Below are 115,343 nucleotides of genomic sequence, written 5' to 3' on the forward strand. Positions count from 1 at the left end.
GTTACGTTAGGACATGCAAACGTGACGACTATCTAACTGCCACCCCGAGCCCTGAAGCCCCAGGAGCAGGCGCCGTCGCCCACATGTCCCTTCATCTTTTCCTACAATGTCAAAGAACCACTCAACCACCGCTGCAAGCGACAAATGAAGGCGGACAACCCTCCCCCAACCTTCCGATCGGGAGAACAATGGCGTCCGTCCTATGTGGCGACCAACTGAAACAAGCCGTTGAAGCTGCGTCCCTGCCGGTGAAGGGGCATATATGGAGGGCTCTTGAGTCGGTCAAACGGTTTTTGCAAAATTATTGCAATTCGCTTTGAAACCCCCGGAATTGCTGGGCTTGGCGCCGCAGGCGAGCGCCCAAGGCACTCAGAACAGGCCGGATTTCGCGATTCCCCGGCGGAATCCGGTGTTGGAATGCCCTGCACGGACTCCAACCACCGAGAATCCCTCGGCCGGTATGCTGTCGCAAGTGGCTCAGCGCAGCTTGGCGATCGACAGGCCATCGGCCTTGGCGCGCACCTTCACCGATTCCTCGCTGCGGGTCAGCGCCTTGGCGATCGCCTTGAGCGCCATGCCTTTCTTGGCAAGCGTATGAAGCTTGCTGATCTCGTCGGCAGTCCAGGCCTGCTTGTGACGCTCGAAACGTTCAGCCATCGGTTCAGTCCTTACGCGCTGTAACGATGTAGTTGAGCGACACGTCGTCGCTGAGATGCAATCCGCGGCTCGCGCTCCAGGCGATCCCCATCGGGTTGCCCATGCGCAGCCCGGCGGCGGCCAGCAGGTCGTGCAGCTCGATCGGCGTGACGAAATCCTCCCAATGGTGCGTGCCACGCGGGACCATGCCCAGCCGCTCCGCGCCTTCGACCAGCAGCAACCTGGAGGCCGTGGTCCGGTTTGGCGTGGAAAGAACCATCAGCCCCTCGTGCGCGAGCGCGCCTGCGAGCGCGCTGAGGAATGCCTGCTTGTCGGCGACGTGCTCGATCACCTCCATCGAGGTGACAAGATCGTACCCCGCAAGACCAAGCGCCCCTACCTCGCCATGGCGGTAGTCGATGGACAGCCCACCCCTGATGGCATGGTCGCGCGCGACGGCGATGTTTTCCGCAGCCGCGTCCACCGCCGTCACCTCGGCGCCCATCCGCGCGAGCGGTTCGGCGAGCAGGCCTGCTCCGCAGCCCACATCCAGCGCGCGCCTGCCCGTCAGCGGGCGCATCACGCGTGAGTCGGCGGCGAAGTGCGTGTCGATCGCTTCGCGGATGAACGCGAGGCGCACCGGGTTGAGCTTGTGAAGCATCGCCGAGGAGCCTTTCGGGTCCCACCAGTCGGCGGCAAGCTTGCCAAAGTGCGAGGCTTCTTCGGGGCGGATCGTGGTTGCATTGCGCATGACCCATCCCTAAAGCGCCGCTCTCGCGTGGTCCACCGGCCATGCGCGAAAGATTCTTGCCTACCTTTGGGAGCATGACGTGGCCCGGATCGTGATGAAATTCGGCGGCACCTCGATGGCCGGCACCGAGCGCATCCGTCGTGTCGCGCGGATCGTGCAGCGCCAGCAGGCCGCAGGACATGAAGTGGCGGTGGTCGTCTCGGCCATGGCCGGCGAGACCGATCGCCTGGTGAACTTCTGCCGCGAAGCCAGCGCGCTGTACGACCCTGCCGAATACGATGTGGTCGTGGCGGCAGGCGAGCAGATCACCTCGGGCCTGCTGGCGATGCACCTGCAGGCGCTGGACTGCAAGGCGCGGTCGTGGCTGGGCTGGCAGCTGCCGGTCCGCACCGACGACGCGCACTCCAAGGCGCGCATCGAAGCCATCGATTCGCCCGAACTGCTGGCCAGCATGGCCGCGGGCGAGATCGCGGTGATCCCCGGCTTCCAGGGCCTGACCGCCGACAACCGCATCACCACGCTCGGCCGTGGCGGTTCGGACACGTCGGCCGTGGCGGTGGCTGCGGCGATCAAGGCCGATCGCTGCGACATCTACACCGACGTCGACGGGGTCTATACCACCGACCCGCGCATCGTCGCCAAGGCGCGCAAGCTCAAGAACGTGACCTACGAGGAAATGCTCGAGCTGGCGTCGGTCGGCTCGAAGGTGCTGCAGACCCGCTCGGTCAGCCTCGCCATGAAGGAAAAGGTGCGGGTGCAGGTGCTGTCCTCGTTCATCGACGACGATGCGCCTGCCGCCGATACCATCCCCGGCACGATGATTGTTTCCGACGAGGAACTCGAAGGATTGGATATGGAACGCCAGCTGATCACCGGCATCGCTGCCGACAAGAACGAAGCGAAGATCACCCTTACCCGCATCGCGGATCGCCCGGGCGCGGTCGCCTCGATCTTCGAGCCGCTGGCCGAGGCCAACATCAACGTCGACATGATCATCCAGAACATCGCCAAGGACAAGGGCGAGACGGATGTCACCTTCACCTGCCCCCAGGCCGACCTGGCCCGCACGCAGGCACTGCTGGAAGAGCGCAAGGAGCAGATCGGCTACTACCGCCTGATCTCCGACAGCAAGGTGGCCAAGGTCTCGGTCGTGGGTGTTGGGATGCGCAGCCACGCGGGCGTCGCCAGCACGATGTTCAAGAGCCTCGCCGATCGCGGCATCAACATCCAGGCCATCAGCACCAGCGAGATCAAGGTCTCGGTGCTTATCGACGCCGACGAGGTGGAGCTTGCGGTGCGCGTGCTGCACACAGCCTATGGCCTCGACGCCGCCTGATTTCGGCTCCTTGCCGCTGACTGCGAAAGGCCTTCTCCCATCAACATGGGGGAAGGCCTTTGCGTATGCGCGAGCGCGCTATTGCCTTGCCGCTGCCCCATTGCGGCCCTAAGGGCGCACCCCAAGTTTCAATGGACGGGTTCCCACACGCGATGACCAGCACTCCCAAGACGTCGGCTCTCATGGCGCGCGGCGCACAGTTCCTTGGCGTGGAACACGCGATCCTGTGCGGCGCGATGAGCTGGGTTTCGGAGCGCAACCTGGTCGCCGCGATCAGCAACGCCGGCTGCTTCGGCGTGATCGCCTGCGGGGCAATGACTCCCGAACTGCTCGACAAGGAAATCGCGGGCACCAAGGCGCTGACCGACAAGCCGTTCGGCGTGAACCTGATCACCATGCATCCCGCGCTGTTCGACCTGATCGAAGTCTGCGCGCGGCACAAGGTCGGCCACGTAGTGCTGGCGGGCGGCATCCCGCCCAAGGGCAGCATCGAGGCAATCAAGGCGTTCGGCGCCAAGGTCATCGTCTTTGCCCCCACCATCGCGCTCGCCCGGAAGCTGTTCCGTTCTGGCGCGGACGCGCTGGTGATCGAGGGCAGCGAGGCAGGCGGCCACATCGGCCCGGTCTCGACCTCGGTGCTGGCGCAGGAATTCCTGCCCGCGCTGGCGGCGGATCACATAGTGTTCGTGGCCGGTGGCATCGGCCGGGGCGAGGCCATCGCCAGCTATCTGGAAATGGGCGCGAGCGGGGTGCAGCTGGGAACGCGCTTTGCCTGCGCCAGCGAATCGATCGCACACCCGGCATTCAAGCAGGCCTTCTTCCGCGCCAATGCGCGCGACGCCATCGCTTCGGTGCAGGTCGACCCGCGCCTGCCCGTCATCCCGGTGCGCGCGCTGAAGAACAAGGGCACCGAAGAGTTCACCGCCAAGCAGCGCGAAGTCGCGCTGGCACTCGACGAGGGCCGCATCGACATGGGCGCGGCGCAGCTCGAGATCGAGCATTTCTGGGCGGGCGCGCTGCGCCGCGCTGTGATCGACGGCGATGTCGAAAGCGGCTCGGTCATGGCCGGGCAGTCTGTGGGCATGGTCTCCCAGGAAGAGCCGGTGGTGGCCATCGTCGAACGGCTGATGCAGGAAAGCGAGGACGCGCTCGCGCGCCGCTGATCCACCGGCGCTTGCCCGCGGCCCCGGGGTCTGCAAACCTGCAGGCATAACGAGGGCGGAGGGGAGTTGCGCGCCGTGGACCTGACCAGCATCCGTTCGAGCGGCCAGAGCGCCGACCGCATCGACATCGTGATCGTGGCCGAAGGCTACACCGCCGACGAACGCGAAAAGTTCCTCGCCGATGCGAAGACCTTCACCGACTACATGCTGTCGAAGGGCAATGCCCGGCTCAACGATCCCTTCGCCACGTATGCGTCGTTGATGAACGCCAGCGCGGTATTCGTCGCGTCGAACCAGTCGGGCTACAGCACCGATACCGAAACGCGCGACACCGCGTTCGGATCGAAGGCGTACCTTTCGGACGGGCGCCTCGTCTATGGCGACACGGGCAAGGTCTACCAGGCGCTGTCGGACCTGACCGGCGATGCCCGCGACCTGGTGATCGTGCTGATCAATTCGGACAAGTACGGCGGCGCGGGCGGATCGGTGGCTTGGGCGACCGCGGGCAATCCGCTGTCGTTCGAGGTCGCGCTGCACGAGATCGGGCACAGCTTCGCCGGACTCCAGGACGAATACATTGATACCGCCATCGCCGAAAACTACCCGCTGTCGGTGCTGGACCACAGCGCCCACGTCTCGACCCACGCTTCGCCCGATGACGTGCCGTGGAAGGACTGGATCGGCTATAGCGACGAACTGGGCACGGTGGGCGTCTACGAAGGCGGCTACTACCGCGCGACCGGGGTGTGGCGAGCGACCGAGACGTCGAAGATGCTCTATCTCGACACGCCGTTCAGCGCGCCCGAAAAGGAAGCCTTCATCGACCGCTTCTACCTTTCGACCGCCAACCTCGTGACACCGCAGGCGCAGACCTCGCTGACCCGGCTGAGCGTGAGCACGCCCAGCGCCAGACTGTTCGATTTCACATGGACCATCGACGGCGCTGCGGCCGGGACCGATTCGGCGGGCCTTGACCTGCGCAACGCGATCCTGGGCCGCTCCGACGGCGCGGTCGACCTTGCCGTCGCGCTCACCGTGACCGACGGCACGGGACTGGTCCGCAAGGCCTCGGTTCTAGCCGACAGCACCGAAACCGAGAGCTTCGCGCTCCATCTGTCCAAGGCGACGCTGGATCCCGTGACCCACGTCTTTGCGGCCGCCAGCGCAGACAACTGGTTCGTGACCGGCAGCAGCGCAGGCGACAGCATCGTGCTGAAGGGGCGCAGCGCCAACCTTTCTTGGGTGGAAGCGGGCGATGGCGCCGACATCGTGACCGGGGGCAACGGCTCCGACCAGATCTTCGGCGGCAGCGGCGACGATCGCCTGACCGGCGGCGCAGGACGCGACCAGTTGCTGGGCGGTGCGGGCGCGGATCGCCTTTCGGGCGGCGACGGGGCAGACGTGCTGACCGGCGGGTCCGCGCGCGACCTGTTCACCGGCGGCGCAGGCAATGATCGCTTCGTGTTCGATGACGGCGATTTCGGAGCGAAGACGACGTCGGGCTGCGACCGCATCCTCGATTTCACCAAGGGTGATCGCATCGACCTTTCCGCCGTCGATGGCGATACGCGCGCAGGCCACGGCGGGGATCAGGCTTTCGCCTTCATCGGCACCGCCGCGTTCAACACCGGCGATGCCGCGATCGGCGAGCTGCGCTGCGCCTACAGCGCGACCAGCACGTATATCTATGGAGACCAGAACGGCGACGGGCGCGCCGACTTCATGCTGGCGCTCACCGGCACGACACCCTTGGCGGCAAGCGACTTCGTCCTCTAAAGGCGGGGGTGATCCCAACAACCGGAAAGACGGTACACGTGCAGCACCGCGCCTCGATCGGCTTCGTTTTCGCCATCGTGCTGATCGACATGCTCGGCTTCGGCATCGTCATTCCGGTCCTGCCGGGGCTGATCATGCATCTGGCGCGCGTACCCATTGCCACCGCCGCCGAATACGCGGGCTGGCTGGGCGCGGGCTATGCCGCGATGCAGTTCGTGTTCGCACCGATCATCGGCAACCTGTCGGACCGTTTCGGACGGCGGCCCGTGCTGCTCGCCTCTATCCTGGCGCTCGCCATCGACTATCTGATCCAGGCCGCCGCGCCATCGATGAGTTGGCTGGTGCTGGGGCGGATCATCGCCGGGATCACGGGCGCGAGCTTTTCGGCGGCCTATGCCTATATCGCCGACGTGACCCCGCCCGAAAAACGCGCGGCAAGCTTCGGACTGATGGGGATGGCGTTCGGCATCGGCTTCGTCGTCGGCCCCGCACTGGGCGGTCTGCTCGGCGCGATCAGCCCGCGCCTGCCGTTCCTGTTCGCCGGAGTGATGGCGCTGGCCAATTTCACCTTCGGATTCTTCACCTTGCGCGAATCGCTACCGCCTGAGCGCCGCCGTCCGTTCGACTGGCGGCAGGCCAATGCGCTCGCCTCGTTGAAGGCCCTGCGCAAGCAGAGCGGCGCGGTGCTGTGGTTCGTGGGTGCGCTGGGCGTGTGGCAGCTGGCGCATATCGTCTATCCGTCCACCTGGTCCTACTTCGCGATCGCCGCCTATGGCTTCACCACGCAGCAGGTCGGCCTCGGGCTGGCGCTGGTCGGCTTTTCCAGCGCGCTGGTACAGGGGCTGGGCCTGCGCGTGCTGCTGCCACGGATCGGCGAGCGGCGCGCCGTGATGCTTGGCATCGGCGGGCTGTGCGGCGCAGCCGTGCTCTATGCGCTGGCGGTTCCGCACTGGCAGGTGTGGGTGGCCATCATGGTCGGATCGCTGCAAGGCTTCGTTCAACCCTCGATCGCCGGGCTGAACAGCCGCGCCATCGATGCGCGCAGCCAGGGCGAACTGCAAGGCGCGGTGCAGTCGATCGGCTCGATCGCGGCGATCGTCGGCCCGGTCCTCTACACGCAGGCACTCGCCCGGTTCAGCGGGCCGCATGCGATCGCCCAGATCCCGGCGATGCCGCTGCTGATCTCGGCGGCAATCTCGCTGGTCGCGCTGGCGCTGTTCCTGAAGGGCGCGGCCTTGCTGGCGCGCGAAAGTCAGCTCTCCAACTCGACATCCCAATAGAGCCAGTCGCGCCAGCTTTCGTGCAGGTGGCCCGGCGGAAAGGCTCGGCCCCGCTCCTGCAACTGCCAGGTGGTCGGGCGGATCGGCTCCTCAAACAGGCGCATCCCCGCCTGTGCCGGGGTGCGGCCGCCCTTGCGCAAGTTGCAGGGCGCGCAAGCCGCGGCGACGTTCTCCCACGTGGTGCGCCCGCCCAGGCGGCGCGGAATCACATGATCGAAGGTCAGGTGCTCGCCGCTGCCGCAATACTGGCAGGCGAACTTGTCGCGCAGAAACAGGTTGAAGCGGGTGAAGGCAGGAAACTCGTTCGGCCGCACGTACTGCCGCAGCGCGATCACCGAAGGGATCTTCATGTCGAGCGAAGGGCTGTGTACCGCCTGATCGTAGGTGGCGATGATGTCCACGCGTTCGAGGAACACCGCCTTGATCGCGGTCTGCCAGGGCCAGAGGCTGAGCGGATAGTAGCTGAGCGGGGTATAATCGGCGTTCAGCACCAGTGCCGGGCAATCGTGCAGATGGCGACTGGAATGACCCGAAAACGCGAGCGCGGCGGCATCGCCGCTGTGGGGCCTAGCCGCAGCCGCCCGCTCGATCAGCGCCTTATGAAGCATGCCCCGGTTCGGCCTTCACGCATCGCCACGGTCCTCCTGACAGGGACGAATTGGCGAGCTTGCGTGACCGCTTCATGACGCATGAAGGGAAGGAACACCCTTGCGATACGATCGTCAAGAGCAGTGCGCCGGAGCGGACGCAAGCTATCCACAGCCTACGTCCGCTCATCGATCGCTATTGCGCCAGCGCCTTGACCAGTTCGGTCAGGTAGGCACGGCCCGTCATCAGAGAGCGCACTTCGACGCGCTCGTTGAGGCCATGCAGGCCATTGCCGTCGGGATCGAGCCAGACGCCCGGCACGCCGTAGGTCGGGATGCCTGCCGCGCCGGTGTAGACGCCATCGGTCGCACCGGTCATCATCGTCGGGATCACCGGAATGCCCGGCCAGTACTTCGCCGCGATCTTCTCGACCGGGGCGACGATGGCGGGATCGAGCGGCGGCGACTTGGCGATCGGCTTGTCCTTCACGCGTTGTTCGATAGCGATCGCAGGGTTTCCGATCGCCTTGGCCAGCGCGGCCTGCGTTTCATCGGCTGTACGACCGGGGAACATGCGGCAATTGACGTTCGCCGTCGCGCGCTGCGGCAAGGCGTTGAGCGCATGGCCTGCATCCACCAGCGTGGCGACACAAGCGGTATGCAGCATCGAATTGAGCATCTTGTCGCGCTGCACCACCGCCAGCGCAGCCGTGTCGCCCGGGTTGGCCGCAATGGCGATCATCGCCTTGCCCACGGCATCGCCGCGCAGCGTGCCCATGCGCGTGAAGAAAGCGCGCGTGGTGTCGTTGAACTCGACCGGGAACTGGTAGTCGCGGATCTTTAGCAGCCCTTCGGACAGCTCGTAGATAGCGTTTTCGCGCACCGGCTGCGAGCTGTGGCCGCCGGGGTTGGTCGCGGTCAGGGTGAAGTCCTGGTAGGCCTTTTCGCCCACCTGCAGCGACACGCCCTCCAGCTTGCCGCCCTTCGAAATGGGCGTGCCGTTCGTGCGCCCGCCACCGCCTTCGTTGAGCGCGAAGGCCGCGTCGATCAGCTCGCGGCGGTTCTTGGCCAGCCATTCGGCGCCGTTGAACGCGCCCGAAGTCTCCTCGCCGCAGGTCAGGGCCAGTTTGATCGTGCGCTTGGGCTTGTAGCCTTCGCGGGCGAAACGGACGAGCATGTCGGTCCAGATCGCGGCCTGCGCCTTGTCGTCGACAGTGCCGCGTCCGTAGAAGTAGCCATCTTCCTCGATCAGCGTGAAGGGATCGCGGGTCCAGTCCTCGCGCCGCGCCTCGACCACGTCGAGGTGTGCCAGCAGCAGCATCGGCTTCAGCTTGCGGGAACTGCCGGGATAGATGGCGACGAGACCACCATCCTTGGGATGTTCAGGCGTGGCGAACAGCGTCAGCTGGCTGTCGGCGAAGCCCGCCGCCTTGAGCCGCGCCGCCATGCGCTCGGCCGCGAGCGTGCAACTGCCCGACGATAGCGTGGTGTTGGTCTCCACCAGTTCCTTGTACGTGGCGCGAAACGCCTGCTCGCCGGTATCGACGCCGGGCAGCGGCGGCGGAATGGCGAGCGCGGGCGCGGCGGCGGCGAGCGCCACGGCGGCTCCCGCACCGGCGGAAATGAGTTTGCGGATCAAGGCATTCCCCCGTTGAACTGGTTTCGAATGCGTCTTTCCACCACCTTTTCAGCCTGAGAGAAAGGGGTTCTTATCGCGCACCACCGACAGGGCGCGCGATAAGTGCCGCGCCCTGTGCAAAACAGGCCGGATTTGCTTGGGATTTCGGTTGCGAATGCCTATGTGCGATCCATGGCCAGTACCAACGAAAACATCCCCAATGCCAACGCTTATGGCGCGGACTCCATCAAGGTTCTGAAAGGCCTCGACGCCGTCCGAAAGCGTCCTGGCATGTACATCGGCGACACCGACGATGGCTCGGGCCTGCACCACATGGTGTTCGAAGTGTCCGACAACGCCATCGACGAGGCACTGGCCGGGCATTGCGACCTGGTGCTCATTGAACTCAACCCCGACGGCTCGGTCTCGGTCGAGGACAACGGCCGCGGCATCCCCACCGGCATCCACGCCGAAGAAGGCGTCTCGGCGGCCGAGGTCATCATGACCCAGCTTCACGCTGGCGGTAAGTTCGAGAACACCAGCGACGACAACGCCTACAAGGTCTCGGGCGGTCTGCACGGCGTGGGCGTCTCGGTGGTCAACGCACTGTCCGAATGGCTGGAGCTGACGATCTGGCGCGACGGCGAGGAGCACTGGATGAAGTTCGCGCACGGCGATGCCGTCGCCCCGCTCGTCGTCCGAGGGCCCGCGCCACAAGGCAAGAAGGGCACACGCGTGACCTTCCTCGCGTCCGACGAGACGTTCAAGAACGTCACCGTCTACGATTTCGACAAGCTCGAGCACCGCTATCGCGAACTGGCGTTCCTCAATTCGGGCGTGCGCATCCTGCTGCGCGACAAGCGCGGCGAGGAGGTCAAGGAACATGATCTCTATTACGAAGGCGGCATCGCGGCCTTCGTGAAGTACCTTGATCGCAACAAGGTGGCGCTGCTGCCCGATCCCATCGCCATTTCGGCGCAGCGTGACGGCATCGGCATCGACGTGGCGCTGGAATGGAACGACAGCTACTACGAAAATGTCCTGTGCTTCACCAACAACATCCCGCAGCGTGACGGCGGCACCCACCTCGCCGCGTTCCGCGCCGCGCTGACCCGCACCCTCAACGGCTATGCCGAAAAGTCGGGGATGCTGAAGAAGGAAAAGGTCAGCCTGACCGGCGAAGACATGCGCGAAGGCCTGACCGCGATCGTCTCGGTCAAGCTGCCCGACCCCAAGTTCTCGTCACAGACCAAGGACAAGCTGGTCAGCTCGGAAGTACGCCAGCCGCTCGAAAGCCTGATGAGCGACAAGATGACCGAGTGGCTGGAGGAAAACCCCGCCTATGCCAAGTCGGTGATCCAGAAGGTGATCGACGCCGCCGCCGCCCGCGAAGCCGCCAAACGCGCACGTGAACTGACCCGGCGCAAGGGCGCGATGGACATTGCCAGCCTGCCCGGCAAATTGGCCGACTGTCAGGAACGCGATCCCAGCAAGTGCGAACTGTTCCTGGTCGAGGGTGATTCGGCAGGCGGCAGCGCCAAGCAAGGACGTGACCGCCACTATCAGGCGATCCTGCCGCTCAAGGGCAAGATCCTCAACGTCGAGCGCGCGCGCTTCGACCGGATCATCGGCTCGAAGGAAGTGGGCACGTTGATCCAGGCGATGGGTACCGGCATCCGCGACGAGTTCAACCTCGACAAGCTGCGCTACCACAAGATCGTCATCATGACCGACGCCGACGTCGACGGCGCACACATCCGCACGCTGCTGCTGACGTTCTTCCATCGCCAGCTGCCCGAGCTGATCAAGAACGGGCACCTCTTCATCGCCCAGCCGCCGCTGTACAAAGTCGCCAAGGGCCGCAGCGAAGTGTACCTCAAGGACAACGCCGCGCTCGACCGCTACCTCGTCGAAGCAGGCATTGCCGGACGGATGCTCGAATCGGCGAGCGGCGCGCGCAGCGGACGGGATCTCGAAGACCTCGTCGAACACGCGCTGCGGATGCGCAACCTGATGGCCTTCGTGCCGCGCCGCTATAATTCCGACATCATCGAGGCGCTGGCGCTGGCGGGCGCGCTCGATCCCGATCTCGACGCGGCGACGCGCACCGCCGCACTGGATCGCACCGCGCAATGGCTCGACCGGGGCGATCCCGAGGCGAAGTGGACCGCCGCGCTTGGCGAGGAGGGCGGCTATCACATCCAGCGCCTGTGGCGTGGGGTTACCGATCACCACGTGATCGAGGCCGGGTTCCTGACGAGTGCCGAGGCCCGCAAGCTGGCAAGGCTCGCCGCCGAGAACGCCGAGGTCTATGCCCAGAGCGCACGGCTGGTGCGCCTGGTCGCGCAGGCCGAGGCCGAGCCGGTCGATGCGCCGCAATCGGGCGAAGGCGAACCCGAGGACGCCGCGCTGTCGGCCCCGCGCGCCGCCGCCAAGGACGGCGACATCGCCCGCCCCTCGCAGCTGGTCGATGCCGTCTTCGCAGGCGGGCGCAAGGGCCTGTCGATCCAGCGCTACAAGGGGCTGGGCGAAATGAACGCGGAACAACTGTGGGAAACCACGCTCGATCCCAACAACCGCTCGCTGCTGCAGGTCAAGATCGAGGACGCCGACGTCACCGACGAGATCCTGACGCGCCTGATGGGCGACGTGGTAGAACCGCGCCGCGACTTCATTCAGGAAAATGCGCTGAACGTGGCGAATCTGGACGTCTGATGTCGACCGAGTCCATCCCTTGGGACCAGCCCGCGACGATGATCGACCTGGAGGGGCGCACGCCCATCATCGGCACAATCCGCGAATGCGCGCTGCACTTCTCGCTCTACAAGCCGCACGCCAAGGAGAACGCGCGCGTGCTGCTGACGGTGCCGGTGCATCGCGAAGGGCGCAAGACGCGTACCTGGCTGCTCGATCCGCCCGAAATCGCCGAACTCGCCGAGCGGCTGGCGCGCGAGACGAACTGACCGGGACGCGCAGCGTTCAGCAGGCATTCACGGCCCGCAGGCGCTAGAAAGCGGCGCGCGTCAATGCGCTTGCCGCGCGCCGCGCGGGGGTGATAGAGGCCGCAAAGCAATTTCGCCGCAACCCATGCGGCACAGTGGGCGCGCGGGGCTTGATCCGCCGCCGCAAGGACAGGATCGACGTGACGATGAGCGCCATGACAGCCAAGACCACGAAGTTCATCGCCGTGGGCGCGCTTGCGCTGGTGCTGTCGGCCTGCGGCCACAAGGAACGTCCGAAGGCGGACCTCGCCGCCAGCAAGGTCACCACGATCGGCGTCAACGCCTACCTGTGGCGCGCCAGCCTTGAAACGCTCTCGTTCATGCCGCTGGTGCAGACCGACAGCAACGGCGGCGTGATCGTCACCGACTGGTACGCCAACCCGCAGAACCCGGGCGAGCGCGTGAAGGTGACCGTCTCGATCCTCGACCAGGACCTGCGCGCCGATGCCATCCGCGTCGCCGCCAGCCGCCAGGTTTCGCAGGCGGGCAACTGGGTCGATGCCCCGGTGCAGGCCGCGACCGTGCAGAAGCTGGAAGACATCATCCTGACCAAGGCGCGCGACCTGCGCCGCCAGACGATCAAGGGCTAACCGGCAGGGGATAAGACCCCCTCGGCAACGGTTGCGCCTGCGCCTCGCGGTCAATAGAGGAGCGCTCCATGACCGCAGAGCGTTTCGATCCGTCCGTCGCCGATCTCCGCTGGCAGAAGGCCTGGGATGATGCCCAGTCCTTCCGCGCCGATGATTCGAGCACCAAGCCCCGCAGCTATGTGCTGGAGATGTTCCCCTATCCTTCGGGGCGCATCCACATCGGCCATGTCCGCAACTACACGATGGGCGACGTGCTCGCGCGCTACAAGCGCATGCAGGGCCACGAAGTGCTGCACCCGATGGGCTGGGACGCATTTGGCATGCCGGCCGAAAACGCCGCCATGGAAAAGGGCGTCCACCCCGGCGGCTGGACCCGCGACAACATCGCCAACATGAAGGCGCAGCTGAAGCGCCTCGGGTTCGCGCTCGACTGGAGCCGCGAGATCGCCACCTGCGAGCCGGAATACTACGGCCACGAACAGGCGCTGTTCCTCGACCTCTATGCGGCAGGCCTCGTCTATCGCAAGGAATCGACGGTCAACTGGGACCCGGTCGACATGACCGTGCTCGCCAACGAGCAGGTGATCGACGGGCGCGGCTGGCGCTCTGGCGCGCTGGTCGAAAAGCGCAAGCTCAACCAGTGGTTCCTCAAGATCACCGACTTTGCCGACGAACTGCTCGAAGGCCTCTCGGGCCTAGACAAGTGGCCAGAAAAGGTCCGCACGATGCAGGAAAACTGGATCGGCAAGAGCCAGGGCCTGCAGTTCCGCTTCGACCTGTCGAACGGCGAGACCGTCGAAGTCTATACCACGCGCCCCGACACCATCTTCGGCGCGAGCTTCGTGGCGGTCGCCGCCGATCACCCGATCGCGCAGGGCGTGGCTTCGGTGAATTGCGAGGCGGCGAACTTCATCGCGCTTTGCAAGAAGGGCGGCACCACCGCGGCCGAGCTGGAAACGGCCGAGAAGCTCGGTTTCGACACCGGCATCGGCGCGCGCCACCCGCTGACGGGCAAGTACCTGCCGGTCTACATCGCCAACTTCGTGCTGATGGAATACGGCACCGGCGCGATCATGGCCGTGCCGGGGCATGACCAGCGCGACTTCGACTTCGCCACCAAGTACGGCCTGCCGATCCTGCGCGTGGTCGCCGCCGATCCTGCCGATGCGGACAAGCCCTTCGCGGGCGAGGCCGAAGCGGGCGATGGCGTGCTGGTGAACTCCGATTTCCTGAACGGCATGGCCGTGGCCGACGCCAAGGCGGCGATCATCGCGCGTGCCGAAGGCGAAGGCTGGGGCGAGGGCAAGACGGTGTGGCGCCTGCGCGACTGGGGCGTTTCCCGCCAGCGCTATTGGGGCACGCCGATTCCGTTCATCCACTGCGAAGTCTGCGGCGTGGTGCCGGTGCCCAAGAAGCACCTGCCCGTTACGCTGCCCGAGGACGTGACCTTCGACGTGCCCGGCAACCCGCTCGACCGCCATCCCATGTGGAAGCACGTCGATTGTCCGCAATGCGGCCATGCCGCGCGGCGCGAGACCGACACGCTCGATACATTCGTCGATTCGTCGTGGTATTTCCTGCGCTTTGCCAGCCAGCCCGTCGATCGCCCGTTCGATCCCGAAGAGATCAAGCGCTGGCTGCCGGTAGAGCAGTACATCGGCGGCATCGAGCATGCGATCCTGCACCTGCTTTATGCCCGCTTCTGGACGCGCGCGCTGGCCCGCATCGGCAAGGTCGAAGTGACCGAGCCCTTCGCCAGCCTGTTCACGCAAGGGATGGTCACGCACGAGACCTACGAGCGCAAGAACCCCGAGAACGGCCAGCCGATCTTCTTCTCGCCCTCCGAAATCGATCGCACCAGCGAGGGCGCAACGCTGAAGGCCGATGGCGCGCCGGTCGAGGTCGGCCGCGTGATCAAGATGTCCAAGTCCAAGAAGAACGTCGTGGACCCCGACGAGATCGTCGCCAAGTACGGCGCCGACGCGATCCGCTGGTTCATGCTGTCGGACAGCCCGCCGGAGCGCGACCTGCCCTGGTCGGAAGCCGGCATCGAAGGTTGTGCCCGCTTTGTGCAGCGGTTGTGGCGCCTGTTCGGCCAGTTCGACGCGTCTCAGTCGGGCGAGGACAAGGCGCTCGACCGCAAGGTCCACCAGACCGTCCACGCCGTGGCCTCGGACATCGAATCGCTCGGCTTCAACAAGGCCGTGGCGCGGATCTACGAACTGACCGGCGCGATCGAGAAGGCTGCGCCCTCAGCCAGCCGCTCGGCGGGCATTCGCGCGCTGCTGATGCTGGTTGCGCCGATGATGCCGCATCTCGCCGAGGACGTCTGGGCCGCGTTCGGCGACGGCCTGATCGCCGATGCCGAATGGCCCGCGGTCGATCCTGCGCTGCTCGTCGATGACGAAGTGACCGTGGCCGTGCAGGTCAAGGGGAAGCTGCGCGACACCCTGATCGTTGCCAAGGGCACACCGAAGGAAGAACTCGAGCGCCTTGCCCTCGCTTCCGACAAGGTGCAGCGTGCCCTGGACGGAGCAGACGTGAAGAAGGTGATCGTGGTGCCTGATCGACTGGTGAACCTTGTCGCCTAAGGCGATCCTTGCCCTGCTCGCGCTGCTGGCGCTTGCCGGTTGCGGCCTCTCGCCGATGTATGCCGGCGGCGGCAGCGGCGAGGTCGCGCGCGCGGTGGCGGCGGTGGGCGTCTCGCCGATCGAAGGCAAGTCCGGCTGGCTGGTGCGCAACGCGCTGGTCGACCGGCTGGGCGCGGGCAAGGACACGCCGCAGCGCTACCGCCTCGACGTGCGGCTGGACGATCGGCTGCAAGGCCTCGGCCTCATCGGCAACGACGCGGTCACGCGCGAGCGGCGGACGCTGCGCGCGCGTTACCAGCTGGTCGATGCTGGCAGCGGCAAAATCCTGGTCGACGCCACTGCCAGCGCCGACGCTGGTCTCGACGTGGTGCAGAACGAATACGCGGTGATCGCGGCCGAGCAGACCGCGCTCGAAAACCTCAGCCACGAAATCGCCGACCAGATCGTCACCCGCGTCGCGGTCCGCCTGCGCCAGGTCAAGTGAAGGCAACGCAGAAGAATTTCGCCGGCATGATCGCAAGCGCCGCGCGCGACTGCGCGGTGTTCTACTTCTGTGGTCCCGACGAAGCGGGCGCGAGCGATGCCGCCGCGAAGATCGCCGCCGCGCTGCCACAGGGCGAGAAGGTCGAGCTTTCCGGCGCGGAATTGCGCCGCGATCCGGTGCGGCTGGCCGACGAGGCCCGCTCGGTCTCGCTGTTCGGCGACAGGCGGCAAATCCATATCCGCAGCGCGGGCGATGAAGTCTACGACGCGGTGGAGACGTTGCTGGCCAGCCCGGTGGACGGCTGGCCGGTGCTGATCGTCGCCACCTCGGCCACCGACAAGTCGCGCGTGGCCAAGCTGCTGGCCGACCGGCGCGATGCGCTGGTGGTCATGTTCCACCCGCCCGACCTGCGTACGGTCGCTGCCGCCGTGCGCGACATGGCTGGGCCTGCTGGCCTGCGACTCGATGGCGATCTGGCCGAGCGAATCGCGCAAGGCTGTGCGCTCGACACGCGCATGGCGCGCAGCGAGATTGAGAAGCTGGCGCTCTACCTGGACGCTACGCCGCAAGCCCCGCGCACCGCCGATGCCAAAGCGCTAGATGCGATCGGCGCCGCCAGCGAGGACGATGGCTTCATGCCCTTGGTCAATGCAGTGCTGTCGGGCGAGGCCAAGCGGCTGGCGGGCGAACTGGCGCGCTTTCGCGAGCTGGAGCTGAATCCGGTCGGCCTGCTGCTGGCCTTCGAACGTCGCGCGGCGCAACTTGCGGCCTTGGCCGGAAGGCTGGGCAATCGCAGCGATCTCAACGCCTTCCTCGAAGGCGAAGTCAACGCGCGGCGGCTGTTCTTCCGCGACAAGCCCGACATCGTAACCCAGTTGAAGCGCTGGCGTGGTCGGCGTCTAGAACGGTTGATCGCCCGTCTTGCCGCGCTGCACGCCGCCCTGCTGGCCGACAGCCGCAACAGCGAACTGTTGCTGGCGCAAGGGCTGGCCGAGATCGCCCGCGCCGCCACGGCGCGCTGATCCGCCTTCCGGCGGACAGCGCCTGCCAGCGCTTCATTGCCGAAGAAAATCGACAGACGGACCGCATTGCGCGTTGGTTTGTATTGCCAACAGACTAAGGTTATGTACGTATTGCAGCGCAGCAAAGATCGAAAACGGTGCTATGCTGCACAGCGCACCAGCAATGCCTTCGGCTCGCCAGAACGACGAATCCCTCAAGGACCGGCCCCGCGCGATGACGACGCTTGAGCACGACCTGACGAAAGCCGAGACTTCCGGACGGACCGGGGGCGCAGAGACGCGGCGCGTGACGCTGCCGCTGGCGCCCTCGCTGGAGCGTCGTAGACTGCAAAGCTACCTGATGCTGGTGGTGCTCGATGGCTTGGCCATCACCGTCGGCTTCCTGTTCACGGCTTACATTTACCTTGGCGACATCGCAGGTGACGGGATCACCGAGCAGTGGGCCATGCTGCTGCCGGTGTACTGGACAGCGGCGCTCAGCCTCAAGGCCTATGCCATCGGCTCCCTGACCTCGCTGCGCACAAGCCAGAAGCGCGCGCTCATGGCCTTGATCGCCGCGCTGACCTTCACCCTGTTCGTGGCGTTCTTCGCCAAGTCTAGCGAGCAGTATTCGCGCGTCACCACCGGCTTCGGCGTCGTGACCACCGCCGCGCTGCTGATCTGGGTACGTGCGCTGGTCCAGCCACTGATCCGGCTGCGCTGCGGCGCGACGGCGGAAAACGTGCTCGTGTTCGACGATGGTGGGATGCCGGTGCGCGTCCCCCACGCCTGGCACATCGATACCCGCGAACATCGCCTGGCGCCCCATCGGCAGGACCCGCACATGCTGGACCGCCTGGGGATGTTTATGGCCAACATGGACCGCGTGCTCGTCACCTGCCCGCCTGAACGGCGAATGGACTGGGCGCAGGTGTTCAAAGGATCGAACATCTGCGGAGAGATCGTGGAGCCCGAAGTCACCACACTAGGCGTGCTGGGCGCGCGACGCGGGCACAATTATGGCTCGCTGGTGGTGTCCACGGGGCCGCTGGGTCTGCGCAGCCGCGTGGCCAAGCGGTTGATGGACCTTGCCGTGGCCGGTGGCGCCCTGCTGTTTCTGGCGCCGCTTCTGGCGCTCGTGGCGCTGCTCATCAAGCTGGAGGACGCGGGCCCCGTGTTCTTCCTGCAGCAACGCCAGGGGCGTAACAATCGCCTGTTCTGGATCTACAAGTTCCGCTCGATGCGTGTCGAGCAACTCGACGCGGCAGGGGTGCGCTCCGCCAGCAAGGATGACGACCGCATCACCCGCATCGGCCGCTTTATCCGCCGCACGAGCATCGACGAACTGCCGCAACTGCTCAACGTGCTGAAGGGCGATATGAGCATCGTCGGCCCGCGCCCCCACGCGATCGGATCGCTGGCCGGTTCGAAGCGCTTTTGGGACGTCGACCCGCGCTATCTGCTGCGCCATTCGCTCAAGCCGGGCCTTACCGGGCTTGCGCAGATTCGCGGCCTTCGCGGCGCGACCGATTCGGAACAGGATCTGTCCGACCGCCTCCAGGCAGATCTCGAATACCTGGATGGCTGGACTGTCTGGCGCGACCTGCGAATCATTGCAGCTACGATCACCGTGCTGGTTCACGATCGCGCATTCTAAGGCAGATCGTGCCAAAGCGACGACGAAGCGTTGCGCTGCGGCGAACCTGAGTGACAAGCGCAACAAATAGGCAGTTTTCTTAAACTGTCATCGTTTTGCAACTGCGCACTTTCTTGTTCGCCTCCGCAATATAGGTTGAAAATGGAGATATTGTCGGTTAGGTAAATGTCCGTACGCCGAATCTGGAGGTTGCAGTGAACAAGCTGACTAAAATCGGAGCCGTGGCGATCGCCGCGCTTGCTCTTGGTCTGTCGGGCGCCGCCCAGGCGGCTGGCACTCGGTCGGGCGATGCCGTCCCGTCCGTTGCAAAGAAGGCCGTCAAGCGCACGGTTCCGCTCGCCGGTGCCAAGCGCAGCAAGATCGACGGTGAAGAAGCCGCTCTGCTCGGCCTCGGCGGCGCCGCCATCATCACCGGCATCATCATCGCCGCCGACGGCAATGGCAACGGCAGCGGTGGTTGATCGGACGCTGCGTCTGTCCAGCAAATGATAAAGTTAGGAAACCCCCTTCGTTTCGGAGGGGGTTTCTTATTTCAGATCTTCGGTTAGGCTCGGCCCAACCCCTTTCCGCTGCGAGAATAGGACGGATATCGCGCATGGATCGTGCCGTACTGCCGGTCTTGGTCCTGCTGGCCGCGTCGCTTGTCCTGGGCGGTGGCGGATCACCCTCTCCCCTGCCGGAATTGCTGCTGCAGCTCGGCGCGGCAGTGCTGGCGTTCGCCTGGTATCGCGCAATGGTCGGCACCGGACGCGCCATGTCGCGCCCCGCACTCATCGCCGCCGCAATCTTTCTGGCGCTTCCATTGCTCCAGCTCGTGCCGTTGCCGCCTTCTCTCTGGCACTCCATGCCCGGACGAGGCCCCGAGATCGAAGCGCTCTCGCTGATCGGTGCGGCCGATCGCTGGCGCCCCTGGTCAATGGCCCCTGATCGCACGCTCGCGGGGGTACTCTCATCCCTGCCACCGCTCTTGATGCTCGTGATGGCTGCAAGCCTGCGGCGTCGCGAACGCGCCCTGTTGCTCGCGCTGGCCAGCGCAGTCGCCCTCGTCAGCCTGTTCGTGGGCGTCGGGCAGATGCGCGGGGATCTTTTCGATTTCTACGGCAGCGGCAACCAGGTGATTCTCGGATTCCAGGCCAACCGCAACACGACGGCCGACATTCTCCTGGTAGGACTGCTCGCGGCAGTGACATCGCTGCGCCTGTGGAACGAGGGCCGAGGCGAACGTATCGGTCCGGCGCCCCTGCTGGTTCTGGTTGCTGTACTATCGATGCTGGTCGGCGTGGGCGTGTTCATGACCGGGTCGCGCGCCGGAATCGCGCTTTTCGCGCTGACCATGCCGGCCGCGTTGGCGCTGGCCTGGCCGCGCGGGGCTGGTGGTCGCAAGGCGGCCCTTGGCGCAGCGATGGTCGGCGCGATCGTGGTCGTGGGCCTCGGGGCATCACTCACCTTGTCCGCCAATCAAAGCGTAACGCGTGTCGTTACGCGCTTTGCGGCGGATCACGAGACTCGACCCGACCTATGGCGCGACACCCGCTACGCGATCGACGCCACCATGCCGTTCGGCTCCGGCGTGGGCACGTTCGTGCCCGTGATGTTCGCGGCTGAACGCCTGGAAGTGGTCGACACAAAGCTGCCGAACCGCGCGCACAATGAATATCTGGAGTACGCACTCGAAGGTGGTGCGTTCGCAGCCCTGGTTGCGCTTCTGCTCGTCGTTCTTTTTGCAGTGTTCGCCGTGCGAGAGTGGCGATCTGACGCCCCATTCGCGCGCGCACAAATTTCCTGCGCCCTTGCAGCATTCACCCTTGTTGCGCTGCACTCTATGGTCGATTATCCCTTTCGTTCCATGTCGATGGCTACATTGATCGCCGTGATGGCCGCCTTGCTCTTGCCCCCTCCGGAGCGCAGTCGCGCCGGATGATCTGTTTTCCGGAACCCAGCCGAATGATCATGAATCGCACCACAATCTGCTGCACCCTCGCCCTGCTCACGCTGGGCGGCTGTTCGAGCGGCGTCGTCAACAACCTTCCCGTTGGCCCCGCTGCCTACCAGGCGATCGGTGACCAGGCCGCCGGACCCGGGGTCAACGAAGTGCTGCAGGCCGGCGATCGCCTCGCCATCCGCGTGATCGGCGAGCCCGAACTCACCTCGGACCAGTACTACGTCGACGCCAACGGGTTCATCCAGGTTCCTCTGGCGGGCGAAGTGAGCGCGGCCGGCAAGACCGCGCGCGCCCTGCGCGAGGATATCTCCACCCGCCTGGCGGCGAAGTACATCAAGCACCCGGACGTTTCGGTCATCGTTATCGAAACCACGCGCAATACCTACTCGGTCGAAGGCGACGTGCGGGAGCCGGGCGTGTTCGAAGTCGGCCCCGACACCACGCTGCTGACAGCCATGGCGCGCGCCAAGAGCCCGACCAACGTCGCCAAGCTTGACGAAGTGATGATCTTCCGCACCGTGAACGGCCAGCACATGGGCGCCCGGTTCGACATTCAGCAGATCCGCTCCGGCAACGCTGCCGACCCGCGTGTGCTGGCGGGCGACATGGTCGTGGTTGGCCACTCCAACGGCAAGGGTGTCTGGCGCGATATCCTCCAGGCCGCACCGTTGCTCAACGTGTTCGTCCTGCTGAACAACAACGTGTTCAATTGACCGGAAAGACATCAGCCTTGTCAGACACTCTCCCTGCGAGCGAAAGCTACGTCATTTCCCGGTCCGCCCAGGCGGGAGACCCGTTCGGCGGTGCTACCGCCGGCTTGGCTCGTCCCGCGTTCGACTTGCGCTTCATGCTGGCGATCGTCCGGCGCAATCTCCTGATCATCGGAGCCATCCTGGCTGTCGCGCTGTCGCTGACGGCGATCGCGACCTTGCTGATGACACCGAAGTATACGTCCAGCGCCAAGATCCAGATCAACGATTCGTCCGGTCGCGTGCTGTCCGAGGAAAATACCCAGGACGAAGCCCTGGGCGCCACGTGGGACACCGACCGCTTCCTCAAGACGCAGACCGAGGTCATTTCCAGCCGCGGCCTTGCCGTGCGCGTCGCGCAGCGGCTCAACCTCGCAGGCAATCCTTCATTCTTCGCCGCGCAGGAAGCAAAGGCACCGGAACCGGGCACGCCGCTCGCCGAAGCGCAACGCCAGGCCGGGGCTCTGCTGCGTGCCAACCTCAACGTCGTGCTGCCGCGCGATTCGCGCATCGTGTCGATCGAGTTCACCAGCACCGATCCTGCGATGTCGGCGAAGATCGCCAATGCCTATGTCGATGAATTCATCCAGTCGAACCTGCAGCGCAAATTCGACAGCTCCTCCTATGCCCGCAGCTTCCTCGGCGAACAGCTTCAGCTCGCCAAGCAGAAGGTGGAGGAATCAGAGCGCGCGCTGAATGCCTATGCACGCAGCAACGGGCTGATCATCCCGCGCAGCAACAGCAACACCCCGAACTCGGACAACGCATCGGGGGGGTCGGTCACCACGTCCAGCCTGCTGCAGGTCAACGCCGCAGCAAACGACGCCACCACCAGGCGGATCGCCGCCGAAGGTCGCTGGCGGGCGATCAGTTCCGTCCCGCTGCTATCGAGCAACGAAGTCCTGACCAACAGCACGATCGCCAGCTTGCTGACGCAGAAGGCGCAAATCGAAGCCTCGCTCAAGGAAGAGCAGAGCCGCCACATGGACGACTATCCGGCCGTCCTTGCCAAGCGCTCGCAGCTCAAAGCCCTGAACGAGCAGATCCAGATCACCGCCAACAATATCAAGAATTCGGTGCGCTCCGATTACGAAGCGGCACGCGAAGCCGAAGCCAGCCTGACCAGTCAGGTCGCCACGCTCAAGAGCGATACGCTCGCCGAGCAGGATCGCACCGTCCAGTACGGGCTGCTCTCGCGCGATGCGGACACCAACCGCCAGGTCTATGAAGGCCTGCTGGAGCGCTACAAGAAGCTCAATGCGGTGGCCGGCGTCAGCCTGTCGAACATCTCGGTGATCGACGAAGCCGAAACGCCGCGTGTGCCCTCCTCGCCCAACCTGCTTCGCAACCTGTTGTTCGGCCTCATCGCCGGCGCGGCGGTGGCCGGCGTGTTCGTCTTCGTTCGCGAACAGTTCAACGATTCGATCCGCGTCCCCGAAGACGTCGAGAACAAGCTCGAGATGGCGCTGCTCGGCGTCATCCCGGGTGCGCGCGACGACGACCCCGATGCGGCGCTGTCCGACCCCAAGTCGGCCGTGACCGAAGCCTACAACTCGTTGCGTGGCTCGCTGATGTATTCGACGAGCGAGGGCCTCCCGCGGGTCATCCAGGTTACCAGCGCCCAGCCGGCCGAGGGCAAGACCACCACCAGTCTTGCGCTCGCCACCGGCTTTGCCCGCATGGGCCGGACCGTGCTGCTGATCGACGCCGACATGCGGCGTCCGTCGGTGCACCGCCGCGTCGACCTGTCGAACGATGCGGGTCTTTCGACCCTGCTGACATCGCACGTGCCGCTGATCGACGTCGCGCTGCCGACCGCGATCCCCAACCTGTCTGTGCTGCCATCGGGGCCGGTGCCGCCCAGCCCGACCGAACTGCTGTCTTCGAACCGGCTCGAGGATCTGCTGACAGAAGGTGCCCGTCACTTCGACACGGTGATCGTCGACTCCCCGCCGGTACTGGGCCTCGCCGACGCGCCGCTGATGTCGGCGCTGGTCGATGGCGTCGTCTTCGTGGTCGAGGCCAACCGCAACCGTCGCGGCTCGCTGCGCGGCGCCATCCGGCGTCTGCGCGCCATGCGCCCGATCATCCTGGGCGCCGTGCTGACCAAGTTCGAAGCCACCAAGGCCGGTAACCAGTACTATTCCGACTACTACGGCTACGACTACTATCAGTACGGCAGCTCGTCGGAGAAGGCAGACAGCTGATGGCCCAGGCGGTGAGCCAGCGGCGGTTGCTGTCGAGCATCGGGGTGGCGGCTGTGGCCGCCACTTACGCGCTCGTCGCGCTGGCCAGCGGGCTCGACCGCATGGGCGCCGAACAGCCGATGCTTGCCGGGATGCTGCCGTCGGCTCTGGCGACACAATCCCTGCGCAACCAGGCCACCAACGCCCAATCGATCGGCGACGCCGACCGCGCGTTGGAACTGGCGCGCGCCGCCGTTCGCCGAACGCCGATCGAGCCTGCCAGCACAGCAGTGCTCGGCGCGGCGCTGCTCGGCCACAAGGACGGCACCGGGGCCGAGAAGGCCTTCCGCGTGGCGGCGCAGATGGGCTGGCGCATCCCCCTGACCCAGCTCTACTGGATGCAGGCCTCGCTGGCCTACGAAGACTATCCCAACGCGGCGGTCCGCCTCGACGCGCTGCTACGCCAGCAGCCGGATCTCCTGCGCAACCGCAAACTTCTGGACCCGCTGGAGCAGGTCGAGGAAGGTCGTTCTGCGCTGGCGCAGCGGCTGGTCGAAAGCCCCGGCTGGCTGCGCCCCTACATCGCCGACGTGTGGGACACGGCGCCCGAAGTGCTGGACCTGCGCCGCGCGGTGCTGCTGGATCTCGCGCGCGCGGGAAAGCCGCTGGGATGCGAGGAGATCTCGCAATTCGTACAGCGCGAGGTCTCGCTTGGCGAGGTACGCAACGCGCATGATGTGTGGGCCGCGCATTGCCCCACCGCGCGCGGCGCCGTCGTCTACGACGGCAGCTTCGACCACGCCGAAGTCGCGCAGACCCGTGCCTCGCTGGCGTGGACCTTTGTCGGCAACGCCGGCATCTCGGTGCTGATGGAGCCGGGCCGACGCGCCGGAAGCAGAGTGCTGGCGGTCGACGGCGTCGTCGACCGTCCGAAAGTGTTCGTGCGGCAACTCGTGCTGATCGATCCGGGCGACTACCGCGCGAGCTGGACGTCAACCACCGACGGCGGCGCGGCCTCCGCGCGCGTGGTCGTGGGCCTCGATTGCGGCAAAGGAGTCGACTGGCAGGTCGGCACCGCCGGTCCGGGTGGAAAGCGAACGGCCGTGCTGCGCCATGATGGCGCTTGCGAGGCCCCCTGGCTATCGTTTGCACTGGTGCCCGGTCAGGGCGCGGCGCAATTGACCGACGTTACGCTCACACCTGCGAACCAGCGCTAGAAATCGAATTGCGGCACGCCAAAATCGGCGCGCGAGGCGGTGAAGCCTCGCGCGCCTCTTTGCGTCAATGGCCAGCCTGCGGCCCCCGCTCCAGGCCCGAAGCGGCCAACTGGGCGTCGATCATGCCCATCAGCCGGGCGAGGCCTTCGTCGGTGTAGCTTTCCGCGCGGGCGACGAGCACGTCCTGCGTGTTCGAGGCGCGCAGCAGCCACCATCCATCGGCCGTGTTGACGCGCGCGCCATCGGTGGCGTTGACATCGGCGCCTTCGGCTTGGAGCCGGGCCTTCACTTCGTCGATCACCGCGAACTTGCGGCTCTCGTCGACCTGGAAGCGCAGCTCGGGCGTGTTGATCATCGCGGGCATCGCGCCCCTCAGGGCGGTTACGGACTTGCCGAGTCGCGCCGAGGCAGCGATCAGGCGGATCGCCGCGTAGAGCGCATCGTCAAAGCCGTAGTATTCGTGCGCGAAGAACACGTGGCCGCTCATTTCGCCGGCCAGCGGGCTGCCAGTCTCCTTCATTTTGGATTTGATGAGGGAGTGGCCGGTCTTCCACATCAGCGGCTTGCCGCCGAGTTCCGTGACACGGTCGAACAGCGCGCGGCTGGCCTTCACGTCCGCGATAATCGTGACGCCGGGCTGCATCCGCAGCAGATCCTCGGCATAGATCATCAGCAGTTGGTCGCCCCACACGATGCGACCTTCGCCGTCGATCGCGCCGATGCGGTCGCCATCGCCATCGAAAGCAACTCCGAAGTCGAGCTTACCGTCCGCGACAGCCTGCCTGAGATCGACGAGGTTCTTCTCCTCGGTGGGATCAGGATGATGATTGGGAAAGTTGCCATCCACTTCGGTGAACAACAGGGTGTGCTTGCCAGGCAGACGCGCGGTCAGCTTCTCGACGACGGGGCCGGAGGCGCCGTTGCCGCAGTCCCAGGCGATCGAGAGCTTTTCGAGTTCGGCGTGGTCGATCCCGTCGAGCCCCTTGAGCAGTCGGTCGACGTATTCGTCCTCGATGTCGATGGTCTCGTGGGTTCCGTTGCCGGAAGTCCAGTCGCCGGCTTCGGCGAGGACACCGAGATCGAGGATGTCTGGACCGAAGAACGGACGCCCCTCAAATACCATCTTGAAGCCATTGTAATTGGCGGGATTGTGGCTGCCGGTTATCTGAATGCCGCCATCTACCTGTTCAAGTGAGGCCGCCGCGTAATACAGCATCGGCGTGGGCCCCATGCCCACGCGCACCACGTCGACGCCACTGGCATTGAGCCCTTCGACCAGCGCGTGTTCGAGGATCGGCGAACTGACACGACCGTCGTAGCCGACCGCGACGCGCTTGCCGCCTGCGCGTACGATGCGCGTGCCGAAACCGCGACCGATGGCGCGGGCATCATCCGGCCCGAGCGTTTCGCCGATGATCCCGCGAATGTCGTATTCGCGCAGGACAGTGGGATGGAACTTGTGCGTCATGAAGGACTTGTCCCCTCTTGGTCGATGACCTGCGCCGAGGGACCGGCGCCGGCGTGATGATGGCCTCCTGCCACCGGGGATGGACATCCCCGGCTCAGGACTCCCGGCCTCGCTCTCCCAGTCGTCCGAGCAGGAGATCCCGCGCGGCATTCGCTTCGTGTACCGCCTCCGACGACCCGCCGCGATCCGGGTGAACCCGGCCGATCAGCCGCCGGTGCGCGTCTACGATCTCTTCACGGCTTGCCCTGCCCGCTACACCCAAAAGGTTGCGGGCACGTTGCTCCGCCACGGACGGTGCTCCTCCCGAACGAGGGGGGAGCACCAGCAGTTCCCACGGCCACTTGCCCGCGAGCATGCGCACGAGCAGGCTGGCGAGGAAAGCGATCCACAGCAGCTTGATCATGCCACGCCGTCAAGCGGGACAGGGGCGCCCTCACGCGCGGGCATCGGCAGGTTCAGCCCTGCCACCAGCGTGCGCAGTTCCTGCCGCGCGACGAGATGGCTGGTGCCCAGTTCACCCAGGTGCCCCTTGTCGAGCAGGGTCAGCCCCGAAGGGAACAGCTCGCGATAGATCACGCGTTCAGAAAGGCCGCTGGCAACGCGAAAGCCCACGCGCTTCGACAGTTCGGTCAATGCCTGGTCGATGCGACGCTGATTGCGCGCCTCGGTAAAGCCGGTGCGGTTGCGCACCACCACCCAGTCCATTTCGCGCCGGGCATCCTTGATCGTGGCCATCGCGCGCTTCTTGCGCGCTTCCCAGATCAGTTCGGCATAGAACGACAGCCGGCGCACCTTGAAGGTTTCGGCGTCCACCTGCCCGATCAGGTCGAAATCGACGAAGCTGTCGTTCAGCGGCGTCACCAAGGTATCGGCGCGCGTGGCAACGTGGCGGGCCAGCGGATCGTCGCGGCCGGGCGTGTCGAACACGATGAAGTCGTGGCCCTGCCCCAGTTGCTCGGTCAGGTCGTCCAGCGCCTCGACGCTGTCGTGGCCATAGACACCGTAGCTGGCACTGGGCAGTTCGATGCCGCGCCGCTTCATCGTTTCGGCGCGATTTTCGAAATAACGGTGCATCGTGCGCTGGCGCGCGTCGAGGTCGATCGTTGCCACCCGCGCGCCCTGATAGGCAAGCGCGACCGCGACGTGAACCGCCGTGGTGGACTTGCCGGTCCCGCCCTTTTCGTTGGCGAAGACGATGCGGTGGGGACCGTTTGACAAAGTGCCAGCTCTCTCTTGTTGTAAATCAGGGTGTTCCACGCAGCCGGGCTTGCTGCCGGCAGGGCGCTGCGGTTAGGGATGCCTTGTTGCAACCGCGAAGCCCCGCGAAGGGGATTAAAGGAGAGGCCGCGCTCGTGCAAACCATCTCTCGGCTCGAACCCCTGCGCGAAGCGGTCGATTCCCTACGAAACGGGGGAAAAACCCTCGCCTTCGTGCCCACGATGGGCGCACTGCACGAAGGCCACCTGACGCTGGTCCGCGAAGCGCAGGCACGCGCCGATCACGTTGCGGTGTCGATCTTCGTCAACCCCCGCCAGTTCGGCCCGAACGAGGATCTCGACGCCTACCCGCGCCGCCTCGCCGCAGATGCCGCCCTGCTGGAAGCGGAGGGTGTCGACCTGCTGTGGGCGCCAACCGTCGACGTGATGTACCCCCAAGGCTACGCCACCAACATCTCGGTCGCGGGCCTCGACGCGGTGCTGTGCGGAACCGCAAGGCCCGGCCACTTCGATGGCGTGGCCACGGTGGTGTGCAAGCTGTTCAACCAGGTACGCCCCGACGTGGCGCTGTTCGGCGAGAAGGACTGGCAGCAGCTCGCGATCATCCGCCGCATGGCGCGCGATCTTGATCTCAGTCGCCCGCACGTCGACAGCATCATCGGCGTGGAAACCGTGCGCGAGGCCGACGGCCTCGCCATGAGCAGCCGCAACCAGTACCTTTCGCCAAGCGAGCGCGAACAGGCCGCCGGGCTCAACCGCGCCATGCGCAAGGCCATCGCGGCGGTCGTGGCCGGGGGCGCGGTGGCCGGAGCGCTGGAGACATTGCGCGCCGAAGTGCTGGCAAGCGGCTTTGCCTCGATCGACTATGCCGACTTGCGCGATGCCGTGACGCTGGAAGACATCGCCACCTACGACGGTCGCCCGGCGCGGCTGCTGGTCGCCGCGCGGATCGGCGCGGCCCGGCTGATCGACAACATGGGCGTGGCGTAGGGCGCTAGCCCTGCCCCGCCCAAGCCCGAACCAGAGTCTCGGCGATATAGGGCATGGCCACCCCTTTTGCGTCAGTGACCACCGGCGGATGGAACAGATCGGTCCGTGTGCAGATCGCCTCTGCCAGATCGCGCTGGTCCTCCAGCTTCGGTCCACACTCGACGATCCGGCCCGCCACATCGACCGCCGTCACCAGCATGACATCCGCGCTCGCGGCATTGCCGCGCAGCGTCGCGACCTTCACCTCGGCGGCAGGCTGGAGCCGCGCCGCGGCGATCTCCTGTGTTGCAGGGCCGGGCAGGTAGAGCCGTACCATCGTCGTCACCACGGCAAAGGCGGGCGTGCCATCCCTTAGCCGTGCAGGGTTGTAGCGCTTCTTCGCTGCAATCCGGCAGACATCGCGCGCCAGCCGGGCATCACCGAGCGCGGCAACCACGCGGCAATCCTGGGGACGACCTGTCGTATCGACGCGGATCTCGATCGTGGCGGCGGTGGATTTTCCCGCCGCGCGCGCTTCCGGGGGATACTCCTGCGCGGTGACCATCCCCGGAATGTCGGCGTCCGCGATCCCCGCGGGAGCGGAGACGGTGGGAAGCGCCGCTGCTGCGGCCGTTGCCGCCAGGGCCAGAAAGTGGGCCATTGCATCCTCGTTCGTGTCGCGGCTTCCGGCGCGACGTTCGGGAGAAGAGAATAGGCCCAAGCCCCGACGAGCGCAAAATGTTACAGAACAATGTCAAAAATATTTCACAATATTCCCGGCGCCTTCGGCCTTGGGCGTCCGGCTTGCACATGGCCCGCCATGCGATACAAGTTTCCCAACGAAACCTGAATTTGCCGGAGAGACCCATGGCCCCCAGCCTGCGCCCCAACATCGACTGCTCTGATGCCGAATGGCAGGCGCGGCAGGAACTCGCCGCGTGCTATCGCATCTACGATCATCTCGGCTGGTCGGAATCGGTCTACAACCACATCTCGCTGAAGGTTCCGGGCGAGGACGGCGCGTTCCTGATCAACCCTTACGGCCTGCTCTATTCCGAGGTGACCGCGTCGAACCTGGTCAAGATCGACATCGACGGCAACAACATCGGCGCATCGCAGTACCCGGTGAACAAGGCCGGGTTCACCCAGCACGCCTATTTCCACCGCCACCTGCCCTGGGCGCACGCCATCGCCCATGTCCACACCACGGCGACCATGGCGGTCTGCAGCCTGGAAGAAGGGCTGATGCCGATCAACTTCTATGCCTGCAACTTCATCGGCCAGCTTGCCTACCACGACTTCGAAGGCGTGACGGTCCGCGCCGAAGAGGGCGAGCGGCTGCTGGCCAACCTTGGCGACAAGCGCATCCTGATGCTGCGCAACCACGGACCCGTGGTGCTGGCGCCGACGCTGCAACAGATGTTCATCCAGCAGTGGAGCCTGCAGCGCGCCTGCGAGATCCAGCTGGCGGTGCTCTCCACAGGGGCAAAGCCCATCCTCGTTCCCGAAGAGGTGATTGCCGTGCACCAGCGCGACCTGCGCCAGGTGCAGGTGCCCGGCACACGCCCGGGCGAAACGGATTTCAACGCGTGGGTGCGCCGGATCGACAAGATCGACCGCGGCTGGCGCGACTGACGATTCCCAAGCCGCGCCTTGCCCGCTAATGCCGGGCCATGGCGCGGCTCACGGTCAACAATCAGGCGATGGAGTTCCGACTCGAACCGGACACGCCGTTGCTGTGGGCGCTGCGGGACGCGGCCAACCTCACAGGCACCAAATACGGCTGCGGCACGGGCGAATGCGGCGCGTGCATGGTGATCGTGGATGGCCAGGCCATGCCGAGCTGCACGCTTTCGCTGGGCGAGGCCGAAGGACGCGCCGTCACCACGATCGAGGGGCTGTCGACCGATCGCGGCCACCCGGTTCAGCAGGCACTGGTTGCCGAACAGGCGATCCAGTGCGGCTTCTGCACGCCCGGCATCGTCATCGCCGCCGCTGCGCTGCTGGCGCGCAATGCCAATCCCACCGAAGCCGACGTCGCCACCGCGCTGACCAACATCTGCCGCTGCGGTGTCCATCCGCGCCTGACCCGCGCGGTACAGCGCGCCGGGCGCATCGCGCGCGGGGAGGAACCCGGCGTGCCGCTGCCTGCCCCGCAGACAGCGACCACGCCCGGCCTGTGATCAGAACTTGGCGCGAACCGTCAGGCGCGCGTTGAGCGGCTTGCCGGTGGTGATGTTGTTGTCGGTGTGCGCCGAAGGGAAGTAGTCGGTGTCGAACAGGTTCTCGACGTTGAGCTGCATCGAAATGCGGTCGTTCAGCTCGTAGAACGCGGCGGCATCGACGCGCGTCCACGCGGGCAGGCGCACCGTGTTGCTGATCGTGGTGTACATCGACGACTGGTGAGTCAGCCCCAGGCCAAGGCCGAAGCGCTTGGTCACGTCATAGCGCGTCCAGGCCGAGGCCTGCATATGCGGCAACTGGCCCAGCTTGCGCCCCGCCGGCGCCGACGTGGTCGCGGAACGCACTTCGCCTTCCTGCAGGGCAAGACCAAGGCTTGCCTGCCAATTGGGCAGGATGCGGCCGGCCAGCGAGAATTCCACGCCCTGCGCGCGGGTGCGGCCCGAAAGCTGCGTGTTGTTGTTGTTGTCGACGAAGCGCGTGTTGTCGCGCGTCAGGCGATAGACTGCGGCAGTGAAGGCAAGGTTGGTGTGGATGTCCCACTTCAGGCCCGCCTCGATGTTCTCGAACTGCTCGGGATCGAGCGTCGCCTGCGTGGCGTCGAGCGAGCCGAACTGGTCGCCCGACTGCGGCAGGAAGCTGCGGGTGAAGCTGGCGTAGAACGACATCTCCTTGCGCGGCTTGAGGATGATGCCCGCGCGCGGCGACCACTTCTTGTCGGTACGCGTGGCGCCGACGCCGTTGACCGCGCCAGCGATCTTGAACTCGTCATAGCGCACGCCGCCGACGATCTGGAGGAACGAGGCCAGGTCGATCTGGTCCTGCACATAGGCAGACCAGGTATCGACCTTGCTGTCGGTCACGCGTGCGATGCCGGTGAAGCTGGCAGCCGGGATCGTCAGGCGCTTGGCGAGATCGATCGTCGCGCTGCCCTGGAACACCGGATCATTGCGCAGGCCGGTGGTGTTCTGGCTGGACACTTCCAGCCCCGCCAGCAGGGTGTGACCGATCGGGCCAGTGCGGCCTTCCCACACGAGGTTGGTCTGTCCCACCCAGCTTTCGCGCACGTTGGCGCTCGAATAGCCCGACAGCGTTACCATGTTGGTGGCGGCATTGACCGCGCTGCCCGCGAACAGGTTGCTGTAGAACTTGTCGGTATGGCTGTACTGGCCGATCACGTTGAACGTCAGGCTGTCGGCCAGCTGGTGGTCGATGCGGGCTTGCGCGATATGCGCGGTGACACGCGCAACGTTGAGGTCGTCCGAGCCGAAGAAGGTGTCGTCGTAGCCCTTGAGCGGTCCGCCGTTGATCGAGGGCACGCCGCGATCGGTGGTGCGCTCGTCGTCGTCATAGTTGTACGACAGCTCGACCCGGGTGTCAGCGTCAGGCTCGAACGCCAGAGTCGGGTTCACGCCGATGAAGCGGCCGTTGAAGTCCTGTCGGTGGTTCCTGAACTCCTCGTAGGTGGCGTTCAGGCGCGCGCCAATGGTGCTACCCAGCGGCTGGTTGAGATCACCCGCGATCGAAAACGCACCGAACGTGTCCACGCCCGCGCTGGCCGCGCCCTTGGCCTTGGCAATGTCCGGCGTCTTGCTGACGCGATTGACCACGCCGCCACCGCCGCCACGGCCGAACAGCAGCGCGTTGGCACCCTTGAGCACCTCGACGCGCTCGATGTTGTAGAGCGAGCGATAGTACTGCGTGTCGTCGCGCAACCCGTCGAGATAGAAGTCGGCGGTGGTGTTCTGGCCGCGCAGGTTGACCTGGTCGCGGTGGCCTTCGCCCTGCCCCAGCACCACGCCCGGAACATAGCGCAGCGCGTCGCCCAACTGGGTCACGGCCTGATCGTCAAGCTGTTCGCGGGTCAGCACCGCCACGCTCTGCGGCACGTCGACCAGCGGCGTCGGGGTCTTGATCGCGTTGGCGTCTTCCGGACGATAGCCGTCGGCCTTGCCGGTGACGACGATGGCGACGCGGCCTTCGGCGTCGGCGGCCTCTTCGGCGTGGGCGCACGTAGGCGCAAGCAGCGCGGTGCCTGCAAGCAGGGCGGCGATACGGATCATGGACGGTTCCCCTTTCGTAAGGCCCCGTTAATGCGAGTCGTTTGCAATCGCAAGAGGATTTGCGAATAAGTCGCAACAAGCGCTGGTCGCACCGCCTTGCGCTTTGCGGACAGGCGTTTAGGCGTGGACACTACGGCTTGAACGGAAAGGCAGCGCAATGAAGGCAACCATCTGGCACAACCCGAATTGCGGCACCTCGCGCAACACGCTTGCCATGCTGCACGAAGCGGGCGCCGACGTGACCGTGGTCGAGTACCTCAAGACCCCACCCAGCGCCGAAAAGCTCGCGCAGCTCTATCGCGACGCCGGGATCACGCCGCAGCAGGGACTGCGCCTGCGCGGCACCGACGCCGAGGAACGCGGGCTGCCGCAAGCGGACGACGCCACCGTGCTCGCCGCCATGGCAGCTGAGCCGAAGCTGATCGATCGTCCACTAGTCGAAACCGGCAAGGGGGTGCGCCTGTGCCGTCCCAAGGAGAAGGTCCTGGACATCCTGTGACGCGCCTGTGCCGCCGCTATTCGTAGCGGCGCTTGCGCTTCTTCTCGTCGCGCATCTTGGCCAGTTCTGCGTGAATGCGCTCGCTGATCGAGCCCTTGTCGGCACTTCCGGCGCTCAGCGTGATGTCCGCCGGATTGTCCGGCTCGGCCTCCTCCACCGGCTCGGGCAGGGGCCTTGGCTTGGGCGGATGGGGATATCCCTCGCAATTTGGCACTTCGCGCGCGCCCTGCTCATCATAAAGCGCGGAGGCGGCAATCGGCGGATCGCCCGAACCCTGCGTCACGCAGATCACGACGTGCTTCGTCGCGATATCATACTCCACGGTCAGGTTCTCGAGCCCGCAGGATTCGGGATTGCAAGCCCGCGCGGCCAGCCTGGTGCCCTTGCGCAGGATCGGTTGGGTGGCGCGCACGTCGGGTAGCAGGCTCTCGAGGGCGCCTGACGCTTCCGGCCCGCCGACCAGTTCATCGACGGCCGCGCGAAACTCCTCGTCCTCGAACATCGTCTTGCCATCGATCCGGGCATCGATCTCCTTACCGGCATAGCGCGCAATACCTTCGACCGGCGCCTCCTCGACTTCGGCATAGGCGCTTTCGCCCACGACCGGGCCTTCGGGGCTGGACGCCGTGTGCGCCATCGTGCCCAACCAGAACGCCAGCGCGTGGCTGGCCAGCGCTGCGGCTCCCAGCCCCGCAAGCATGCGGATTCGCGAGGGCATTGCCAGCTTGGGCAAAGTGCGCTTGCGCGTCGGTTTTGCCGCCCCGGTGGCATCGGCCCCCGCTTCGGCTTGGGCGATGACCGGCGGCGCATCTGCCTCTGCAACGGCTTCACCCAGCAGAGCGTCGATATTCTCGGTCTGCGCAACCACCGCCACGGGCTCTGCGACAATCTCGCCGAGGAGATCGTCGAGCGGATCGGGATCGACCTTGCTGACAGCAGCGGGCGCGGGCGGCAGCTCACCCAGGATATCGTCCAGGGGGTCGGCAGCGGGCTCGATCGCGGGATCGGGAGAAAGCGCGCCCAGGATGTCGTCCAACGGGTCTACGCCTGAGGCAGGTTCGGGCGCGGCTGGGACAGGCGCGGTTTCGGGCACGGGCGCGATCAGGTCGTCCAGAAGCGCATCGAGATCCGGCGCCGGCTCTGCCGGAACCGCGGGCACGGGCGCATCGGCAGGCCCGGCCAGTTCGCCCAGAATGTCGTCGAGATCGATCGAGGAAGCAGGCGCGGGCGTCGCCATGCCGGCGAACTCGCCCATCAGATCGTCGATTCCGAGCGCGCGCGGGCTGGGTGGCAGGTCCAGCGGCTTGGCCGCGCGCTTGCGCCCCGGCTTCTTCTGCGCCCCAGCGCCTTGCGGTGATCGTGCCATGCCTGTCCCGAATGCCTGCCCATACCCCGCAAGCCTTGCGGAGAGCCGCATTAACCATGCGGACGGGTAAGGTCGGGTTGGGCCGAGCTTAAGGAGTTTTGCGGATCATGGGCCGCCAGCGAATCAGAAAGGCAGGGCCTTGTCCGCCAGGATCAGCGCCGCCGCGCAAGACAGCACGATCGCGCTGCGCAGCCAGTCGGCGACGGGCAGCGCGGGAACGGTGCGAAGGACAAGCGCAGGAGCCATATCCCGAACTTGCCCTCGCGCCCGTTAACAGGCCGTAAAGATCACCCGCGCTCGATGAGCCATTCAAGCAGCGATGCCAGGCAATCGCGCCCCAGCAGTTGCGATCGCTCCGGGCTCCACCCTTGCATCGCGCAAGGCAGGTCGTCGTTGTCCTTGAACGGCATTTCCAGCGTCATCGCCACCGCACCGAAACGCTCGGCAAGCTGGTTGGTCGACATCGAGAGATTGGCCGTGCCCGGCCGGGCCTCGGGATAGCCGTGGCGGGTCTGGAAGTCGGGCGTCCGGCGTTCAAGGATCGCACGATAGCGGCGATAGGCCTCGCCCTGCGCCTCGCTCCACGAGGGAATGCCCTCGAAGCCCGCCAGGAACACGTGCGGAATCGCCTCGTCGCCATGGACGTCCATCGCGAAATCGACGCCCGTGGCCTTCATCGCGTCCAGCACGCACAGCACTTCGGGCGAGCGATCGGGGCTGGGCGCGGCCCATTCGCGGTTGAGGTTCACGCCCACGGCATTGGTGCGCAAGTGTCCGCGCACCGAACCATCGGGATTCATGTTGGGCACGACGTGGAAGGTGCAACGCTGGCGCAGCGCGCGGCCATGCGGATCGGCGGGGTCGGTCAGCACGCCGAGCGCGCCCTCCATCCACCATTCCGCCATCGATTCGCCCGGATGCTGGCGCGCATAGAGCCACACCTGCACCGGCCCCGTGCCCAGATCGAGGCAATCGATCGGCCGCCCATCGAGACTGCGTCCCAGCACGCGATGCGTCACGCCATCGGCTTGCGCGGTCTGGGCGACCAGGTCCTGATGCCGCTCGAGCGAATAGGGTGCGAAGTAGGCGAACCAGCACGGGCCTGCAGGCGTGTGGCGGATGGTCAGCGTGCCGCCCTGCTCCTTCGGGTCGTAGCCGGTTTCGACGCGGCCCCAGAACTCGCGATCCTCGCTCACCACCGCGCGATAGCCGGGCCAGCCGCCGGGATAGGCCGAAGCGCCGAGCCCGGTGATCTTCAGCGTCAGCTCGCGGCCGGCACCGCCAGCGACGCGAAAGTGGAACCACTGGAAGAAGTCCGACTGATGGTCCTTGCGGATGGCCAGGGTGGCCGTATCGCCCTCGATGGAGAGGACCTCGATGTTCCCGCTGTCGAAGGCGGCGTCGATGATCATGGTCATTTGACCTTGATAGTATCGCCCGACCTGCCGGGAAAGCCCGCGAACAACGCGTGCGCCATTCGCCGCGCCGCAGGTTCCGCCTGCGCCAGCGCCGAGCCGGCCGTCTCGACGTTCTCGGCCCGGCCTTCCCACAGGGCACGGCCCGTGGCGCGATCGCGAATCACGACGCCGAGCCGCGTGGCGATGCGATCCTTCGGCCCACCACCGAGGTTGAACCCGACGCCAAGGCCGAAACCGCTGTTCCATCCCCCGGTCGATCCGCCGACGCCGACCGAGACCGGCCCGCGCCTGCGCTCCTGATGCAAGGTCTCGCGCTCCACGCGCACCTCGACCACGCGATCGGCCGCGCCTGCCGTGGCAAAGCCCCACCCTTGCGCCCCCAGTTCGCGCGCCACGGCATCCAGCCACGGCGCATTTTCCAGCGAGGCGCGATCGGTCCCCGGCGCTCCGGTAACGAAAACGGCGTCCTTGCCCAGCCCGGCGAGCGATTCGGAGGTGTGGAAGCGCGTCACCTCCACGGGCGCTGCCAGCGCAGGCGTGGCGACAAGAAACAGGGCGAATGGCAGCAGGCGGCGCATGAGCATTAGATCCATCACAAGGTCACCCCTTGGATATGGACCGTTTCAGCGCGCGCGCAATGTCATTGGGCATCGCCGGGGCGCGGCGGTGCGGGTGCAAATCCGCTCGCATCGACCACCTGTCCTTCGGGAAACTTTGCAAACAACGCCGCAGCCAGCCGTCCCGCCACCGCGCCGTTGTCGAGCCCATCGTCGCCCTCGCGGTTCTGTGCCTCGGCGTGGCCTTCCCACAGGGTTTCGCCGCTCGCCTTGTCGCGGATGCGCACATCGAGCCGGGTTTCGACGATCGCCTTCTTCGGCTTGGTCAGATCGACATTGAGCGCGAGACCATAGCCGCTGCCGCGGTTGGAGACATACGTGCTCATCTCCCCGCTGACCGGCTTGTGCGGCGCTTCTTCGGGCATGACGGTGCGGTGGCTGACGCCCACCTGCACCACCTGCCCCGGATCCTGCGCGGTGGCCGTGTCATAGCCATGGCGCGCCAGCTCATCGACCACCGCGGCTTCATAGACGGGCAGCTTCCAGTCGGCGTCGCTGGCGTCCTCGCCCGTGCTCATCGCCGAAACGACGATGCGCCCCTTGCCCAGTCGGTCGCCCGCATCCACGGCTCGGAATGCCGTTACCTCGACCCGCCTGGCCGGTTCGCTACCCTGCCTTACGCCGCGCTCCAGCCGGTCGCGCCCGCCCCAGCGCTCTCCCGTCATCGGACCATCGCCGGGAAAGGGCTGCGCTTCCACGACGCAGGGCGCGGCCAGAAGGAGCAGAGGAAGAAGCGCGCGGCGGTTCATGATGGTGTCATCCGGCTGGAAGTGAGGCGATCCCGATCAACGCCCGTGCCCCGCGAGCGCTGTCAATCCCCTGAACGGCCCCACAGGCGCAACCCTTCGTCTCTTTCACGTCCTGTTTATGCTGCTAGTGCGAAGAGACACACGACAACCGGGGGTGATTCGCCAAGATGAAGGTTCCTGTCCTCGTTACCGGCGGCGCCGGCTATATCGGCAGTCACGCGGTTCTCGCGCTCAAGGATGCGGGCTGGCCGGTCGCGGTGATCGACAACCTCACCACCGGCTTCCGCTTCGCCATTCCCGAAGGCGTCCCGCTCTACGAAGGCGACATCGAAGATGCCGCGCTGCTGGCACGGATCTTCGCCGAACAGGGCACGCAGGCGATCATGCACTTTGCCGGTTCGATCATCGTGCCCGAATCGGTCGAAAACCCACTCAAGTACTATCACAACAACACCGCCAAGAGCCGCGCACTGATCGAGGCCGCGGTGACCGGCGGGGTGAAGCACTTCATCTTCTCCTCCACCGCGGCGACCTACGGCATCCCCGAAGTCTCGCCCGTGACCGAGGACAGCCCGAAGCTGCCGATCAACCCCTATGGCCAGTCCAAGCTGATGACCGAGCTGATGCTGGCGGACACCGCGAACGCCCATCCGCTCAACTTCTGCGCGCTGCGCTACTTCAACGTCGCGGGCGCGGACCCGCAGGCCCGCACGGGCCAGTCGACGGCGGGCGCAACGCACCTGATCAAGGTCGCGGTCGAGGCGGCGCTCGGCAAGCGCGAGGGCGTCAGCGTGTTCGGTACCGACTACGATACGCCTGACGGCACGGGGGTGCGCGATTACATCCACGTCTCCGACCTCGCCAACGCGCACGTACTGGCGCTGGAAGGACTGATCGAACAGCCCGAGCGCTCGCTGACCATGAACTGTGGCTATGGCCGGGGCTTCTCGGTGCTCGAAGTGCTCGACGCCGTCGACCGGGTGACCAACAACAAGATCCAGCGCTGGATGGAGGGACGCCGCGCGGGCGATCCCGATTCGCTGATTTCGGACAATCGGCGCATCAAGGCGACGCTCCCATGGGTGCCGCACTACGCCGATCTCGAAACCATCGTCACCCACGCGCTGGCGTGGGAGCGCAAGCTGACCGAGATCCGCGGCGAAGCGTAAGCGGGCACGGCCCCGAGAGTTGACTTTCCACAGGCCCCCCGGTAACGGCGCGCCTTCAGTTTCAAGCCCGGTCGCTTCGGGTAGAGGGATTCGACATGAAGATTCGCAACAGCCTGAAGTCGCTCAAGGATCGTCACCGGGACAACCGCGTGATCCGTCGTCGCGGCCGCACCTACGTCATCAACAAGACCCAGAAGCGCTTCAAGGCCCGCCAGGGCTGATTGCGGATCGTCCCTGCTTCGGCAGGGACAGCGCAGCGCTGATGCCTTGGTCGCCAAGGCACGAAGCCCTCGCCCATTGGCGGGGGCGCTTTCGTTTGTAGTCGGGCGTTTGTGTGGAGTGCGCGTGATGCCGCAGGTCGATGCACCAAAGATCGATGCAGTGGTCTGGGACATAGGCCGCGTGCTGGTGCAGTGGGATCTGGCCCGCATCTACCGCGACCTGATTCCCGACCCGGCAGAACGCGCTGCCTTCACGGCGCAGGTCGTCAGCGAGGACTGGCACGCGCAGCATGACGCGGGCGTCTCGTGGGTAGAAATGGTCGCGACGCGCAGCGCCGAATTCCCCCAGCACGCCGCGCTGATCGAACGCTACGCCACGCATTGGCTCGAATCGGTGCCGGGTCCGGTCGAAGGCACGCATCCGCTGGTCGAACGCCTGACGAAGCGCGGCGTGCCGCAGTTCTGCATCACCAACTTCGGCGTCGATGCCTTCGCAGCTTTCCGCCCGACCTTCCCGATTCTCGACCACTTTGCCGACATCGTGGTTTCGGGGGTGGAAAAGCTGGTGAAGCCGGACGCCGCGATCTTCCACCTCGCCGCGCGCCGCTTTGGCCATGCGGCGGAACGCATGGTGTTCATCGACGACAACGCCGCGAACATCGCGACCGCGCAGGTGCTGGGCTGGCAGGTGCACCACTTCACCGGCGATGCCGTCGCACTGGAAGCGGACCTGACGGCGCTGGGCGCGCTTTAACGCAGCCCGATCACCGAAATCTCGCGCCCATAACTCGCCTCGCCGCGATGCGTCGCGCGCCGGAACGAATAGAAGCGCTCTTCTTGCGCGTAGGTATCCTCGCCCAGCATGGCGACCGTGCCTACGCCCACCGCGCGCAGGCGGTCGGCGACATAGCCTTCCAGATCGAACCAGGCATGGCCCGGCTTGCCCGCCCGGAAAAAGCGCTCGTTCTGCGCATCCGCTTCCAGAAAGCGGCGCTCGAAGCCTTCATCGACCTCGTAGCTTTTCTGCGCGATGCACGGGCCGACCACGGCGGCGATGTTCGCCCGTGTCGCGCCCAATGCTTCCATCGCGGCCACGGTGGCGTCAGTCACGCCGGTAAAGGCGCCCTTCCAGCCCGCGTGCGCCGCGCCGACCACGCCTGCTTGCCGATCGTGGAAGAGCACCGGCGCGCAATCGGCGGTCAGCACACCCAGCAGCACCCCGGTCCGGTCGGTGACAAGCGCATCGGCATGGGGCCGCGCGTCGTCGGCCCACGGCTCGGTCACCGTCACCACGTCGGGCGAATGGACCTGATAGCAGCACGTCAGCGTCGCGCCCGGCAGGACGGCTTCAACCACCCGGCGGCGGTTCTCGGCGGTGAGCGCGGGATCGTCCTCGGAAAAGCTGACGTTCAGCCCGGCCACGACACCCGTGCTCACGCCACCCTGGCGCCCCAGGAAGCCATGCGCCGCCCCGGCCAGAGCGGGATGGGTCAGCGCTGCGACAGGCTCGCTCACCCTTCGAGGCTCCGCGTCACCTGCTCGCGCACGTCGCGCGACAGGCCGGGTGCGGCGGCGATCCGCGCCAGCTCGCCCCGCATCAGCGCGGCCCTGCCCGGTTCGACCTTGCGCCAACGCCCCAGCGGCGGAACGAATCGCGCTGCGACATTGCCGTTGATCGGATCGAGCTGGAGAATGAGATCCGTAATCATGCGATAGCCCTCGCCGCTCGCCGCATGGAACGCACCCGGATTGGCGGCGAACGCCATGTAGAGCGCCCGCACCCGGTTGGGATTCGTCAGCGTGAAGGCAGGATGCGCCGCCAGCGCCTTGACGTGATCGAGCGCATGGGGGTGGAGCGAGCCCGCCTGCAGCGAGAACCACTTGTCGATCACCAGCATGTTGTCGGCAAACCGCTCGTGGAAATCGGCCAGCGCCGCAGCACGTTCCGGGCCATCGAGCCCGGCCAGCACCATCAGCGCCGCCTGCCCGTCGGTCATATTGTCGGCCGCCGCATACTGCGCGCTTGCGCGGCGCGCCGTCTCCGCCGGGTCGGCGGCGGCCAGATAGACCAGCGCCTGCGTCTTCAGCTTGCGCGCGCCCCGCGCCTCGGCGGACAGGCTGTAGGGCACGGCGGTGCAGCGATCGTGCAGCGCGCACCACTGGTCCTTCAGCGTCTGCCCCAGCCAGCCCTTCAGCGCCTCGCGTTCGTCGTGGACCTTGCCCGGATCGACCGCCGGGATCTGTTCGGCCAGATAGGCCTCGCCCGGCAGGATCAGCAGTTCGCCGCGCATCAGGTCGTCGAGCGCCGAATCGCCAAGGATCGCCGCCACCGCGTCACCGATCGCCGTGCGCCCGGCATCGCGTTCCTCACCCGTCAGGCGGCCTTCCACCGCCGCGACGAGATGCTGGACCACCAGCTGCTGCATCGCCTCGTAGCGGGCGAAGGGATCGTCATCGTGCTGCGCAAGGAACACCAGATCCTGCGCCGACACCGCCGACTGGATCGAGACGGGGGCCGAAAAGCCCCGGTTGATCGACAACGCCGGAGCGCTTGCGAATCCCTCGAAGGTGAAGCTCTGCTCGGCCTCGGTCAGCACCAGCAGGTGTTCGCCCGCGTGCCTGCCGCTCGCGCGGTCGAACAGCGCGGTGCGCAGCGGGATCACCATCGGCTGCTTGTTCGGCTGACCGGGGGTGGCGGGCACCGTCTGCGTGCATGTCAGCGTCACGGTGTCACCTGCATGGGCCATCACCACATCGACGCGCGGCGTGCCCGCCTGCTCGTACCAGCGGCGGAACTGCTTGAGATCCAGCCCCGCGCCATCCTCGATCGCGCGCACGAAATCCTCGCAGGTCGCCGCCTCGCCATCGTGGCGCTCGAAGTACAGGTCGGTGCCCTTGCGGAACCGCTCTGGCCCCGCCAGCACCGTCATCATGCGGATTACCTCGGCGCCCTTGTTATAGACGGTCGCGGTGTAGAAGTTGCTGATTTCCTGATAGGAATCCGGTCGGATCGGATGTGCCAGCGGCCCCGAATCCTCGGGGAACTGCGCCGCGCGCAGCACGCGCACATCCTCGATCCGCTTGACCGGGGCGCTGCCGCGATCTGCGCTGAACTGCTGGTCGCGCAGTACGGTGAAGCCTTCCTTCAGGCTCAGCTGGAACCAGTCGCGGCAGGTCACCCGGTTGCCCGACCAGTTGTGGAAATATTCGTGCGCGACCACGCCCTCGATCGCGTCATAGTCCGCGTCCGTCGCGGTCTCGGGATCGGCGAGGATGTAGCGCGTGTTGAACACGTTCAGCCCCTTGTTCTCCATCGCACCAGCGTTGAAGTCGGACACGGCGACGATGTTGAACAGGTCGAGATCGTACTCGCGGCCATAGACCTCCTCGTCCCACGCCATCGAGGCGATCAGGCTGCGCATGGCATGGTCGGTCCGCGTCTCGTCACCCGCGCGCACATAGATGGCGAGGTCCACCTTGCGCCCCGAACGCGTGACGAAGCTGTCGCGCGCCGCCACCAGATCGCCCGCGACCAGCGCGAACAGGTACGAAGGCTTGGGCCAGGGATCGTGCCACTCGGCCCAGTGGGTGCCGCCCTCGCCCGCACCGCTCGCCACGGGATTGCCGTTCGACAGCAGCACGGGGAAGGCCGCCTTGTCGCCGCTCATCCGCACCGAATAGACCGAGAGCACGTCGGGCCGGTCGGGGAAGAACGCGATGCGGCGGAAACCTTCAGCCTCGCACTGGGTGCAGAGCATCCCGCCACTGGCATAAAGCCCCGAAAGCTGCGTGTTCGCGGTCGGATTGACCACGGTGTCGATGGTCACGGTGTGTTCGTCGCCCGGCAGGTCGAGCAGCAGGTCGCCGCCATCCATCCGCCAGTCGTTGTGGGGCTGGCCATCGACCAGCACCGCTTGCGCGACCAGCCCGTCGCCATTGAGCCGCAGCAGCGCCCCACCGTCGCCCGCCGGATTCTTCGCCACTTTGAGCGCGCTGCGCACGCGCGTCGCATCGAGCGAGAGCGTGAAATCGAGCGCCACTTCCGGCACCAGCCATGCGGGCGGGCGATAATCCGCGCGAAGGACGACTTCGGCGGGGGCGAGCGGCGTATGCGACAGGTCGTTCATGACGGCCAAGGTAGGGAGCCGTTGTGGCAGGGGCAATTCGGGTTATGGTGAAAACGATGCGAAACCTGCTGATTTTCGGGATGGGCTACACCGCGCAAGCCCTCGCGACCCGCCTGCGCGCTCAAGGCTGGACTGTGCGCGGCACCGGCAGCGCGGGCGATATCGCCTTCGACGACCGCGCCGGCGTGGAAACCGCGCTGACCGAAGCCTCGCATGTCCTCTCCTCCGTGCCCCCGGCGCGCACCGGCGGCGATCCGGTGCTGGACACCTATGGCGAGGCGCTACGCCAATGGCCCGGCGCGTGGATCGGCTACCTGTCTTCCACCGGCGTCTATGGCGACGCGGGCGGCGCGTGGGTGGACGAGGCCACGCCCGTCGGCGGTGGGCGTCGTACCGCGCGGGTGGAGGCGGACCTTGGCTGGCAGGCGCTGGGCGCGCGAACCCGCGTGTTCCGCCTGCCCGGCATCTACGGCCCCGGCCGCAGCGCGTTGGAGCGCGTGCGCGATGGCCTCGCCCACCGCATCGCCTTGCCCGGTCAGGTGTTCAGCCGCGTGCATGTCGAAGACATTGCCTCGGGCGTGATCGCAGCGATCGCAGGACCGCCTGGCGTCTACAACCTCGCCGACGACCTGCCCTCCAGCCAGAACGCGGTGATCGAGGAAGCAGCGCGGCTGCTCGGCGTTGCACAGCCGCCCATGCAAACGCTGGAGGAGGCGCAGCTATCGCCGATGGCCCGCGCCTTCTATGCCGAGAACCGCCGCGTTGCGAACGGCAGGGCGAAGCGGCTGCTCGGCTGGACTCCAGCCTATCCCACCTACCGCGAGGGCCTGCGCGCCCTCAACGCCACGACCAGCCCCGCGCCCACCAGTGCGGACCCCGCTGCCGCCAGAACGGACCATTCGTAGCCTTCGAACAGCGTCGACAGCAGCATCGCCACCACCGGGATAATCACGCTCGAATAGGCCGCACGCCCCGGCCCCAGATCGCGCAGCAGGCGCGCATAGATCGGAAAGGTCAGCACCGACCCCGCCAGCGCGAGATAGGTGATGCCGCCGAAGTAGCCCGCGCGCGGCTCGAACTGCGGCGCGCCATAGAGCGCCAGCGCGACACCAACGTCGGCAGTCACGCCCCACAGCATCGCCCACGCCAGCAGCGCGACCGGCGAATGGCGATGCGCCTCGGGCCCTGCCTGCAACACGTTGGCGCCCGACGCGCTCATCAGCGCGATCATCGTGAACGCCACGCCCAGCGGCACCTGCCCGCCCGGCGGCGCCAAACGATATTCGTGCAGCAGCAGCAGCGCGATCCCGCCCAGCGCGATCACCGATCCGATCAGGAACCCGCGCGTGATGCGCTGGCCCAGAAAGCCCCGCGCCAGCAGCACATTGGGCACCATCAGCAGCGCGAACAGCACCGCGACGATGCCCGAGGTCAGGTAACGTTCGGCGCGATAGACGAACTGGAAGTTCAGGCAGAACTGCAACAGCCCGACCAGCAACGCGAGCCGCTGGCCGGCGCGCCCCAGCCGCAGCGAATCGCCGCGCACCAGCGCCAGCACGAACATCCCTGCCGCCGCCAGCACGAAGCGCCAGACCACCGACCAGCTCGGCGGCACCGATCCCACCTGATCCTTGATCACCAGCCAGGTCGAACCCCAGACCAGCGTGATCAGCGCGAACCCACCGATCGCACGTGGCGTCCAGCCGTGCTCGCCCGGCGCGGTCATGGCGTCGCGCTCACAGCCCGGCGATCGCACGAGCCAGCGCGGCGACATGGCCCGCATCGCTGTTCCACGCCGTTACCAGCCGCGCCGCGCCCGGCGCTCCGGCCGGCGCGGGCCAGTCGTAGAAATCGAACCCGAGCTTGTGCAGCGCCGCCTGTTCGGCATCCGACAATACCACGAACACCTCGTTCGCCTCGACCGGATGGATCAGGCGTTCGCCACAGGCGGCAGCGATTTCCTGCGCGGCGGCATTGGCGGCGCGGGCGTTCTCCAGCCACAGGTCGCCCTCCAGCATCGCCAGCACTTGCGCGGCCAGATAGCGGCCCTTCGATTGCAGATGGCCTGCGCGCTTGCGGCGATAGCGCACGACGTCGGAAAGGCCCGGCTCGAAGAACACCAGCGCCTCGGCGTTCATGCCACCGTTCTTGACGAAGCCGAACGACAGCGCGGACACCCCCGCCTCGCAGGTCACCTCCGCCGCCCGGCAGCCAAGGTGCGCCACCGCATTGGCAAAGCGCGCGCCATCCATGTGCAGGCCCAGCCCGCGCTCCGCCGCAAGGCTGCCCAGCGCCGCAACTTCGCGCGGGGCATAGGCGCGGCCATATTCGCTCGCCTGCGTGATCGAGATGGCGTGCGGCTGCACCTGATGCACGTCGTCGCGAATCGGGTCGATCACCGCGCGCACTGCATCCACCGACAGCTTGGCGCCCTCGCCATCGGCCAGCATCAGCTTGGCGCCATGCGTGAAGAAGCCGGGCGCGCCGCCCTCGTCGACCTCGATATGCGCCTCGCGATGGCAGACCACGCCGCTATGCGGAGGCACCATCGCCGCCAGCGCCAGGCAATTGGCCGCCGTGCCCGTCGCCACCCACAGCGCGGTGCATTCGGTGCCGAACAGATCGGAAAAGGCATCGTCCAGCCGCCCGCTCAGTGCATCGCCATCATAGGCGGCATCTGCGCTGTCGGCTGCGTGCAACGCCTCCCACACACGGGGATGGACAGTGGCCGCATTGTCGGAAAAGAATTTCATGTGAAACTGCCTTAGGCTCGCCGCGTTGGCGGTCAAGGACAGCAGGCAACAAGGACAGCATCATGGCGCAGGACACCACCGACGTGACGATCACCCATCTCGATCAGGGCGCGCGCGGCGAATACCACGCCCGTGTCGAAGGGGCCGAAGCGATCGGCCGCCTGACCTACGAGCGCCGGGGGGACGTGCTGGTGGCGGACCACACGCTGGTGCCCGAGGAAATCGGCGGTCGCGGCGTCGCGGGCAAGCTGGTCGAGGCGCTGATCGAAGACGCGCGCAAGTTCGGCTGGAAGATCGAGCCGCAATGCAGCTACGTCGCCGTCGCGTTCAAACGCCACCCGGAATGGGCGGATCTGCGCGCGTGAATATCCGAAGGGCGGGAAATGGTGCTGCTGGGGAGGATTGAACTCCGGCTCCACGCCCAAATAATCTTGAAAACAATAGGATTTTTTCAGCCTCTGTTCCGCTGGTAATAGCCGGATGTAACAGTTCGTGCAAGGCTGACACGCGGGTAGTTGTCGTGATTTGACGGTCTAGTTTCCCCACACGCTCTTTGCGACGGCCCCTAAGGCGGACCCTCCGCCGAAAAAAGCTAATGCGCTCGACGCTCCTGCCGAAACCAGTAGAAAAACTGCCCTTGACCGGATGCACGCCAAGGCGAAGGCCAGCTTGGGACTGCCCGCTTGGATGAATGCCTTAATCTGTGCTGTTTCCGCGGAATACCTATCCATGCGGTCTCCGTAAGGGATAGTCCCCAAAGTGGGTGTCGGATTTCATTGAGCAGCCCCTGCGACACCAGAACGCCGCATGGGCCTGTCGAATCTCCCGCTTCCGGCGTCAGAAAGAAGCTGGTCGTATGCCCGCATCTGCTGCTCCAGCAGCGTCTGTCGGCGCTTCCAAGCGAGCCGCCTACCCGGCGTATCAGCTTCGACACGCAGCCGGGCAACATTGCGGAAGGCGGGAGCTTGCTGGTGAAGGGGGAGGGGCACGAAGAAATCGGCGTCCGAGTTCTCCATCACGTACGGTCGATCTTCACTGATCAGAGCGCGTGACGCATCAAATGCTAAGCGCGTAGGCGCATATCCAAGGAACCCAGCGGCGGGCTAGAGCGACGTGTTCACCGATATTGCTGCCCTGAGGTTCAAGGGCGGCGGACAAGATCGCCTTAGCCTCATCATCGGATATGTCATCGCGCTTGGTCTTGACCCGCTTGGGACCACGAACCTCCATAGCGGCGGCGACGTTCTGCGCTACCCGGCCATCGTCAAAAGCAATCTTGAACACACGGGCGACCGCTGCCCGGTACGTACCCCGGACGGTGCGAGTTGAAAGGCCCGATGCAACGAGCGCCTTGAGCCAGCCGGAGAAATCCGCGCGGGTTACTGCTGCTGCGTCGTCGTGATCCAAGTGCTTCACGAAAGCCACAACCGCTGCGCGCCACTTCGCCACCGTATGAGGCACAGCAGCGCCGCTGGCTGCGTAGTCATCAAACAAGGCCGTGATGCTGACGGTCGGAGCGTTGGGGATGCGTGGGCGCTGCGGCGACCGAATGCCTAGCTTTTCATTCCCCGCTTCCATGACCGCTATGGCCTGCTCCAGTTCCTCAATCTTAGCTTCTCGCTGCTTGATGAGGTCAACCGCTGCGGCTTGCTCTGGCGGTAGCATCGCTGTGCTGGTCATCTTTCGCTGGTTCCACAGGATGCGTAGTTCGGCCCGCTTCTCTTTCCTTGCCGCGCTCTCCGCCGCCATTCGGGCGACTGCCTCCGCTTCCTCCTGCGCCTGTTGCTCAACCAACGGAGTCACGGGAGACGCGACTAGGGCACCGGCAAGCGCCACCCTTGCATCATCAATCTGTTTGTTCGTGTCGATCACGTGAGCGGGGAGCCGTCGCTTGGCCTCCTCCCGATCCTTCGTGCGAAGGCTGAACTTCCATTCCGTGCGTGGATTGCCCGTGGCAGTCTTGAAGTCCCCCGCAAATCGTCGGGTACAGTGCGCCGGAAGTAGTAGGTCGATTCGACCTTATCGAGATGGGTACACATGGGTGCGGCTCCGTTACAGATGTAACAGGCGACCGTCAAAACCCGCTGATTTCCAAGGTTTTCCTGATTTTTCAGGAAGGGAAATGGTGCTGCTGGGGAGGATTGAACTCCCGACCTCAGCCTTACCAAGGATGCGCTCTACCACTGAGCTACAGCAGCACACCATTTCCGTCTGACCGGCCGTCCGAACCGCGTCGGTGGCAGGCAGGGGCGCGCTTTGGCGGCGAGGGGCTGCTTTGTCAAGCGCGCCCTTGCAGCTATTTGCCGCATCGCGGTAAAGCGGGGGCCATGAGCACCGAAACTGGTACACAAGAAGCGGGCAGGCAAACGCGCGAGGAACGCCTGGCCGAACGGCTGCGCGAGAACCTGCGGCGGCGCAAGGCGCAAGCCCGCGCCATGGATGGCCGCACGGATTCGTCGCCGGACGAATCGTCCAAAGGCTGAATCCCTTCCCAAACGGCGGCCCGGCGGCTAGGGGCGCTGTCTTTCCGTACTCACGTCTTTCGTGCGCAACCTTAGCAGGAGCGAAGATGCCCCGCCTGATTCTGATCCGTCACGGCCAGTCGCAATGGAACCTGGAAAACCGCTTCACCGGCTGGTGGGACGTCGACGTGACCGAAAAGGGCGCGGCCGAGGCTTTCGCCGCGGGCCAGTTGCTCAAGGACAAGGGCGTGCTGCCGACGCTGGCGTTCACGTCGCTGCAGACCCGCGCGATCAAGACGCTGCATCTCGCGCTTGAAGCGATGGGTCGCCTGTGGGTGCCCGAAGACAAGGACTGGCGCCTCAACGAACGCCACTATGGCGGGCTGACCGGGCTGGACAAGGCCGAGACCGCCGCCAAGCACGGCGACGATCAGGTCAAGGTGTGGCGTCGCAGCTTCGACGTGCCGCCGCCGCCGCTGGAAGCTGGCAGCGCGTTCGATCTCTCGTCCGACCCGCGCTATGCCGGGATCGCGGTGCCCGCGACCGAAAGCCTCAAGGACACCATCGCGCGCGTCCTGCCCTGCTGGGAGGAAAAGATCGCGCCCGCGCTGAAGGCCGGAGAGACGGTGATCGTCTCGGCCCACGGCAACAGCTTGCGCGCGCTGGTCAAGCACCTGTCGGGCATTTCGGATGCCGACATCACAGGGCTTGAAATTCCGACCGGCCAGCCGATCGTCTACGAACTCGACGACAACCTCGCCGAAATCGAACGCTATTACCTGTCCGAGCGCTGAGCGCCGGACAGCCAAGGGGGAAACGGGCATGAGCGACACGCCCCGCGTTGCCATCGTCATGGGCAGCCAGTCCGACTGGGAAACGATGAAGAACGCCTCGGCGGTGCTGGACAAGCTCGGCGTAGGCCATGACTGCCGCATCGTTTCGGCACACCGCACGCCCGATCGCCTGGTCGCCTTCGCCAAGGGCGCGGATGCCGAAGGCTTCAAGGTGATCATCGCGGGCGCTGGCGGCGCGGCGCACCTGCCGGGCATGGTCGCATCGATGACGCACCTGCCCGTGCTGGGCGTGCCGGTCGAATCCAAGGCGCTGAAGGGCATGGATTCGCTGCTGTCGATCGTGCAGATGCCCGGTGGCATTCCGGTCGCCACGCTGGCGATCGGCGTTCCGGGCGCGACCAATGCCGGGATTTTGGCGGCGTCGATCCTGGCGACCTCGGATGCGGACCTTGCCGAACGCCTGATCGCGTTCCGCACCGCACAGACCGATTCGGTCGCCGAAAAGCCGGCTTGAGAGGGAAAGGGCGGGCATGATCGCGCCGGGCGAAACCATCGGCATCCTCGGCGGCGGTCAGCTGGGCCGGATGATCGCGCTCGCCGCGGCCAATCTCGGCTATCGCTGCCACGTCTACGCGCCCGAAGCCGATTCCATCGCCGCCGATGTCTGCGCCGCGTTCACGCAAGGGCACTACGACGATTCCGAGAAGCTGGCCGCCTTTGCCGCACAGTGTGCGGTCGTCACCTACGAGTTCGAGAACGTCGCTGCCACGCCGCTGGAGGCCGTGACGGGCCATGCCCGCCTGCATCCGCCCGCGCGGGCGCTGGAAGTGGCGCAGGACCGGGTGAACGAGAAGACCTTCGTCGAGGCGCTGGGCGGACGTCCCGCGCCCTGGGCCAAGGTGGACAACAAGGCCGACCTCCTCGCCGCCGTCGAACGCATCGGCACGCCCGGCATCCTCAAGACCCGGCGCGACGGCTATGATGGCAAGGGACAGTGGCGGATCATGTCGGCAGCGGACGCGCAAGCGCTCGATCTGCCGACCAAGCCGCTGATCTACGAAGGGTTCGTGACCTTCGAGGCGGAGTTCTCGGTCATCCTCGTGCGCGGGGCTGACGGCGATGTGCGGTTCTGGGACAGCGCCGAGAACGTACACAAGGCGGGCATCCTCGACCGCTCGACCGTCCCCGCCTCCCCGCTGATCCTGGCGCAGGTGGACGAAGCCCGCGCGCTGGCGAAGCAGGTGGCCGATGCGCTGGATTACGTGGGCGTGCTGACGCTCGAATTCTTCGCGACCGAGGCCGGGCCGGTGTTCAACGAGATGGCGCCACGCGTTCACAACTCGGGCCACTGGACCATCGAGGGTGCGCTCACCAGCCAGTTCGAGAACCACGTGCGCGCGATCTGCGGGCTGCCGCTGGGATCGACCGCGCTGGCGGCCAAGGGCGTGGTCATGGACAACCTGATCGGCGATGATGCCCACGACTGGCCGAAGATCCTGTCGGACGAAGCCAACCACCTTCACCTCTACGGCAAGGAAGCGGTGCGGCCCGGCCGGAAGATGGGGCACGTGACGCGGCTGGTGCTTTGACCTTGGCGCGGTCGATCTTCGCCATCGTCGCGCGTGCGAGCGATGGGACGATTGGCGACAGAGGGCGGCTTGCCTGGCATATTCCCAATGATCTCAAGAGGTTCAAGGCCCTGACCCTGGGCCACCCGATGATCATGGGGCGCAAGACCTTCGAATCGCTGCCGGGCCTGCTGCCAGGCCGCCGCCACATCGTGCTGACCCGCGATGCGCAATGGTCCGCGCCCGGTGCCGAGGTGGCCCATGATGTCGAATCCGCGCTGGCGCTGGCGGGCGAAGGCGACATCGCGGTGATCGGCGGGGCCGAGGTGATCGCGCTGCTGGAGCCGTGGACCACCCGCTTCGAACTGACCGAAGTGCATGGCACGTTTGCGGGCGACACCGTGATGCCCTATCCCGGCCCCCAGTGGCGGGAAACCAAGCGCGAGGCGTACCCGGCCGAAGGCGGGCGACCGGCGTACGATTTCGTGACGCTGGAGAGGGGCTGACAGATCATGAGCATGCGGCGGCGCGTGGGCTGGGGCGTGGTATTCCTGCTGCTGTTCGCGGCGGCCTTCGTGCTCGGCCCGCTGCCGACGATGGTCGAAAAGCGCATGAACGTGATCGACGGCAAGCCGCTGATTGCGGTTTCAGATCGGGCGAAGGCACTCCACAAGACATTGACCATCGTCGACCTGCACGCCGACACGCTGATGTGGCGGCGCAATCTGGACGATCGCGCCAGCCATGGCCACGTCGACCTGCCGCGTCTCGAACAGGGCAACGTCGCGCTGCAGGTGCTGTCGAGCGTGACCAAGTCGCCGCAGGGGCTGAACTACGACGCCAATGGCGACGACAGCGACAGCATCACCGCGCTGGCGGTGGCGCAGATGCAGCCGCCGCGCACGTGGTTCTCGCTGGCCGAACGCTCGCTGTGGCACGCGCGCAAGCTGGACGAGCAGGCGGCGAAATCGAAAGGCGCGTTGCGCAAGGTGACCGATCCCGCGGCGATCGACGCCCTGTTCGCCGCGCGGCGGGGCAAACCCGTGCCGGTCGGCGCGCTGCTGTCGATCGAGGGGCTGCACGATCTGGAAGGCAAGGCGGACAACCTCGACCGGCTCTATGCCGCCGGGTTCCGCATGGCGAGCCTGACCCACTTCTTCGACAACCAGCTCGCAGGCTCGATGCACGGGCTGAAAAAGGGCGGGCTGACCCCGTTCGGGCGGCAGATCGTGCGGGCCATGGAAGACAAGGGCATGATCGTCGACATCGCGCACCTGTCGCACACCGGCGTGGCGCAAGTGCTGGCGATGGCGCGCCGCCCGGTCATCTCCAGCCACGGCGGGGTGCAGGCGACGTGCATGGTCAACCGCAACCTGATCGACGACGAGATCCGCGGCGTGGCAAAGACCGGCGGCGTGATCGGCATCGGCTACTGGGACGCCGCCGTCTGCGACACGTCCCCGCGCGCGGTGGCCAAGGCCATGCGCCATGTGCGCGACCTCGTGGGCATCCGCTTCGTGGCGCTGGGCAGTGATTTCGACGGCGCGACGACCACGCGCTTCGATACCTCGCAGCTGGAACAGGTGACGCAAGCCCTGCTCGACGAGGGCTTTTCCGACGCTGATATCCGCGCCGCGATGGGCGAGAATGCATTGCGCGTCTTGCGCGCAGGGCTGGTGCCGATGCATGGGAACGCGCGATGAGGCTCGACGCGCGACATTCCGTTCCCGAATCCTTGCGCGGCGCGATCGTCGCGCTGGGCAATTTCGATGGGTTCCACCTTGGCCATCAGGCCGTGGTGGGCGAGGCCGTGGCCTGGGCGAAGGCGGAAGGGCGTCCGGCGATCGTCGCCACGTTCGATCCGCACCCGGTGCGCTATTTCGATCCCGACGCGGCGCCGTTCCGGCTGACCACGCTCGACCAGCGCGAGGAACTGTTCACCGCCGCCGGGGCCGACGCGATGCTGGTCTTCGCCTTCGACGGCGAGCTGGCGGGAACCAGCGCGCCCGATTTCGTGACGAAGCTGCTGGCCGAACGCTTTGGCGCGGCGGGCGTGGTGACGGGCGAGGACTTCACTTTCGGCAAGGCGCGCGGCGGCAACGTCGGCGTGCTGTGCGACGTCGGCGCGACCTGCGGCGTGCGCGCCCGCGCGGTCGGCCCGGTGCTGGAAGCGGGCGAGGTGGTCTCGTCCAGCCGCATCCGCGAGGCACTGATCGCGGGCGATTGCGAAACGGCGACGCGGCTGCTGACGCGGCCCTTTGCCATTCGCGGGATCGTCCAGCATGGCGACAAGGTGGGGCGGCAGCTCAATTTCCCCACCGCCAACCTCGACCTCGGCACCTATCTGCGCCCGGCCTATGGCGTCTATGCCGTCACCGGCCGGATGCCCGACGGGCGCGTGGTCAAGGGCGCGGCCAACATCGGCATCCGGCCGCAGTTCGAACCGCCCAAGGAATTGCTCGAACCGCACTTCTTCGATTTTTCGGGCGATCTCTATGGACAGGAGATCGAGGTGGCCTTCCACCACTTCCTGCGCGGCGAGGCGAAGTTCGATGGCCTCGATGCCCTGATCGCGCAGATCGGGCGCGACTGCGACGAAGCGCGGCGACTGCTGGCGGATTGAACGGGCGCCGCGCAAGGCCCCTGCCCACCCCGCTGCGACTAACGCTTGGCTATCGCCAAACGCAAGTCTCGCTGCCCCTCCCGCAGGCGGGAGGGGGTTGTGGTTCTGCCCCTCCCGCAGGCGGGAGGGGTTGGGGGTCGGCTTTGCCGCGCGCTGCCCCGTGCGAACCAAATTGCGCTAGGCCGGTCGGGGCGCTAAGGCCCGGCGGTTATGACCGAACAGCGTGATTTCCGCCCGACCGTCTTCCTGCCGAAGACCGACTTCCCGATGAAGGCTGGCCTGCCCCAGAAGGAGCCGGGCATTCTGGCGCGCTGGCAGGAGGCCGACCTGTATCGCCGCTTGCGCGAAACGCGCGCCGGGGCGGAACAGTTCATTCTTCATGACGGCCCGCCTTATGCCAATGGCGACATGCACATCGGCCATGCGCTGAACCATATCCTGAAGGACATGGTCTGCCGCACGCAGTCGCTGCTGGGCAAGGATGCGCCTTACGTTCCGGGCTGGGACTGCCACGGCCTTCCCATCGAATGGAAGGTCGAGGAGGAATACCGCAAGAAGAAGAAGAACAAGGACGAGATTCCGCCCAAGGAGTTCCGCGCCGAATGCCGCGCCTATGCCCAGAAGTGGGTGGACACGCAGCGCGAGCAGCTCAAGCGCCTCGGCATCCTGGGTGACTGGGACAACCCCTACCTGACAATGGACTTCCAGGCCGAAGCGACCATCGTGGGCGAACTGCTGAAGTTCGCCGAGAGCGGCCAGCTCTATCGCGGGGCCAAGCCGGTGATGTGGTCGCCGGTGGAAAAGACGGCCCTCGCCGAAGCCGAAGTCGAATACGAGGACATCGTTTCGACGCAGGTGGACGTGGCGTTCGAGATCGTCGAATCGCAGGTTCCCGAGCTGGTCGGCGCTTATGCGGTGATCTGGACGACGACGCCGTGGACGATCCCGGTGAACCAGGCTTTGGCTTATGGGCCGGAGGTTGAGTATGTCGTTTCCGAGATTGACGGACGCCGCTTTGTCTATGCCCTACAGCTTGAACAGGCATTGCTGGCTCGTCTTGGCAGGGAATCCGTCGACAAAGGCTTCGGCCTTCTCAAAGCTAATGCACTCGCTGGCACCATCGCCCGCCACCCGATGCACGCACTCGGCGGGTTCTTCGCCAAGCCGCGTCCCCTCCTCGCGGGCGATTTCGTCACCACCGAGAGCGGCACCGGCCTTGTCCACATGGCGCCCGACCATGGCGAGGACGACTTCGCGCTGTGCAAGGCCAACGGGATCGAGCCGGTGTTCGCCGTGCTCGGCGATGGCAAGTATCGCGATGACTGGGGCTGGCTTGGCGGGCAGGGCAGCGTCATCAACCCCAAGTTCAACGCGCCCGACGGGCCGATCTGCGAAGCCTTGCGCGAAGCGGGCGGTCTGCTGGCGGCGAGCGCGGACTACAAGCATTCCTACCCGCATTCGTGGCGGTCGAAGGCCAAGGTGATCTACCGCTGCACGCCGCAGTGGTTCGTGCCGATGGATCGGCCGGTCCAGTTGCCGCACGCCAAGACGGCCTCGGAAAAGAGCTGGGAAAACGAGGGCGGCGCGCTGATCCACGATCACGCCACGCTGCGCGAAATCGCGGTCGGGGCCATCGCCCAGACGCGCTTCGTGCCCGAAAAGGGCCGCAACCGCATCGGCGCGATGGTCGAAGGACGGCCTGACTGGGTGCTGTCGCGCCAGCGCGCGTGGGGCGTGCCGATCACGCTGTTCGTGAACCGCAAGACCGGCCAGTACCTCGATGACCCCGCGGTCAACGCGCGCATCGTCGCGGGCATCCGCGCCGAGGGCGTCGATGCGTGGGACGACGAACGCGCGCAGGCGTACCTTGGCGAGCACTATCGGCTCGAGGATTACGAACGCGTCACCGACATTCTCGACGTGTGGTTCGATTCGGGTTCGACCCATGCCTTCGTGCTGGAGAGCGGGCGCTGGCCCGACCTGTTGCGCCCCGAAGGCTGGAGCGGCCCGCGCGCCGATCTCTACCTTGAAGGCAGCGACCAGCATCGCGGCTGGTTCCAGTCCTCGCTGCTCGAATCCTGCGCGACGCGGGGCCATGCGCCCTACAAGGCGGTGCTGACCCATGGCTTCACCATGGACCAGAAGGGCATGAAGATGTCCAAGTCGCTGGGCAACACGATCAGCCCGATCGACCTGATGCGCGATTATGGCGCGGACATCCTGCGGCTGTGGGCGCTCTCGGTCGATTTCACCGAGGACCACCGCATCGGCAAGGAGATCCTGCAGGGCGTTGCCGACCAGTATCGCAAGCTGCGCAACACCTTCCGCTACCTGCTGGGCGCGCTCGACGGGTTCGATGAGGCCGAGAAGGTGGCCGTGGCCGAGATGCCCGAGCTGGAACGCTACATGCTGGTCCTGCTCGAAAAGCTCGACGCGACGCTGAAGCAGGCTGTCGCGGACTTCGACTACAACACCTATGTCCGCGCGCTGAGCGAGTTCTGCAACGAGGACCTGTCGGCGTTCTTCTTCGATATCCGCAAGGACTGCCTCTATTGCGACGCGCCTTCGGACCCGAAGCGCCGCGCCTATCGCACCGTGCTCGACGTGCTGTTCCATGCGCTGGTGCGCTATGCCGCGCCGGTGCTGGTGTTCACCTCGGAAGAGGTGTGGCAGTCGCGCTTCCCCGGCAGCGACAGCGTCCACCTGCTGGTCTGGCCGCAGGTGCCGGTCTCGACCGTGGATGTCGATCGCTGGGCCGAACTGCGCAACCTGCGCATCGCGGTGAACGAGGCGATCGAGCCGCTGCGCCGCGAAAAGGTGCTGGGATCGGGCCTCGAAGCCATCGTGACCGTGCCGGAAAGCGCGCCGCAGGCCGACCTTGCGGAACTGTTCATCACCGGGACAGTTGCGCGCGGGCAGGGCGAGGACGTGACCGTGACGCGAACCGATGACCACAAGTGCGGCCGTTGCTGGCGCCATCTTCCCGAAGTGACGGAAGACGGGGCGCTGTGCGCGCGCTGCGAGGACGTGGTCGCCGCCATCGACGCGGGAGCCGCTGCGTGAAGCTGACCGGCCTGCGCCTGTTCGGCCTCGCCACGGCGCTGGTCGTGTTTGCGCTCGACCAGCTGGTCAAGTGGATCGTCGTCGGCCCGCTCGATCTCGTCCGCGTGGGCGCGATCGAGTTGCTGCCGATCTTCGATCTGCGCTACACCCAGAACTACGGCGTCTCGCTCGGCATGTTCACCGCCAATTCGGCGGAGATGCGCTTCGGCCTGGTCGCGGTGACCGCGCTGATCGCCACGGGCGTCGCGGTGTGGATGTGGCGCGAGAAGGTCCGGAGCGACGTCTTCGCGCTGGCGCTGGTGCTGGGCGGCGCGCTCGGCAACATCCGCGACCGCCTGATCGGCGGGTTCGTGATCGACTATGCCGACCTCCATATCGGCGAATGGCGTCCGTTCCTGATCTTCAACCTTGCCGATGCGGCGATCACCATCGGCGTTTTGATACTGCTTGCCCGCTCGCTGCTTTCGCGCGAAAAGCCCGCAGCGGGTGACCCTGTGCCCACGGAGACGAATTGATGCGTAAAGCCGCCGCCCTCTGCCTGCTCGCCCTGTCTGCGAGCGCGCTTTCCGCTTGTGGCGCGGGCGGTTCGCTGTTCAACCGCGCGCGTCCCGACGAATTCGCGGTGACGCGGCAGGCCCCGCTGGTGGTGCCGCCCGATTTCGCGCTGATGCCCCCCAACCCCGGCGCCCCGCGCCCGCAGGACGTGGACAGTTCCAAGCAGGCGCTCGACGCCCTGTTCGGCGGCCCGGCCCCGCGCAGCGCGGTGGAAACCGACACGCTGGGCAAGGCTGGCGCTTCGGCGGTGGGCATCCGCTCCACCGTGGGCGATCCGCAGACCCGCACCGTGGCCAAGGGCGCGACCGTGCAGTCGATCCTCGCCGCCCCCGAAGGCGACGGCGCATCGGCGCAAGCGAGCGTCCCCGGGAAGGGTTGAGCTTAAGGGCTGAGCGTTTCGCGCCAGTGCTGATGATGGAGGAAGCCCTGCATTTGCGGGGCTTTTTTCTTACCCGTCCGCGCCGGCTTCCTGCGGAATGTCGCGTTCGACCAGCAGCTTGTCGATCTTGCGCCCGTCCATGTCGACCACTTCGAAGCGCCAGCCCTGTTCGTGGAAGTGGTCGCCCTCGCCCGGCAGACGCTTGAGCACCGACAGGACGTAGCCTGCCGCCGTGGCGTAGTCGCGGTCTTCGGGCAGGTCGATGACGAGGCGATCGGCCATGGCGTCGGCGGGCAGCGCGCCCGACAGCAGCAACGAGCCGTCCTCGCGCTCGACCACCATCGGTTCGTCACCTTCGTCGCTGTGCGCCACGAAGTTCCCCGCGATGGCCGAAAGCAGGTCAGCCGGGGTGACGATGCCTTCGAGATGGCCGTATTCATCATGGACCAGCGCCATGGCCAGTTCGGCCTGCTGGATCACGCGCAACGCATCCATCGTATCGAGCTGGTCGGGCACGATCGCGGGCTTCTTCATCAGCGCGGGCAGATCGACCTTGCGACGGCGCAGCAGGACCGACAGCACATCGCGCACCTTGACCACGCCGACGATGGTATCGACCGAGCCATCGCCCACCAGCAGCAGCGAATGCGGGCTGTCCTCGATCGCTTCGCGCAGTTCGGCTTCGGGCGCGTCGGCGGCAATCCAGTGAAGCTGGGTGCGCGGGGTCATCACTTCGCGCACCGGGCGTTCGGCCAGCCGCATCACACTGGTCATCAGCGCGCGCTCGTCTTCCTCGATCACGCCCGAGCGCGTGGCCTCGGCAAAGATCATCTGGAGTTCTTCGGCGGTGACTTCCTGGTCGCTGCCCTTGGTCAGGCCGAGCAGGCGGATGATCAGGCCCGACGAGCGATCGAGCGCCCAGACGAACGGCGCGGTGACGCGCGCGACGATCGCCATCGGGCGCGAGGCGACGATGGCAATCGGCTCGGCCGCCTTGAGCGCGAGCTGCTTGGGCACGAGTTCGCCCACGACGAGGCTGAGGTAGGTGGTCACCGCGATCACCAGCACGAAGCCTGCATCGTCGGCATAGCGCGCCGGCACGCCCAGCGCGGCGAGGCGTTCGCCGGTAGGGCCGCCAAGGCTGGAGCCCGAATAGGCGCCTGCGATGATGCCGACCAACGTGATGCCGATCTGCACCGTCGAAAGAAACTTGCCCGGATCGGATGCAAGCGTCAGCGCCATTCTGGCACCCCCGTTGCCCGCATCGGCGGCGACCTTCAGCCGCGCCGGGCGTGCCGAGACGATCGCCAGTTCCGACATGGAAAACAGGCCGTTAAGGACGACGAGGCCCAAAATGACGAAGGCATCAGGCCAGGGAAACGGTGTCACGGCACGGGCGACTAGCAGATTTCCGGCGGTGCGCGAAGAGGCTCTTGGCACGCGGCGCTTATAACCATTCGGGAACTGTTCAGCCACGCGCGGCGTAATGCTGTAGTTCCACGCGCGCCACGATCACGATATCGCTGCGCGGGTCGCATTCGAAGGGGAAGAACAATGCATATTCGTCGGGTTTTCGTCTCGAGCCTCTGTGCCGTTTCACTGGTCAGCCTGTCGGCCTGCGTCACCGATCCCAACACGGGCGAGCGCAAGGTTTCGCGCACGGCCATCGGCGGTCTCGGCGGGGCGCTCGGCGGCGCGCTGCTGGGCGGGCTGATTGGCGGCAAGACCGGCCGCATCCTTGGTGCGGGCATCGGCGGCGTGGCCGGCGCGGCAGTCGGCTACAACATGGACAAGCAGATCAAGCAGCTGCGCGAGCAGACCGCCGGATCGGGCGTGGACGTGACGCCGACCGACAACGGCACCGCGATCCTCGTCAACCTGCCCAACGGCGTGACGTTCGATACCGACAGCACGGTGATCAAGCCGACCTTCCGCGACACGCTGGACCGCGTGGCGCAGTCGATGGTGCAGTACCCCAACTCGCTGATCGACGTGTACGGCCACACCGATTCGACCGGGTCGGAAACCTATAACCAGCAGCTGTCGGAACGCCGCGCGCAGGCCGTCGCATCCTACTTGTCCAGCCGTGGCGTTTCGTCGGCGCGCATCCGCAGCCAGGGCTTTGGCGAGACCCAGCCGGTGGCGTCGAACGCCACCGAGGAAGGCCGTTCGGCCAATCGCCGGGTCGAGATCAAGATCGTTCCGGTAACGCAGGACGATGTGGCCGCGGCGCGTTCGGGCCAGTAACAATCGGCCTTCATGCCAGCCGGGTTGACCTGAGCGTCGCCCGGCTGGCATCGGCACGGGCAAAGGAGATTTGCCCCGTGACCATTGCCCGCCGTCCCCTTGCAGGCCGTCTCACCAATCCCGTCGGCCTTGGCTGCATGTCGTTGAGCTGGGCCTATGGCGGCAGACCTGCGGACGCGGATGGGATCGCGCTGCTCCATCGCGCGATCGACCTGGGCTACGATCATTTCGACACCGCCCGTCTTTATGGGCTGGGCCACAACGAGACGCTGGTGGGCGAGGCGCTGAAAGGCCGCCGCGACAAGGTGTTCCTCGCGTCAAAGATGGGAATCTTCGCAAGTGGCGAAAAGCGCGGGATCGATTGTGCGCCAGCGACCATCCGCAGCGAGCTGGAAACGTCGCTCAAGCTGCTTCAGACGGACCACATCGATCTCTACTACATGCACAGGCGCGATTTTTCGGTGCCGATCGAGGATTCGGTCGGCGCAATGGCGCGGCTGATAGAGGAGGGCAAGATCGGGGCGATCGGCCTGTCCGAGATGTCCGCCGACACGCTGCGCAAGGCAAGCGCGGTGCATCCGATCGCGGCGATGCAGACCGAATATTCGCCCTGGACCCGGCAGGCCGAAATCGCCGTGCTGGAAGCCTGCCGCGAATCGGGAACGACGTTCGTCGCCTTTTCGCCGGTCGGACGCGGCGCGCTGACCGACGTGCTGCCCGAGCCGGACGGACTGGAGGAAAAGGACATCCGCCGCGCCATGCCGCGCTTCCAGGGCGAGAACTGGGCGCACAACCGCACGCTGTTGCGCGACTTCGCCGCGATTGCCGCGCGGGCCGGGGTGAGCGCGGCGCAGCTTTCGCTGGCCTGGGTGTTGTCACGCGGGGATCACGTCGTGGCGATTCCCGGCACGGCCAAGCTGGCGCATCTGGAAGAAAACATCGCGCGCTGGGACTGGGCGATTCCCGCCGAGGTGGCGGCGCAGGTCGATGCACTGATCAACCAGCAGACGGTGGCGGGGCACCGCTATGCGGCGGCGATGCAGGCGACGATCGATACCGAGGACTTCTGACGCCCGTTCCCGGGCCGCCCCCTATTCCTTGACCAGTCTGGCCGCACGTTCGGCCAGCCGGTCGACGGCGGCGGCATGGATCGCGGGCGAGGTGACGAGCAGGCCGAAGGCGCGCGGATCACGCTTGTTGTAATCGAGCGGCGCGCCGAAGGCATCGCTGACCGCCGCGCCTGCCTCGCGCGCGATCAGCGTGGCGGCGGCTATGTCCCATTCGAAGCCCCACCGCAGCGTGGCGAGCAGGTCCGCCTGGTTGGCGGCGACCATCGCGATGCGCAGCGCGATCGAGTTGGGCTTGTCCACCAGCACCAGATCCTGATCGACCTTGGCCAGCGCATCGGCGGGGACGCGCGCGCCCGGCAGGGTGGTGCGCGTGCTGGCACGCAGCGGCAGGCCGTTGCGGCTGGCCCCCTGCCCTGCCGTCGCGAACCAGAACTCGTCGCGCGCGGGCGCGCTCATCATGCCGATCAGCGGACGCCCGGCACTGACCAGCCCGACCGAGACGCACCAGCCGGGACGGCCCCGGATGAAATCGCGCGTGCCGTCAACCGGATCGACCAGCCAGCACAAGCCCCGCTCCAGCCGCTCGGGATGATCGACCGTCTCTTCCGACAGCCAGCCGGCCGATGGCAGCAACGCCCCCAGTTCGCGCTTGAGGAAAGCATCGACCGCAATGTCGGCCTCGCACACCGGGCTGCCCGGCGTCTTTTCCCAGACTTGCGGCGCGTGGCCATGGCCGGGCCAGTGCGACAGCGCCATCTGTCCCGCTTCGCGCACGATGTTTTCAAGGGCTGCGTAGTCGAGCATCCGGTCCAAGCGATGGGCCATGCCGCCGATTGGCGCAAGGGGGCGCGCTGCAGATACGAACAATGCGCCAAGGATCATGGTCAAGAGCGCGTGAACCATGCCCCGCGCGGTCATGCGGATTCCACGTATGAGGGACGTGCCCTAACTTTCGTTCCGGATTTGCAGTCGCCCGGCGCGGCTGCAGCAGCGACAGGAAGCACGCGCTATGACCGAGATTCTCCAGGACGGCACGTTCACGCGAACGCTGGGCGAAGTTTGGCGCGACTGGACCAGCGCGGGCGTGACCTTGGCCGATGCGCCGGGCTCGCTCACCGGCAACATGGCCACTCTGCCGGTGGGCGCGGACCTGTTCCAGCAATTCGGCAACCTTGCCAACGGCACCTACAAGCTGACGTTCATGGCCGCCAATCCGTCGGACAACGAGGCTCATCTGGTGTTCGCGGTGCAGCAGGCCGGCGGCACCTCGGTCAATACCGGGATGACGCTGGGTCTGGCCAAGGAAGTCGTGCTGCCCGCGCATAGCGATTTCGTGCCGGTGGAGCTGACCTTCACCATTGCCTCGCCCGGATATGCGGTGAACGAGTTCTATTTCTCGAACTCGTACAATTCTCCCGAATCCTCGATCGCCCACTCGGTCAATCCTGCGGGAACGCTGATCGAGGTGGCGCAGGTCTCACTGGCCAGCGTGCCCGCCGCGCAGAATGCCGTGCTCAACCTTCCGGCGGGCGAACAGTACCACTTCGAAGCGCTGATCGCGACCGCGGCCGACGGGTCGCGCGGCTGGCTGACGGGCCATGCGGACGCGAATGCACCCGGCGGCTGGTCCTATACCGTGGCGGGCGGCGATATCGCGGGCAAGGCGATCACCGCGGTCTATGCGCTCGAACACACCTCGGCCGTGATCGGCGCCACCTCGACGCTCGATGGCCGCACCACGCTGGTGCGCAGCGAGTTCGCCAGCGATGCGCTGGCGCCGGGGAAGATCACGGTGGCCGACTTCAGCGACGTGGCCGCATCAGCAGGCGTCACCGGCGCAACCCGGCTGGTCGACTACCTCGACCTCAAGGAAGTGAACCTGCCGGGCATTCCCGACTACAACGGGCTGGTCTACGGCAACGAAGGGCCGTTCGTGACCTACAACGGCGTCACCACGCTGTCGGGGTCGAACCGGCAGTTCTTCGTATCCGCGCATGACGGGGTGCTGCCCGACGGCTGGCTGGCCCACGAATCGATCGGCGTTCCGCCTGCCTACCACCAGATCGATCTCGGTTCGTGGACCTTCGACCGGCAGGTGCTGGCCAAGATCGACGTGGCGGGGGTGTTCTCGTGGAGCGCGCCGGCCCCGACCAACGCCGCGCCCGTAATCACGTCCGGGGATGGTCGCGATGCGGCGACGATTTCCATTGCCGAGAATCGATCGGCGATCACCACTTTGACAGCCAGCGATACCGATGCGGGATCGGTGCTGACCTGGTCGATCAGCGGCGGCGCGGATGCGGCGCTGTTCACGGTCGATGCGGCAAGCGGCGCGCTGCGGTTCGTATCAAGCCGCAACTTCGAGCGACCGGCGGACGATGGGGCCAACAACGTCTATGACGTGGTGATCAGCGTATCGGACGGGCAAGCGCGCGACAGCCAGGCGATTGCGGTCACCGTCAACAACGTCAACGAAGCGCCGACCGGCGGCGTCACGATCAGCGGCAGCGCCACCGTCGGCGGTACGCTGACCGCCGACAACACCGTGCGCGAGCCCGACGGCCCCGGACCGGGCAGCTACCAGTGGCTGCGCGACGGCGTGGCGATCGCAGGCGCCAGGACGACAAGCTATGTCGTGACGCAGGCCGACGTCGGCCACGCCATCGCGGCGGCGCTCGTCTATACCGACGGCGGCGGGTTTGCCGAACAGGTCACCAGCGATGCGCTGACCGCCACAGCGGCTCCGGCGCGCGATCCGGGCGTGACCATCACCGGCAGCGATCTCGTGACGGGCGAGGATGGCGACACGGCGTTGCTGTCGGTCGTGCTGAACAAGGCTCCGGTCGATCCCGTCACGCTGCGCTTCGCCGTCAGCGATGCGAGCGAGGGCACGCTTTCCGTCCAGTCGCTGACCTTCACCGCCAGCAACTGGAACATGGCGCAAAGCCTGACCGTCACCGGCGCGGATGATTTCCTGAACGACGGCACGCAGACCTACAGCCTGCAGACCACGGTCGACACCCGCGACCTGTCGTACCTGCGCGTAACCGTGGGCGACGTCGCGCTGTCGAACCTCGACGACGGACAGGACACGCCGCGCCAGCTCTATGGTGGCAACGACATCGACTATCTGGTCGGCGGCAACGGCGACGACCGGCTCTACGGCGCGGGCAACCTCGACGACTTGCGCGGCGGCATCGGCAATGATCGCCTCTATGGCCAGGAAGACAACGATCGCCTCTACGGCGGCGACGGCGCGGATCAGCTCTACGGCGGCTATGACGACGACGAGCTGCATGGCGATGCCGGGAACGACAAGCTGTACGGCGAACAGGGCGACGACCGGCTGGAGGGCGGCGCGGGCGCGGACGTACTCGACGGCGGCACCGGCGCCGATACGATGATCGGCGGGGCGGGCAACGACACCTACTATGTCGACGATACCGGCGACGTGATCGACGACCAGGGACTGCCGGGTGATATCGACACGGTCATGGTGGTCGCCACGATCCAGTACCTGCTGGCGCCCAACGTCGACAATGCTGCGCTCGGCAGGGACAGCGGCGATGCAGGCCTTGTCGGCAACGGCCTTGCCAACGATCTCGATGGCAACGATGGCGCGAACGCTCTCGATGGAGGTGCGGGCAACGACACGATCGACGGCGGCGCGGGCAGTGACGTGCTGGTCGGGGGCGCGGGAGACGATGTGATCGTCGGCGGTGCGGGTGTCGACACGACCGACTATGGCGATGCCACCGGCGCGATCGTGATCGACCTTTCCGCAGGCACGGCCAAGGGCGAGGGCGCGGACACGCTTTCGGGCGTGGAAAACGTGATCGTGGGTGGTGGCAACGATGTCGTCACCGGCTCGGCGGACGCCAACACGCTGGCAGGCGGCGCGGGCAACGATGCGCTTACCGGCGGCGGCGGCAACGACGTGCTGATCGGGGGCCTCGGCAACGATACGCTTTATGGGGGCGACGGCGACGACAGCGTCGATGCCGGGACCGGCAATGACCTGATCGTCGGCGGCGATGGCGCGGGCAACGACCGCTATGCCGGTGGCGCGGGCATCGACACCATCAAGTACACCAGCGCGAAGGCCGGGATCATCGTCGACCTGTCCGCGGCGAGCAACCAGGCGCGCTCCAAGGGATCGGTCGATGCCGCGGGTATCGGGGTCGACCAGCTTGCGGGCATCGAGAACGTGATCGCGGGCAACTATGGCGACACGGTGACCGGCAATGGCAGCGCCAATACCTTGCGCGGCATGGGCGGCAACGACGTGCTGACGGGCAAGGGTGGCGCAGACCGTTTCGTGTTCGAGACGACGCCCTCCGGTGCGACAAACCGCGACGTGATCACCGACTTCAGCCACGCGCAGGGCGATCGCATCGTGCTTTCCAAGGCGATCTTCGCCGCAGCAGGGGCGGTCGGCACCTTGGGCGAAACACAGTTCTGCGCCGCCGCGGGCGCCACGGCGGCGCGCGATGGAGACGATCGGATCGTCTACAACACCTCCACCGGCGCGCTCTACTATGATGCCGATGGCCTGGGCGGCGCAGGCGCCGTGCAGTTCGCCGTGGTGGGCCAATCCGTCCATCCCGCGCTGGTGGCGCAGGACTTCCTGATCGCGATCTAGCCCATTCGAGACCGTTCGACGCCGTTCGAAACGGCGGGCCGCGCCTGCTTCGCGCAGGGGCGGCCCCGGCGTGTTTGGCTCATTCGTATGCGCGATCCGGACCGCCCTGCCCCTCACCTTTGCCTTAGCTGGGTGATTAGGCCCCTTTTCAACGCCGGAACCGTGTGCTTTAGGCGGCGCGACTCATGGGCCCGCTCGCCCTTTCCTCCCACACTTTTCCAAGCGGGGAACTTCGCATGAACGTCCACGAATATCAGGCCAAGGAATTGCTCGCCAAGTTTGGCGTCGGCATTCCTGCCGGCATCGCCGCGCTGACGGTGGAAGAAGCGGTGGCTGCGGCAAAGCAGCTTCCGGGGCCGCTCTATGTGGTCAAGGCCCAGATCCACGCCGGTGGCCGTGGCAAGGGCAAGTTCAAGGAACTGCCTGCCGACGCCAAGGGCGGCGTGCGCCTCGCCAAGTCGGTCGAGGAAGTCGAGGCTTTCGCCAAGGAAATGCTCGGCAACACGCTCGTCACCGTGCAGACGGGTGAAGCGGGCAAGCAGGTCAACCGCCTGTACGTGACCGATGGCGTCGACATCGCCAAGGAATACTACCTCTCGATGGTCGTCGACCGCGCCACCGGCCGCGTCGCCATGATCGTGTCGACCGAAGGCGGCATGGACATCGAGGAAGTCGCGCACTCGACGCCTGAAAAGATCGCCACGATCACCATCGACCCGGCGCAGGGCTTCATGCCCCACCACGGCCGCGCCGTGGCCGCCGCGCTCAAGCTGTCGGGCGACCTTGCCAAGCAGGCTGGCACGATCGCCAAGCAGCTGTTCACCGCGTTCAACGCGCTGGACTGCGACATGCTCGAGATCAACCCGCTGGTGGAAACCAAGGACGGCAACCTGCTCGTCCTCGACACCAAGATGAGCTTCGATTCGAACGCCCTCTACCGTCACCCCGACGTCGTCGCCCTGCGCGACGAGACCGAGGAAGACCCGGCCGAGATCGAAGCGAGCAAGTACGACCTCGCCTACATCAAGCTCGACGGCAACATCGGCTGCATGGTGAACGGCGCAGGCCTTGCCATGGCGACGATGGACATCATCAAGCTGAACGGCGAATTCCCGGCCAACTTCCTCGACGTGGGCGGCGGCGCCACCACCGAGAAGGTGACGGCGGCGTTCAAGATCATTCTCCGCGACCCCGCGGTGAAGGGCATCCTCGTCAACATCTTCGGCGGCATCATGAAGTGCGACATCATCGCCGACGGCATCGTTGCCGCCGCGAAGGAAGTGAACCTGCAGGTTCCGCTCGTCGTGCGCCTCGAAGGCACGAACGTGCAGCAGGGCAAGGACATCCTTGCCAACTCGGGTCTCCCCATCGTTCCCGCCAACGACCTTGGCGATGCCGCGCAGAAGATCGTGGCCGCAGTCCGGAAGGTTGCCTGAACCATGTCGATTCTCATCAACAAGAACACCAAGGTCATCACCCAGGGGATGACCGGCAAGACCGGCGCGTTCCACACGCAGGCCGCGCTTGATTACGGCACGCAGATGGTTGCGGGCGTGACCCCCGGCAAGGGCGGCACCACCCACATCGGCCTGCCGCAGTACGACACCGTCGCCGAAGCCAAGGCCGTGACCGGCGCGACCGCTTCGTGCATCTACGTGCCGCCTCCGGGTGCCGCCGACGCGATCCTCGAAGCGATCGACGCGCAGATGGAACTGATCGTGTGCATCACCGAAGGCATCCCGGTGCTCGACATGGTGCGCGTGAAGCGTGCGCTTTCGGGCAGCAAGTCGCGCCTGATCGGCCCGAACTGCCCCGGCGTGCTGACCCCGGAAGAATGCAAGATCGGCATCATGCCCGGCAGCATCTTCAAGAAGGGCTCGGTTGGCGTCGTGTCGCGTTCGGGCACGCTGACCTATGAAGCGGTGTTCCAGACCTCGAACATCGGCCTTGGCCAGACCACCGCGGTCGGCATCGGCGGTGACCCGGTCAACGGCACCAACTTCATCGACGTGCTCGAACTGTTCCTCGCCGACGACGACACCAAGTCGATCATCATGATCGGCGAAATCGGTGGCGACGCCGAAGAGCAGGCCGCGCAGTTCCTGATCGACGAGGCCAAGAAGGGCCGCAAGAAGCCGATGGCCGGCTTCATCGCGGGCCGCTCGGCCCCTCCGGGCCGCCGCATGGGCCACGCCGGCGCGATCGTCTCGGGCGGCAAGGGCGATGCCGAAAGCAAGATCGCCGCGATGGAAGCCGCAGGCATCCGCGTCAGCCCCTCGCCGAGCCTGCTGGGCGAAACGCTGGCGGAAGTGCTGAAGGGCTGAGCCTTTCGCATCTTGCGACAAGAAAATGGGGCCGGAGGGGAAACCTTTCGGCCCTTTTTCTTATCCCTCCACCACCCGGTACGGCACGAGATCCCGCTGGCTGGGGTCGACGGCGATGCCGCGGTCGCTGGGGGGGAAGGCGCGCTGGTCGCAGGCGTCGCGGGGGCAGATGCGGCAGGAGATGCCGATGCGGGTGACGGCTTCCTCGCTTTTCAGGTTCAGGCCCTCGGCATAGACGAATTCGTCGGACAGCGCGGCTTCGCAGCCCAGCACCACGGCATAGCGGCGCGGCGGGCGGTAGAAGCTGCCCGATGGCTTCACCAGCCCCTTGGCGATCGAGACATAGCGGATGCCGTCGGGCATTTCGGCGAGCTGGACGTGGATGCGGTCGGGGATGGCCACCGCCTCGTGCACGATCCACAAGGGGCACGCGCCGCCGAAGCGGCCGAATTGCAGGCGCGTGGCCGAATGGCGCTTGGTGATGTTGCCCGCCATGTCGACGCGCGCGAAGAACACCGGGATGCCGCGCGCCTGCGGGCGTTGCAGCGTGGAGAGGCGGTGGCAGCACTGTTCGAAGCTGGTGTGGAACAGCTGGCGCAGGCGGTCGACATCGTGCCGCAACGTGCGCGCGGCGCTGCGGAAGCGTTCGTAGGGCATCAGCAGCGCGCCCGCCGCGTAGTTGCCCAGCCCGACGGTGAGCAGATGGCGCGCAGCGTCGGTGCGCAAGGGGGCTTCGGCAACAATCTCGGCAATCTGGGCGGACAGCGCGAGCGCGGCGACCTGGTAGGCGAGCTGGAAGCGCCCCGATTCGAGCGGCTGATTCGAATCGAGCTGGATATGGCGCGCCGCCGCGTCGAAGCGGCGCAAGGGGCCGCCGCCCTTCCATTCGATGGTGACACCCGCGCGGCGCAGCCAGTGCTGCATCGACCGGACGCGGGGGCTGGCCTCCTCGCCCGCGATTTCGTGCGCCAGCCGCTCGGCATCGCGGTCGATCCGGTCGACGTAGTTGTTGGCGAGGTGGAACCAGTCGCGCACTTCCTCCCACGGCAGGCGGCCGCCCGCGGCAAGGCTGGCGCCCATGGTCTCGTCCATCATCTCCAGCCGCTGGCGGCTGCGCGCATGCAGGCCGTGCAGTTCGACGAAGGCCTGCGCGAAGGCGGGGAACTGGCGCGCGAGCCGCTCGGCCTGATCGGTGGGCACGGCAGTGGACAGCTGCGGATCGGCCAGCGCGGTGCGCAAGCCTTCGGCGATCATGTCGGCATCGGCGGGGGCAAGATCGGCCCAGTCGATGGGAAAAGCCCCGGCCAGCGCATCGGCCAACGCCGGGGTCAGGTGGCGCTCGTCGTTCTCGAGCTGCGAGAGGTAGCTGGCGCTGATTCCCAGCGTGGCGGCCATTTCGGCCTGCCGCAGCCCCCGCCTTTGTCGCAGGGAGCGCAAGGGTTCGCCTGCAAAGATCCGCTTGTTCGCCATACTCCTACGCTAGTTTGCAAAGTCGCGCTTTGCAACTTTGCAGGATTACATTGGACAGCCGCGCTGCAATGCGGCAACCCGCGCCGATTGCGACAGGTTAAGGGCAGAGGGTTTATGTCCGCGAACATTGCCGAGATGGAAAAGCGCCGCGAAGCAGCCCGCATGGGTGGCGGCCAGAAGCGCATCGACGCGCAGCATGCCAAGGGCAAGCTGACCGCGCGCGAACGGCTTGAAGTGCTGCTCGACGAAGGCAGCTTCGAGGAAGTGGACGCCTACGTCGAACACAACTGCGTCGACTTCGGGATGCCGAACACGGTCATTCCCGGCGACGGCGTGGTGACGGGTTCGGGCACGATCAACGGCCGCCTCGTCTTCGTGTTCAGCCAGGACTTCACCGTCTTCGGCGGCGCGGTTTCCGAACGCCACGCCATGAAGATCTGCAAGATCATGGACATGGCGCTGAAGGTCGGCGCGCCGGTGATCGGCCTGAACGATTCGGGCGGCGCGCGCATCCAGGAAGGCGTGGCGTCGCTCGGCGGCTATGCCGAAATCTTCCAGCGCAACGTCAACGCGAGCGGAGTGGTCCCGCAGATCAGCCTGATCATGGGCCCCTGCGCCGGCGGCGCGGTCTATTCGCCGGCCATGACCGACTTCATCTTCATGGTGAAGGACAGCTCGTACATGTTCGTCACCGGCCCGGACGTCGTCAAGACGGTGACCAACGAGATCGTCACGCAGGAAGAGCTGGGCGGCGCGGTCACGCACACCACCAAGACCTCGGTCGCCGACCTCGCCTGCGAGAACGACATCGAGGCGCTGCTGCAGGTGCGCGATTTCTTCGACTACCTGCCGCAGTCGAACCGCACGGGCGTGCCCGAACGGCCGACCTCGGACCCCTATGACCGTCTCGAGCCCAGCCTCGACACGATCATCCCGGCATCGGCGAACCAGCCGTACGACATGCACGAGGTGATCAGGAAGGTGCTCGACGAGGGCGAGTTCTTCGAGATCCAGCCCAAGCATGCCGCGAACATCATCTGCGGTTTCGGGCGCGTGGAAGGCAAGACCGTGGGCGTGGTCGCCAACCAGCCGATGGTGCTGGCGGGCGTGCTCGACATCAACTCGTCGAAGAAGGCGGCGCGGTTCGTGCGCTTCTGCGATGCGTTCGAGATTCCGATCCTGACCTTCGTCGACGTGCCGGGCTTCCTGCCGGGCACCGCGCAGGAGCACAACGGCATCATCAAGCACGGCGCCAAGCTGCTGTTCGCCTATGCCGAAGCCACCGTGCCGAAAATCACCGTGATTACCCGCAAGGCCTATGGCGGCGCCTATGACGTCATGGCCTCGAAGCACCTGCGCGGCGACCTCAACTATGCCTGGCCGACCGCCGAAATCGCGGTGATGGGCGCCAAGGGCGCGGTCGAGATCATCTTCCGTGGGCTTTCGACCGAGGAACAGGCGGTCAAGACCAAGGAATACGAAGACCGCTTCGCCAACCCGTTCGTGGCGGCGAGCAAGGGCTTCATCGACGAGGTGATCCACCCGCACTCGACTCGCCGCCGCATCGCGCTGGGCCTGCGCAAGCTGCGCAACAAGAGCCTCGAGAACCCCTGGAAGAAGCACGACAACATCCCGCTCTGAAGGCGCGGGGCCTCTCGCTTGCGCGAGGGGACGGCGGGAACGCTCGGGCCTAATCACGGCTCGAGCTTCCAGCCATCCGAAGGACAAGACATGACCGACATCTACATCGTTTCCGGCGCGCGCACCGCCATCGGCTCGTTCGGCGGCAGCCTTGCCTCGCTGCGCCCGGCCGAGCTTGGCACGATTGCGATCAAGGCCGCGATCGAGCGCGCCGGGATCACGCCGGACAAGGTGCAGAACGTGGTGATCGGCACCGTCGTCGCCAGCCAGCCCAAGGACGTCTACGTCAGCCGCGTCGCCGCGGTGAACGCCGGCATCCCGATCGAAACCCCCGCCATGAACGTCAACCGCCTGTGCGGCTCTGGCCTGCAGGCGATCGTTTCGGCGGCGCAGGGCATCGCGCTTGGCGAACAGGACATTGCCGTCGCCGGTGGCGCGGAATCGATGTCGAACGCGCCGCACATGATCCTGACCGCGCGCAACGGCCAGAAGATGGGCGACCAGGTGCTGATGGACGCCATGATGGGCGCGCTGCACGATCCGTTCGAAGGCATCCACATGGGCGTTACGGCGGAAAACGTGGCAGACCGCTGCGGCATCAGCCGTGAAGAGCAGGACGCGCTGGCGGTAGAAAGCCACAAGCGCGCTGCCGCCGCGGTCGCCGCAGGCTACTTCAAGGACCAGATCGTCCCGGTCGAGATCAAGACCCGCAAGGGCGTGACCGTGTTCGACACCGACGAGCATTTCCGCGCCGACGCCAGCGTCGAAGCGATGGCGACGCTGAAGCCGGTGTTCAAGAAGGACGGCACCGTTACGGCGGGCAATGCCTCGGGCCTGAACGACGGCGCGGGCGCGGTCGTGCTGGCGAGCGGCAAGGCCGTGGCCGAGCAGGGCCTCAAGCCGCTGGCCAAGATCCTGTCGTGGGGCCACGCGGGCGTGGAACCGAACGTGATGGGTCTCGGCCCGGTCAAGGCCGTGCCGGTGGCGCTGGCACGCGCCGGGCTGACGCTCGACCAGATCGACGTGATCGAGGCCAACGAGGCGTTTGCCGCGCAGGCCTGCGGCGTGGCCAAGGAACTGGGCTTCGACCCGGCCAAGACCAATCCGAACGGTTCGGGCATTTCGCTCGGCCATCCGATCGGGGCGACCGGCGCGATCCTGACGGTGAAGACTGCCTACGAACTGCAGCGCACCGGAGGCCGCTATGGCCTGATCACGATGTGCATCGGCGGCGGCCAGGGCATCGCCATGGTGGTCGAACGGGTTTGAGGAACATGCGGGGCTGCCCGTCCGCAAGGACGGCGCGGCTCCAGCCCGCAACGGGCAAAGGGAGATGACGATGAAGCTGGGACGGTTGAATCACGTCGGCGTCGCAACGCCGGACATCGACGCCTCGATCGCGTTCTATCGCGACGTGATGGGCGCGAGCGACATCACCGAGCCGTTCGTGCTGGAAAGCCAGCAGGTGCGCGTGTGCTTCGTCAACACGCCGGGCGAGAACGGCACCAATGGCACCCAGATCGAGCTGATCCAGCCGACCAGCCCGGACAGCGCCGTGGGCAAGTGGCTCGCCGCCAACCCGCTGGGTGGCCAGCACCACCTTTGCTACGAAGTGCCCGATATCCACGAAGCCAAGGCCTGGTTCGAAGCCCAGGGCAAGCGCGTGCTGGGCGAGCCCCGCATCGGCGCGCACGGTACGCTGATCTTCTTCGTCCACCCCAAGGACATGGGCGGCCAGCTCACCGAAATCATGGAAACGCCCAAGGGCGCGCACTGACCACCTTCATCGGGCCGGAGCCGATCCGGCGCGACGCTGAACGGAACGACACGCGATGACCGACAAACCGACGCTGGACCAATGGGCCGCCGCCGCCTCGAAGGAGGTGAAGGGCAAGAACCTCGACTGGCAGACCCCCGAGGGGATCACCGTCAAGCCGCTCTACACGGCAGACGACGTGACCGCCGATCCGGGCCTGCCCGGCTTCGCGCCGTTCACGCGCGGCGTGCGCGCCTCGATGTATGCGGGCCGCCCCTGGACCATCCGCCAGTATGCCGGTTTCTCCACCGCCGAGGAATCGAACGCCTTCTATCGCCGCAACCTCGCGGCAGGGCAGAAGGGCCTGTCGGTCGCCTTCGACCTTGCCACGCACCGCGGCTATGACAGCGACCACCCGCGCGTGGTGGGCGACGTGGGCAAGGCGGGCGTCGCCATCGACAGCGTCGAGGACATGAAGATCCTGTTCGACGGCATCCCGCTCGACCAGATGTCGGTCTCGATGACCATGAACGGCGCGGTGATCCCGATCCTCGCCTTCTTCATCGTCGCGGGCGAGGAACAGGGCGTCGATCGCAAGCTGCTGGACGGAACCATTCAGAACGACATTCTGAAGGAGTTCATGGTCCGCAACACCTACATCTACCCGCCCGAACCCAGCATGCGGATCATCTCGGACATCTTCGGCTACACCAGCCGCGAGATGCCGAAGTTCAACTCGATCTCGATTTCCGGCTACCACATGCAGGAAGCCGGTGCGACGCAGGTGCAGGAACTCGCCTTCACCATCGCCGACGGCATGGAATACGTGAAGTACGGCGTCGCCAGCGGGCTCGACATCGATAAGTTTGCAGGACGCCTGTCGTTCTTCTTCGCCATCGGCATGAACTTCTTCATGGAAGTCGCCAAGCTACGCGCCGCGCGCGTGCTGTGGCACCGCGTGATGACGAAGCTGGGCGCCAAGGACGAACGCAGCAAGATGCTGCGCACCCACTGCCAGACCTCGGGCGTCAGCTTGCAGGAGCAGGACCCATACAACAACGTCATCCGCACCACGATCGAAGCGATGGCCGCGATGCTGGGCGGCACCCAGTCGCTGCACACCAATGCGCTCGATGAAGCGATCGCGCTGCCGACCGACTTTTCCGCGCGCATCGCCCGCAACACCCAGATCGTGATCCAGGAAGAGACGGGCATGTGCAACGTGGTCGATCCGCTCGGCGGGTCGTACTACATTGAAGCGCTGACCCAGGAACTGGTCGACAAGGCCTGGGAGATCATCGAGCGCGTCGAGGCCGAAGGCGGCATGGCCAAGGCCGTGTCGGCGGGCTGGCCCAAGGCGATGATCGAGGAAGCCGCCGCTGGCCGCCAGGCCCGCGTGGACAAGGGCACCGACGTGATCGTCGGCGTCAACAAGTACCGCCTCGCCAGCGAGGACAAGCTCGAAACGCTCGAAGTCGACAACCACGTCGTCCGCGAAGCGCAGATCGCCCGCATCAAGCGCGTTCGCGAGACCCGCGACGAGACCAAGTGCCGCGCGGCGCTCAACGCCCTGACCGAAGGCGCCAAGACCGGCGGCAACCTGCTCGAACTGGCGGTCGAGGCTGCGCGCCATCGCGCCACGCTGGGCGAAATCTCCGACGCGATGGAAATCGTGTTCGGCCGCCACGGCACGTTCCCGACCCCGGTCAAGGGCGTCTATGGCGCGGCCTATGCCGGTGACAGCCGCTACCAGCAGGTGCTAGACGGCGTCGAAGCCGTCACCCGTCGCTTGGGGCGCAAGCCCCGCATGCTCGTCGCCAAGATGGGCCAGGACGGCCACGATCGCGGCGCGAACGTGATCGCCTCGGCGTTCAGCGACATGGGCTTCGACGTCACCAGCGGCCCGCTGTTCCAGACGCCGGAAGAAGCGGCCAAGCTGGCGCTCGAAAACGACGTCGACGCGGTCGGCGCCTCGAGCCTTGCCGCAGGGCACAAGACGCTGATCCCCGAACTGATCGGGCACCTGAAAGCTGCCGGTCGCGCCGACATCAAGGTCGTCGCGGGCGGCGTGATCCCGCCGCAGGACTATGACTACCTGCGCGAAGCCGGGGTGCAGGGCATCTACGGTCCGGGATCGAACGTGGTGGAATGCGCAGCCGACATGCTGCGCCTGCTGGGTCACAACATGCCGCCTCTGGGCAGCGAACTGGAAGCGGCGGAGTAAGCACGCAATGTTCAAGAAAATCCTCATCGCCAACCGTGGCGAAATTGCCTGCCGCGTGATCAAGACCGCGCGTCGCATGGGTATCCAGACCGTGGCCGTCTATTCGGACGCCGACGCCCGCGCGCCGTTCGTGGCAATGGCGGACGAGGCCGTGCACATCGGCCCGGCGCCTGCCGCGCAGTCCTACCTGATCGCGGACAAGATCATTGCCGCGTGCAAGCAGACCGGCGCCGAAGCGGTCCATCCGGGCTATGGCTTCCTGTCGGAACGCACCAGCTTTGCCGAGGCGCTGGCCGCCGAGGGCATCGAGTTCATCGGCCCCCCTGTCGGCGCGATCGCCGCGATGGGTGACAAGATCGAATCCAAGAAGCTCGCCAAGGAAGCGGGCGTCAACGTCGTTCCCGGCTTCGTGGGCGAGATCGAGGACACCGAACACGCCGTGCGCATCTCGGAAGAGATCGGCTACCCGGTGATGATGAAGGCTTCGGCCGGCGGCGGCGGCAAGGGCATGCGCCTTGCCTACAACGAGAAGGACGTGCGCGAAGGCTTCGAGGCCGTGAAGCGCGAGGGCCTGAACTCGTTCGGCGACGACCGCGTGTTCATCGAGAAGTTCATCCTCAACCCGCGCCACATCGAGATCCAGATCCTCGGCGACAAGCACGGCAACATCCTCTACCTCAATGAACGCGAATGCTCGATCCAGCGTCGCCACCAGAAGGTGGTCGAAGAGGCGCCCTCGCCCTTCGTCACTCCGAAGATGCGCAAGGCGATGGGCGAACAGTGCGTCGCGCTCAGCCGCGCGGTCGGCTACTACAGCGCCGGCACGGTCGAACTGATCGTTTCGGGCGCGGACCCGACGGGCGAATCGTTCTACTTCCTTGAAATGAACACCCGCCTGCAGGTGGAACACCCCGTCACCGAAGCGATCACCGGCGTCGACCTCGTCGAACAGATGATCCGCGTGGCCGCGGGCGAAAAGCTCAGCCTGACGCAGGACGACGTGAAGATCGACGGCTGGGCCATCGAAAACCGCGTCTATGCCGAAGATCCCTATCGCGGCTTCCTGCCTTCGACCGGTCGCCTGATCCGCTACAACCCGCCGGTACCCGGCTGGACCGATGACGGCGCCGAAAATGGCCGTCGCGGCGTGGACGGCGTGCGCGTGGACGATGGCGTCTACGAAGGCGGCGAAGTCTCGATGTTCTACGATCCCATGATCGCCAAGCTGGTGACCTGGGGCAAGACGCGCGACGAAGCGGCGGACAAGCAGATTGCCGCCTTGGACGCGTTCGAGATCGAGGGCCTTGGCCACAACATCGATTTCGTCTCGGCGATCATGCAGCACCCGCGCTTCCGCTCGGGCGAACTGACCACCGGGTTCATTGCCGAGGAATATCCCGAAGGCTTCACCGGTGCGGCGACAGGCGATGACCTGAAGCGGACGCTGGCCGCGCTGGCCGGCTTCCTTGCCACCGCGCGGGCCGACCGTGCGCGCCAGGTCGACCAGCAGCTGGGCGACGAGCTGGATCCCCCGGCACAATGGGCGGTGAAGATCGACGGCACGACCTACGCGGTCGAGCTGACCGAGGACGACGTGACCGTCGATGGCGAAGTCGTCGACATCGCGCTCGAATATACGCCCGGCCAGCGCCTGGTGGCGTGCGAAGTCGCGGGCGAGCCGCTGACCGTGAAGGTCGAACCGTTCCGTGCAGGCTTCAAGCTGACCACGCGCGGCGCGATCCACCAGGTGCAGGTGCTGCCCGCCAGCGTGGCGCACCTCGTCGGCCACATGATCGAAAAGGTTCCGCCGGATCTTTCCAAGTTCCTGATCTGCCCGATGCCGGGCCTGCTGGTCGCGCTGCACGTCAAGGAAGGCGATGCCGTGGAGGCCGGCCAGCCGCTCGCGGTGGTCGAGGCGATGAAGATGGAGAACATCCTGCGCGCCGAAAAGACCGGCACGGTCAAGACGGTCAATGCCAAGGCGGGCGAGAGCCTAGCCGTGGATGCGATCATCCTCGAAATGGAGTAAGCCCGTCCGCAAGGCCTGAGGGGAAGTTTAATCGCTCGGTTGAATTTCCCTTGCAGGCACTCGGGATAGGTTGACGTTTACGTAAGCGCCAATTATGCGCGCCCTTGTGGAACACGAGAAAGGCCTGACAGCATGAAAGCCCTGGTCACGGTGAAGCGCGTGATCGACTATAACGTGAAGCCGCGCGTGAAGGCGGATGGCACGGGCGTCGATCTTGCGAACGTCAAGATGAGCATGAACCCGTTCGACGAGATCGCGGTCGAGGAAGCCATTCGCCTGAAGGAAAAGGGCGTGGTGACCGAGATCGTGGCGGTGTCGGTCGGGCCGGCCAAGGCGCAGGAAACGCTGCGCACGGCGCTGGCGATGGGCGCGGATCGCGCGATCCTCGTCCAGACCGACGATGAAGTCGAGCCGCTGGCCGTGGCCAAGATCGTCAAGGCGATCGCGGACGAGGAACAGCCGGGCCTGATCATCACCGGCAAGCAGGCGATCGACGACGACAGCAACCAGGTCGGCCAGATGGTCGCCGCGCTGCTGGGCCGTCCGCAGGGCACCTTCGCCAACGAAATCAGCGTCGAAGGCGATTCGGTCGTCGTGAAGCGCGAGATCGACGGCGGCCTGGAAACCGTGAAGCTGGCGCTGCCGGCCGTGGTCACCACCGACCTGCGCCTCAACGAGCCGCGCTATGCCTCGCTGCCCAACATCATGAAGGCCAAGAGCAAGCCGCTCGCCACCAAGGCCCCCGCCGATTACGGCGTGGACACCACCGCGCGCCTCAAGACGCTCAAGGTTTCCGAACCGCCCGTGCGCAGCGCCGGCATCAAGGTGGCCGACGTCGACGCGCTGGTCGCCAAGCTCAAGGAACTGGGAGTCGCCTGATGGCCAACGTACTCGTCTGGGTCGAACACGACGGTTCTGCCGTCAAGGACGCCACTCTCGCCGCTGTCACCGCCGCTGCCCAGCTGGGTGACGTGACCGCTCTCGTCGTCGGCGCCGGCGTCGATGGCGTGGCTGCTGCCGCCGCGCAGATCGAAGGCGTGTCGAAGGTCCTCAAAGCCGACGACGCTTCGCTGGCGAACGCGCTGGCCGAAAACGTCGCGCCGCTCGTGGCGGGCCTGATGGCCGGCTACGACGCCTTCGTCGCCGCCGCCACCACCACCGCCAAGAACGTGGCGCCGCGCGTTGCCGCGCTGCTCGACGTGGCACAGGTTTCGGAAATCCTGTCGGTCGAAGGCCCCAAGACCTTCACCCGTCCGATCTACGCGGGCAATGCCATCGCCACGGTCGAATCGACCGACGCCAAGCTGGTCGTGACCGTGCGCGGCACCGCCTTTGCCAAGGCCAATGCCACCGGCGGTTCGGCTGCGGTCGAAACGGTCGGCGGGGCTGCGGACTCGGGCCTGTCGACCTTCGTCGGCTCGGAAATCGCCAAGAGCGAGCGTCCGGAACTGACCAGCGCGAAGATCATCGTCTCGGGCGGTCGCGCGCTCAAGGATGCGGCGACCTTCGAAGCGACGATCACCCCGCTCGCCGACAAGCTCGGCGCCGGCATCGGCGCGAGCCGTGCGGCGGTCGACGCGGGCTATGTCCCCAACGACTACCAGGTCGGCCAGACCGGCAAGATCGTGGCGCCGGAAGTCTACATCGCAGTGGGCATCTCGGGCGCGATCCAGCACCTTGCGGGCATGAAGGACTCCAAGACCATCATCGCCATCAACAAGGACGAAGACGCACCGATCTTCCAGGTCGCCGACATCGGCCTCGTGGGCGATCTGTTCAACATCGTGCCGGAACTCGTCGGCAAGCTGTAAGCTTCCCGCCAATCTGGACGAATATTGCGGAAAGGCCCTGCTTCGGCGGGGCCTTTTCTTTTGGAGCCACGCCGCCCCGGCGCTGGATGATCGAGCAGCCGTGAGCGCTACAGCGCCAGCGTCAGGCACTGGCTGAAATCGTCCACCACATAGTCGGCAAAGGCATCGCAGCTCACGAAACCGTGCTTCCGGTAGAGGCCGAGCGCGGGATCGAACGCGGGGCCGCGTCCGGTTTCGAGGCTGACGCGCGCATAGCCGCGCGCGCGCGCCACCGCGAGCAGGTGGAGCAGCATCGCTTCCCCCACGCCTTGGCCGAGCCATTCGGGCGCCACGCGCATCGACTTGAGCTCCCCGTGCTTCGGATCAAGCTGCTTGATCGCGCCCATGCCCGCCACCGCATCGCCTACCCGCGCGGCGTAGAACGTCACGCCCAGCGCGCGCAGACTGGCAACCGGCAGGGCGTGGACCTTGCAGGCGGGTGAACTGGCGTGCATCCCGGCCAGATGGAGGGCGACGAGCGCCTGGATGTCCTCGCCCGACAGGTCGTCCTCGACAATTCGCACGTCGGCCACGCTTTGCTCCCCTGACCAAACAGGTTTCATCTGCTATCGCCTGCGGCCATGACCCAGACAAGCGAAACCCGCTGGTCCATCGCCATTCACGGCGGGGCCGGATCGATGACTCCCGCAACCATGGACCAGACCGCCATGGCCGCGCACGAGGCGGCCCTGTGTGCCGCGCTGGCGGCTGGCGAGGCCGTGCTGTGCGCAGGCGGCAGCGCGCTCGATGCGGTGACCGCCGCCGTGATCGCATTGGAGGACGATCCGCTGTTCAACGCCGGGCGCGGCGCGGTGTTCACCTATGAAGGCGTCAACGAGCTGGACGCGGCGGTGATGGACGGAGCGACCCGGGCGGCAGGCGCCGTGGCCGGGGTGACGCGCACCAGGAACCCCGTGACGCTCGCCCGCAAGGTGATGGAGGCTGGGCCGCACGTGTTTCTCTCGGGCGAAGGGGCCGAACAGTTCGCGCGCGAGCAGGGCATCGAACCTTGCGATCCCGCGTGGTTCTCCACCCCCGAGCGCCTGCGGCAATTGCAGGAGCTGAAGTCGCGCGCGTCCGGCTGGTTCGACGATGGGCTGAAGTACGGCACCGTTGGCGCCGTGGCGCGCGATGCGGCAGGCCATGTCGCGGCGGCAACCTCTACCGGCGGCCTGACCGGCAAGCGCTGGAACCGCATCGGCGATTCGCCCGTGATCGGCGCTGGCACCTATGCCGATGACCGCGCGGGCGCGGTTTCGTGCACGGGATCGGGCGAGCAGTTCATCCGCGCCGGGGTCGCGCACGAAATCTGCGCGCGAATGCGGCTGGCGGGTGAACAGGTGCAGGACGCCGCCGATGCGGTGCTTGCCGAAGTCGGCGCGATGGGCGGCGTGGGCGGGGTCATCGTCGTGACGCCAGCGGGTGAAACCGCCATGGCCTTCACCACGCCCGGCATGTTCCGCGCGCGCGCGGACAGCACAGGCCAGCGCACCATCGCTATCTTTGGAGAAGTTGACTGATGCCCACGCGGGGCGCAGCGTGCCCCCGCCTAGGCGCCGAGCCACAACAAGGGTCGACCGACACCGAAAGCGTCCACACCGGGGGCCAGGGGGAACTTGTCCCCATTCGGGAGACGTCACGATGAAGACCCTTCGTTTTGCGGCCATCGCCGCGCTTGCACTTGCCTGCACGACACCGCTCGCCGCGCAGGAACTGCCGATCACGAGTGCCGAGCTGGTCGAAGTCGGCATGATCCGGATCGACGACGGCCACTTTGGCGATTACGCGGCGTTCCTCAACGACCAGTGGCGCAAGGATCAGGAGTACGCGCTCAAGCAGGGGTGGATCTCGGGCTACGAGATCCTGTCCAACGAGTTCCCGCGGGCGGGCGAGCCGGATATCTACCTGCTGATCCGCTATCCCTCGATCCCGGATGCGGCTGAGCAGAAGAAGCGGCAGGACGCCTATCTCGGCTATATGCAGACGTCGATGCAGAAGCAGGAAGCAGGCTCGGCCGAGCGGGCGAAGTACCGCAAGGTGCTGGGCTCCATGCTGCTGCGTCGCTGGGTCTGGACGAAGTAGTCCCAAGCGAATCGCCGGGACCGCATGCGCGGCCCCGGCGATCGTTGGATCAATCGCGCTTTTCGCGCTCGGCCCCGATCGAAGCGGCGCTGTTCGCCATCGTGCCCGCGCCCGCAGCTTCCACGCGCAGGTTGTTCTGCACGTGGCGCACGCCGGAAATGCGCTCGACGCATTCTTCGGCGCGGTGCTTGTCCTGCCGGGTCGCAACCGTGCCTGACAGCGTCACGTCGCCATGCTCCACGGCGACGCTGATCCGGCGGGCATCGACGCGCCAGTCGTCGGTCAGGCGATCGTTGGCGTCCTCGCGAATACGCTCGTCCGAGCGCGTGTAGTCCGCCGGTCCGCGCCCGCGATGGTCTTCGCGATGGTCCTGCTCGCGGCGCCGCGCGGCGTCTTCATCGCCCCACCACGACATGACTTCATCCGCGGCGCGATCGAGGAACCCGCGATGGAAATCGTTGCGCGCATAGCCTTCTGCCGGTCGGTAGGCAGGGTCGTATTCGCCGCCGCCCATCTGGCGGCTGCGCGTCTCGCGCTGCGTCAACTGGCCGCTTCCCTGGTGGGCCCGCCAGCCTTCGCGTCCGTAGCCGCCCTGGCCACGGTCCCAGTTGGCAGCATAGGGATGGTTGGCCGCGCCGTAATCGCCCGGGCCAAAGGCGTCGCCGGCCTGATTCGTCGCGCCGTAGCCGCTGTGGTAGCCTCCATCATGGCGCGAGGCCGGATGCCCACGGCCATCACCTCCGTGGCCGGAATCAGCCCCCAGCCAGCTTCGTCCCCCGTCGCGGTTGTCGTAACCCTGGCGATACTGGCTGGCCATCGAATAGCCGCCCTCGCTGCGGTTCTCCGCGCGCCACTGTCGTGCGTCCCTCGCGTGATCAGGGGCTCGCGGATCGCGGTCCTGCTTGAGCGCGCGGTCGCGCTCCCAATCGTAGCGGTCGTTCATGGGATCTCTCCTATCGGATGGCATGAGCCGGGGGGCGCAAGCGCCGCCGGATCGCGTATAGGAACAACGGTCCGCCCCGGCACGCGGTGCCCGGACCCTGCCGCAGCGACGCGGCGCTTCGTCGCGCATGCAGCGGACGGGTGCGTGAGCGGCGCTCATGCATTATCGCTGTCATGATGGATCATGCCGCCCTGCCCCCTGCTATCGCCGCGTGGTTCACCGCAAGGGGGTGGCGCGTGCGGCGGCACCAGCGCGAAATGCTGGCCGCGGCGCAGGCTGGACTGCACGCGCTGCTGGTGGCCGACACCGGCGCGGGCAAGACACTGGCCGGCTTCCTGCCGACACTGGCGGACTTCGCCGGAGACGCCCCGCCGCCTGAAGGGCTGCACACGCTCTATGTCTCGCCGCTCAAGGCGCTGGCCCATGACGTGCAACGCAACCTGCTCAGCCCCATCGAGGAGATGGGACTGCCGATCCGGGTCGAGACGCGCAGCGGCGATACCCCGTCGGACCGCAAGGCGCGCCAGCGCGCGCGGCCGCCGCACGTCCTGCTGACGACGCCCGAATCGCTCTCGCTGCTGCTGAGCTATCCCGAGGCGGCGACCATGTTTGCCGGGTTGAAGCGGGTGCTTGTTGATGAAGTGCATGCATTCGCGACCGGCAAGCGGGGCGACCTGCTGGCGCTCTCGCTGGCGCGGCTGCAAGCGCTCGCCCCGCAGATGCGGCGGGTAGCGCTGTCGGCGACGGTGGCCGATCCCGAAGCGTTCCGCGTCTGGCTGGCGCCTTGGGGCGACATCGACAGCGTGGCGCTGGTCGAGGGGGAGCCGGGCACGCCGCCCCATGTCGAGATCCTGCTGCCGGACGGCGAGCGCGTGCCCTGGGGCGGCCACGCCGCCGCCTGGGCGGTGCCGCAGCTCTACGAGGCGATTCGCCGCAACCGCACCACGCTGATCTTCACCAACACGCGGTTCCTGGCCGAATACATCTTCCAGTTGCTGTGGGATGTGAACGACGATCACCTGCCCATCGGCATCCACCACGGCTCGCTGTCGAAGGAGGCGCGGCGCAAGGTGGAGGGGGCGATGGCGCGGGGCGAGCTGCGCGCACTGGTGGCGACGGCCAGCCTCGATCTGGGGGTCGATTGGGGCGATATCGACATGGTGGTGCAGATGGGCGCGCCCAAGGGATCGTCGCGGCTGTTGCAGCGGATCGGGCGGGCCAACCACCGGCTCGACCTGCCCAGTCGCGCGCTGCTGGCGCCGGGCAACCGTTTCGAATTCCTTGAAGCACTTGCGGCGAAGGACGCGGTCGATCAGGGCCAGCGCGACGGCGAGGACTTCCGTCCCGGCGCGCTCGACGTGCTGGCGCAGCACGTCATGGCCTGCGCCTGTGCAGGTCCATTCGACGAGGCGGCCCTGCTGGCCGAAGTGCGCAGCAGCCACGCCTATGCCTGGCTCGACGAAGCGGCGTGGGCGCGCGTTCTCGAGTTCGTGGCGACGGGGGGCTATGCGCTGCGCGCCTACGATCGGTTCAAGCGGATCGTGCGCGCGCGCGACGGAACCTGGCGCCTGGCCCATCCGGAACAGGCCGCGCGGCACCGGCTCAACGCGGGGATCATCGTCGATGCCGAAATGCTCGAAGTGCGCTTTCGCAACGGGCGTGCGCTGGGCAAGGTCGAGGAGAACTTCGGCGCTTCGCTGAAGCCGGGCGACACGTTCCGCTTTGCCGGGCTGGACCTCGAGGTCGAAAGCTTGCGCGATCTGGAGATCGTGGTGCGTGCGGCGAAGCGGGCCGGGCAGATCCCCAGCTACATGGGCGCGCGCATGCCCTTGACGACGCATCTGGCCGACCGGGTACAGGCGCTGCTCGCCGATCGCGCGGGCTGGGCACGACTGCCTGACGACGTCCGCGAATGGCTGGAAGTACAGGATTGGCGCAGCCGCCTGCCAGCGCCCGGCGAACTGCTGGTGGAAAGCTTCCCGCACGCGGGACGCGCCTATACCGTCTATTACACGTTCGAGGGGTGGAACGCGAACCAGTCGCTGGGCATGCTGATCACCCGCCGGATGGAGGACGCAGGGCTGGCGCCGCTCGGCTTCGTTGCAAACGACTATGCCCTGGCCGTGTGGGGGCTGAAGCCCGTACCCGATCCCGCCGCGATGCTGTCGCCGACGATCCTCACCCACGAATTCGTGGAGTGGGTGCAGAATTCCTACCTGTTGCGCCGGGCATTCCGCGAAGTCGCGGTGATCGGCGGGCTGGTCGAGCGGCAACATCCCGGCAAGCGCAAGTCGGGGCGGCAGGTCACGTTCTCGACCGACCTGATCTACGACGTACTGCGCAAGTACGAGCCGGACCACGTGCTGATCGAGGCGGCCTGGGCCGATGCGCGGACGCGACTGACCGATGTGGGTCGGCTGGCCGACCTGCTCGATCGTGCCGCCGCGCAACTGGTCCACGTCGAACTGGACCGTGTTTCGCCGCTGGCGGTACCTGTATTGGTGATGATCGGGCGCGAGACGCTGCCCGCCGGGGCCGCCGACGATGAACTGCTGGTCGAAGCGGAAAGCCTCGCCGCCGCCGCGATGCGGCCGACGCGGGAATAGCAGCCAACGAAAAAGGGGGCGGATCGCTCCGCCCCCTTTTCGCGTTCGTGGCCGTGCTGGCCGTCAGCCGATCACTTCGCGAAAGTCGCGAAGTTCTCGTTGCCGACGAAGCCGAACTTGCTCACCTTCGAATCGGTGATGATCTTCAGCACGTAGTTCGCCATCTCGTAGTTGGCGAAGGCTTCGGGCTGGAACTGCAGTTCCGGCTCGGGCTTCATCGCCTTGGTCGCCTGAAGCAGCGACACGAGATTGCTGCTGGTCACCGGCGCGCCATTCCAGAGGATCTGGTTGGTCTGCGTGAGGATCAGCTTGTTCTTCACCGGATCGACCGTGACGTTGTTCTTCGGCGGGGTTGCCTGCGGAAGATTCACGTTCACCGAGTGAGTGGCCACGGGGATGGTGATGATGAACATGATGAGGAGCACGAGCATGACGTCGATCAACGGCGTCGTGTTCATTTCCATCATCGGCGAGCCATCGTCCTTGCCGCCGCTCATTGCCATGGGGTGTACTCCTGTTCGCTCGCGGCTGTGGGGAAGCCTTGCGACCTCCCGCCCAGCTTAGCCGTTCGGGTCGACTTAGCCGTTGGGGTCAACGGGGGTCGAGATGAAGCCGACCTTCGGATAACCGGCGATCTGCACGTTGTAGATCGCACCGGCGATGCACTTCCACGGAACGTGAACGTCGCCGCGGATATGCACTTCGGGGATCTTGTCCGGGTCCATGTTGGCCGCGCCGCCTTCACGCTTCACGATCGCGTCGAGACGGTCGAAAGCCTGCTTGGCCAGTTCCGTGCTGTCTACCGGGGTAACGTTGTTGAGGTAGACGCGGCATTCGCCGACCGGCGAGGAGCCTTCGTAGCCCGGCTGACCGGGGGCACGGCCCGCTTCGTCCGTCGAGACCACGGCAAGCAGCAGGTTCTCCACCTTGTCCTGCGTCTCTTCCGAGGCGAGAACGGGAACCTTCAGCTTCTCGATGGTCTGGATCGCGACCGGGACCGCGATGAGGAAGATGATCAGCAGCACGAGCATCACGTCCACGAGCGGCGTGGTATTGATGTCCGACATCGGGCGTTCTTCGCCGCCGCCGCCTACAGACATTGCCATTGGTTACATCCTATCCGATCTGAGCCACAGGAAGGGCCGGGGGTATGGGAGGACCATGCCTCCAGCCGTTTCCCGCGTTTCCGGAAAACCTGGGCCGACGGGGATCCGCCGACCCTGGGATTACAGCTTACTTCTTGACCGGGGCAGCAGCCGGCGCAGCCGGCTTGGCAGCAGCAACCGAGACGGCCGGCTTCACGACGCCCTTCGAGGCGAGGTTGGCGAGCACGTCGGTGCTGAAACCGGTCAGCAGTTCGGCAATGCGCTTGTTGCGCGCCTGCAGGTAGTTGTAGGCGAGCACCGCGGGAACCGCGACGAGCAGACCGAGCGCGGTCATGATCAGCGATTCACCGACCGGACCCGCGACCTTGTCGATCGAGGCCGAACCGGCAAGGCCGATGGCGATCAGCGCGCGGTAGATGCCGACCACGGTACCGAACAGACCGATGAACGGCGAGGTGGCGCCGACGGTGGCGAGGAAGGGCAGACCGCCGCCGAGCTTGGCGTTGATGGTCGCTTCCGAACGGGCGAGCGAGCCGTGCAGCCAGTCGTGCGCTTCGGTGGCATCCATCTTCGACACCTGGTCTTCGGCGGCGATGCCGTCGTCGACGATCTGGCGCCAGGCCGAGTTCTTCTCAAGCTTGGCAGCGCCTTCCTTGAGGGTGGCCGCACGCCAGAAGTTGGCAACGCCGCTCTTGTACTGGTTCATGATCTTCGACTGCTCGAAGAACTTGGTGAACAGGATGAAGAACGAGCCGAACGACATGATGCCGAGGATCGTGACGGTGGCGTACGAAATGAAACCGCCAGCCTGAAGGGCTTCCGCGAAGCCGAACTTGTTCTGCGGCGCAGCAGTGGTCGCGGCCGCGGCGAGCGTCTGGATAAGCATTCGGATCTTCCTCTCAAGAATTCATAGCTGCCCGAAGGCGATCAATGGGGGATGGCAGGGGCCGGAGAGAAGGCCCCATGCCGAATTAATCAGTCCTTCGGGATCACCCAGCGGACAGAGCTGCTGTACGACGCACCAACCGGCTGGCCGTTCTGCGTGCCAGGCTTGAAGCGCGCACGGCGCATCAGGTTCTGGCACGTAGCCTCGTCGAGATCGGGGCTGCCGCTCGAACGGGTGATGGCGCAGTTGGTCGGCTTACCCGAGGCGTCAAAGTCCAGCCGGAAGCCGGTGACGCCTTCACGCTCTTCACGCAGAGCGCGCGACGGGTAGTCGTTGGTCGTGACCCACTCGCCCGGACGCCCCTTGGGCGTGAAGGGAGTCGGCGGGGGCGGAGCCGGCGGCGGAGCAGCCGGCGGCGGCGGCAGCACGACGACAGCCGGCGGCGGCGGAGCCGGCGGCGGTTCAGCCACGGTCTGCAGTTGCGGGGCCGGCGCGTTGAAGCTGATCGGCGGCGGCGGCGCCACGATCGGCGGCGGCGGCGGCGCATCCTTCGGCGGCGGCGGCGGCGGCGGCGGCGGAGTCTTCTCAGGGTCGATCTTGACCGCCGTGGTCACCTCTTTGATCTTCTTGAACGCCGAATACGCGAGGCCAGTGACCAGCGCATAGCCGACGACGACATGAAGAATCGCAACGACGATGAGCGCGGTGATCTTGTTACCGCTCATCTGTTGGTCAGCGTATGCCATTCAGCTCCATAACTCCTGATCTACCGCTCGTCCCGGATCGAAACGATTCGGGACAAAGCGGAGCCGCGGGGGGAATCACCGTTCCCTCCGATCGGACAATCCAGCGAAATCTATCCACCCTGCCGGCAAACCCGGTCCGCCGACATCGGGCGCAAGGAGCCCGGCGGCGGCATTCTCGGGCGTTTTTTATGTACTGCCCGATTTGCGCGAGCTTTAACGCCGATGCAGGGGGTGCGCAAATGCTTTATCGGTTAAGTCCCGATTCACGCTTGCAAAGCCTTGATCAGGCACCATGTCGTGTCGCTGCGGCCCATCCCTATCCGGCCTGTTGGCCGGTTTCAGTTCACAGGAATTTCAGATGTCCCGCCCCCGCCTTCGCCCGCTGCTTCAAGCCCTGATCGCATCGGCATCGGCCATGGCGGTGCAGGCGCCGGCCATGGCGCAAACGCCGATGAATCAAGCCGAAGTCGCGCCAGGAGGCATGGCGCAGGGACCGACCTATGCCGACCTTGCCGACCTTGCGCTGCCCGCCGATCTCGTGGCGCGCGCGCAAGTGCGCAAGGCCGCCGCGCTCAAGCCCGAGCAATCGCCCGGCCTCGCGAGTGGCAAGGTGCGGCTATATATCGAAGCCCGCACGACAGCGGTGCTGGCAGGGCCCGATCTGGGCGAATCGATCCGCTTCCTTGCCGACGTGCCCCTCGATTCCAGGGGCAAGGCCCCGCGCCTCTCGAAAGCGGACGTGCTGGTGATCGGACATACCGTTGCCGGACGACCGGGCGAACTGCTCCTGTCAGCGCCCGATGCGATGCTCGCCTATTCGTCCGCGGCGGAGCAGCGCCTGCGCGCGATCCTGACCGAGAAGCTGTCCGCCGACGCGCCGCCTGTGGTGCGCGGCGTGCGCGAGGCGATGCACGTGGCCGGAAATCTGGCGGGCGAAGGCGAAACGCAGGTCTTCCTTGCCACCGATGGCGGGCGCCCCGCCGCGCTTTCGATCGTGCGGCGCCCCGGCCAGCCGCCGAGTTGGGGCGCCAGCTTCAGCGAGATCGTCGACCAGGCAGCCCGTCCGCCCGCGCCCGAAACGCTGGCGTGGTATCGGCTCGCCTGCTTCCTGCCGTCCAGCCTGCCCGATCGCGCGAACATTTCCGACAGCCCCGCCGACCGGCAAGCGGCAGCGGAGGACTACGCGCTGGTGACGCAGGACCTCGGCGCCTGCGCGCGTTCGCGGCGGTAACAGCGTTGCGGCATCGCGCCGCCTCCCCTAAGGCGCTCGGCGGATTCTGACAGGCCGCCCGCGCGCGGCGAAATGGGGATGACATGAGCGAACCACTGCGCATCGCGCTCGCCGGATTGGGCACCGTCGGCGGCGGGGTGATCCGTCTGATCGAGACCAACGCCGCGCTGATCGCGCGCCGCGCGGGGCGTCCGATCGTGATCACCGCGATCAGCGCGCGCAACCGCAGCAAGGATCGCGGCGTCGACCTGTCGGGCTATGCCTGGGAAGACGACATGGTCATCCTGGGCGAACGCCCCGACGTGGACGTGGTGGTCGAGCTGGTCGGCGGGGCCGATGGCCCGGCGCTGGCGCTGGCGCGCACCACCTTCGAGGCCGGCAAGGCGCTTGTCACCGCCAACAAGGCGATGATCGCGCACCACGGGCTGGAACTGGCGGGCCGCGCCGAGGCGGCCAAGGTGGCGTTCAAGTTCGAAGCGGCGGTGGCGGGCGGCATACCCGCGATCAAGGGCCTGCGCGAAGGCGCGGCGGCCAACCGCATCGAGCGCGTCTATGGCATCCTCAACGGCACCTGCAACTATATCCTGTCCACCATGGAGGACACCGGGCGCGACTTCGCCGACGTGCTCGCCGAAGCGCAGGCCAAGGGCTATGCCGAGGCCGACCCGACCTTCGACATCGACGGCATCGACGCGGCGCACAAGCTGTCGATCCTGTCGTCGATCGCGTTCGGCACGGCCATCGACTTCCGCAGCGTGACCGCCACCGGCATCCGCCGGGTGCTGGCCGCCGACATCGCCCAGGCCGATGCGCTGGGCTACTACATCCGCCTGATCGGCATGGCCGATACCGAGATCGACGCCGAGGGCAATCGCCGCCTGTTCCAGCGCGTACACCCGCACCTCGTCCATCGCGACCACCCGCTGGCGCACGTCGATGGCGCCACCAACGCGGTCGTGGCCGAGGGCAACTTCGTGGGCCGCCTGCTGTTCCAGGGCGCGGGCGCGGGCGATGGCCCGACCGCCAGCGCGGTCGTGGCGGACCTCATCGACATCGCACGCGGCGATGTCGGCGCGCCGTTCTCGATTCCCGTGGCCGAACTCGATGCCGCCGCCCCGGCAGAGACCGGGCACCGCCGCGGCAAGGCCTATCTGCGCTTCTCTGTCGCCGACCGGCCGGGCGTGCTGGCCGAGATCACCGCCGCGATGCGCGATGCCGGCGTTTCGATCGAAAGCCTGATCCAGAAGGGCCGCGCGGGCGATGGCGGCGAAGGGGACAGCGACCAGGTGCTGGTGGCGATGGTCACGCACGAAGGCCCCGAAAGCGCCATCGCCGAGGCGATGCGCCTGCTCGAAGGGTCGCCCAGCCTGTCCGAACCGCCGCTGGTGATGCACCTGCTGGAAGAATGAGGCTCCCGTTCAGGGCGCCTTGATCTCACCCCTGGCGATCCGGTCGGCATCGGAGCCGGCGGGCGCCGGGGGCAGGGCCTTGATATCGAAGTAGTACATCGGCGCGGGTGCCGTGCCGAAGCCGATGCAGCCCCGGCTGCAATCGCGCAACCCGCTGACGTTGGGCGCGCGCGGGGCGCCATCGGCCGTCTTGCCCGCGCCCAGCGGCGCGACGCTGTCGAGCTTCTGCCGTGCGTTCTCGGCATTCGTGCCGCACACGACGATGGCGTCGCCCGAACCGGGGGCACAGCGTTCCCGCTTGGTCGGGGTGAGCAAGGCCTGCGCGACGGCCTCGGCGGACGGCGGGGCTGCCTCGGTACTGTCACCCCCGGCGGGTAGCTGCCACACCGGGTCCGCCGACCGGGCCAACCCCGCAGCGGGCGCGACGATCAGGCCAAGAAGGAGGCCGAGAAGCGTCGTCCCCGCACTCGACAAGCGGGGGGTCCTCGGTCTAGGGCACGCATACGTCTGCATCCCCTATTTTCACGTCGCCAGCCAACGGAGTCAACGTGACCGAACCGACCATCAAGCCTGCCGCCTCCAAGGTCCTCGACCGTGTTCTCGTCCTCGAGATGGTCCGCGTCACCGAAGCTGCCGCCATTGGCGCGTCCAAGCTGATCGGCCGGGGCGACGAGAAAGCTGCAGACCACGCTGCGGTCGAGGCGATGCGCGCTGCTTTCAACGAGCTGTGGATGGACGGCACCGTGGTGATCGGCGAGGGCGAGCGCGATGAGGCGCCGATGCTCTACATCGGCGAGAAGGTCGGCGCGGCGCCCGGCACCGGCCCCAAGATCGACATCGCGCTCGATCCGCTGGAAGGCACCACCATCACCGCCAAGGCTGGCCCCAACGCACTGGCAGTGCTGGCCGTCGCCGAAGAAGGCGGTCTGCTCAACGCACCCGACGTCTACATGGACAAGCTGGCCGTCGGCCCCGGCTATCCCGAAGGGATCATCAGCCTCGACAAGTCGCCGACCGAAAACGTCAAGGCGGTCGCTGCCGCCAAGGGCGTGGAGCCCAACGAGATCATCGTTTGCGTGCTCGACCGTCCGCGCCACACCGATCTGATCGCGGAACTGCGCGCCATCGGCTGCGGCGTCGTGCTGATCGGCGACGGTGACGTGGCCGGCGTCATCGCGGTCACCAACGAAGAGACCACCATCGACCTCTACATGGGCTCGGGCGGCGCGCCGGAAGGTGTGCTCGCGGCGGCGGCGTTGCGCTGCGTGGGCGGCCAGTTCAACGGTCGCCTGCTGTTCCGCAACGACGACGAGCGCGCCCGCGCCGCCAAGTGGGGCATCACCGATCTCAACAAGATCTACACCCGTGACGAACTGGCCAAGGGCGATTGCATCTTCGCCGCCACCGGCGTGACCGATGGGTCGCTGCTCAAGGGCGTGAAGATCCACAAGAACGGCGTGATGACCACCGAAAGCGTCGTCATGCGCGCCAGCTCGGGCACCGTGCGCTGGGTCAAGGGCGAACACCGCAAGCCGCGCTGATCGCTCCCCCCTCTTGCACCCTTTGCCCGGACAGGTCAGGCTGTCGGGCAAAGGGCGAGCAAGGCCCGGGGGAGAGCAAGACCAATGAAGGGTGAAGCCACGTTCGAGGCCGCGCTGGAAGCGGCCAACCTGCCCGGCGCCGTCGCGCTGGTGACCGACAGCAACGATACGCGCTACTTGCGCGCCTTCGGCAAGGCCGACGCGCTGGCGGGCACGCCGATGCGCGAGGACACACTGTTCCAGATCGCATCGATGACCAAGGCGCTGACCAGCATGGCCGCGCTGCAACTGGTCGAACGCGGCCAGCTCGATCTCGATGCGCCGGTGGGCGCGCTGCTGCCAGAACTGGCCGAGCCGCAAGTGCTCGAAGGCTTCGACGCCGAAGGCAAGGCGATCCTGCGCCCGGCACGCGCGCCTGTCACGCTGCGCCACCTGCTCATGCACACCGCCGGTTGCGGCTACACGTTCATGAACGCCGACCTGCTACGCCATGCGATCGCCAGCGGACGCATGATCCCCGGCGCACGCAGCACGCTCGACCAGCCGCTGCTGTTCGAACCGGGCAACAAGTGGGAGTACAGCGTCGGCATCGACTGGGCGGGCCTTGCGGTGGAGGCCGTCACCGGGATGACGCTCGGCGACTGGTTCCTGGCTGAACTGACCGGCCCGCTGGGCATGGACCAGACCCGCTTCCGCCCCGAATGGCCGGCCGATCAGGCGCAGATCCACGTCCGCGACGGCAACGGCGGCTTCACCACGCAGGCGATGGTGCTGGGCGGCGGCGAATACCACAACGGCGGGGGCGGCCTGTCCTCCACAGCCTCCGACTATGGCCGCTTCCTGCGAATGGTGCTGCGCGGGGGCGAACTGGACGGCGTGCGCGTGCTGTCGCCCGAGACGATGCGGATCGCCTGCACCGATGCGCTGCCCGCGCACCTTTCGGCGGGCGAAATGACCACCGCGATGCCCAATTTCGCCTCGGCCTTCGATCCGCTGCCCGGCCAGCGCGGCGGCTGGACCGTGGGCGGCTTCCTCGTCAACACCGAGACCGGCCCTGCCGGGCGCTCGCCCGGCAGCCTGCACTGGGCGGGCATCTTCAACTCGTACTACTGGATCGACCCGGCGCGCGACGTGGCCGGCGTGTTCCTCTCGCAGATCGCACCCTTCGCCGATCCGGGCGCGCTTTCGGCCTTCGCCGCGCTGGAAGCGATGGCCTGCGAGAACGCCTGACGACCATCAGCCCGCAGCGAAGGCGCGGTGCGACAGCGCTCCGCCTTCCCGCGCGGACTGGCGGCGATACTGGCCGGGGCTGCTCAGGTGATCTGGGCGCGTCTCGCGGTCGCGCGTGCGGAACTGCGACACCAGCTCCGCCAGCCGATCGGCTTCGGCCGAGAGGCTGCGCGTGGCGGCCGAAGATTCCTCGACCATCGCCGCGTTCTGCTGGGTCATGCGGTCCATCTCGCCCATCGCCGAATTGACCTGGCCGAGCCTTGTCGCCTGTTCGTTGGCGGCAGCGGCGATGTCGCCGATCAGCGCGTTGATGTCGCCCACGCGGCCGACGATGGCTTCGAGCCGCGCACCCGTTTCGCCGACCAGGCCGACGCCCTGCGTCACCTGCACGGCGCTGGTGGTGATCAGCGCCTTGATGTCCTGTGCCGCATCTGCCGAGCGCTGGGCGAGCGCCCGCACCTCGTTGGCGACGACGGCAAAGCCCTTGCCCGCATCCCCGGCGCGCGCGGCCTCTACCCCCGCATTGAGCGCGAGGAGATTGGTCTGGAAGGCGATGCCGTCGATCACAGAGATGATCGTGCCGATTTCCTGCGCGGACTGTTCGATCGCGGCCATCGCCTCGACCGCGCGGCGCACCACGTCGCCGCCTTCGCTCGCTTCGCGGTGGGCTTCGGCCATGTTCGATTGCAGCGCGCCCGCACCGGCGGCGGTTTCCTGCACGCTGGCGGTGATCGCATCCATCGCGCTGGCGGTATCGGCCAGCCGCGCGGCCTGCTGTTCGTTGCGGTGGGCCAGGTCCTCGGACGCGGCGCGGATCTCGCCGATCGCGCTCGAAACGCTGGCCGAGCCGATGCGGACCGAACGCATGGCATCGGCCAGCGCTTCGACCGCGGCATTGTAGTTGTCGCGCACGGATTCGTAGCCACTCGGGAAATCGGCGCTGATCCGATATTCGAGATCCTTGCGCGCAAGCTGCGACAGGCAATCGGACAGCAGCCCGACGAGCTGCGCCTGCGTTTCGGCGGCGCGCTGGCGGGCAAGGCCATTTTCGCGGAAGATGTCGAGCGCGCGCGCCATCACGCCGATTTCGTCATCGCGGGTGATGTCTTCGATGTCGCGGTCGTAATCGCCGTGGGCCATCGCGGTCATGATGTCCGCCGTTTCCACCAGCGGTGCGACGACCTTGCGCTGCACCGCGCGGCCCGCCCACAGCAGCGCGCCAATCACCACGGCCGCGACCAGAGCGAGCAGCACCAGGGCCAGCGCAATCACGCGACCATCGACGGCGCTGGAGTGCGCCTTGAACTCCCGCGACAGGGTGAGAATGCGCCCGATCTCAGTGTGCTGCGCATGATAGGCGGGCGTCAGCGCCTGGTCGAACACCTGCCGCGCGCGCACCGGATCGCCGGAATCGAAGGCGGGCAGGAATTGTTTGTCCATCACCTTCCAGAACCGCGCCGCCGCTCCGAGCGTGCGGTCGAGCTGGCCGCGCATCTCCTGGGGCACGGGCGCGGTCCGCCAGTAGGCTTGGCGTTGTGCGAAGGTTTCCCGCTCTTCGTCCAGTTCGCGTTTCTGGGCCGGGGCGATCGAGGGATCGGCCAGCATCAGCGAGGCATGCAGGTAGGATTCGACGGTAAAGCCGGGCGGCGGCAGGATATCGGCGATCAGTTCGTCCTGCAGCGCCATGCGGTTGCTGATCGGGCCGCCTTCGCGGATCTCCCAGACGACGCCCGAGGCACCGCCGATGGCGACGAGGAGAACCGCGACAAGGGCGCGCGCGCCGTTCCGGGCAAGTTGGCTGATCATGCTGGGGATCTCCGCGAGTGGCCTCTCGGTAATTCCCGCATATGCTAGGGGGGCGTGGTAAAGATGAGCGTGGACCGCCGCCGGTATTTTCCCTGAGCGCCCGAAGATGGCGTCAGCCCAGAAAAAGGCCCCGCCGGATCGCTCCGGCGGGGCCTTTTTCTCGTTCCCTTTCAGGCGTTACGGCAAGGCTCAGGCCTCGTCGTCACCCTTGATCAGGTAGTCGCCCGCATCGGCGTCGGTGCCGTGGGTTTCACCCTCGACCGCCGCCAGCGGATCGTTGCCGATCGCAGCTGCCGGACCCTGCGCCAGTTCGGCAGCATGTTCCTCGGCTGCCGATTCGGGCGCAATCAGCGATTCCTGCAACTTGCGATACGAAGCGCGCAGGGCGGCATCGCGGCTGGAGGCAGCCACACGCATCCGGTTCATGCCCGCGCCGGTGCCGGCGGGGATGAGACGGCCGACGATGACGTTTTCCTTCAGGCCGATCAGCGAGTCCTTCTTGCCTTCCACGGCCGCCTGCGTGAGCACGCGGGTGGTTTCCTGGAACGAAGCCGCCGAGATGAACGAGCGCGTCTGCAGGCTCGCCTTGGTGATGCCGAGCAGCACGGGCTTGCCTTCCGCCGGGCGCAGGCCCGCTTCCAGCTTGCTGTTGGTCTCGTTCATCTCCTCGAGGTCGACCTGCTCGCCCGGCAGCAGCGTGGTGTCGCCGCCGTCGGTGATCTCGACCTTCTGCAGCATCTGGCGAACGATCACCTCAATGTGCTTGTCGTTGATCTTCACGCCCTGCAAGCGGTAGACTTCCTGGATTTCCGCGACGAGGTACTCGGCCAGGGCTTCGACGCCCATGACTTCGAGAATGTCGTGCGGGTTGGGCGAGCCCGAGATCAGGTTGTCGCCCTTCTTGACCCAGTCGCCTTCCTGGACGTCGATCACCTTGGACTTGGGGATCAGGTACTCGACCGGCTCGCCCTCTTCCGGGATGATCGCGATCTTGCGCTTGGCCTTGTAGTCGCGGATGAATTCGATGCGGCCCGAGATCTTCGCGATGATCGCGTTGTCCTTCGGGATGCGCGCTTCGAACAGTTCCGCGACGCGCGGCAGACCGCCGGTGATGTCGCGGGTCTTGGCTGCTTCGCGCGAAGCACGGGCCAGCACGTCGCCCGCCTTCACTTCCTGCCCGTCCTCGACCGAGAGCGTGGTGCCCGGCGCCATCATGTAGCGCGCGGCCTCGCCCGAGTTTTCGTCGAGCAGGGTCAGGCGCGGACGCAGGTCTTCCTTCTTGGCCCGGCCACCGGCGCGGTTCTCGGTGACGACGCGCTGGGCGATGCCGGTCGCGTCATCGACCAGTTCGGTGAGCGTGCGCCCGTCGATCAGGTCCTGATAGCGCACGATACCCGGCTTTTCGGTGATCACCGGCAGGGTGAACGGATCCCATTCGGCCAGGCGGTCGCCCTGTGCCACGATCGCACCGTTTTCGTGCAGCAGGTGCGTACCGTAAGGCACGCGGTGCATGGCGCGCTCGCGACCCTCGGTGTCGATCACCGCGATCTCGCCGTTGCGGGCGAGCGACAGGCGACGACCGCGGCTGTCGATGATCGTCGGGATGTCGCGATATTCGACGGTACCGTCGCAGATCGCTTCGAGGTTCGACGTTTCGTTGACCTGCGCCGCGCCACCGATGTGGAACGTACGCATGGTCAGCTGCGTGCCCGGTTCGCCGATCGACTGCGCCGCGATGACGCCGACCGCTTCGCCGATGTTCACCGGCGTACCACGCGCGAGGTCGCGGCCGTAGCAGGTGCCGCAAACGCCCTGCTGGGCTTCGCAGATCAGCGGCGAGCGGATGCGCGCCGACTGCACGCCGGCCGCTTCGATCCGCACGATGGCGGCTTCGTCGAGCAGCGTGCCCTTGGGGCAGATCACCACGCCGGTCTTCGCCTCGATCAGGTCTTCGGCGAGGGTACGGCCGAGGATGCGTTCGCCGAGCGAGGCGATCGTCGAACCGCCCTGCACGATCGCGCGCATTTCCAGCGCACGCTCGGTGCCGCAATCGTCGATGGTGACGACGCAGTCCTGCGACACGTCGACCAGACGACGGGTCAGGTAGCCCGAGTTCGCCGTCTTCAACGCGGTGTCCGCGAGGCCCTTACGAGCGCCGTGGGTCGAGTTGAAGTATTCAAGGACGGTCAGGCCTTCCTTGAAGTTCGAGATGATCGGCGTTTCGATGATCTCGCCCGAAGGCTTGGCCATCAGGCCGCGCATGCCGGCGAGCTGCTTCATCTGTGTCGGCGAACCACGCGCGCCCGAGTGCGACATCATGTAGATCGAGTTGACCGGCTTCTCGCGGCCATGCTCGTCCACCGGAGTCGCGCGGATCTCGTCCATCATGGCCGCGGCCACCTGGTCGCCGCAGCGGCTCCAGGCGTCGATGACCTTGTTGTACTTTTCCTGCTGGGTGATCAGGCCGTCCTGGTACTGCTGCTCGTAGTCAGCCACCAGATCCTTGGTCTCGCCCACCAGCGCATCCTTGCTGTCGGGGATGATCATGTCGTCCTTGCCGAACGAGATGCCCGCCTTGAATGCGTTACGGAAGCCCAGCGCCATGATCGCGTCGGCGAACAGCACCGTGTCCTTCTGGCCGGTGTGGCGATAGACCTGGTCGATGACGTCGGCGATTTCCTTCTTGGTGAGCAGGCGGTTGACCAGCTCGAAGGGCACCGTGTGGCTCTTGGGCAGGCACTCGCCGATCAGCATGCGGCCCGGCGTCGTCTCGAAGCGACGCAGGTACTGCTGGCCGTTCTCGTCGGTCTGCGGCACGCGCGCGACGATCTTCGAGTGCATGGTCACCGCGCCGTGGTGCAGCGCCTGGTGCACTTCGGCCATGTCGGCCATGATCATGCCTTCGCCCGGCTCGCCCTTGCGGTCCATCGACAGGTAGTAGAGGCCCAGCACCATGTCCTGCGAGGGCACGATGATCGGCTTGCCGTTGGCGGGCGAGAGGATGTTGTTGGTCGACATCATCAGCACGCGCGCTTCGAGCTGGGCTTCCAGCGAAAGCGGCACGTGGACGGCCATCTGGTCACCGTCGAAGTCGGCGTTGAACGCCGAGCAGACGAGCGGGTGCAGCTGGATCGCCTTGCCTTCGATGAGGACCGGCTCGAACGCCTGGATGCCCAGACGGTGCAGCGTGGGCGCACGGTTGAGCATGACCGGGTGTTCGCGGATCACCTCGTCGAGGATGTCCCAGACTTCCTTGCGTTCCTTCTCGACCCACTTCTTGGCCTGCTTCAGGGTCATCGACAGACCCTTGGCGTCAAGCCGCGCGTAGATGAACGGCTTGAACAGTTCGAGCGCCATCTTCTTGGGCAACCCGCACTGGTGCAGCTTGAGTTCGGGGCCGGTCACGATGACCGAACGGCCCGAATAGTCGACGCGCTTGCCGAGCAGGTTCTGGCGGAAGCGGCCCTGCTTGCCCTTGAGCATGTCGGACAGCGACTTGAGCGGACGCTTGTTGGCGCCGGTGATGACGCGACCACGGCGACCGTTGTCGAACAGCGCGTCGACCGCTTCCTGCAGCATGCGCTTTTCGTTGCGGACGATGATGTCCGGCGCGCGCAGCTCGATCAGGCGCTTGAGGCGGTTGTTGCGGTTGATGACGCGACGGTAGAGGTCGTTGAGGTCCGAAGTCGCGAAGCGGCCACCGTCGAGCGGCACCAGCGGGCGCAGTTCGGGCGGGATGACCGGCACGACGTCGAGGATCATCCACTCCGGACGGTTGCCCGAATCGATGAACGATTCGACGACCTTCAGGCGCTTGATGATCTTCTTGGGCTTCAGCTCGGACTTGGTGGTCGCCAGTTCCTCGAGCAGGTCCTTGCGTTCCTGTTCGAGATCGAGGTCGATCAGCATCTGCTTGACCGCCTCGGCGCCGATCCCGGCGCTGAACGCGTCTTCGCCGTATTCGTCCTGCGCGTCGAGCAGCTCGTCTTCGGTCAGCAGCTGGTAGCGTTCGAGCGGGGTGATGCCCGGTTCGATGACCACGTAGCTTTCGAAGTAGAGGATGCGCTCAAGCTGCTTGAGCTGCATGTCGAGCAGCAGGCCGATGCGCGAGGGCAGCGACTTGAGGAACCAGATGTGCGCGACCGGCGCCGCCAGCTCGATGTGGCCCATGCGCTCGCGGCGCACCTTGGTGACGGTGACTTCGACGCCGCACTTTTCGCAGACGACGCCCTTGTACTTCATGCGCTTGTACTTGCCGCACAGGCACTCGTAGTCCTTCACGGGACCGAAGATGCGCGCGCAGAACAGGCCGTCGCGCTCAGGCTTGAACGTGCGGTAGTTGATGGTTTCCGGCTTCTTGATCTCGCCGAAGGACCAGCTGCGGATGCGCTCGGGGCTAGCCAGACCGATCTGGATCTGGTCGAAGGTCTCGGGCTTGGCGAGCTGGTTGGTGAACTTGGTAAGGTCGTTCATTTTTTGCCGTTCCCTTGCCTCGCGATGAGGCTCTGGACGTGAAATCTCTGGCTGCGGCGGGGGGCGGCCCGAAGGCCGCCCGATCCGTTACTCCGCCGCCTGCGCCAGGCCGTCGTCGTCCTCGTCGTCGAGCGACGAGAGTTCGACGTTGAGGCCCAGCGAGCGCATTTCCTTGACGAGCACGTTGAAGCTCTCGGGAATGCCGGCCTCGAAGGTGTCGTCGCCCTTGACGATCGCTTCGTAGACCTTGGTGCGGCCGACCACGTCGTCCGACTTCACCGTCAGCATTTCCTGCAGCGTGTAGGCCGCGCCGTAGGCCTGGAGTGCCCAGACCTCCATTTCGCCGAAGCGCTGGCCACCGAACTGCGCCTTGCCGCCCAGCGGCTGCTGGGTGACGAGCGAGTACGGCCCGATCGAACGCGCGTGGATCTTGTCGTCGACAAGGTGGTGCAGCTTGAGCACGTACTTCATGCCCACGGTGACCTTGCGGTCGAAGCGGTCGCCGGTGCGGCCGTCGTACAGGTCCACCTGGCCCGATTCATCGAGCCCGGCGAGACGCAGCATGTCGGTCACGTCGGATTCCACCGCGCCGTCGAACACCGGCGAGCCCATCGGCACGCCCGCGCGGACCGACTGTGCGAACTCGACGATCTGCTGGTCGCTGCGCGCCGCGATCTCGGCGGAATAATTGTCGCCATAGATCTCGGTGAGCAGTTCGCGCACCGCTTCGGGCGGCTGGCCCGCTTCGGGGTTCGGGTTCGCGGCGCGCCAGGCGTCGAGCGCCTCGCCCACGCGCTTGCCCAGGCCGCGCGCGGCCCAGCCGAGGTGCGTTTCGAAGATCTGCCCGACGTTCATGCGCGAAGGCACGCCCAGCGGGTTGAGCACGAAGTCGACCGGCGTGCCGTCCTCGAGGAACGGCATGTCTTCCTGCGGCAGGATGCGGCTGATGATGCCCTTGTTGCCGTGACGGCCGGCCATCTTGTCGCCCGGCTGCAGCTTGCGCTTCACCGCGACGAAGACCTTGACCATCTTGAGCACGCCCGGAGCGAGGTCGTCGCCGCGTTCGAGCTTTTCCTTGCGGTCCTCGAACTTCTCGCTGATCGCCTTGACGGTCTCGTCGTACTGCGCCTTGACCGCTTCCAGCTGCTGCTGGCGCGCATCGTCGGCGACGGCGAACTTCCACCATTCGTGACGCTCGACATCGGCGAGCACCTGCTCGTCGATCTCCACGCCCTTCTTCACGCCCTTCGGCGCCGCTGCGGCCACTTGCCCCAGCAGCATTTCGCGCAGGCGGTTGAAGGTGGCGCGGTTGAGGATCGCGCGTTCGTCCTCGCGGTCCTTGGCGAGGCGTTCGATTTCCTCGTTCTGGATCGCGCGGGTACGGTCGTCGATCTCGATGCCGTGGCGGTTGAACACGCGCACGTCGACGATCGTGCCCGAAACGCCCGGCGGCAGGCGCAGCGAGGTGTCGCGCACGTCGCTGGCCTTTTCGCCGAAGATCGCGCGCAGCAGCTTCTCTTCCGGCGTCATCGGCGATTCGCCCTTGGGCGTGATCTTGCCGACGAGGATGTCACCGGGGTGCACTTCGGCGCCGATGTAGACGATGCCCGCTTCGTCGAGGTTGCGCAGCGCTTCCTCGCCGACGTTCGGGATGTCGCGGGTGATGTCTTCCGGCCCGAGCTTGGTGTCGCGGGCCATCACTTCGAACTCGTCGATGTGGATCGAGGTGAAGACGTCTTCCTTCACGATCCGCTCGGAGATCAGGATCGAGTCCTCGTAGTTGTAGCCGTTCCACGGCATGAACGCGACGAGGACGTTGCGGCCCAGCGCCAGTTCGCCGAACTCGGTCGAGGGACCGTCAGCGAGGATGTCGCCCTTTTCGACAAGGTCGCCCACCTTCACCAGCGGACGCTGGTTGATGCAGGTCGACTGGTTCGAGCGTTCGAACTTCTGCAGGCGGTAGATGTCGACGCCCGACTTGCCCGCTTCGATGTCGCCGCTGGCACGGATCACGATACGGGTGGCGTCGACCTGGTCGACCACGCCCGAGCGCAGCGCGGCGATCGCCGCGCCCGAATCGCGCGCGACGGTTTCTTCCATGCCGGTGCCGACGAACGGGGCGTCGGCCTTGAGCAGCGGCACGGCCTGGCGCTGCATGTTCGAACCCATCAGCGCGCGGTTGGCGTCGTCGTTTTCCAGGAACGGAATGAGCGAGGCGGCGACCGAGACGAGCTGCTTGGGGCTGACGTCCATCAGCGTGATGTGTTCGCGCGGGCTCATCACGAATTCGCCGTTCTGGCGGGCCGAGACGAGTTCTTCGACGAACGAGCCGTCCTCGTTGGTGGCAGCCGACGCCTGCGCGACGGTGTGCTTCTGCTCTTCCATCGCCGACAGGTAGATGACCTCCTTGGTCACCTTGCCGTCGATCACCTTGCGGTACGGCGTTTCGATGAAGCCGTACTTGTTGACGCGCGCGAAGGTCGAGAGCGAGTTGATCAGACCGATGTTCGGGCCTTCCGGCGTTTCGATCGGGCAGATGCGGCCATAGTGCGTCGGGTGAACGTCGCGGACTTCGAAGCCCGCGCGCTCACGCGTCAGACCGCCCGGCCCGAGCGCCGAAACGCGACGCTTGTGCGTCACTTCGGACAGCGGGTTCGTCTGGTCCATGAACTGCGACAGCTGCGAGGAGCCGAAGAATTCGCGCACCGCGGCGACCGCAGGCTTCGCGTTGATCAGGTCGTTCGGCATGACCGTCGACACGTCGACCGACGACATGCGCTCCTTCACCGCGCGTTCCATGCGCAGCAGGCCGACGCGGTACTGGTTCTCCAGCAGCTCGCCCACCGAACGCACGCGACGGTTGCCGAGGTTGTCGATGTCGTCGACTTCGCCCTTGCCGTCCTTGAGGTTCACCAGCTCCTTGACCACGGCGAGGATGTCCTCGGTGCGCAGGGTGGTGACGGTGTCCGGGCAATCGAGGCCGAGGCGCATGTTGAGCTTGACGCGGCCCACGGCCGACAGGTCGTAGCGGTCGCCATCGAAGAACAGGCCGTCGAACAGCGCTTCGGCGGTTTCGCGCGTCGGCGGCTCGCCCGGGCGCATCACGCGGTAGATGTCGGACAGCGCCTGGTCCCGATCCTCGGCCTTGTCGGCCTTCATCGTGTTGCGGATCCAAGGCCCTGTGTTGACGTGGTCGATGTCCAGCAGTTCGAGCCGGTCGACGCCCGCCTTGTCGAGCAGGTCGAGGTTTTCCGGGGTAACTTCGTCGCCGGCCTCGATCCAGATGCGCCCGGTCGATTCGTCGATCAGGTCCTTGGCCGAATAGCGCCCGAAGATTTCCTCGGTCGGGATCAGCAGCTCTTCCAGCCCGTCCTTGAACGCCTTGTTGGCGGCGCGGGGGCTGATCTTGGTGCCGGCGGGGAAAATCACCTCGCCCGACTTGCCGTCGACGATGTCGAACGCCGGCTTCTGCCCGCGCCACTGGTCGAGCACGAAGGGCACCTTCCAGCCACCCTCGCCACGCACCCAGATGACCTTGGTGTAGAAGTGGTCGAGGATCTGCTCGCCGTTGAGGCCCAGCGCATAGAGCAGCGCCGTGACCGGCAGCTTGCGCTTGCGGTCGATGCGGACGTTGACGATGTCCTTGGCGTCGAATTCGAAGTCCAGCCACGAGCCGCGGTAGGGGATCACGCGGGCGGCGAAGAGGTACTTGCCCGACGAGTGGGTCTTGCCACGGTCATGGTCGAACAGGACGCCCGGCGAACGGTGCATCTGCGACACGATCACGCGCTCGGTGCCGTTGATGAAGAACGTCCCGTTCTCGGTCATGAGCGGGATGTCGCCCATGTAGACGTCCTGCTCCTTGATATCGATGAGCGACTTGGTCTCGGTCTCGGCGTCGACCTCGAAGGTCGCGAGCTTGAGCGTCACCTTCATCGGCGCCGCGTACGTGATGCCGCGCTGGCGGCACTCGGTCACGTCGTACTTGGGCGATTCAAGGACGTAGCCGTCCTTTTCCTTGATATCGAGGCTGGCGGTGCCGGCGAAGTCCTGGATCGGGAAAACCGAGCGCAGCGTCTTTTCGAGGCCCGAGACATAGCCGGTCTCGGGGTCCGAACGCAGGAACTGCTCGTACGATTCGCGCTGCACCTCGATGAGGTTGGGCATCTGCACGACTTCGTGGATGTCACCGAAGATCTTGCGGATGCGGCGCTTCACGCCGGGGCGTGCGCTGGGGGCCTTGGTAGCCATGGGGAGAGGGTGCCTCTTCGCTCAAGTGCCGGCACGAAACCGGCGAAAAACTGTGCCAAACGCGGCGTTGGCGCACCAAACGAAAAAGGGCCGCACGGCGCAAGACGCTCCCTGTCGGGATGTCCTTGCCTGCAGCCTTTCGCGTCAGATGATGATCCCGAACTTCCTTCCTGAGCCTTCCCCCGCGCATGGGAAGGCCTTGCTCGAAGCACTGGACCGTTGGTTGCGATATAGGCGCGCCCTGTTGGAAAGTCAAAGGCCTGTGCCACCCCTACGCTTGACTTGGCGCTCCGTTTCGGACATAGGCCCGCGCTTGAACGACGGATTCGTCCGCCGCTCATCCGTCCGAGACTGTCGGTGCAGGTTTCCTGCTTAATTTCCGGCATAGGCGGGGAAAAGAGTTTCAGGCCCTTCGCTCCTGATATGGAACGTGGCGCCATCCGCGCTTAACCGCGCATCTCCTTCCCTTGTCAACGGACTCGCCGGCGCTTTCGCAAGCGCCGTCAAACGTAGCCGGCCGTCCGGGGTTCGCCCCGTTCGGCCATTGTGAAGGAGTAAGGCATGGATCGTTCGCAGAAAGCCGAATCGGTCGCGTACCTGAACGGCGTCTTCGGCGAGGCCGGCGCGGTGGTGATCACCCGCAACCTCGGCATGACGGTGGCCCAGTCCACCGCCCTGCGCACCAAGATCCGCGAAGCGGGTGCGACCTACAAGGTTGCGAAGAACAGTCTTGCCAAGCTTGCCATCGCGGGCACCGATTACGAAGGTCTGGGTGAACTCTTCACCGGGCCGACCGCAATCGCCGCCTCGGTTGACCCGGTCGCCGCCGCCAAGGCCGTGATCGAGTTCGCCAAGACCACCGACAAGATCGAGATCGTCGGCGGTGCGATGGGGTCGCAGGTTCTCAATGCCGATGGTGTCAAGGCGCTCGCCTCGATGCCCTCGCTCGACGAACTGCGCGGCACGCTCATCGGCCTCATCCAGGCTCCGGCCACGAAGATCGCCCAGCTCACGACCGCTCCGGCGGCCAAGCTGGCCCGCGTCTTCGGCGCCTACGCCAAGGAAGCCGCCTGAGTGGTTCCGGGCCCGGCGGCATAAGCCCGACGGCCCGGAGACCGCAAGCCAAGCGCATAAAGACTGTTCCGTTTTCATCCGGCCCGTTCGCGGCCGGGACCACACAATCAGGAGTGATACATCATGGCTGACATCGCCAACCTCGTCGCCGAACTGTCGAAGCTGACCGTTCTCGAAGCCGCCGACCTCGCCAAGGCCCTGGAAGAAGCATGGGGCGTTTCGGCCGCTGCTGCCGTCGCCGTCGCCGCTGCTCCGGCCGCTGCTGCTGAAGCCGTCGAAGAAAAGACCGAATTCGACGTCATCCTGACCGGCGACGGTGGCAAGAAGATCCAGGTCATCAAGGAAGTCCGCGCGATCACCAACCTGGGCCTGACCGAAGCCAAGGCGCTGGTCGAAGGCGCTCCGAAGGCCGTCAAGGAAGGCGTCTCGAAGGCTGAAGCCGAAGAGATCAAGAAGAAGATCGAGGAAGCCGGCGGCACCGTCGAGCTCAAGTAATCTTCTTCGGGTTCTTCCCGATGAAAAGGAAAGGGCGGTCCTTCGGGGCCGCCCTTTTCGTTTGGGGTCGCCCCCCAGCGTCAGTGCATCGCGCCCAGCAGGTTGAGCACGATCTCGAGCGCGATCAGCGCGATCACTGCCACTTCCAGCCGCACCGCGCGCTTGTCGCGGGCGATCTCGACCAGCGCGTCGGCAAAGTCGCCGAGCGCGGAAAACTTGGTGTTGAGCACGTCGGCGCGCTCCTTCAGCTCGTATTCGTTTTCCAGCCGGGCATAGAGCCGGTCCAGCTGCGGGTTGTCCCACAGCACGTCGGGGCGCTCGTCCACCTGCACCATGCCGGTCACGCGGTGGCGTGCGGCCAGCACTTCGCCCACCAGCCGCATCACCGCGCGGATCGACATTCGTGCCCGCCCGTTCGCGCGCAAGTCCTCGACGACCGGGGCGCTCGCGTCGAAGGCGGCGGCGACCATGGCCTCGTCGCGGTCGAGCACGGCGCTGCGCGCCAGCACGGTCGCCACCAGCAGCAGCCGGTCCTCATCCGCCCCGGCCAGCGCGATATCGCCCTCCCCGCTGATACGGTCGGTCTGCTCGGCGGTGACGAACAGGGCCGCGCCTTCGTGTTCGCGCTGCGCCGCCGGATCCTCGACATGGCGCGCGCAGGCCTCGACCAGCGCATCGGTTGGCACGCCGCGCGGCGCGATCGTCACGATCACCCCGAACCGGAACACGAAGGCCAATCCACCTGAGCGTGCCGCCTGTGCCAGCGCCGGGCATTCGCCCGCGTCCTTGGTGCGGATGCGCGCGCCGAGCAGCCAGGCGGTGGCGATCAGCGGCTGCGCGCGCGTGGGAGCGGCGGATGGTGGCGCGCCGAGTGCGATGACGTCAGGCGAAACGATCATGCCCTGGCGCCTTCACCCAGATCGACCTGTCGCATCGGCGGCAGTGCCCACTGGAACAGCGCGGCGCCGAGCAGGCTGATCCCCGCCGCAAAGGCGAAGGCCCCGCCAAAGCCGCCGGTCACATCGACGATCGCGCCGGTCACCAGCGGCCCGACCACGCCCGACAGGCTGCCGATCGCGTTCTGCCAGCCGATCCAGCTGCCCGCGAGCCGCTCGCCCGCGAAGATCTGCCCGATCGCGTAGGCCATCGTCGGCCCCGGCCCCATGGCAAGGCCGGTGAACACCAGCCAGCCGAGCAGTGCCCCCGCCCCTTGCGCGAAGGCGATGCCAGTGATGCCGACCGCCAGCGCCACCTGCCCGCCGACGCTGAAGGCCCGGCGCACCGCGTCCTCGCTGCGTCCGGCGCGAACCAGCGCGTCGGAAAAATGCCCCGTCGCCAAGGAGGACAGCGCCTGCGCGCCAAAGGTCGTGGCCGCAAACAGCGCCATCGTCGGGATCGGCAGGCCTCGACTGCCCGTCAGATACAAGGGCAGCCAGATCGACACGAAGAAGAAGGCGTAGTTGGCGGTCACGTGGCACGCGCCGGTGATCCACAGCGCCTTCTGCCGCAGCAATGCGGCGTAGGAGAACGGCGCAGGCGGCGCGGTGCGGCTTTCGGCGGGAAGCGCACGCACCACCAGCGCCCAGGGCAGCAGCCACAGCAACGTCACCGCGCCGAAGGTGACGAACACCGCCTGCCACCCATGCCGGGCCAGCAGCGCGCCACCCGCCAGCGTCCCCACCGCCGGACCGAGCGCGAGGCCGACCGCGACGACGGCATTGGCAATGCCCCGCCGTTCCGCCGGAACGTGGCGCGCAATGATCTTGGACACGCAAGGGAAGACGAAGCTCTCCCCCAGCCCCAGCAGCAAGCGCAGCACCACCAGCAGGGCAAGGCCACGCACGAAGCCGGTCAGCAACGTGCTGAGCGACCACAGCGCCAGCGCGAAGGCCAGCGCGCGATAGACGGGGATCCGATCGCTGATCCAGCCGACCAGCGGCTGCATCGCACCATAAGTCCAGAAGAACGCCGAGGCGGCGAGGCCGAAGGTGGTGGCCGAGAGGCCAAGGTCCGCCTTCATCTTCGGCGCGGCGATGCCGATCGCCCCGCGATCGACGAAGTTCAGCAGCACCGCCAGCGCCAGCAGCGCCACCAGCGTGGCCACGATGCGGCCTTGCCGCCGCGTATCCCCCTGTGTCCCGGTCATGGTGCGAGCCTAGCAGCGCGCCATGACCGGGCAAGCCGCGATCAGAAGGAAAGGCTGAACGATCCCACCACCCGCGCCTTGGCTTTGCGCCCGATGAAGGTCGCGTCGGTATCGTGGTAGCGCACGGCCAGCGTCGCGCCTTTCATCACCGCATAGGACAGCCCGGCGTTCCACGTGGTGTAGTTGAAGGCATGGTTCACCGTCTGGTGCGCCAGCGCGCCCGATGCGGTCAGCTTTTCAGTCAGCGGGTACGACGCGCCCAGCTCGCTGTAGACGGCATGGTGGTGGCTGCCGAAGTAGTTGCCGGTGTAATACCCCGCGACCTTCAGCCCCAGCTTGCCGGCCTTGCCCGAAAGTGCCGCCTTGCCCTCCAGCGTGTCGATCTTCACCGGCGCATCGACATAGCCGTAGCGCACCACGCCCACGTCGAGCTTCACCGGCCCCAGATCGGCGACATAGCCGCCCCACAGGTCGTATTCCTGGCTGATCCCGGCAAAGCGCACGTTCTCTGTCCCGGCGCCTGCATAGAACCCCCTGTAGCCCAGCGAGACGGTGGCGAAGACGGCGGGCTTCTGGTCCGACTGGCTGACCCCGCGCCACACGTAGTCGGTAGCCCCGGTCAATCCGAAGCCGACGGTCAGGTCCGATGGCGCTTCGGTCTTCACGTTGGCGGCGGGTGCCTTGTCGACGTAAGTCGCCGCGTCCTTGGCAAACGCGCACGCGGGGGCGATCGCTGCGGCAACGGCCGCAGCGGCAAGCATGATCCTCATCTGGCAATCCTTCCCCTGTTGCGGGCGCGCGCCGTCACATTCCGCAGCGCGTCGCCCGGATCGATCGGTTGTTCAGTCTCTTTCGGAAAATCCCCGGAGCGCCCCTTGGGAGAGGGCGGGTGGCTGACGCTCCGGGGACACGCGACCCGTCGGGGCTATGGTCCTCGACGGTTACATGGTTGTCAGAAGAACCCGAGCTTCTTCGGGCTGTAGCTGACGAGCATGTTCTTGGTCTGCTGGTAGTGGTCGAGCATCATCTTGTGCGTTTCGCGCCCGATGCCCGATTGCTTGTAGCCGCCGAACGCCGCGTGCGCGGGATAGGCGTGGTAGCAGTTGGTCCACACGCGCCCGGCCTGAATGGCACGGCCGAAGCGGTAGCAGGTGTTGGCATCGCGGCTCCACACGCCTGCGCCGAGGCCATAGGGCGTGTCGTTGGCGATCTGCAGCGCCTCTTCCGGGGTCGAGAACGTGGTGGTCGACACGACGGGTCCGAAGATCTCCTCCTGGAAGATCCGCATCTTGTTGTGCCCCTTGAACACGGTCGGCTGGATGTAGAAGCCGCCCGCAAGATCGCCGCCCAGCTGGGCCACCCCACCGCCGGTCAGCACTTGCGCGCCTTCGTCCTTGCCGATCTGGAGATAGCGCAGGATCTTGTCCTGCTGCTCCGCGCTCGCCTGCGCGCCGATCATCGTGGCGGGATCGAGCGGGTTGCCCTGCACGATCTGCTGCACGCGGGCGATCGCGCGCTCCATGAAGCGGTCGTAGATCGATTCCTGGATCAGCGCACGGCTGGGACAGGTGCAGACCTCGCCCTGGTTGAGCGCGAACATGACGAAGCCTTCGATCGCCTTGTCGAAAAAGTCGTCATCGTGCGCGGCGACGTCGGCGAAGAAGATGTTGGGGCTTTTCCCGCCCAGCTCCAGCGTCACCGGGATCAGGTTTTCGCTCGCGTACTGCATGATCAGGCGGCCGGTGCTGGTCTCGCCGGTGAACGCGATCTTGGCGATGCGCTTGGAGCTGGCGAGCGGCTTGCCCGCTTCGAGGCCGAAGCCGTTGACCACGTTGAGCACGCCCGGCGGCAGGATGTCGGCGATCAGTTCCATCAGCACGAGGATCGAAGCCGGGGTCTGTTCGGCGGGCTTGAGCACCACGCAATTGCCCGCGGCGATGGCAGGCGCGATCTTCCACGCGGCCATCAGGATCGGGAAGTTCCACGGGATGATCTGGCCGACCACGCCCAGCGGTTCGTGGAAGTGGTAGCCGATGGTGTCTTCGTCGATTTCCGCGATCGAGCCTTCCTGCGCCCGCACGCAGCCCGCGAAGTAGCGGAAGTGGTCGATGGCAAGCGGGATGTCGGCAGCCAGCGTCTCGCGGATCGGCTTGCCGTTGTCCCAGGTTTCGGCGGTGGCGAGGAGATTGAGATTGGCCTCCATTGCATCGGCGATGCGCAGCAGCACGAGCGCGCGGTCGGCGGGGCTGGTGCGACCCCATGCGTCCTTGGCGGCGTGCGCGGCATCGAGCGCGAGCTCGATGTCGTCGGCATCCGAGCGCGCGACGCGGCACACGACCTTGCCGTTGATGGGCGAGACATTGTCGAAATAGCGCCCGGCGCGCGGGGCCACCCACTTGCCGCCGATGAAGTTGTCGTACGTGCTGGCGAAGGGAGCAACCTTCGCGGCCTGTTCGGCCAGGGCCATGGTCATGGGTTCATCCTCTCTCTCGGGTCTTGTCGGAACGGCGCCTTTCCGCCGCTCCCCCGAAGATGCATCCCATGGGTGGCCTTGGCCTGAAATCCCCCCGCCGCGCTATTCCGGCCCGGCTGTCTCGCGGGTGAGACAGGGGGCGTATCGACCTCAATGAATCCCGGTCAGCCCGGCGCGTTCCATGCGGCGATACATCGTCGCGCGACCGATGCCGAGCAGGCGCGCGGCGGCGGCGACATTGCCGCCCGAACGCGCCAGCGCCTGGCGCAGCACGCTGCGCTCGCCGTCCTCGAACCCGCCTTGCGCCTGCTGGCCCAGCACGTCGGCAAGCGGCTTGGGCGCGAGCTGGCGTGCAGGCCCCAGCCCCAGCCGCCGCCGCGCCGCACGGGTCGCGCCGATGACAAGGTCGTCGCGGTCGACCGCGAGCAGCGACGAACCGCGCCCCGGCGCATCGGGCGCATGGACGATCCGCGCATCGGCGAAATGGCGGCAGAAGAACTCGCGCTCGATCTGGCGCGCAGCGTCCTGCACCAGCGCGCCCACCAGCCCGGCCATCGCCTCGCCATGGTCGGCGCGCACGCTCGACACGTCGAGCGCGGCAACGAGCTGGCCGCAGGGATCGAAGATCGGCGCGTCCATGCACGAAACGCCGATGTTGCGGCTGGCGAAGTGTTCACCCTTGAGGATCGACACGGCGCGTTCCTCGACAAGGCAGGTGCCGATGCCGTTGGTGCCCTCGGCCGCCTCGCTCCACTGGCCGCCGAGCGTGAGGCCCACCGCATCGAACAGCGCGGCATCGCCGGCGCCCGAACGCGCTTCGAGCACCACGCCGGCCGTATCGGCCAGGATCACGCAGCACCCCGTGCGCCCGACGCTGCCGAACAGGCTGTCGAGCACCGGGGTCGCCGCGTCCAGAAGCGCGCCGTTGGCTTCGCGCAACCGCGCGAGGTCGCTGCCCGAAACGCGTTCGACCGCGCGGCCTTGCGCGGGGTCCAGCCCGTGATGGATGGCCGAGCGGCACCACGATGCCGCCACGGCAGACGTGCCCGCCCGGTTGCCGCCCTGCACCGTGTCCAGCACGAAATCGCTGTGCCGGGTCCGTCCGCCCGTTTCATCGCCCATCATCGCGTCCTCTCGCCCCCGGCGCGCCGCGCGATCGCTCTTGCGGCGATCTCGACCATCAGGCGCGGCCGTTGCGGCAATAGTTTTTAACATAGCGCGGATTGCAAGCGGGGGCGAGCGGCGTGGCAACCGCCGGTGTCCCGCAATCGGGACACCGGTGCGCGCTCACTTCAGCGTCTTGAGGTAGGCGATGATCGCCTTGCGCTTTTCGGGATCGACCTGCCCCGCATAGGTCATGCGCGTGCCGGGCACGAGCTTCATCGGGTTTTCCAGCCACTTGTCGAGCGTGGCCTCGTCCCACGTCAGGTTCGAGGCCTTCAGCGCGGGACTGAAGTCGTAGCCCGCAACGTCGCCGGCCTTGGTGCCAACGATCCCGGCAAGGCTCGGGCCGATCAGCGTCTTGCCCTTTTCAACCGCGTGGCACGACTTGCAGATACCGAAGGCTGCGGGCGCGGCGTCGGCTGCCGCCACCGGCGTGGTTTCCGCCGCAGGCGCCGCGGGCGCCTGCGCCGCATTGTCGGCAGCGGGAGCATTGTCCTGCTTGGCACCGCCACATGCGGCGAGCGCCAGCGAAAGCGCGACGGTAAGCGAGAGGTCTGCCAGCTTGATCATGGACTTGATCCTTCCATTAGCGGCCCGGGTACGGTCGGCGGATGACGCATCGGTCGGTCCTTGCGCGGCGTCAGGCCCTTTCCATGGGATCGCCCGCCCCCTATGCCCCTGCCCGCGATGTTTGAGAACCCTCCCGAGCGCTGGATCGATGAATGGCGCGCCAGCCTGCGCCTGGCCGCGCCGCTGGTGGGCGCCAACCTGCTGCAGATGGCGGTGTTTGCCGTCGACGTGGTGTTCGTCGCGCGGCTGGGGCCAGAGGCGCTGGCCGCCTCGTCGCTGTCGGTGGCGCTGTTCGGCCTGCTGATCTGGAGCCTGACCGGCCTCGTCGGGGCAGCCTCGCCGTTGATCGCGGCGGAACTGGGCCGTCGCCGCCATGCCGTGCGCGAGGTGCGCCGCACCGTGCGCATGGCCGGTTGGGTCGGCCTCGTCGCCGCCTTCGTCGCCATCGCCGTCTGCCTGCTCGGCGGGCCGCTGATGCGCCTGACCGGGCAGCAGCCGGGCGTGATCGCGCTGGCCGTGCCATTCCTGCAGGTGCTGATGTGGGCAGCGATCCCGGCAGTGCTGGGCGCGCTGCTGCGCACCGTGGTGGCGACGCTCGGCCGGCCCGGCATCGGCACCGCGATCACCGGTCTGGGCGTGGCGGTGAACGCGCTTGGCAACTGGATCTTCGTGTTCGGCCACTGGGGCGCGCCCGCGCTGGGCCTGACCGGCTCGGCGGTGTCGAGCGTGGTCACCAGCACCGCCATGCTGTTCGCCTATGCGCTCGTGATCCGCTGCGACCGTCGCCTGCACCGCTATCGCCTGCTGGGCCGCTGGTGGCGTCCCGAATGGCGCCGCCTGCGCGACGTATTGGCGATCGGCCTGCCGATCTGCGGCACGATCATCGCCGAAGCGGGGATGTTCAACGGCGCGGCCTTCCTGATGGGCCGCATCGGCGAAAGCGAGCTGGCCGCGCACACCGTCGCGCTGCAATTTGCCGCCATCGCCTTCCAGGTGCCGTTCGGCGTGGCGCAGGCCGCGACCATCCGCGTCGGCCTCGCCTATGGCGCCGGGAACGCGCGCGGCATCGCACGGGCCGGGCTCGTGGCGACGCAACTCGGCATCGGCTTCATGGCGCTGTCGGCGGGGGCCATGCTGCTGTTCCCGCACACGCTGCTGCGGCTCTACATCGACCCCGCCGCGCCCGAGAACGCGCGCGTGGTGGTGCTGGCGGTGCAGTACATGATGGTCGCCGCCGCGTTCCAGCTGTTCGACGGCGCGCAGGCCGTGGGCGCGGGAATGCTGCGCGGTCTGCAGGACACGCGCATGCCGATGCTGATAGCGCTGTTCGGCTATTGGGTTCCCGGCGTGGGCACGGCGCTCTGGCTGGGACTGTACACGCCATTGGGCGGACTTGGCGTGTGGATCGGGCTGCTGGTGGGGCTGATCTTCGTGGCGGGGCTGCTCCACTGGCGCTGGGCACGGCGAGCCGGATTGGGGCTTCTGCCGGCCTGAACCATCACCCGCCCCGTCGCGATGTTCATCGGGCTGAAAAGATTCTTCGTCAGCACCGCTTGACGCTCCGAGGGCATCAACCCATATCCGCGCCGCTGGCACTCTCTGCGTGAGAGTGCCAAGCGTGAAATTCGTATCGCCAATCTTTATTGGAAGAGGGAGAACCCCATGACTTTCCGTCCGCTGCACGACCGCGTGCTGGTGCGCCGCGTCGAAGCCGAGGAAAAGACCGCCGGCGGCATCATCATCCCCGACAGCGCCAAGGAAAAGCCCGCTGAAGGCGAAATCGTCGCCGTCGGCACCGGCGCCCGCGCCGAGAACGGCACGATCACCCCGCTTGACGTCAAGGTCGGCGACCGCGTGCTGTTCGGCAAGTGGTCGGGCACCGAAGTCAAGGTCGGCGGCGAAGACCTGCTGATCATGAAGGAATCGGACATCCTGGGCGTGATCGGCTGATCACCCGGACGTTCCGCCACCACAATCCAGATATTCAAAGGAAATCAACATGGCTGCCAAGGACGTGAAGTTCGGCCGTGACGCCCGTGAACGCATTCTGCGCGGCGTCGACATCCTCGCCGACGCGGTGAAGGTCACGCTGGGCCCCAAGGGCCGCAACGTCGTGATCGACAAGAGCTTCGGCGCACCCCGCATCACCAAGGACGGTGTTTCGGTCGCCAAGGAAATCGAACTCAAGGACAAGTTCGAGAACATGGGCGCCCAGATGCTGCGCGAAGTCGCCAGCAAGGCAAACGACGCAGCCGGTGACGGCACCACCACCGCGACCGTTCTCGCCCAGGCGATCGTTCGCGAAGGCATGACCGCGGTTGCCGCGGGCATGAACCCCATGGACCTCAAGCGCGGCATCGACATCGCCGTCGGCAAGGTCGTCGAAAACCTCAAGGCGCGTTCGACCCCGGTCGCGGGTTCGTCGGAAATCGCCCAGGTCGGCATCATCTCGGCCAATGGCGACACCGAAGTCGGCCAGAAGATCGCCGAGGCGATGGAGAAGGTCGGCAAAGAAGGCGTGATCACCGTGGAAGAGGCCAAGGGCCTCGAATTCGAACTCGATGTCGTCGAAGGCATGCAGTTCGACCGCGGCTACCTCTCGCCCTACTTCATCACCAACCCGGAGAAGATGACGGTCGAACTGGAAAACCCGTACATCCTGATCCACGAGAAGAAGCTGTCGTCGCTGCAGGCGATGCTTCCGATCCTCGAAGCCGTGGTGCAGTCGGGCCGTCCGCTGCTGATCATCGCCGAAGACATCGAAGGCGAAGCGCTGGCGACCCTCGTCGTCAACAAGCTGCGCGGTGGCCTCAAGATCGCCGCCGTCAAGGCGCCGGGCTTCGGTGACCGCCGCAAGGCCATGCTGGGCGACATCGCCACGCTGACCGCGGGCGAGATGATCTCGGAAGACCTCGGCATCAAGCTCGAGACCGTCACCCTCGCCATGCTCGGCCAGGCCAAGAAGGTCACGATCGACAAGGACAACACCACGATCGTCGACGGTGCCGGTTCGGCCGATGAGATCAAGGGCCGCGTCGACCAGATCCGTGCCCAGATCGAAGTCACCACCAGCGACTACGACCGTGAAAAGCTGCAGGAACGCCTGGCCAAGCTGGCCGGCGGTGTTGCGGTCATCAAGGTCGGCGGCGCCACCGAAGTCGAGGTGAAGGAACGCAAGGACCGCGTCGACGACGCCCTCCACGCCACCCGCGCCGCGGTCGAGGAAGGCATCGTCCCCGGTGGCGGCACCGCGCTGCTCTACGCGACCAAGGCTCTCGACGGCCTGAAGGGCGCCAACGACGACCAGACCAAGGGCATCGACATCGTACGCCGCGCGATCCAGGCCCCGATCCGTCAGATCGCCGCGAACGCGGGTCATGACGGTGCGGTCGTTTCGGGCAACCTGCTGCGCGAAGACGACGAGAACCAGGGCTTCAACGCCGCGACCGACACCTACGAGAACCTGAAGGCCGCCGGCGTGATCGACCCGACCAAGGTCGTGCGCACCGCGCTTCAGGACGCCGCGTCGGTTTCGGGCCTGCTCATCACCACCGAAGCTGCCATCAGCGAACGTCCGGACGACAAGCCCGCGATGCCGCCGATGGGCGGTGGCATGGGCGGCATGGGCGGCATGGACTTCTAAGTCCTGCAACCTTGCCGAAGAATTCGGGGCCGGAGGGGAAACCTTCCGGCCCCTTTTCGTTTTGGCGGGAACCGATTGCGACGACCCGCGTTTGCGGCCCGATGGAGATCCCGGCACGCACCCTGCCGACCGCTTCCGGGTCGATCGACCCGAGCGCGGACGATTCCGCCGCCTTGCCGCCGTTCGCGACCGATCTCTACCGCGCGCTGTTCGAAAGCATGGACCAGGGCTACTGCGTGATCCGCTTTCTCGACGGACCGCACGGCCCCCTGAGCGACTACATCCACATCCTCGCCAACGAGGCCTACGAGCGCAACACCGGCATCCCCAACGTTACCGGCCAGCGCCTGCGCGAGATGGTGCCCGACGAAGCCGACGCCTGGGTCGCCTTCTACGGCAAGGTGCTGCGCACCGGCGAGCCGATCCGCTTCCGCAACGAACTGGTCGCCACCGGGCGCCATCTCGAAGTGTCGTCGTTCCGCATCGGCCCGTTCGAGGACCGGCTGGTGGCGGTGCTGTTCAAGGACGTGACCGACCAGGTCCATGCCGAAGAAGCGCTGCGCCAGCTCAACGAGACGCTCGAAGCCCGCGTGGTCGAGGCGCTGGCCGAGCGCGAGGCCGCCGAAGCCGCGCTGCGCCAGGCGCAGAAGATGGAGGCGGTGGGCCAGCTGACCGGCGGCCTGGCGCATGATTTCAACAACCTGCTGGCGGGCATCCAGGGCGCGTTCGAACTGATCGAGCGGCGGCTGGCCAAGGATGCCGAAGCCGACATCTCGCGCTACCTTGCCGCCGGCCTTGGCGCGACCCGCCGCGCCGCCGCGCTGACCCACCGCCTGCTCGCGTTCTCGCGCCGCCAGACGCTGACGCCGCGCGCCACCTGCGTCAACGCGCTGCTGCCCGAATTCGTCGAATTGGTCCGCCGCACCGTCGGCCCGGCCTTCGCCGTCCACGTCGCGCAGGAACCCGCACTCTGGCCGACGCTGGTCGATCCCAACCAGCTCGAAAACGCGCTGCTGAACCTGTGCATCAATGCGCGCGATGCCATGCCGGGCGGCGGGCGCATCACCATTTCCACCGACAACCTCGCGCTCCTCGGCAGCGAGGCGACCGACCGCGGCCTTGCCCCCGGCGACTATATCGGCATCACCGTGACCGACGAAGGCGTGGGCATCGCCAAGGCGGACATCGATCGCGTATTCGACCCCTTCTTCACCACCAAGCCGCTGGGTCGCGGCACGGGCCTTGGCCTGTCGATGGTCTATGGCTTCGCCCGCCAGAGCCGTGGACTTGTCCGCATCCGCTCCGAGGTCGGCGAGGGGACGATGGTGCGCATCTACCTGCCGCGCCATCTCGGCCACGATGACCACCCCCCCGTACCGCTCAGCAGC

The 115,343-nt window shown here is 66.5% G+C and carries 98 protein-coding genes and 1 tRNA gene (1 of these 99 running past the window's edge); 60 read left to right on the forward strand and 39 right to left on the reverse strand.

Annotated elements, in window-relative coordinates; translation table 11 throughout:
- Positions 1-477: 477 nt before the first annotated feature.
- Both K3A84_RS13500 and ubiG read right to left on the reverse strand, forming a co-directional pair.
- Complete coding sequence (locus K3A84_RS13500; RefSeq protein ID WP_225009882.1) at positions 478-657, reverse strand: hypothetical protein; 180 nt, start codon at positions 655-657, stop codon at positions 478-480.
- 4 nt (positions 658-661) lie between these two features.
- Positions 662-1,387, reverse strand: coding sequence for a bifunctional 2-polyprenyl-6-hydroxyphenol methylase/3-demethylubiquinol 3-O-methyltransferase UbiG (ubiG, locus tag K3A84_RS13505; protein WP_225009883.1), 726 nt, complete (start codon positions 1,385-1,387; stop codon positions 662-664).
- A 79-nt stretch (positions 1,388-1,466) separates the two neighbouring features.
- Between ubiG and K3A84_RS13510 the strand changes: the two genes are divergently transcribed.
- The 4 genes from K3A84_RS13510 (at position 1,467) to K3A84_RS13525 (ending at position 6,942) form a co-directional block, all read left to right on the forward strand.
- Entirely contained in the window at positions 1,467-2,723 is a 1,257-nt protein-coding gene (locus K3A84_RS13510) for an aspartate kinase (protein ID WP_404823162.1), read from the forward strand.
- A gap of 152 nt (positions 2,724-2,875) precedes the next feature.
- Positions 2,876-3,886 carry an NAD(P)H-dependent flavin oxidoreductase gene (locus tag K3A84_RS13515; protein ID WP_225009884.1) on the forward strand — a complete coding sequence of 337 codons (1,011 nt, stop codon included), beginning with the start codon at positions 2,876-2,878 and terminating at the stop codon, positions 3,884-3,886.
- A gap of 75 nt (positions 3,887-3,961) precedes the next feature.
- Positions 3,962-5,662: a M64 family metallopeptidase gene (locus K3A84_RS13520; protein ID WP_225009885.1), complete on the forward strand. Its 1,701-nt coding sequence runs from the start codon at positions 3,962-3,964 to the stop codon at positions 5,660-5,662.
- A gap of 38 nt (positions 5,663-5,700) precedes the next feature.
- Positions 5,701-6,942: a TCR/Tet family MFS transporter gene (locus K3A84_RS13525; protein ID WP_225009886.1), complete on the forward strand. Its 1,242-nt coding sequence runs from the start codon at positions 5,701-5,703 to the stop codon at positions 6,940-6,942.
- On the opposite strand, the gene K3A84_RS13530 is transcribed toward K3A84_RS13525, so the two are convergent.
- Together K3A84_RS13530 and K3A84_RS13535 are read right to left on the reverse strand one after the other, a co-directional pair.
- Positions 6,915-7,550, reverse strand: a complete 636-nt coding sequence (locus K3A84_RS13530; RefSeq protein WP_225009887.1) for an HNH endonuclease — start codon at positions 7,548-7,550, stop codon at positions 6,915-6,917. The genes K3A84_RS13525 and K3A84_RS13530 overlap by 28 nt on opposite strands.
- A 175-nt stretch (positions 7,551-7,725) precedes the next feature.
- Positions 7,726-9,168, reverse strand: a complete 1,443-nt coding sequence (locus K3A84_RS13535) for a M20/M25/M40 family metallo-hydrolase (RefSeq protein WP_225009888.1) — start codon at positions 9,166-9,168, stop codon at positions 7,726-7,728.
- Between the two features lie 171 nt (positions 9,169-9,339).
- On the opposite strand from K3A84_RS13535, the gene gyrB reads away from it, so the two are divergent.
- The 12 genes from gyrB to K3A84_RS13595 all read left to right on the forward strand — a co-directional run bounded on the left by gyrB (position 9,340) and on the right by K3A84_RS13595 (position 24,566).
- Entirely contained in the window at positions 9,340-11,862 is a 2,523-nt protein-coding gene (gene gyrB, locus K3A84_RS13540) for a DNA topoisomerase (ATP-hydrolyzing) subunit B (RefSeq protein ID WP_225009889.1), read from the forward strand.
- Positions 11,862-12,110, forward strand: coding sequence for a hypothetical protein (locus K3A84_RS13545; protein ID WP_225009890.1), 249 nt, complete (start codon positions 11,862-11,864; stop codon positions 12,108-12,110). The genes gyrB and K3A84_RS13545 overlap by 1 nt, the downstream gene beginning before the upstream one ends.
- A gap of 194 nt (positions 12,111-12,304) precedes the next feature.
- Positions 12,305-12,739, forward strand: coding sequence for a DUF3576 domain-containing protein (locus K3A84_RS13550; RefSeq protein ID WP_225010167.1), 435 nt, complete (start codon positions 12,305-12,307; stop codon positions 12,737-12,739).
- A 68-nt stretch (positions 12,740-12,807) separates the two neighbouring features.
- Positions 12,808-15,330 carry a leucine--tRNA ligase gene (gene leuS, locus K3A84_RS13555; RefSeq protein WP_225009891.1) on the forward strand — a complete coding sequence of 841 codons (2,523 nt, stop codon included), beginning with the start codon at positions 12,808-12,810 and terminating at the stop codon, positions 15,328-15,330.
- A gap of 55 nt (positions 15,331-15,385) precedes the next feature.
- Entirely contained in the window at positions 15,386-15,814 is a 429-nt protein-coding gene (lptE, locus tag K3A84_RS13560) for an LPS assembly lipoprotein LptE (RefSeq protein ID WP_225010168.1), read from the forward strand.
- On the forward strand, positions 15,811-16,836 hold the full coding sequence (gene holA, locus K3A84_RS13565) for a DNA polymerase III subunit delta (protein WP_225009892.1): 1,026 nt from the start codon (positions 15,811-15,813) through the stop codon (positions 16,834-16,836). The genes lptE and holA overlap by 4 nt, the downstream gene beginning before the upstream one ends.
- A gap of 163 nt (positions 16,837-16,999) precedes the next feature.
- Positions 17,000-18,472: a sugar transferase gene (locus tag K3A84_RS20535; protein ID WP_318248312.1), complete on the forward strand. Its 1,473-nt coding sequence runs from the start codon at positions 17,000-17,002 to the stop codon at positions 18,470-18,472.
- A 194-nt stretch (positions 18,473-18,666) separates the two neighbouring features.
- The gene (locus K3A84_RS13575; protein ID WP_225009893.1) at positions 18,667-18,933 is read left to right on the forward strand and encodes a hypothetical protein; all 267 of its coding nucleotides are present in this window, start codon (positions 18,667-18,669) and stop codon (positions 18,931-18,933) included.
- A gap of 134 nt (positions 18,934-19,067) precedes the next feature.
- Complete coding sequence (locus K3A84_RS13580; RefSeq protein WP_225009894.1) at positions 19,068-20,393, forward strand: O-antigen ligase family protein; 1,326 nt, start codon at positions 19,068-19,070, stop codon at positions 20,391-20,393.
- 29 nt (positions 20,394-20,422) lie between these two features.
- Complete coding sequence (locus tag K3A84_RS13585; protein WP_225009895.1) at positions 20,423-21,127, forward strand: polysaccharide biosynthesis/export family protein; 705 nt, start codon at positions 20,423-20,425, stop codon at positions 21,125-21,127.
- 104 nt (positions 21,128-21,231) lie between these two features.
- Positions 21,232-23,370, forward strand: coding sequence for a GumC family protein (locus tag K3A84_RS13590; RefSeq protein WP_225009896.1), 2,139 nt, complete (start codon positions 21,232-21,234; stop codon positions 23,368-23,370).
- Positions 23,370-24,566: a tetratricopeptide repeat protein gene (locus K3A84_RS13595; protein ID WP_225009897.1), complete on the forward strand. Its 1,197-nt coding sequence runs from the start codon at positions 23,370-23,372 to the stop codon at positions 24,564-24,566. Before K3A84_RS13590 ends, K3A84_RS13595 begins: the two co-directional genes overlap by 1 nt.
- A 64-nt stretch (positions 24,567-24,630) precedes the next feature.
- On the opposite strand, the gene pgmG is transcribed toward K3A84_RS13595, so the two are convergent.
- From pgmG to K3A84_RS13610, 3 genes are all read right to left on the reverse strand, one after another.
- Positions 24,631-26,034, reverse strand: a complete 1,404-nt coding sequence (gene pgmG, locus K3A84_RS13600) for a phosphoglucomutase/phosphomannomutase PgmG (RefSeq protein ID WP_225009898.1) — start codon at positions 26,032-26,034, stop codon at positions 24,631-24,633.
- A gap of 94 nt (positions 26,035-26,128) precedes the next feature.
- Positions 26,129-26,437: a J domain-containing protein gene (locus tag K3A84_RS13605; protein WP_225009899.1), complete on the reverse strand. Its 309-nt coding sequence runs from the start codon at positions 26,435-26,437 to the stop codon at positions 26,129-26,131.
- The gene (locus K3A84_RS13610; protein ID WP_225009900.1) at positions 26,434-27,252 is read right to left on the reverse strand and encodes a division plane positioning ATPase MipZ; all 819 of its coding nucleotides are present in this window, start codon (positions 27,250-27,252) and stop codon (positions 26,434-26,436) included. The genes K3A84_RS13605 and K3A84_RS13610 overlap by 4 nt, the downstream gene beginning before the upstream one ends.
- Positions 27,253-27,386: 134 nt before the next feature.
- Here K3A84_RS13610 and panC point away from each other — a divergent pair, with 134 nt between their 5' ends.
- Positions 27,387-28,241 (forward strand): pantoate--beta-alanine ligase, encoded by an 855-nt coding sequence (gene panC, locus K3A84_RS13615; protein ID WP_225009901.1) that lies wholly within the window; start codon positions 27,387-27,389, stop codon positions 28,239-28,241.
- Between the two features lie 4 nt (positions 28,242-28,245).
- Here the strand turns inward: panC and K3A84_RS13620 are convergent, their stop codons facing one another.
- Positions 28,246-28,881, reverse strand: a complete 636-nt coding sequence (locus tag K3A84_RS13620; protein ID WP_225009902.1) for a TonB family protein — start codon at positions 28,879-28,881, stop codon at positions 28,246-28,248.
- 206 nt (positions 28,882-29,087) lie between these two features.
- Here K3A84_RS13620 and K3A84_RS13625 point away from each other — a divergent pair, with 206 nt between their 5' ends.
- Entirely contained in the window at positions 29,088-29,855 is a 768-nt protein-coding gene (locus K3A84_RS13625) for a class II aldolase/adducin family protein (protein WP_225009903.1), read from the forward strand.
- A gap of 38 nt (positions 29,856-29,893) precedes the next feature.
- Positions 29,894-30,403: a (2Fe-2S)-binding protein gene (locus K3A84_RS13630; RefSeq protein WP_225009904.1), complete on the forward strand. Its 510-nt coding sequence runs from the start codon at positions 29,894-29,896 to the stop codon at positions 30,401-30,403.
- On the opposite strand, the gene K3A84_RS13635 is transcribed toward K3A84_RS13630, so the two are convergent.
- Entirely contained in the window at positions 30,404-32,464 is a 2,061-nt protein-coding gene (locus K3A84_RS13635) for a TonB-dependent receptor (RefSeq protein ID WP_225009905.1), read from the reverse strand.
- A 157-nt stretch (positions 32,465-32,621) separates the two neighbouring features.
- Here K3A84_RS13635 and arsC point away from each other — a divergent pair, with 157 nt between their 5' ends.
- A complete protein-coding gene (gene arsC, locus K3A84_RS13640; protein WP_225009906.1) occupies positions 32,622-32,963 on the forward strand; it encodes an arsenate reductase (glutaredoxin) in 342 nt (113 codons plus the stop codon).
- 16 nt (positions 32,964-32,979) lie between these two features.
- On the opposite strand, the gene K3A84_RS13645 is transcribed toward arsC, so the two are convergent.
- From K3A84_RS13645 to K3A84_RS13660, 5 genes are all read right to left on the reverse strand, one after another.
- Positions 32,980-34,329 (reverse strand): hypothetical protein, encoded by a 1,350-nt coding sequence (locus K3A84_RS13645; RefSeq protein ID WP_225009907.1) that lies wholly within the window; start codon positions 34,327-34,329, stop codon positions 32,980-32,982.
- A gap of 123 nt (positions 34,330-34,452) precedes the next feature.
- Positions 34,453-34,575 carry a hypothetical protein gene (locus K3A84_RS20395; protein WP_263626318.1) on the reverse strand — a complete coding sequence of 41 codons (123 nt, stop codon included), beginning with the start codon at positions 34,573-34,575 and terminating at the stop codon, positions 34,453-34,455.
- 41 nt (positions 34,576-34,616) lie between these two features.
- Positions 34,617-35,747, reverse strand: coding sequence for a M14 family metallopeptidase (locus K3A84_RS13650; RefSeq protein WP_225009908.1), 1,131 nt, complete (start codon positions 35,745-35,747; stop codon positions 34,617-34,619).
- A complete protein-coding gene (locus K3A84_RS13655; protein ID WP_225009909.1) occupies positions 35,744-36,340 on the reverse strand; it encodes a DUF4136 domain-containing protein in 597 nt (198 codons plus the stop codon). The genes K3A84_RS13650 and K3A84_RS13655 overlap by 4 nt, the downstream gene beginning before the upstream one ends.
- 47 nt (positions 36,341-36,387) lie before the next feature.
- On the reverse strand, positions 36,388-37,113 hold the full coding sequence (locus K3A84_RS13660; RefSeq protein ID WP_225009910.1) for a DUF4136 domain-containing protein: 726 nt from the start codon (positions 37,111-37,113) through the stop codon (positions 36,388-36,390).
- Positions 37,114-37,280: 167 nt separating this feature from the next.
- Here K3A84_RS13660 and galE point away from each other — a divergent pair, with 167 nt between their 5' ends.
- The 3 genes from galE to K3A84_RS13675 all read left to right on the forward strand — a co-directional run bounded on the left by galE (position 37,281) and on the right by K3A84_RS13675 (position 39,257).
- A complete protein-coding gene (gene galE, locus K3A84_RS13665) occupies positions 37,281-38,282 on the forward strand; it encodes a UDP-glucose 4-epimerase GalE (RefSeq protein ID WP_225009911.1) in 1,002 nt (333 codons plus the stop codon).
- A 95-nt stretch (positions 38,283-38,377) separates the two neighbouring features.
- The gene (ykgO, locus tag K3A84_RS13670) at positions 38,378-38,503 is read left to right on the forward strand and encodes a type B 50S ribosomal protein L36 (RefSeq protein WP_054122357.1); all 126 of its coding nucleotides are present in this window, start codon (positions 38,378-38,380) and stop codon (positions 38,501-38,503) included.
- 127 nt (positions 38,504-38,630) lie between these two features.
- Positions 38,631-39,257, forward strand: a complete 627-nt coding sequence (locus tag K3A84_RS13675) for an HAD family hydrolase (protein ID WP_225009912.1) — start codon at positions 38,631-38,633, stop codon at positions 39,255-39,257.
- Here K3A84_RS13675 and pgeF read toward each other — a convergent pair.
- Both pgeF and pepN read right to left on the reverse strand, forming a co-directional pair.
- Positions 39,254-40,018, reverse strand: a complete 765-nt coding sequence (gene pgeF, locus K3A84_RS13680) for a peptidoglycan editing factor PgeF (protein ID WP_225009913.1) — start codon at positions 40,016-40,018, stop codon at positions 39,254-39,256. The two genes, K3A84_RS13675 and pgeF, sit on opposite strands and share 4 nt — an antisense overlap.
- Positions 40,015-42,630: an aminopeptidase N gene (gene pepN, locus K3A84_RS13685; protein WP_225009914.1), complete on the reverse strand. Its 2,616-nt coding sequence runs from the start codon at positions 42,628-42,630 to the stop codon at positions 40,015-40,017. The genes pgeF and pepN overlap by 4 nt, the downstream gene beginning before the upstream one ends.
- A gap of 56 nt (positions 42,631-42,686) precedes the next feature.
- On the opposite strand from pepN, the gene K3A84_RS13690 reads away from it, so the two are divergent.
- On the forward strand, positions 42,687-43,535 hold the full coding sequence (locus K3A84_RS13690) for a Rossmann-fold NAD(P)-binding domain-containing protein (protein ID WP_225009915.1): 849 nt from the start codon (positions 42,687-42,689) through the stop codon (positions 43,533-43,535).
- Here K3A84_RS13690 and K3A84_RS13695 read toward each other — a convergent pair.
- A complete protein-coding gene (locus K3A84_RS13695) occupies positions 43,445-44,356 on the reverse strand; it encodes a DMT family transporter (protein WP_225009916.1) in 912 nt (303 codons plus the stop codon). The two genes, K3A84_RS13690 and K3A84_RS13695, sit on opposite strands and share 91 nt — an antisense overlap.
- A 10-nt stretch (positions 44,357-44,366) precedes the next feature.
- Positions 44,367-45,383 carry a threonine aldolase family protein gene (locus K3A84_RS13700; RefSeq protein ID WP_225009917.1) on the reverse strand — a complete coding sequence of 339 codons (1,017 nt, stop codon included), beginning with the start codon at positions 45,381-45,383 and terminating at the stop codon, positions 44,367-44,369.
- 62 nt (positions 45,384-45,445) lie between these two features.
- Between K3A84_RS13700 and K3A84_RS13705 the strand changes: the two genes are divergently transcribed.
- A complete protein-coding gene (locus tag K3A84_RS13705; protein ID WP_225009918.1) occupies positions 45,446-45,748 on the forward strand; it encodes a GNAT family N-acetyltransferase in 303 nt (100 codons plus the stop codon).
- Positions 45,749-46,439: 691 nt separating this feature from the next.
- Here K3A84_RS13705 and K3A84_RS20540 read toward each other — a convergent pair.
- Together K3A84_RS20540 and K3A84_RS13715 are read right to left on the reverse strand one after the other, a co-directional pair.
- The gene (locus K3A84_RS20540) at positions 46,440-47,255 is read right to left on the reverse strand and encodes a site-specific integrase (RefSeq protein ID WP_225009919.1); all 816 of its coding nucleotides are present in this window, start codon (positions 47,253-47,255) and stop codon (positions 46,440-46,442) included.
- Positions 47,256-47,506: 251 nt separating this feature from the next.
- Positions 47,507-47,581: transfer RNA gene (locus K3A84_RS13715), tRNA-Thr, on the reverse strand.
- A gap of 129 nt (positions 47,582-47,710) precedes the next feature.
- Here K3A84_RS13715 and K3A84_RS13720 point away from each other — a divergent pair.
- The 10 genes from K3A84_RS13720 to K3A84_RS13765 all read left to right on the forward strand — a co-directional run bounded on the left by K3A84_RS13720 (position 47,711) and on the right by K3A84_RS13765 (position 56,827).
- Positions 47,711-47,866, forward strand: a complete 156-nt coding sequence (locus tag K3A84_RS13720; protein WP_225009920.1) for a hypothetical protein — start codon at positions 47,711-47,713, stop codon at positions 47,864-47,866.
- Positions 47,867-47,952: 86 nt separating this feature from the next.
- Positions 47,953-48,639, forward strand: coding sequence for a 2,3-diphosphoglycerate-dependent phosphoglycerate mutase (gpmA, locus tag K3A84_RS13725; RefSeq protein WP_225009921.1), 687 nt, complete (start codon positions 47,953-47,955; stop codon positions 48,637-48,639).
- 28 nt (positions 48,640-48,667) lie between these two features.
- Complete coding sequence (gene purE, locus K3A84_RS13730; RefSeq protein WP_225009922.1) at positions 48,668-49,153, forward strand: 5-(carboxyamino)imidazole ribonucleotide mutase; 486 nt, start codon at positions 48,668-48,670, stop codon at positions 49,151-49,153.
- Positions 49,154-49,169: 16 nt separating this feature from the next.
- Positions 49,170-50,228 carry a 5-(carboxyamino)imidazole ribonucleotide synthase gene (locus tag K3A84_RS13735; RefSeq protein ID WP_225009923.1) on the forward strand — a complete coding sequence of 353 codons (1,059 nt, stop codon included), beginning with the start codon at positions 49,170-49,172 and terminating at the stop codon, positions 50,226-50,228.
- Positions 50,229-50,230: 2 nt separating this feature from the next.
- Entirely contained in the window at positions 50,231-50,713 is a 483-nt protein-coding gene (locus K3A84_RS13740; RefSeq protein WP_225009924.1) for a dihydrofolate reductase, read from the forward strand.
- 12 nt (positions 50,714-50,725) lie between these two features.
- Positions 50,726-51,910, forward strand: coding sequence for a dipeptidase (locus K3A84_RS13745; protein WP_225010170.1), 1,185 nt, complete (start codon positions 50,726-50,728; stop codon positions 51,908-51,910).
- On the forward strand, positions 51,907-52,830 hold the full coding sequence (locus K3A84_RS13750) for a bifunctional riboflavin kinase/FAD synthetase (RefSeq protein WP_225009925.1): 924 nt from the start codon (positions 51,907-51,909) through the stop codon (positions 52,828-52,830). The genes K3A84_RS13745 and K3A84_RS13750 overlap by 4 nt, the downstream gene beginning before the upstream one ends.
- Before the next feature lie 210 nt (positions 52,831-53,040).
- Positions 53,041-55,893 (forward strand): isoleucine--tRNA ligase, encoded by a 2,853-nt coding sequence (gene ileS, locus K3A84_RS13755; protein ID WP_225009926.1) that lies wholly within the window; start codon positions 53,041-53,043, stop codon positions 55,891-55,893.
- 2 nt (positions 55,894-55,895) lie between these two features.
- Positions 55,896-56,408, forward strand: coding sequence for a signal peptidase II (gene lspA / locus K3A84_RS13760; RefSeq protein WP_225010171.1), 513 nt, complete (start codon positions 55,896-55,898; stop codon positions 56,406-56,408).
- On the forward strand, positions 56,408-56,827 hold the full coding sequence (locus tag K3A84_RS13765; protein WP_225009927.1) for a DUF3035 domain-containing protein: 420 nt from the start codon (positions 56,408-56,410) through the stop codon (positions 56,825-56,827). Before lspA ends, K3A84_RS13765 begins: the two co-directional genes overlap by 1 nt.
- Before the next feature lie 69 nt (positions 56,828-56,896).
- Here the strand turns inward: K3A84_RS13765 and K3A84_RS13770 are convergent, their stop codons facing one another.
- A complete protein-coding gene (locus tag K3A84_RS13770; protein ID WP_225009928.1) occupies positions 56,897-58,216 on the reverse strand; it encodes a hemolysin family protein in 1,320 nt (439 codons plus the stop codon).
- A 165-nt stretch (positions 58,217-58,381) separates the two neighbouring features.
- On the opposite strand from K3A84_RS13770, the gene K3A84_RS13775 reads away from it, so the two are divergent.
- On the forward strand, positions 58,382-59,074 hold the full coding sequence (locus K3A84_RS13775) for an OmpA family protein (protein WP_225009929.1): 693 nt from the start codon (positions 58,382-58,384) through the stop codon (positions 59,072-59,074).
- Between the two features lie 77 nt (positions 59,075-59,151).
- Entirely contained in the window at positions 59,152-60,144 is a 993-nt protein-coding gene (locus K3A84_RS13780) for an aldo/keto reductase (RefSeq protein WP_225009930.1), read from the forward strand.
- Between the two features lie 21 nt (positions 60,145-60,165).
- Here K3A84_RS13780 and K3A84_RS13785 read toward each other — a convergent pair whose 3' ends face one another.
- The gene (locus K3A84_RS13785; RefSeq protein ID WP_225010172.1) at positions 60,166-60,948 is read right to left on the reverse strand and encodes a 3'(2'),5'-bisphosphate nucleotidase CysQ; all 783 of its coding nucleotides are present in this window, start codon (positions 60,946-60,948) and stop codon (positions 60,166-60,168) included.
- Positions 60,949-61,153: 205 nt separating this feature from the next.
- Between K3A84_RS13785 and K3A84_RS13790 the strand changes: the two genes are divergently transcribed.
- From K3A84_RS13790 to sucD, 3 genes are all read left to right on the forward strand, one after another.
- Positions 61,154-64,786 (forward strand): calcium-binding protein, encoded by a 3,633-nt coding sequence (locus K3A84_RS13790; RefSeq protein WP_225009931.1) that lies wholly within the window; start codon positions 61,154-61,156, stop codon positions 64,784-64,786.
- 236 nt (positions 64,787-65,022) lie between these two features.
- Positions 65,023-66,222, forward strand: coding sequence for an ADP-forming succinate--CoA ligase subunit beta (gene sucC / locus K3A84_RS13795; RefSeq protein ID WP_225009932.1), 1,200 nt, complete (start codon positions 65,023-65,025; stop codon positions 66,220-66,222).
- 3 nt (positions 66,223-66,225) lie between these two features.
- On the forward strand, positions 66,226-67,110 hold the full coding sequence (gene sucD / locus K3A84_RS13800; protein WP_225009933.1) for a succinate--CoA ligase subunit alpha: 885 nt from the start codon (positions 66,226-66,228) through the stop codon (positions 67,108-67,110).
- A gap of 60 nt (positions 67,111-67,170) precedes the next feature.
- Here the strand turns inward: sucD and K3A84_RS13805 are convergent, their stop codons facing one another.
- A complete protein-coding gene (locus K3A84_RS13805; protein ID WP_225009934.1) occupies positions 67,171-68,580 on the reverse strand; it encodes a helix-turn-helix domain-containing protein in 1,410 nt (469 codons plus the stop codon).
- 114 nt (positions 68,581-68,694) lie between these two features.
- On the opposite strand from K3A84_RS13805, the gene K3A84_RS13810 reads away from it, so the two are divergent.
- The 7 genes from K3A84_RS13810 (at position 68,695) to K3A84_RS13840 (ending at position 78,041) form a co-directional block, all read left to right on the forward strand.
- A complete protein-coding gene (locus tag K3A84_RS13810; RefSeq protein WP_225009935.1) occupies positions 68,695-70,221 on the forward strand; it encodes an acyl-CoA carboxylase subunit beta in 1,527 nt (508 codons plus the stop codon).
- 90 nt (positions 70,222-70,311) lie between these two features.
- Positions 70,312-71,490 (forward strand): acetyl-CoA C-acyltransferase family protein, encoded by a 1,179-nt coding sequence (locus K3A84_RS13815; RefSeq protein WP_225009936.1) that lies wholly within the window; start codon positions 70,312-70,314, stop codon positions 71,488-71,490.
- Positions 71,491-71,560: 70 nt separating this feature from the next.
- Positions 71,561-71,998: a methylmalonyl-CoA epimerase gene (gene mce / locus K3A84_RS13820; RefSeq protein WP_225009937.1), complete on the forward strand. Its 438-nt coding sequence runs from the start codon at positions 71,561-71,563 to the stop codon at positions 71,996-71,998.
- A gap of 55 nt (positions 71,999-72,053) precedes the next feature.
- Complete coding sequence (gene scpA, locus K3A84_RS13825; protein ID WP_225009938.1) at positions 72,054-74,201, forward strand: methylmalonyl-CoA mutase; 2,148 nt, start codon at positions 72,054-72,056, stop codon at positions 74,199-74,201.
- A gap of 7 nt (positions 74,202-74,208) precedes the next feature.
- On the forward strand, positions 74,209-76,230 hold the full coding sequence (locus tag K3A84_RS13830) for an acetyl-CoA carboxylase biotin carboxylase subunit (RefSeq protein ID WP_225009939.1): 2,022 nt from the start codon (positions 74,209-74,211) through the stop codon (positions 76,228-76,230).
- 132 nt (positions 76,231-76,362) lie between these two features.
- Positions 76,363-77,109, forward strand: a complete 747-nt coding sequence (locus K3A84_RS13835) for an electron transfer flavoprotein subunit beta/FixA family protein (RefSeq protein WP_225009940.1) — start codon at positions 76,363-76,365, stop codon at positions 77,107-77,109.
- On the forward strand, positions 77,109-78,041 hold the full coding sequence (locus K3A84_RS13840) for an electron transfer flavoprotein subunit alpha/FixB family protein (RefSeq protein WP_225009941.1): 933 nt from the start codon (positions 77,109-77,111) through the stop codon (positions 78,039-78,041). Before K3A84_RS13835 ends, K3A84_RS13840 begins: the two co-directional genes overlap by 1 nt.
- A gap of 107 nt (positions 78,042-78,148) precedes the next feature.
- Here the strand turns inward: K3A84_RS13840 and K3A84_RS13845 are convergent, their stop codons facing one another.
- On the reverse strand, positions 78,149-78,613 hold the full coding sequence (locus tag K3A84_RS13845) for a GNAT family N-acetyltransferase (protein ID WP_404823163.1): 465 nt from the start codon (positions 78,611-78,613) through the stop codon (positions 78,149-78,151).
- A gap of 48 nt (positions 78,614-78,661) precedes the next feature.
- On the opposite strand from K3A84_RS13845, the gene K3A84_RS13850 reads away from it, so the two are divergent.
- Together K3A84_RS13850 and K3A84_RS13855 are read left to right on the forward strand one after the other, a co-directional pair.
- Positions 78,662-79,600, forward strand: coding sequence for an isoaspartyl peptidase/L-asparaginase family protein (locus K3A84_RS13850; RefSeq protein WP_225009943.1), 939 nt, complete (start codon positions 78,662-78,664; stop codon positions 79,598-79,600).
- 121 nt (positions 79,601-79,721) lie between these two features.
- The gene (locus K3A84_RS13855; protein ID WP_225009944.1) at positions 79,722-80,162 is read left to right on the forward strand and encodes a hypothetical protein; all 441 of its coding nucleotides are present in this window, start codon (positions 79,722-79,724) and stop codon (positions 80,160-80,162) included.
- A 49-nt stretch (positions 80,163-80,211) separates the two neighbouring features.
- Here K3A84_RS13855 and K3A84_RS13860 read toward each other — a convergent pair whose 3' ends face one another.
- Positions 80,212-81,105, reverse strand: a complete 894-nt coding sequence (locus tag K3A84_RS13860) for a BON domain-containing protein (RefSeq protein WP_225009945.1) — start codon at positions 81,103-81,105, stop codon at positions 80,212-80,214.
- 173 nt (positions 81,106-81,278) lie between these two features.
- Between K3A84_RS13860 and K3A84_RS13865 the strand changes: the two genes are divergently transcribed.
- Positions 81,279-83,711 (forward strand): ligase-associated DNA damage response DEXH box helicase, encoded by a 2,433-nt coding sequence (locus tag K3A84_RS13865; RefSeq protein ID WP_225009946.1) that lies wholly within the window; start codon positions 81,279-81,281, stop codon positions 83,709-83,711.
- Positions 83,712-83,782: 71 nt separating this feature from the next.
- Here the strand turns inward: K3A84_RS13865 and K3A84_RS13870 are convergent, their stop codons facing one another.
- The 4 genes from K3A84_RS13870 to K3A84_RS13885 form a co-directional block, all read right to left on the reverse strand.
- Complete coding sequence (locus K3A84_RS13870; protein WP_225009947.1) at positions 83,783-84,214, reverse strand: ExbD/TolR family protein; 432 nt, start codon at positions 84,212-84,214, stop codon at positions 83,783-83,785.
- Between the two features lie 75 nt (positions 84,215-84,289).
- Complete coding sequence (locus tag K3A84_RS13875) at positions 84,290-84,817, reverse strand: ExbD/TolR family protein (RefSeq protein ID WP_225009948.1); 528 nt, start codon at positions 84,815-84,817, stop codon at positions 84,290-84,292.
- A 127-nt stretch (positions 84,818-84,944) separates the two neighbouring features.
- Positions 84,945-85,703, reverse strand: a complete 759-nt coding sequence (locus K3A84_RS13880) for a MotA/TolQ/ExbB proton channel family protein (RefSeq protein ID WP_225009949.1) — start codon at positions 85,701-85,703, stop codon at positions 84,945-84,947.
- 89 nt (positions 85,704-85,792) lie between these two features.
- Positions 85,793-86,428 carry an energy transducer TonB gene (locus K3A84_RS13885; RefSeq protein WP_404823164.1) on the reverse strand — a complete coding sequence of 212 codons (636 nt, stop codon included), beginning with the start codon at positions 86,426-86,428 and terminating at the stop codon, positions 85,793-85,795.
- A gap of 379 nt (positions 86,429-86,807) precedes the next feature.
- Between K3A84_RS13885 and K3A84_RS13890 the strand changes: the two genes are divergently transcribed.
- Both K3A84_RS13890 and K3A84_RS13895 read left to right on the forward strand, forming a co-directional pair.
- A complete protein-coding gene (locus K3A84_RS13890) occupies positions 86,808-87,680 on the forward strand; it encodes a hypothetical protein (RefSeq protein ID WP_225009951.1) in 873 nt (290 codons plus the stop codon).
- Between the two features lie 83 nt (positions 87,681-87,763).
- Positions 87,764-89,089: a homoserine dehydrogenase gene (locus K3A84_RS13895; protein WP_225009952.1), complete on the forward strand. Its 1,326-nt coding sequence runs from the start codon at positions 87,764-87,766 to the stop codon at positions 89,087-89,089.
- A 9-nt stretch (positions 89,090-89,098) separates the two neighbouring features.
- Here the strand turns inward: K3A84_RS13895 and K3A84_RS13900 are convergent, their stop codons facing one another.
- A complete protein-coding gene (locus tag K3A84_RS13900; RefSeq protein WP_225009953.1) occupies positions 89,099-89,563 on the reverse strand; it encodes a hypothetical protein in 465 nt (154 codons plus the stop codon).
- 74 nt (positions 89,564-89,637) lie between these two features.
- Between K3A84_RS13900 and glpX the strand changes: the two genes are divergently transcribed.
- The gene (gene glpX / locus K3A84_RS13905; protein ID WP_225009954.1) at positions 89,638-90,630 is read left to right on the forward strand and encodes a class II fructose-bisphosphatase; all 993 of its coding nucleotides are present in this window, start codon (positions 89,638-89,640) and stop codon (positions 90,628-90,630) included.
- Between the two features lie 84 nt (positions 90,631-90,714).
- A complete protein-coding gene (locus tag K3A84_RS13910; protein WP_225009955.1) occupies positions 90,715-91,860 on the forward strand; it encodes a serine hydrolase domain-containing protein in 1,146 nt (381 codons plus the stop codon).
- 6 nt (positions 91,861-91,866) lie between these two features.
- Here K3A84_RS13910 and K3A84_RS13915 read toward each other — a convergent pair whose 3' ends face one another.
- From K3A84_RS13915 to rpoB, 3 genes are all read right to left on the reverse strand, one after another.
- Positions 91,867-93,666, reverse strand: a complete 1,800-nt coding sequence (locus tag K3A84_RS13915; protein WP_225009956.1) for a methyl-accepting chemotaxis protein — start codon at positions 93,664-93,666, stop codon at positions 91,867-91,869.
- Positions 93,667-93,855: 189 nt separating this feature from the next.
- Positions 93,856-98,139, reverse strand: coding sequence for a DNA-directed RNA polymerase subunit beta' (rpoC, locus tag K3A84_RS13920; RefSeq protein ID WP_225009957.1), 4,284 nt, complete (start codon positions 98,137-98,139; stop codon positions 93,856-93,858).
- An 87-nt stretch (positions 98,140-98,226) separates the two neighbouring features.
- On the reverse strand, positions 98,227-102,390 hold the full coding sequence (gene rpoB / locus K3A84_RS13925) for a DNA-directed RNA polymerase subunit beta (RefSeq protein WP_225009958.1): 4,164 nt from the start codon (positions 102,388-102,390) through the stop codon (positions 98,227-98,229).
- Positions 102,391-102,951: 561 nt separating this feature from the next.
- Between rpoB and rplJ the strand changes: the two genes are divergently transcribed.
- Together rplJ and rplL are read left to right on the forward strand one after the other, a co-directional pair.
- Positions 102,952-103,464 carry a 50S ribosomal protein L10 gene (gene rplJ, locus K3A84_RS13930; RefSeq protein ID WP_225009959.1) on the forward strand — a complete coding sequence of 171 codons (513 nt, stop codon included), beginning with the start codon at positions 102,952-102,954 and terminating at the stop codon, positions 103,462-103,464.
- Between the two features lie 123 nt (positions 103,465-103,587).
- Entirely contained in the window at positions 103,588-103,959 is a 372-nt protein-coding gene (gene rplL, locus K3A84_RS13935; protein ID WP_225009960.1) for a 50S ribosomal protein L7/L12, read from the forward strand.
- Positions 103,960-104,039: 80 nt separating this feature from the next.
- Here rplL and K3A84_RS13940 read toward each other — a convergent pair whose 3' ends face one another.
- The 6 genes from K3A84_RS13940 to K3A84_RS13965 form a co-directional block, all read right to left on the reverse strand.
- The gene (locus tag K3A84_RS13940) at positions 104,040-104,858 is read right to left on the reverse strand and encodes an RMD1 family protein (RefSeq protein WP_225009961.1); all 819 of its coding nucleotides are present in this window, start codon (positions 104,856-104,858) and stop codon (positions 104,040-104,042) included.
- A complete protein-coding gene (locus K3A84_RS13945; protein WP_225009962.1) occupies positions 104,855-106,105 on the reverse strand; it encodes an MFS transporter in 1,251 nt (416 codons plus the stop codon). Before K3A84_RS13945 ends, K3A84_RS13940 begins: the two co-directional genes overlap by 4 nt.
- A gap of 41 nt (positions 106,106-106,146) precedes the next feature.
- The gene (locus K3A84_RS13950; protein ID WP_225009963.1) at positions 106,147-106,875 is read right to left on the reverse strand and encodes a TorF family putative porin; all 729 of its coding nucleotides are present in this window, start codon (positions 106,873-106,875) and stop codon (positions 106,147-106,149) included.
- A 182-nt stretch (positions 106,876-107,057) separates the two neighbouring features.
- The gene (gene adh / locus K3A84_RS13955) at positions 107,058-108,578 is read right to left on the reverse strand and encodes an aldehyde dehydrogenase (RefSeq protein WP_225009964.1); all 1,521 of its coding nucleotides are present in this window, start codon (positions 108,576-108,578) and stop codon (positions 107,058-107,060) included.
- Between the two features lie 150 nt (positions 108,579-108,728).
- A complete protein-coding gene (locus K3A84_RS13960) occupies positions 108,729-109,793 on the reverse strand; it encodes a helix-turn-helix domain-containing protein (protein WP_225009965.1) in 1,065 nt (354 codons plus the stop codon).
- Between the two features lie 72 nt (positions 109,794-109,865).
- A complete protein-coding gene (locus K3A84_RS13965; protein WP_225009966.1) occupies positions 109,866-110,312 on the reverse strand; it encodes a c-type cytochrome in 447 nt (148 codons plus the stop codon).
- 117 nt (positions 110,313-110,429) lie between these two features.
- Between K3A84_RS13965 and K3A84_RS13970 the strand changes: the two genes are divergently transcribed.
- The 4 genes from K3A84_RS13970 to K3A84_RS13985 all read left to right on the forward strand — a co-directional run.
- Positions 110,430-111,806, forward strand: coding sequence for an MATE family efflux transporter (locus tag K3A84_RS13970; protein WP_225009967.1), 1,377 nt, complete (start codon positions 110,430-110,432; stop codon positions 111,804-111,806).
- A gap of 168 nt (positions 111,807-111,974) precedes the next feature.
- Positions 111,975-112,262, forward strand: coding sequence for a co-chaperone GroES (groES, locus tag K3A84_RS13975; protein WP_086492655.1), 288 nt, complete (start codon positions 111,975-111,977; stop codon positions 112,260-112,262).
- Between the two features lie 49 nt (positions 112,263-112,311).
- Positions 112,312-113,955: a chaperonin GroEL gene (gene groL, locus K3A84_RS13980; protein ID WP_225009968.1), complete on the forward strand. Its 1,644-nt coding sequence runs from the start codon at positions 112,312-112,314 to the stop codon at positions 113,953-113,955.
- A gap of 101 nt (positions 113,956-114,056) precedes the next feature.
- Positions 114,057-115,343 carry the 5' portion of an ATP-binding protein gene (locus tag K3A84_RS13985; RefSeq protein WP_225009969.1) on the forward strand. It continues 387 nt past the right edge of the window, so only the first 1,287 of its 1,674 coding nucleotides appear in the window; its start codon is at positions 114,057-114,059; the stop codon falls past the right edge of the window.

The sequence above is a fragment of the Novosphingobium percolationis genome (assembly GCF_020179425.1).
GTDB classification, from domain to species: Bacteria; Pseudomonadota; Alphaproteobacteria; order Sphingomonadales; family Sphingomonadaceae; genus Novosphingobium; species Novosphingobium percolationis.

Coding starts and splice junctions, on each gene's coding strand:
- K3A84_RS13965 (WP_225009966.1), bottom strand. CDS start 110,312: ATGATCAAGCTGGCAGACCTCTCGCTTACCGTCGCGCTTTCGCTGGCG.
- K3A84_RS20395 (WP_263626318.1), bottom strand. CDS start 34,575: ATGGCTCCTGCGCTTGTCCTTCGCACCGTTCCCGCGCTGCCCGTCGCC.
- K3A84_RS13915 (WP_225009956.1), bottom strand. CDS start 93,666: ATGATCAGCCAACTTGCCCGGAACGGCGCGCGCGCCCTTGTCGCGGTT.
- lptE (WP_225010168.1), top strand. CDS start 15,386: ATGTATGCCGGCGGCGGCAGCGGCGAGGTCGCGCGCGCGGTGGCGGCG.
- K3A84_RS13595 (WP_225009897.1), top strand. CDS start 23,370: ATGGCCCAGGCGGTGAGCCAGCGGCGGTTGCTGTCGAGCATCGGGGTG.
- K3A84_RS13805 (WP_225009934.1), bottom strand. CDS start 68,580: ATGGCGAACAAGCGGATCTTTGCAGGCGAACCCTTGCGCTCCCTGCGA.
- K3A84_RS13605 (WP_225009899.1), bottom strand. CDS start 26,437: ATGATCAAGCTGCTGTGGATCGCTTTCCTCGCCAGCCTGCTCGTGCGC.
- groL (WP_225009968.1), top strand. CDS start 112,312: ATGGCTGCCAAGGACGTGAAGTTCGGCCGTGACGCCCGTGAACGCATT.
- K3A84_RS13830 (WP_225009939.1), top strand. CDS start 74,209: ATGTTCAAGAAAATCCTCATCGCCAACCGTGGCGAAATTGCCTGCCGC.
- K3A84_RS13645 (WP_225009907.1), bottom strand. CDS start 34,329: ATGGCACGATCACCGCAAGGCGCTGGGGCGCAGAAGAAGCCGGGGCGC.
- K3A84_RS13745 (WP_225010170.1), top strand. CDS start 50,726: ATGCGGCGGCGCGTGGGCTGGGGCGTGGTATTCCTGCTGCTGTTCGCG.
- K3A84_RS13675 (WP_225009912.1), top strand. CDS start 38,631: ATGCCGCAGGTCGATGCACCAAAGATCGATGCAGTGGTCTGGGACATA.
- rplL (WP_225009960.1), top strand. CDS start 103,588: ATGGCTGACATCGCCAACCTCGTCGCCGAACTGTCGAAGCTGACCGTT.
- arsC (WP_225009906.1), top strand. CDS start 32,622: ATGAAGGCAACCATCTGGCACAACCCGAATTGCGGCACCTCGCGCAAC.
- K3A84_RS13720 (WP_225009920.1), top strand. CDS start 47,711: ATGAGCACCGAAACTGGTACACAAGAAGCGGGCAGGCAAACGCGCGAG.
- galE (WP_225009911.1), top strand. CDS start 37,281: ATGAAGGTTCCTGTCCTCGTTACCGGCGGCGCCGGCTATATCGGCAGT.
- K3A84_RS13585 (WP_225009895.1), top strand. CDS start 20,423: ATGAATCGCACCACAATCTGCTGCACCCTCGCCCTGCTCACGCTGGGC.
- pepN (WP_225009914.1), bottom strand. CDS start 42,630: ATGAACGACCTGTCGCATACGCCGCTCGCCCCCGCCGAAGTCGTCCTT.
- K3A84_RS13750 (WP_225009925.1), top strand. CDS start 51,907: ATGAGGCTCGACGCGCGACATTCCGTTCCCGAATCCTTGCGCGGCGCG.
- K3A84_RS13530 (WP_225009887.1), bottom strand. CDS start 7,550: ATGCTTCATAAGGCGCTGATCGAGCGGGCGGCTGCGGCTAGGCCCCAC.
- gpmA (WP_225009921.1), top strand. CDS start 47,953: ATGCCCCGCCTGATTCTGATCCGTCACGGCCAGTCGCAATGGAACCTG.
- rpoB (WP_225009958.1), bottom strand. CDS start 102,390: ATGGCTACCAAGGCCCCCAGCGCACGCCCCGGCGTGAAGCGCCGCATC.
- K3A84_RS13545 (WP_225009890.1), top strand. CDS start 11,862: ATGTCGACCGAGTCCATCCCTTGGGACCAGCCCGCGACGATGATCGAC.
- K3A84_RS20535 (WP_318248312.1), top strand. CDS start 17,000: ATGCCTTCGGCTCGCCAGAACGACGAATCCCTCAAGGACCGGCCCCGC.
- K3A84_RS13735 (WP_225009923.1), top strand. CDS start 49,170: ATGATCGCGCCGGGCGAAACCATCGGCATCCTCGGCGGCGGTCAGCTG.
- K3A84_RS13765 (WP_225009927.1), top strand. CDS start 56,408: ATGCGTAAAGCCGCCGCCCTCTGCCTGCTCGCCCTGTCTGCGAGCGCG.
- K3A84_RS13690 (WP_225009915.1), top strand. CDS start 42,687: ATGCGAAACCTGCTGATTTTCGGGATGGGCTACACCGCGCAAGCCCTC.
- K3A84_RS13515 (WP_225009884.1), top strand. CDS start 2,876: ATGACCAGCACTCCCAAGACGTCGGCTCTCATGGCGCGCGGCGCACAG.
- rpoC (WP_225009957.1), bottom strand. CDS start 98,139: ATGAACGACCTTACCAAGTTCACCAACCAGCTCGCCAAGCCCGAGACC.
- K3A84_RS13885 (WP_404823164.1), bottom strand. CDS start 86,428: ATGAGCGGTAACAAGATCACCGCGCTCATCGTCGTTGCGATTCTTCAT.
- gyrB (WP_225009889.1), top strand. CDS start 9,340: ATGGCCAGTACCAACGAAAACATCCCCAATGCCAACGCTTATGGCGCG.
- pgmG (WP_225009898.1), bottom strand. CDS start 26,034: ATGACGCACAAGTTCCATCCCACTGTCCTGCGCGAATACGACATTCGC.
- K3A84_RS13835 (WP_225009940.1), top strand. CDS start 76,363: ATGAAAGCCCTGGTCACGGTGAAGCGCGTGATCGACTATAACGTGAAG.
- K3A84_RS13650 (WP_225009908.1), bottom strand. CDS start 35,747: ATGACCATGATCATCGACGCCGCCTTCGACAGCGGGAACATCGAGGTC.
- K3A84_RS13500 (WP_225009882.1), bottom strand. CDS start 657: ATGGCTGAACGTTTCGAGCGTCACAAGCAGGCCTGGACTGCCGACGAG.
- K3A84_RS13895 (WP_225009952.1), top strand. CDS start 87,764: ATGAGCGAACCACTGCGCATCGCGCTCGCCGGATTGGGCACCGTCGGC.
- K3A84_RS13775 (WP_225009929.1), top strand. CDS start 58,382: ATGCATATTCGTCGGGTTTTCGTCTCGAGCCTCTGTGCCGTTTCACTG.
- K3A84_RS13840 (WP_225009941.1), top strand. CDS start 77,109: ATGGCCAACGTACTCGTCTGGGTCGAACACGACGGTTCTGCCGTCAAG.
- K3A84_RS13860 (WP_225009945.1), bottom strand. CDS start 81,105: ATGAACGACCGCTACGATTGGGAGCGCGACCGCGCGCTCAAGCAGGAC.
- K3A84_RS13620 (WP_225009902.1), bottom strand. CDS start 28,881: ATGGCCCACTTTCTGGCCCTGGCGGCAACGGCCGCAGCAGCGGCGCTT.
- K3A84_RS13655 (WP_225009909.1), bottom strand. CDS start 36,340: ATGGATCTAATGCTCATGCGCCGCCTGCTGCCATTCGCCCTGTTTCTT.
- K3A84_RS13810 (WP_225009935.1), top strand. CDS start 68,695: ATGTCCGCGAACATTGCCGAGATGGAAAAGCGCCGCGAAGCAGCCCGC.
- K3A84_RS13875 (WP_225009948.1), bottom strand. CDS start 84,817: ATGGCAATGTCTGTAGGCGGCGGCGGCGAAGAACGCCCGATGTCGGAC.
- K3A84_RS13785 (WP_225010172.1), bottom strand. CDS start 60,948: ATGCTCGACTACGCAGCCCTTGAAAACATCGTGCGCGAAGCGGGACAG.
- K3A84_RS13635 (WP_225009905.1), bottom strand. CDS start 32,464: ATGATCCGTATCGCCGCCCTGCTTGCAGGCACCGCGCTGCTTGCGCCT.
- ubiG (WP_225009883.1), bottom strand. CDS start 1,387: ATGCGCAATGCAACCACGATCCGCCCCGAAGAAGCCTCGCACTTTGGC.
- K3A84_RS13960 (WP_225009965.1), bottom strand. CDS start 109,793: ATGTTAAAAACTATTGCCGCAACGGCCGCGCCTGATGGTCGAGATCGC.
- ileS (WP_225009926.1), top strand. CDS start 53,041: ATGACCGAACAGCGTGATTTCCGCCCGACCGTCTTCCTGCCGAAGACC.
- sucC (WP_225009932.1), top strand. CDS start 65,023: ATGAACGTCCACGAATATCAGGCCAAGGAATTGCTCGCCAAGTTTGGC.
- K3A84_RS13970 (WP_225009967.1), top strand. CDS start 110,430: ATGTTTGAGAACCCTCCCGAGCGCTGGATCGATGAATGGCGCGCCAGC.
- mce (WP_225009937.1), top strand. CDS start 71,561: ATGAAGCTGGGACGGTTGAATCACGTCGGCGTCGCAACGCCGGACATC.
- K3A84_RS13580 (WP_225009894.1), top strand. CDS start 19,068: ATGGATCGTGCCGTACTGCCGGTCTTGGTCCTGCTGGCCGCGTCGCTT.
- K3A84_RS13865 (WP_225009946.1), top strand. CDS start 81,279: ATGATGGATCATGCCGCCCTGCCCCCTGCTATCGCCGCGTGGTTCACC.
- K3A84_RS13945 (WP_225009962.1), bottom strand. CDS start 106,105: ATGACCGGGACACAGGGGGATACGCGGCGGCAAGGCCGCATCGTGGCC.
- K3A84_RS13700 (WP_225009917.1), bottom strand. CDS start 45,383: ATGAAATTCTTTTCCGACAATGCGGCCACTGTCCATCCCCGTGTGTGG.
- purE (WP_225009922.1), top strand. CDS start 48,668: ATGAGCGACACGCCCCGCGTTGCCATCGTCATGGGCAGCCAGTCCGAC.
- K3A84_RS13630 (WP_225009904.1), top strand. CDS start 29,894: ATGGCGCGGCTCACGGTCAACAATCAGGCGATGGAGTTCCGACTCGAA.
- K3A84_RS13705 (WP_225009918.1), top strand. CDS start 45,446: ATGGCGCAGGACACCACCGACGTGACGATCACCCATCTCGATCAGGGC.
- K3A84_RS13660 (WP_225009910.1), bottom strand. CDS start 37,113: ATGAACCGCCGCGCGCTTCTTCCTCTGCTCCTTCTGGCCGCGCCCTGC.
- K3A84_RS13890 (WP_225009951.1), top strand. CDS start 86,808: ATGTCCCGCCCCCGCCTTCGCCCGCTGCTTCAAGCCCTGATCGCATCG.
- K3A84_RS13950 (WP_225009963.1), bottom strand. CDS start 106,875: ATGAGGATCATGCTTGCCGCTGCGGCCGTTGCCGCAGCGATCGCCCCC.
- K3A84_RS13815 (WP_225009936.1), top strand. CDS start 70,312: ATGACCGACATCTACATCGTTTCCGGCGCGCGCACCGCCATCGGCTCG.
- ykgO (WP_054122357.1), top strand. CDS start 38,378: ATGAAGATTCGCAACAGCCTGAAGTCGCTCAAGGATCGTCACCGGGAC.
- adh (WP_225009964.1), bottom strand. CDS start 108,578: ATGACCATGGCCCTGGCCGAACAGGCCGCGAAGGTTGCTCCCTTCGCC.
- K3A84_RS13880 (WP_225009949.1), bottom strand. CDS start 85,703: ATGCTTATCCAGACGCTCGCCGCGGCCGCGACCACTGCTGCGCCGCAG.
- K3A84_RS13940 (WP_225009961.1), bottom strand. CDS start 104,858: ATGATCGTTTCGCCTGACGTCATCGCACTCGGCGCGCCACCATCCGCC.
- sucD (WP_225009933.1), top strand. CDS start 66,226: ATGTCGATTCTCATCAACAAGAACACCAAGGTCATCACCCAGGGGATG.
- K3A84_RS13870 (WP_225009947.1), bottom strand. CDS start 84,214: ATGGCAATGAGCGGCGGCAAGGACGATGGCTCGCCGATGATGGAAATG.
- leuS (WP_225009891.1), top strand. CDS start 12,808: ATGACCGCAGAGCGTTTCGATCCGTCCGTCGCCGATCTCCGCTGGCAG.
- K3A84_RS13850 (WP_225009943.1), top strand. CDS start 78,662: ATGACCCAGACAAGCGAAACCCGCTGGTCCATCGCCATTCACGGCGGG.
- K3A84_RS13695 (WP_225009916.1), bottom strand. CDS start 44,356: ATGACCGCGCCGGGCGAGCACGGCTGGACGCCACGTGCGATCGGTGGG.
- K3A84_RS13910 (WP_225009955.1), top strand. CDS start 90,715: ATGAAGGGTGAAGCCACGTTCGAGGCCGCGCTGGAAGCGGCCAACCTG.
- scpA (WP_225009938.1), top strand. CDS start 72,054: ATGACCGACAAACCGACGCTGGACCAATGGGCCGCCGCCGCCTCGAAG.
- K3A84_RS13550 (WP_225010167.1), top strand. CDS start 12,305: ATGACAGCCAAGACCACGAAGTTCATCGCCGTGGGCGCGCTTGCGCTG.
- K3A84_RS13855 (WP_225009944.1), top strand. CDS start 79,722: ATGAAGACCCTTCGTTTTGCGGCCATCGCCGCGCTTGCACTTGCCTGC.
- K3A84_RS13790 (WP_225009931.1), top strand. CDS start 61,154: ATGACCGAGATTCTCCAGGACGGCACGTTCACGCGAACGCTGGGCGAA.
- rplJ (WP_225009959.1), top strand. CDS start 102,952: ATGGATCGTTCGCAGAAAGCCGAATCGGTCGCGTACCTGAACGGCGTC.
- K3A84_RS13625 (WP_225009903.1), top strand. CDS start 29,088: ATGGCCCCCAGCCTGCGCCCCAACATCGACTGCTCTGATGCCGAATGG.
- groES (WP_086492655.1), top strand. CDS start 111,975: ATGACTTTCCGTCCGCTGCACGACCGCGTGCTGGTGCGCCGCGTCGAA.